This window comes from Paenibacillus sp. OSY-SE (assembly GCF_000283315.1).
Lineage (GTDB): Bacteria > Bacillota > Bacilli > Paenibacillales > Paenibacillaceae > Paenibacillus_B > Paenibacillus_B profundus.
Genome location: NZ_ALKF01000194.1, coordinates 1 through 115343 on the forward strand (window position 1 = coordinate 1; position 115343 = coordinate 115343).

98 protein-coding genes, 2 pseudogenes and 2 riboswitches (1 of these 102 running past the window's edge) are annotated in these 115343 nt (G+C 51.0%); of the genes and pseudogenes, 71 read left to right on the forward strand and 29 right to left on the reverse strand.

The features are described 5' to 3' along the window. Window positions 1–161: 161 nt before the first annotated feature. Window positions 162–572: a GNAT family N-acetyltransferase gene (locus A372_RS0121500; protein ID WP_019422969.1), complete on the reverse strand. Its 411-nt coding sequence runs from the start codon at window positions 570–572 to the stop codon at window positions 162–164. Between the two features lie 162 nt (window positions 573–734). Continuing rightward, the gene (locus tag A372_RS37555; protein ID WP_157259647.1) at window positions 735–929 is read right to left on the reverse strand and encodes a DUF2642 domain-containing protein; all 195 of its coding nucleotides are present in this window, start codon (window positions 927–929) and stop codon (window positions 735–737) included. Between the two features lie 212 nt (window positions 930–1141). Here A372_RS37555 and A372_RS38010 point away from each other — a divergent pair, with 212 nt between their 5' ends. Next, a complete protein-coding gene (locus tag A372_RS38010; protein WP_019422970.1) occupies window positions 1142–1246 on the forward strand; it encodes a hypothetical protein in 105 nt (34 codons plus the stop codon). A gap of 600 nt (window positions 1247–1846) precedes the next feature. Here A372_RS38010 and A372_RS0121510 read toward each other — a convergent pair. After that, entirely contained in the window at window positions 1847–3013 is a 1167-nt protein-coding gene (locus tag A372_RS0121510) for an ROK family transcriptional regulator (protein ID WP_019422971.1), read from the reverse strand. Window positions 3014–3262: 249 nt separating this feature from the next. On the opposite strand from A372_RS0121510, the gene xylA reads away from it, so the two are divergent. The 3 genes from xylA (at window position 3263) to A372_RS0121525 (ending at window position 7268) form a co-directional block, all read left to right on the forward strand. Beyond that, the gene (gene xylA / locus A372_RS0121515; RefSeq protein ID WP_019422972.1) at window positions 3263–4576 is read left to right on the forward strand and encodes a xylose isomerase; all 1314 of its coding nucleotides are present in this window, start codon (window positions 3263–3265) and stop codon (window positions 4574–4576) included. A gap of 74 nt (window positions 4577–4650) precedes the next feature. Beyond that, on the forward strand, window positions 4651–6147 hold the full coding sequence (gene xylB, locus A372_RS0121520) for a xylulokinase (protein ID WP_019422973.1): 1497 nt from the start codon (window positions 4651–4653) through the stop codon (window positions 6145–6147). Window positions 6148–6545: 398 nt separating this feature from the next. Beyond that, entirely contained in the window at window positions 6546–7268 is a 723-nt protein-coding gene (locus tag A372_RS0121525) for a L,D-transpeptidase family protein (protein ID WP_019422974.1), read from the forward strand. A gap of 186 nt (window positions 7269–7454) precedes the next feature. On the opposite strand, the gene A372_RS0121530 is transcribed toward A372_RS0121525, so the two are convergent. The 6 genes from A372_RS0121530 to A372_RS0121560 all read right to left on the reverse strand — a co-directional run bounded on the left by A372_RS0121530 (window position 7455) and on the right by A372_RS0121560 (window position 13597). Continuing rightward, window positions 7455–8306 (reverse strand): polysaccharide deacetylase family protein, encoded by an 852-nt coding sequence (locus tag A372_RS0121530; protein WP_019422975.1) that lies wholly within the window; start codon window positions 8304–8306, stop codon window positions 7455–7457. 111 nt (window positions 8307–8417) lie between these two features. Beyond that, window positions 8418–8633, reverse strand: coding sequence for a hypothetical protein (locus tag A372_RS34470; protein ID WP_019422976.1), 216 nt, complete (start codon window positions 8631–8633; stop codon window positions 8418–8420). Between the two features lie 318 nt (window positions 8634–8951). After that, on the reverse strand, window positions 8952–10121 hold the full coding sequence (locus A372_RS0121540) for a hypothetical protein (RefSeq protein ID WP_019422977.1): 1170 nt from the start codon (window positions 10119–10121) through the stop codon (window positions 8952–8954). A gap of 24 nt (window positions 10122–10145) precedes the next feature. After that, the gene (locus A372_RS0121545) at window positions 10146–10976 is read right to left on the reverse strand and encodes a carbohydrate ABC transporter permease (protein ID WP_019422978.1); all 831 of its coding nucleotides are present in this window, start codon (window positions 10974–10976) and stop codon (window positions 10146–10148) included. 9 nt (window positions 10977–10985) lie between these two features. Next, window positions 10986–11933, reverse strand: coding sequence for a carbohydrate ABC transporter permease (locus A372_RS0121550; RefSeq protein ID WP_019422979.1), 948 nt, complete (start codon window positions 11931–11933; stop codon window positions 10986–10988). A gap of 320 nt (window positions 11934–12253) precedes the next feature. Further along, window positions 12254–13597: an ABC transporter substrate-binding protein gene (locus A372_RS0121560; RefSeq protein ID WP_019422981.1), complete on the reverse strand. Its 1344-nt coding sequence runs from the start codon at window positions 13595–13597 to the stop codon at window positions 12254–12256. A 412-nt stretch (window positions 13598–14009) separates the two neighbouring features. Here A372_RS0121560 and A372_RS34475 point away from each other — a divergent pair, with 412 nt between their 5' ends. Continuing rightward, entirely contained in the window at window positions 14010–15311 is a 1302-nt protein-coding gene (locus A372_RS34475) for an MFS transporter (protein WP_019422982.1), read from the forward strand. 237 nt (window positions 15312–15548) lie between these two features. Continuing rightward, window positions 15549–16313, forward strand: coding sequence for an SDR family oxidoreductase (locus A372_RS0121570; RefSeq protein WP_019422984.1), 765 nt, complete (start codon window positions 15549–15551; stop codon window positions 16311–16313). Window positions 16314–16601: 288 nt separating this feature from the next. Here A372_RS0121570 and A372_RS37560 read toward each other — a convergent pair whose 3' ends face one another. Beyond that, window positions 16602–16754: a hypothetical protein gene (locus tag A372_RS37560; RefSeq protein ID WP_157259648.1), complete on the reverse strand. Its 153-nt coding sequence runs from the start codon at window positions 16752–16754 to the stop codon at window positions 16602–16604. After that, window positions 16747–17490: a YwaF family protein gene (locus A372_RS0121575; RefSeq protein WP_019422985.1), complete on the reverse strand. Its 744-nt coding sequence runs from the start codon at window positions 17488–17490 to the stop codon at window positions 16747–16749. Before A372_RS0121575 ends, A372_RS37560 begins: the two co-directional genes overlap by 8 nt. Before the next feature lie 265 nt (window positions 17491–17755). Here A372_RS0121575 and A372_RS0121580 point away from each other — a divergent pair, with 265 nt between their 5' ends. From A372_RS0121580 to A372_RS0121590, 3 genes are read left to right on the forward strand one after another with little or no spacing between them, the layout of a single operon-like run. Next, window positions 17756–18076 (forward strand): PadR family transcriptional regulator, encoded by a 321-nt coding sequence (locus tag A372_RS0121580; protein WP_019422986.1) that lies wholly within the window; start codon window positions 17756–17758, stop codon window positions 18074–18076. After that, a complete protein-coding gene (locus A372_RS35580) occupies window positions 18073–19410 on the forward strand; it encodes a DUF4097 family beta strand repeat-containing protein (RefSeq protein ID WP_019422987.1) in 1338 nt (445 codons plus the stop codon). The genes A372_RS0121580 and A372_RS35580 overlap by 4 nt, the downstream gene beginning before the upstream one ends. 21 nt (window positions 19411–19431) lie before the next feature. Then, window positions 19432–19692 carry a hypothetical protein gene (locus tag A372_RS0121590; RefSeq protein ID WP_019422988.1) on the forward strand — a complete coding sequence of 87 codons (261 nt, stop codon included), beginning with the start codon at window positions 19432–19434 and terminating at the stop codon, window positions 19690–19692. 97 nt (window positions 19693–19789) lie between these two features. Here the strand turns inward: A372_RS0121590 and A372_RS0121595 are convergent, their stop codons facing one another. Continuing rightward, a complete protein-coding gene (locus A372_RS0121595; protein ID WP_019422989.1) occupies window positions 19790–21142 on the reverse strand; it encodes an Nramp family divalent metal transporter in 1353 nt (450 codons plus the stop codon). Between the two features lie 310 nt (window positions 21143–21452). On the opposite strand from A372_RS0121595, the gene A372_RS0121600 reads away from it, so the two are divergent. From A372_RS0121600 to A372_RS35590, 4 genes are all read left to right on the forward strand, one after another. Continuing rightward, entirely contained in the window at window positions 21453–23354 is a 1902-nt protein-coding gene (locus tag A372_RS0121600) for a heavy metal translocating P-type ATPase (RefSeq protein ID WP_019422990.1), read from the forward strand. A gap of 144 nt (window positions 23355–23498) precedes the next feature. Beyond that, window positions 23499–24146, forward strand: a complete 648-nt coding sequence (locus A372_RS0121605) for an SGNH/GDSL hydrolase family protein (protein WP_019422991.1) — start codon at window positions 23499–23501, stop codon at window positions 24144–24146. A gap of 233 nt (window positions 24147–24379) precedes the next feature. Then, window positions 24380–24721 (forward strand): AraC family ligand binding domain-containing protein, encoded by a 342-nt coding sequence (locus tag A372_RS35585; protein ID WP_083858910.1) that lies wholly within the window; start codon window positions 24380–24382, stop codon window positions 24719–24721. Window positions 24722–24779: 58 nt separating this feature from the next. Next, a complete protein-coding gene (locus A372_RS35590) occupies window positions 24780–25373 on the forward strand; it encodes a helix-turn-helix transcriptional regulator (RefSeq protein WP_051004528.1) in 594 nt (197 codons plus the stop codon). A 10-nt stretch (window positions 25374–25383) separates the two neighbouring features. Here A372_RS35590 and A372_RS0121615 read toward each other — a convergent pair whose 3' ends face one another. Then, window positions 25384–25611 carry a hypothetical protein gene (locus A372_RS0121615; RefSeq protein ID WP_019422992.1) on the reverse strand — a complete coding sequence of 76 codons (228 nt, stop codon included), beginning with the start codon at window positions 25609–25611 and terminating at the stop codon, window positions 25384–25386. 33 nt (window positions 25612–25644) lie between these two features. Here A372_RS0121615 and A372_RS34490 point away from each other — a divergent pair, with 33 nt between their 5' ends. The 3 genes from A372_RS34490 to A372_RS0121630 all read left to right on the forward strand — a co-directional run bounded on the left by A372_RS34490 (window position 25645) and on the right by A372_RS0121630 (window position 30036). Continuing rightward, complete coding sequence (locus A372_RS34490; protein ID WP_019422993.1) at window positions 25645–27150, forward strand: potassium/proton antiporter; 1506 nt, start codon at window positions 25645–25647, stop codon at window positions 27148–27150. Between the two features lie 350 nt (window positions 27151–27500). Continuing rightward, the gene (locus A372_RS0121625; protein ID WP_019422994.1) at window positions 27501–27791 is read left to right on the forward strand and encodes a hypothetical protein; all 291 of its coding nucleotides are present in this window, start codon (window positions 27501–27503) and stop codon (window positions 27789–27791) included. 124 nt (window positions 27792–27915) lie between these two features. Then, window positions 27916–30036, forward strand: coding sequence for a methyl-accepting chemotaxis protein (locus tag A372_RS0121630; RefSeq protein ID WP_157259649.1), 2121 nt, complete (start codon window positions 27916–27918; stop codon window positions 30034–30036). Between the two features lie 151 nt (window positions 30037–30187). Here A372_RS0121630 and A372_RS36555 read toward each other — a convergent pair. Beyond that, window positions 30188–31039: pseudogene (locus tag A372_RS36555) on the reverse strand (nucleoside transporter C-terminal domain-containing protein). A 331-nt stretch (window positions 31040–31370) separates the two neighbouring features. On the opposite strand from A372_RS36555, the gene A372_RS0121645 reads away from it, so the two are divergent. The 10 genes from A372_RS0121645 to A372_RS0121690 all read left to right on the forward strand — a co-directional run bounded on the left by A372_RS0121645 (window position 31371) and on the right by A372_RS0121690 (window position 42065). Then, a complete protein-coding gene (locus A372_RS0121645; RefSeq protein WP_019422997.1) occupies window positions 31371–32531 on the forward strand; it encodes a hypothetical protein in 1161 nt (386 codons plus the stop codon). Continuing rightward, window positions 32528–33811: a CpaF family protein gene (locus A372_RS0121650; protein WP_019422998.1), complete on the forward strand. Its 1284-nt coding sequence runs from the start codon at window positions 32528–32530 to the stop codon at window positions 33809–33811. Before A372_RS0121645 ends, A372_RS0121650 begins: the two co-directional genes overlap by 4 nt. A 4-nt stretch (window positions 33812–33815) precedes the next feature. After that, a complete protein-coding gene (locus A372_RS0121655; RefSeq protein ID WP_026011205.1) occupies window positions 33816–34589 on the forward strand; it encodes a type II secretion system F family protein in 774 nt (257 codons plus the stop codon). An 88-nt stretch (window positions 34590–34677) separates the two neighbouring features. After that, window positions 34678–35556 carry a type II secretion system F family protein gene (locus A372_RS0121660; RefSeq protein WP_019423000.1) on the forward strand — a complete coding sequence of 293 codons (879 nt, stop codon included), beginning with the start codon at window positions 34678–34680 and terminating at the stop codon, window positions 35554–35556. 56 nt (window positions 35557–35612) lie between these two features. Continuing rightward, window positions 35613–35798, forward strand: a complete 186-nt coding sequence (locus A372_RS0121665) for a Flp1 family type IVb pilin (RefSeq protein ID WP_019423001.1) — start codon at window positions 35613–35615, stop codon at window positions 35796–35798. A 42-nt stretch (window positions 35799–35840) separates the two neighbouring features. After that, the gene (locus A372_RS0121670; protein WP_019423002.1) at window positions 35841–36518 is read left to right on the forward strand and encodes a hypothetical protein; all 678 of its coding nucleotides are present in this window, start codon (window positions 35841–35843) and stop codon (window positions 36516–36518) included. A 36-nt stretch (window positions 36519–36554) separates the two neighbouring features. Next, window positions 36555–38819 (forward strand): hypothetical protein, encoded by a 2265-nt coding sequence (locus A372_RS0121675; RefSeq protein ID WP_019423003.1) that lies wholly within the window; start codon window positions 36555–36557, stop codon window positions 38817–38819. Between the two features lie 13 nt (window positions 38820–38832). After that, on the forward strand, window positions 38833–39795 hold the full coding sequence (locus A372_RS0121680) for a hypothetical protein (protein WP_019423004.1): 963 nt from the start codon (window positions 38833–38835) through the stop codon (window positions 39793–39795). 99 nt (window positions 39796–39894) lie between these two features. Then, window positions 39895–40401: an A24 family peptidase gene (locus A372_RS0121685; RefSeq protein ID WP_026011208.1), complete on the forward strand. Its 507-nt coding sequence runs from the start codon at window positions 39895–39897 to the stop codon at window positions 40399–40401. Between the two features lie 41 nt (window positions 40402–40442). Continuing rightward, window positions 40443–42065, forward strand: coding sequence for a DUF6382 domain-containing protein (locus tag A372_RS0121690; protein ID WP_019423006.1), 1623 nt, complete (start codon window positions 40443–40445; stop codon window positions 42063–42065). A 104-nt stretch (window positions 42066–42169) separates the two neighbouring features. Here A372_RS0121690 and A372_RS0121695 read toward each other — a convergent pair whose 3' ends face one another. Continuing rightward, window positions 42170–43090, reverse strand: a complete 921-nt coding sequence (locus A372_RS0121695) for a TIGR01777 family oxidoreductase (RefSeq protein ID WP_019423007.1) — start codon at window positions 43088–43090, stop codon at window positions 42170–42172. A gap of 146 nt (window positions 43091–43236) precedes the next feature. Continuing rightward, entirely contained in the window at window positions 43237–43707 is a 471-nt protein-coding gene (locus A372_RS0121700) for a DUF2621 domain-containing protein (protein WP_019423008.1), read from the reverse strand. Window positions 43708–43830: 123 nt separating this feature from the next. Here A372_RS0121700 and A372_RS0121705 point away from each other — a divergent pair, with 123 nt between their 5' ends. Both A372_RS0121705 and purU read left to right on the forward strand, forming a co-directional pair. Beyond that, window positions 43831–44952 carry a deoxyribonuclease IV gene (locus tag A372_RS0121705; RefSeq protein ID WP_019423009.1) on the forward strand — a complete coding sequence of 374 codons (1122 nt, stop codon included), beginning with the start codon at window positions 43831–43833 and terminating at the stop codon, window positions 44950–44952. Between the two features lie 46 nt (window positions 44953–44998). After that, window positions 44999–45904, forward strand: coding sequence for a formyltetrahydrofolate deformylase (gene purU, locus A372_RS0121710; protein WP_019423010.1), 906 nt, complete (start codon window positions 44999–45001; stop codon window positions 45902–45904). A gap of 1398 nt (window positions 45905–47302) precedes the next feature. Here purU and A372_RS39645 read toward each other — a convergent pair. Beyond that, window positions 47303–47416, reverse strand: coding sequence for a putative holin-like toxin (locus tag A372_RS39645; RefSeq protein WP_157259650.1), 114 nt, complete (start codon window positions 47414–47416; stop codon window positions 47303–47305). A gap of 674 nt (window positions 47417–48090) precedes the next feature. On the opposite strand from A372_RS39645, the gene tkt reads away from it, so the two are divergent. Next, entirely contained in the window at window positions 48091–50109 is a 2019-nt protein-coding gene (gene tkt, locus A372_RS0121720) for a transketolase (RefSeq protein ID WP_019423012.1), read from the forward strand. A gap of 174 nt (window positions 50110–50283) precedes the next feature. Here tkt and A372_RS0121725 read toward each other — a convergent pair whose 3' ends face one another. Further along, window positions 50284–51600: an esterase/lipase family protein gene (locus tag A372_RS0121725; RefSeq protein WP_019423013.1), complete on the reverse strand. Its 1317-nt coding sequence runs from the start codon at window positions 51598–51600 to the stop codon at window positions 50284–50286. 361 nt (window positions 51601–51961) lie between these two features. Between A372_RS0121725 and rarD the strand changes: the two genes are divergently transcribed. Next, window positions 51962–52897, forward strand: coding sequence for an EamA family transporter RarD (gene rarD / locus A372_RS0121730; RefSeq protein WP_019423014.1), 936 nt, complete (start codon window positions 51962–51964; stop codon window positions 52895–52897). A gap of 194 nt (window positions 52898–53091) precedes the next feature. On the opposite strand, the gene A372_RS0121735 is transcribed toward rarD, so the two are convergent. Then, window positions 53092–53985: an NAD(P)-dependent oxidoreductase gene (locus A372_RS0121735; protein ID WP_026011211.1), complete on the reverse strand. Its 894-nt coding sequence runs from the start codon at window positions 53983–53985 to the stop codon at window positions 53092–53094. 277 nt (window positions 53986–54262) lie between these two features. On the opposite strand from A372_RS0121735, the gene A372_RS0121740 reads away from it, so the two are divergent. The 5 genes from A372_RS0121740 to A372_RS0121765 all read left to right on the forward strand — a co-directional run bounded on the left by A372_RS0121740 (window position 54263) and on the right by A372_RS0121765 (window position 66706). After that, window positions 54263–55618 carry a glucose-6-phosphate isomerase gene (locus tag A372_RS0121740; RefSeq protein ID WP_019423016.1) on the forward strand — a complete coding sequence of 452 codons (1356 nt, stop codon included), beginning with the start codon at window positions 54263–54265 and terminating at the stop codon, window positions 55616–55618. A 102-nt stretch (window positions 55619–55720) separates the two neighbouring features. Continuing rightward, window positions 55721–56353: a YigZ family protein gene (locus tag A372_RS0121745; RefSeq protein WP_019423017.1), complete on the forward strand. Its 633-nt coding sequence runs from the start codon at window positions 55721–55723 to the stop codon at window positions 56351–56353. A 14-nt stretch (window positions 56354–56367) separates the two neighbouring features. Next, complete coding sequence (locus A372_RS0121750) at window positions 56368–56970, forward strand: TetR/AcrR family transcriptional regulator (RefSeq protein WP_019423018.1); 603 nt, start codon at window positions 56368–56370, stop codon at window positions 56968–56970. Window positions 56971–57387: 417 nt separating this feature from the next. Further along, window positions 57388–58020, forward strand: coding sequence for a hypothetical protein (locus A372_RS0121760; protein ID WP_019423020.1), 633 nt, complete (start codon window positions 57388–57390; stop codon window positions 58018–58020). Between the two features lie 127 nt (window positions 58021–58147). Then, on the forward strand, window positions 58148–66706 hold the full coding sequence (locus A372_RS0121765; protein ID WP_019423021.1) for a GH36-type glycosyl hydrolase domain-containing protein: 8559 nt from the start codon (window positions 58148–58150) through the stop codon (window positions 66704–66706). Between the two features lie 325 nt (window positions 66707–67031). Here A372_RS0121765 and A372_RS0121770 read toward each other — a convergent pair whose 3' ends face one another. Beyond that, window positions 67032–67526, reverse strand: coding sequence for a DUF4825 domain-containing protein (locus A372_RS0121770; RefSeq protein WP_019423022.1), 495 nt, complete (start codon window positions 67524–67526; stop codon window positions 67032–67034). Between the two features lie 60 nt (window positions 67527–67586). Beyond that, a pseudogene (locus A372_RS36565) lies at window positions 67587–68404 on the reverse strand (IS1595 family transposase). 406 nt (window positions 68405–68810) lie between these two features. On the opposite strand from A372_RS36565, the gene A372_RS0121780 reads away from it, so the two are divergent. From A372_RS0121780 to A372_RS0121800, 5 genes are all read left to right on the forward strand, one after another. Continuing rightward, window positions 68811–69023 (forward strand): hypothetical protein, encoded by a 213-nt coding sequence (locus tag A372_RS0121780; RefSeq protein ID WP_157259651.1) that lies wholly within the window; start codon window positions 68811–68813, stop codon window positions 69021–69023. Window positions 69024–69860: 837 nt separating this feature from the next. Then, window positions 69861–70676, forward strand: a complete 816-nt coding sequence (gene cysT / locus A372_RS0121785) for a sulfate ABC transporter permease subunit CysT (RefSeq protein WP_019423025.1) — start codon at window positions 69861–69863, stop codon at window positions 70674–70676. Further along, window positions 70673–71614, forward strand: coding sequence for a sulfate ABC transporter permease (locus tag A372_RS0121790; protein ID WP_019423026.1), 942 nt, complete (start codon window positions 70673–70675; stop codon window positions 71612–71614). The genes cysT and A372_RS0121790 overlap by 4 nt, the downstream gene beginning before the upstream one ends. 2 nt (window positions 71615–71616) lie before the next feature. Then, a complete protein-coding gene (locus A372_RS0121795; RefSeq protein ID WP_019423027.1) occupies window positions 71617–72681 on the forward strand; it encodes an ABC transporter ATP-binding protein in 1065 nt (354 codons plus the stop codon). Between the two features lie 25 nt (window positions 72682–72706). Further along, window positions 72707–73816: a sulfate ABC transporter substrate-binding protein gene (locus A372_RS0121800; RefSeq protein WP_019423028.1), complete on the forward strand. Its 1110-nt coding sequence runs from the start codon at window positions 72707–72709 to the stop codon at window positions 73814–73816. Window positions 73817–73983: 167 nt separating this feature from the next. Here A372_RS0121800 and A372_RS0121805 read toward each other — a convergent pair whose 3' ends face one another. Then, complete coding sequence (locus A372_RS0121805) at window positions 73984–74706, reverse strand: glycerophosphodiester phosphodiesterase (RefSeq protein ID WP_019423029.1); 723 nt, start codon at window positions 74704–74706, stop codon at window positions 73984–73986. A gap of 203 nt (window positions 74707–74909) precedes the next feature. On the opposite strand from A372_RS0121805, the gene A372_RS0121810 reads away from it, so the two are divergent. Continuing rightward, window positions 74910–75836: an MBL fold metallo-hydrolase gene (locus A372_RS0121810; protein ID WP_019423030.1), complete on the forward strand. Its 927-nt coding sequence runs from the start codon at window positions 74910–74912 to the stop codon at window positions 75834–75836. 183 nt (window positions 75837–76019) lie between these two features. On the opposite strand, the gene A372_RS0121815 is transcribed toward A372_RS0121810, so the two are convergent. Further along, window positions 76020–76832, reverse strand: a complete 813-nt coding sequence (locus A372_RS0121815) for a Cof-type HAD-IIB family hydrolase (protein WP_026011214.1) — start codon at window positions 76830–76832, stop codon at window positions 76020–76022. A 190-nt stretch (window positions 76833–77022) separates the two neighbouring features. On the opposite strand from A372_RS0121815, the gene A372_RS39305 reads away from it, so the two are divergent. The 8 genes from A372_RS39305 to A372_RS0121860 all read left to right on the forward strand — a co-directional run bounded on the left by A372_RS39305 (window position 77023) and on the right by A372_RS0121860 (window position 83645). Next, the gene (locus A372_RS39305; RefSeq protein WP_026011215.1) at window positions 77023–77352 is read left to right on the forward strand and encodes a hypothetical protein; all 330 of its coding nucleotides are present in this window, start codon (window positions 77023–77025) and stop codon (window positions 77350–77352) included. Then, window positions 77297–77662: a hypothetical protein gene (locus A372_RS39310; RefSeq protein WP_337484536.1), complete on the forward strand. Its 366-nt coding sequence runs from the start codon at window positions 77297–77299 to the stop codon at window positions 77660–77662. The genes A372_RS39305 and A372_RS39310 overlap by 56 nt, the downstream gene beginning before the upstream one ends. A gap of 204 nt (window positions 77663–77866) precedes the next feature. Next, window positions 77867–78652: a carbohydrate ABC transporter permease gene (locus tag A372_RS34505; RefSeq protein WP_019423033.1), complete on the forward strand. Its 786-nt coding sequence runs from the start codon at window positions 77867–77869 to the stop codon at window positions 78650–78652. Between the two features lie 372 nt (window positions 78653–79024). Then, a complete protein-coding gene (locus A372_RS0121840) occupies window positions 79025–79885 on the forward strand; it encodes a MurR/RpiR family transcriptional regulator (RefSeq protein WP_019423034.1) in 861 nt (286 codons plus the stop codon). A 163-nt stretch (window positions 79886–80048) separates the two neighbouring features. Continuing rightward, on the forward strand, window positions 80049–80939 hold the full coding sequence (locus A372_RS0121845) for an ROK family protein (RefSeq protein WP_019423035.1): 891 nt from the start codon (window positions 80049–80051) through the stop codon (window positions 80937–80939). 144 nt (window positions 80940–81083) lie between these two features. After that, window positions 81084–81773: an N-acetylmannosamine-6-phosphate 2-epimerase gene (locus A372_RS0121850; protein WP_019423036.1), complete on the forward strand. Its 690-nt coding sequence runs from the start codon at window positions 81084–81086 to the stop codon at window positions 81771–81773. A 154-nt stretch (window positions 81774–81927) separates the two neighbouring features. Continuing rightward, window positions 81928–82251, forward strand: coding sequence for a YrdB family protein (locus A372_RS0121855; protein ID WP_019423037.1), 324 nt, complete (start codon window positions 81928–81930; stop codon window positions 82249–82251). Between the two features lie 536 nt (window positions 82252–82787). Then, window positions 82788–83645: a MurR/RpiR family transcriptional regulator gene (locus A372_RS0121860; protein ID WP_019423038.1), complete on the forward strand. Its 858-nt coding sequence runs from the start codon at window positions 82788–82790 to the stop codon at window positions 83643–83645. Window positions 83646–83775: 130 nt separating this feature from the next. Here A372_RS0121860 and A372_RS0121865 read toward each other — a convergent pair whose 3' ends face one another. Continuing rightward, a complete protein-coding gene (locus tag A372_RS0121865; protein WP_019423039.1) occupies window positions 83776–84780 on the reverse strand; it encodes a lipoate--protein ligase in 1005 nt (334 codons plus the stop codon). Window positions 84781–84923: 143 nt separating this feature from the next. Between A372_RS0121865 and A372_RS0121870 the strand changes: the two genes are divergently transcribed. Next, on the forward strand, window positions 84924–85481 hold the full coding sequence (locus tag A372_RS0121870; RefSeq protein ID WP_019423040.1) for a nitroreductase family protein: 558 nt from the start codon (window positions 84924–84926) through the stop codon (window positions 85479–85481). Window positions 85482–85593: 112 nt separating this feature from the next. Here A372_RS0121870 and A372_RS0121875 read toward each other — a convergent pair whose 3' ends face one another. After that, window positions 85594–86058: a hypothetical protein gene (locus A372_RS0121875; protein ID WP_019423041.1), complete on the reverse strand. Its 465-nt coding sequence runs from the start codon at window positions 86056–86058 to the stop codon at window positions 85594–85596. 328 nt (window positions 86059–86386) lie between these two features. Between A372_RS0121875 and cobD the strand changes: the two genes are divergently transcribed. The 13 genes from cobD (at window position 86387) to A372_RS0121940 (ending at window position 101925) form a co-directional block, all read left to right on the forward strand. Further along, window positions 86387–87475: a threonine-phosphate decarboxylase CobD gene (gene cobD / locus A372_RS0121880; RefSeq protein WP_019423042.1), complete on the forward strand. Its 1089-nt coding sequence runs from the start codon at window positions 86387–86389 to the stop codon at window positions 87473–87475. Between the two features lie 55 nt (window positions 87476–87530). Next, window positions 87531–88268, forward strand: a complete 738-nt coding sequence (locus A372_RS0121885) for an adenosylcobinamide amidohydrolase (RefSeq protein ID WP_019423043.1) — start codon at window positions 87531–87533, stop codon at window positions 88266–88268. A 128-nt stretch (window positions 88269–88396) separates the two neighbouring features. Then, window positions 88397–89362: an adenosylcobinamide-phosphate synthase CbiB gene (gene cbiB, locus A372_RS0121890; protein ID WP_019423044.1), complete on the forward strand. Its 966-nt coding sequence runs from the start codon at window positions 88397–88399 to the stop codon at window positions 89360–89362. A 117-nt stretch (window positions 89363–89479) separates the two neighbouring features. Continuing rightward, complete coding sequence (locus tag A372_RS0121895) at window positions 89480–90250, forward strand: histidine phosphatase family protein (protein WP_019423045.1); 771 nt, start codon at window positions 89480–89482, stop codon at window positions 90248–90250. Window positions 90251–90431: 181 nt separating this feature from the next. Further along, window positions 90432–90642: riboswitch (cobalamin riboswitch) on the forward strand. Between the two features lie 311 nt (window positions 90643–90953). Beyond that, window positions 90954–91970, forward strand: coding sequence for an ABC transporter substrate-binding protein (locus A372_RS0121900; protein WP_019423046.1), 1017 nt, complete (start codon window positions 90954–90956; stop codon window positions 91968–91970). 17 nt (window positions 91971–91987) lie between these two features. Then, window positions 91988–93031 carry a FecCD family ABC transporter permease gene (locus A372_RS0121905; RefSeq protein ID WP_019423047.1) on the forward strand — a complete coding sequence of 348 codons (1044 nt, stop codon included), beginning with the start codon at window positions 91988–91990 and terminating at the stop codon, window positions 93029–93031. Then, window positions 93028–93870: an ABC transporter ATP-binding protein gene (locus A372_RS0121910; RefSeq protein ID WP_019423048.1), complete on the forward strand. Its 843-nt coding sequence runs from the start codon at window positions 93028–93030 to the stop codon at window positions 93868–93870. The genes A372_RS0121905 and A372_RS0121910 overlap by 4 nt, the downstream gene beginning before the upstream one ends. A gap of 32 nt (window positions 93871–93902) precedes the next feature. Further along, window positions 93903–94967, forward strand: a complete 1065-nt coding sequence (gene cobT / locus A372_RS0121915) for a nicotinate-nucleotide--dimethylbenzimidazole phosphoribosyltransferase (RefSeq protein WP_019423049.1) — start codon at window positions 93903–93905, stop codon at window positions 94965–94967. Further along, on the forward strand, window positions 94964–95530 hold the full coding sequence (gene cobU / locus A372_RS0121920) for a bifunctional adenosylcobinamide kinase/adenosylcobinamide-phosphate guanylyltransferase (protein ID WP_019423050.1): 567 nt from the start codon (window positions 94964–94966) through the stop codon (window positions 95528–95530). The genes cobT and cobU overlap by 4 nt, the downstream gene beginning before the upstream one ends. Next, the gene (cobS, locus tag A372_RS0121925) at window positions 95527–96369 is read left to right on the forward strand and encodes an adenosylcobinamide-GDP ribazoletransferase (protein WP_019423051.1); all 843 of its coding nucleotides are present in this window, start codon (window positions 95527–95529) and stop codon (window positions 96367–96369) included. Before cobU ends, cobS begins: the two co-directional genes overlap by 4 nt. A 7-nt stretch (window positions 96370–96376) precedes the next feature. Then, window positions 96377–97996, forward strand: coding sequence for a cobyric acid synthase (locus A372_RS0121930; RefSeq protein WP_019423052.1), 1620 nt, complete (start codon window positions 96377–96379; stop codon window positions 97994–97996). Between the two features lie 1094 nt (window positions 97997–99090). Beyond that, window positions 99091–99606, forward strand: a complete 516-nt coding sequence (locus A372_RS0121935) for a DUF2179 domain-containing protein (protein ID WP_019423053.1) — start codon at window positions 99091–99093, stop codon at window positions 99604–99606. Window positions 99607–100258: 652 nt separating this feature from the next. Then, window positions 100259–100361: riboswitch (purine riboswitch) on the forward strand. 268 nt (window positions 100362–100629) lie between these two features. Next, on the forward strand, window positions 100630–101925 hold the full coding sequence (locus A372_RS0121940; RefSeq protein WP_019423054.1) for an NCS2 family permease: 1296 nt from the start codon (window positions 100630–100632) through the stop codon (window positions 101923–101925). Between the two features lie 87 nt (window positions 101926–102012). Here the strand turns inward: A372_RS0121940 and aceA are convergent, their stop codons facing one another. The 3 genes from aceA to A372_RS0121955 are packed head-to-tail and all read right to left on the reverse strand — an operon-like array spanning window position 102013 to window position 105160. Continuing rightward, window positions 102013–103296: an isocitrate lyase gene (gene aceA / locus A372_RS0121945; protein WP_036705000.1), complete on the reverse strand. Its 1284-nt coding sequence runs from the start codon at window positions 103294–103296 to the stop codon at window positions 102013–102015. Between the two features lie 19 nt (window positions 103297–103315). Further along, window positions 103316–104923, reverse strand: coding sequence for a malate synthase A (gene aceB / locus A372_RS0121950; protein ID WP_019423056.1), 1608 nt, complete (start codon window positions 104921–104923; stop codon window positions 103316–103318). A 6-nt stretch (window positions 104924–104929) separates the two neighbouring features. Continuing rightward, window positions 104930–105160: a hypothetical protein gene (locus A372_RS0121955; RefSeq protein ID WP_019423057.1), complete on the reverse strand. Its 231-nt coding sequence runs from the start codon at window positions 105158–105160 to the stop codon at window positions 104930–104932. Window positions 105161–105603: 443 nt separating this feature from the next. Between A372_RS0121955 and A372_RS0121960 the strand changes: the two genes are divergently transcribed. The 6 genes from A372_RS0121960 (at window position 105604) to A372_RS0121985 (ending at window position 112559) form a co-directional block, all read left to right on the forward strand. Continuing rightward, on the forward strand, window positions 105604–106767 hold the full coding sequence (locus A372_RS0121960) for an ABC transporter ATP-binding protein (protein ID WP_019423058.1): 1164 nt from the start codon (window positions 105604–105606) through the stop codon (window positions 106765–106767). A gap of 3 nt (window positions 106768–106770) precedes the next feature. Then, complete coding sequence (locus A372_RS0121965) at window positions 106771–107430, forward strand: ABC transporter permease (RefSeq protein WP_019423059.1); 660 nt, start codon at window positions 106771–106773, stop codon at window positions 107428–107430. Between the two features lie 67 nt (window positions 107431–107497). Then, complete coding sequence (locus A372_RS0121970) at window positions 107498–108397, forward strand: glycine betaine ABC transporter substrate-binding protein (RefSeq protein ID WP_019423060.1); 900 nt, start codon at window positions 107498–107500, stop codon at window positions 108395–108397. Window positions 108398–108413: 16 nt separating this feature from the next. After that, entirely contained in the window at window positions 108414–109118 is a 705-nt protein-coding gene (locus tag A372_RS0121975; RefSeq protein WP_019423061.1) for an ABC transporter permease, read from the forward strand. Between the two features lie 250 nt (window positions 109119–109368). Continuing rightward, window positions 109369–110802: an MDR family MFS transporter gene (locus A372_RS34510; RefSeq protein ID WP_019423062.1), complete on the forward strand. Its 1434-nt coding sequence runs from the start codon at window positions 109369–109371 to the stop codon at window positions 110800–110802. A gap of 743 nt (window positions 110803–111545) precedes the next feature. Then, the gene (locus A372_RS0121985) at window positions 111546–112559 is read left to right on the forward strand and encodes a metallophosphoesterase family protein (RefSeq protein WP_237728579.1); all 1014 of its coding nucleotides are present in this window, start codon (window positions 111546–111548) and stop codon (window positions 112557–112559) included. Between the two features lie 29 nt (window positions 112560–112588). On the opposite strand, the gene A372_RS0121990 is transcribed toward A372_RS0121985, so the two are convergent. Further along, window positions 112589–113269, reverse strand: a complete 681-nt coding sequence (locus tag A372_RS0121990) for an MOSC domain-containing protein (RefSeq protein ID WP_019423064.1) — start codon at window positions 113267–113269, stop codon at window positions 112589–112591. A gap of 164 nt (window positions 113270–113433) precedes the next feature. Here A372_RS0121990 and A372_RS0121995 point away from each other — a divergent pair, with 164 nt between their 5' ends. Both A372_RS0121995 and A372_RS34515 read left to right on the forward strand, forming a co-directional pair. Next, window positions 113434–114396 (forward strand): AraC family transcriptional regulator, encoded by a 963-nt coding sequence (locus tag A372_RS0121995; protein WP_019423065.1) that lies wholly within the window; start codon window positions 113434–113436, stop codon window positions 114394–114396. A gap of 458 nt (window positions 114397–114854) precedes the next feature. After that, a protein-coding gene (locus A372_RS34515; protein WP_019423066.1) for an endonuclease MutS2 crosses the window boundary here: on the forward strand, window positions 114855–115343 show its start. Its footprint extends 1539 nt past the window's final position; 489 of the gene's 2028 nt are visible here — the first part of the coding sequence; its start codon is at window positions 114855–114857; its stop codon lies beyond the right edge, outside the window.

The window sequence follows — 115343 nt, forward strand, 5'->3', positions numbered from 1 at the left end:
GAGTCCTCTCTACCGCACCATACATACTCAAAGTGTATCCCTTGCGTAGGCAAGGGATTTTTTGCATGCACATATCTGCTCACATACAATGGAAAAAGAAAAATAGACCTGTTCCTTGGAAGGGATGGTCTATTTCTTGTTTGCATGAAGTTGTCAGCTGCCTAGTATCTTCTATACATGCCTAGAGACTTGGGGTGCGTATAATCGAAGCCAAACTTCTTGTATAAATGATCGGCGGGGACATCCGCTAGCAGGCTGACATAAGATTTATCAGGCGCATTGTTCTCTAAGTAATTGGTGATTTCCGTCATGATCAGTTTCCCCAACCCTTTGCCTTGATAAGAAGGGGCAACCGCGATGTCTACAACTTGATAAAAGCAACCGCCGTCTCCGATGATCCGGCCCATGCCTACGAGCTCGTCTTCATGTCTCAATGTGACTGCAAAGATGGAGTTTTTCAAAGCGATTTTGGCTCCGGTTAAGCTTTTGGCACTAAGACCGGCAGCGACTCGCAAAGCGATATATTCCTCTGGCGTAGGCGCTTCGTGAAATATATGTATGTTTGGATGCAACTGAATAAACCTCCTAAGTAGATATGAATTCCGTTCCATTATACAGGATTTTTTTGTCAATGCGCTACTATAGACACGGAGCTTTAGAATCAAGATGCTGCAAGCAGATATACAAAGCCGCCAGCGGATGCTGGCGGTTTTCGTTCTGCTTTATATCCGGGGTTATCGCAGCAAGGACAGCAAGGCGATAATTTCAACCAGCCGGATTATGCGGTTTCTTCTGCGGCGTCCGGTAATAGAACTCAACACCAGAAAATCGGTGCCGACCGAGGTTAGTCTTCCAGTAAAAGTGCCTTTTCTGGTGGTGACCCGCACATTGTGTCCACGAAGACGAAGAGCTTTGTCGCGAAATGTCATGCTTCACATCCCCTTTTCCCATAAGATAATATAATTGAATACACGTTATCATATGTGAGTTGTTACTCATGTGAGTGGGTGGACAAACTACAGGCTGGCAGGGCAGAAGCGCAAATTTGATGGATATGGGCATTTAAAAGAATCTTTTTGTCACAGCAGGCCATACAATAACAACGCAAGTACACATTAATAACGGTGAAGGAGGACATTAAATGAGCGACATTGCTGGAAGATGTGGTGGTTTCTTTACTTCTACAGGCGTAATTTTGGTTCTCTTCATTTTGTTGGTAATCGTATTGCGTTCCGGCTGGTTCTAACCATACACCGGGGAAAAGCCGGGATGTTGATTCCGGCTTTTTGACATGAAGGAATGTTTAAGTTCTATGCAGTGATTTTTTCAGCAGGTTTGCGAGCGATGATGCGAGTGTCCAGTCTTTTGAGCCATTCTCCCTTTGATTCAGAACTAACGCAGGTCAGACACAAAGGATGAACTTGCCCAACACTGGAAAACATACTGTTCTAGAAGAGTAGCCAGGTTATTAAGGCTAAACGAATCAGTTTCTGATGGGATGGGACAAGGAGTGGAATGCGTGTGCGCCACATCTTCTGACGGGATGGGAGAGTGAGGCAAAGGGCGAAGCGGAAGATAGAAACATCTAGTGCCTCATTAGACGAGTCCTCCATGTGTCTCTAGGAAATTGCAAGCGTTATCTATATGTTGCGCCATACCGCTGCTCTAACCATGGTGCAGGGGGGCGGCGCGTGCTATCATCCGATCTGGCACACGCATATGCCTCATTTATGGTGGCATCCGGAACATACTTTAGGATACGAGCATGCGCTCATTCATGAGATTGAGCGCAATCGAAGGCAGCCTCCTTTTCAGTCAAACGGACAGTAGACGGCCCTTTGTGCGTTTATACGGACACTTTAGTTCGTCCGACGAACGATTGAATGACCTGATTGGCCGCGCCAAGCACGGTCGAACGCTGCTGCAGTGAGGAAAAATGAATTTGCAATCCATGCTGATGCGATTGGAGTGTACGCTGTTGCACCGTCCGCAGAAGCGGCTTGCGGATCCAACGTTCGGCTTGGGTGAGCTTGTTGCCGATAATGACTAGCTCTGGGTTAAACGTGTTAATAATATTGGCGATGCCGACGCCCAAGTACTCACCAATCTGATGCAGCGTGTGAAGCGCGTTCGGCTCATCCTGCTCAGCAGCTTGCATGATTTCTTCCAAGCTATGATAGCTCACGTTCTTGCCAGCTTCTGCAATCGCCTTCTCCGAAGCATACAGCTCCCAGCAACCCCGGTTGCCGCAGCTGCATTTGCGGCCGTTCGCTTCAATCGTCATATGCCCCATTTCGCCAGAATAGCCGTATGCGCCCTTGAACAATTCCCCTCCGATAATCGTTCCGGTACCGATGCCGGCCCCTGCGCTGATATAGACGAGATGCTGCGCTTTCTCGCCTGCGCCGTACTCCCATTCCCCGATGGCGCCTGCGCGGGCTTCATTGTCGACAGTGACGATCGCCCCGGGAAACCGCTCCTCTATAGCCCGTTTCAGTGCAACATTCCTCCAGCCCAAGTTCGGCGCGAACAGGACGTTGCCTTCTTCATCGACCATTCCCGGCGCCCCGATGCCGATCCCTATCGTGCCGTAAGGCGCGGAGGGAGCTTGGCTGCGAAGCGCAGTGATCGTATCGCATAGGCTGTCGATCACATGCTCCGATTCATTGCTGCGGATAGGAATGTTGGCTTCCTCCAGCACAATCTGTCCTGATAAGTCGCATAGGATTGCCGTGAAGCTTCCTATGCCTAATTCGATGCCAATGGTATAGCCCGCATGGCGGTTGAACAACAGCATGAGCGGTTTTCGTCCCCCGCTGGATTGTCCCGGACCGATTTCGAGCACAAGCTGCTGCTCTAACAATTCATTCACCAGATTCGAGACGGTCGCCTTGTTGAGACCGGTCATCGATGCAACCTGCGCACGCGAGATAGGGGCATGAAGCTGGATAGCTTCGAGTGCGATCGAGGTGTTTATTTTTTTTACGAGAGCTTGATCACCGGTGACCTTCATCTTGATACCTCATCCTTTATCGATACAACTTTATTTATGCTCTAAATTTACAATGTCAATGATTATTAGTTTAGGAGGGATTGCTCATTTAAGCAAGTTTTTCATAATTAGGCTGTGACGGGTGCAGCGAGATGATGGGGGATAAGTCGAAATTATAATATTTTTCCTACTTAGTTTAATGGATATACAAAGTTATTAAATTATGCTAGGATGAGGGTAAAGTTTTAATTCAAGAGGAGGCACCTGCAGATGAGCTACTTTGCAACCGTTAACAAGATTGAGTATGAAGGCCGCCAATCGTCCAATCCTTTCGCGTTCAAGCATTATCGTCCAGATGAGATCGTGATGGGCAAGCCGATGTCAGAGCACCTGCGCTTCGCAATGGCCTATTGGCATACGCTGACCTATGGGGGAACGGATCCGTTCGGAGACGCCTTGATGGAACGCTCCTGGAACCGCCTGTCGGGAATGGATTTAGCGAAAGCGAGAGTGGAAGCCGCATTTGAATTTATGGAAAAAGCAAATCTAGACTATTTCTGCTTCCATGATCGTGACATCGCTCCGGAAGGCGATTCGCTGCGGGAGACGAACCGGAACATTGACGTGATTGTCAGCATGATGAAGGAGTACATGGCATCGACCGGGAAGAAGCTGCTGTGGAACACGCAGAACATGTTCACGAATCCGCGCTTCGTGCACGGTGCGGCAACGACGTGCAATGCGGACGTCTACGCGTATGCTGCTGCGCAGGTGAAGAAAGGGCTGGAAGTCGGGAAGGAGCTCGGCGCCTTGAATTATGTATTTTGGGGCGGGCGTGAAGGATATGAGCTGCTTCAAAACACGGACATGAAGCTCGAGTTGGACAATATGGCGCGTCTGTTCCATATGGCTATCGATTACGCAAAAGAGATTGGCTTTGATGCCCAGTTCCTAATCGAACCAAAGCCGAAGGAGCCGACGAAGCATCAATACGACTTTGATGCGGCCACCACACTCGCTTTCTTGCACCAGTACGGCCTGAAAGAACACTTTAAGCTGAATCTCGAAGCGAACCATGCGACATTGGCCGGCCACACCTTCGAGCATGAGCTCCGCGTAGCTCGTATCAACGGCGCGCTGGGCTCACTGGACGCGAACCAGGGCGATCTGCTGCTCGGCTGGGATACGGATGAATTCCCGACCGATTTGTATACGACGACGTTGGCGATGTATGAAGTGCTGATGAACGGCGGATTGGGACGCGGAGGCATCAACTTTGACGCGAAGGTCCGGCGCGGTTCGTTCGAAGCGGAAGATCTGTTCCTTGCCCACATTGCTGGAATGGATGCGTACGCGAAAGGCTTGAAGACAGCGGCCAAATTGCTGGAAGACCGCGTGTTCGAGGACATGATTGCCAATCGTTACTCTAGCTTCCGCGAAGGGATCGGTCAGGATATCGCTTCAGGCACGGCCACGCTCAAGTCGTTGGAAGAATATGCGCTGAATCATGATATCCGCAGAAATGTGTCTGGACGTCAGGAGCATGTAAAAAGTATCTTGAACACGTACCTGTTGGCCGAGTAGCCAAGGCATGGCGCGATGAAGCGGGAATCACGGATGTGGAATTCGCGATCGATAGCTGGAAAGGAGAGACCGAGATGAAATACGTCATTGGGATCGACCTAGGGACAAGCGCTGTCAAGGCAATTCTCGTGAATATGAAGGGAACCGTCATAGCGGAAGCTGCGGAAGCGTATCCTCTCATTCACGAGAAAGCGGGCTACAGCGAGCAGAAGCCGGAGGATTGGACTGACGGAACGGTAGCCGCTATTGCGCGATTGGTCAATGAAGCGGGCGTCGCGGCCGCAGATATAGACGGGATCAGCTTCTCCGGGCAGATGCACGGCCTCGTTCTGCTCGGCGAAGACGGCGCTCCGCTGCGTCATGCCATCTTATGGAATGACACCCGCACGACCGAGCAATGCCGTCGCATTACGGAGCAGCTTGGACCGCAACTGCTTCGGATTGCGAAGAATCAAGCGCTGGAAGGATTCACGCTGCCGAAGCTGCTCTGGGTACAGCAGAATGAGCCGGAGCTATTCGCCCGCGCGGCGGCATTCATGCTGCCGAAGGATTATGTCCGCTACCGATTGACGGGACATATGGCGACGGATTATTCCGATGCGGCCGGCACGCTGCTCCTTGATGTGACGGAGAAGCAATGGAGCACCGCAATTGCGGATGCCTTCGGCCTGCCGCTGTCGCTGTACCCGCCGCTCTTGGAGTCGTCCGACTGTGTCGGGACGCTGCTGCCGGAGATGGCGGGAAAGACCGGCTTGTCCCCGCAGACGAAGGTATACGCAGGAGGCGCGGACAACGCTTGCGGCGCAATTGGAGCGGGGATATTGCATCCCGGCACAGCCATGTGCAGCATCGGAACGTCCGGTGTTGTGCTCGCCTATGAAGAGAATCGCTGTGCAGATTATGAAGGCAAGGTTCACTTCTTCAATCACGGCCTCACGAATGCTTATTATGTGATGGGCGTGACGCTTGCAGCCGGATACAGCTTGCAATGGTTCAAGGAGACGTTCGGGCACGGCCTGTCCTTCGACGAGCTGCTGAATGGAATCGAAGACATTCCCGCCGGTTCGGGAGGTCTACTGTTCACTCCGTATTTGGTAGGCGAACGGACACCGCATGCGGATGCAGTTATTCGCGGAAGCTTCATCGGCATGGACGGATCGCACACGTTGCAGCATTTTGCCCGCGCCGTGCTGGAAGGCATTACGTTCTCCTTGAAGGAATCGCTTGAAATCTTGCGCGCATCCGGCAAAGAAATATCCGCCATCATTTCCATCGGTGGTGGAGCGCGAAATGAGACATGGCTGCAAATGCAGGCCGACATCTTCGGCACGGAGATGGTGAAGCTGAAGAGCGAGCAAGGTCCAGCGATGGGAGCGGCCATGCTGGCGGCTTATGGAGCGGGTTGGTTCCCAACGCTGGAGGTCTGTGCGGATGCATTCCTGATGGCGTCCGAACGCTGGAAGCCGGATCCGAACCGAAATGAAATGTATGAGCAGTTGTTTGATGTATACCGCCAGGTGTATGCGAACACTCAATCGTTGAATGAGGGACTGCTCCCGTTCCGAAGATAGATGCTTGCCGTAATTATGAGAATGCGTACCAATTAGATAATTCGGCTGCAACCGCCGTCCAATGCCATGCCCCGGCTAGGCGGATTGGCTGCAGCTGCTGTATTCACATTTCGTTACAGAATAGAACGTCAAGAAGCCAATCGGATGCCGATTGGCTTCTTGGTGATCGTGAAGGAAGTGCAAGTGCTATATGGTCGAATTCATGGAGTATGCGTGTAACGAGTTATGCATCGATACGATGAATACATAATATTGACCGCATTGAGATGATTCAACGATGACAGATAGTTTAGTTTCGGGTCAGCCTGCGGAGAGTGTTGGGATGGATAAACTAGAGGGATTTAATCCATATTATTACTGGATAGTACAGATTATGAACACTATAGGAAGAATTGAAGATGTTAAACAACGATACAGTAAAATGTATATCTGCTTATAGCAGAATGTGCCCGATTATTCATACCGCCGTTTTGTTCCTGCTTTTGATTATGCTACTGCTGCCGTCCAAGGCTCAAGCCGAACCGCTGCCGATTATGTCGGAGCAAGAGGCGGTTCATCTCGTCGTCGATCCTTCTAAGCACGTGCTGACTCTCTTCGTTCACGGCAGACCAGTCAAGAAATATCGGGTAGCGCTCGGAAATCCTGCTACTCCATCGCCGGTTGGACAATATGAGGTCGTATTTAAAGGGAAACATTGGGGACCGGGCTTCGGCACGAGATGGATTGGGCTGAATGTGCCGTGGGGGATTTATGGCATTCATGGGACGAACCGTCCCGATTCTATCGGCTATAACCGAAGTCACGGCTGTGTGCGCATGCGGAACAAGGATGTGGAAGAGCTATTTGAACGAGTCCCCATCGGAACGAAAGTAACAATGCTGGGGCATGTGCTGGGCGGACTGTACCGGGAGCCGCGGAGACTGGCCGAAGGCGACGCGGGCGGGGATGTGCTGCTCATACAGAATCGGCTGCAAGCGGCCGGGTTCTATGAAGGAGAATGTCACGGGAGATTTCGCGGGGCAACGACGACCGCATTGAAGCGATATCAACGGATGCAGGGGTTTCCAGTCGACGGTGTAGTCTCTAAGGAGATTTATCAATCCTTGGGGCTGTGGGAATGATGATTGCCATTACATGATGATTGAACAAAGCAATCCCTTGCTCGCTAGCAAGGGATTCGTTATTTCCCACTAAGGAATGTTTAAGAACGGTGGAGCGTTAAAGCGAAACCGAAATATCGTTTATGGCGATAAAACCAACCTTTAATCGCGGCCGCTCATCTTCAAAAGGCCTCGCTAGAGGTTGTCTCACTGACGGTAAGCGGGCTTGCTCAGCAATTCAGGGAGCGTCACCATTTTAATACCCTGCTGGTTCAATTGCTCAATGATGAGCGGCAGCGCCTTGACGGTGCCGGATAGATCTCCGCCTTCTCCGCCAGCAGCATGCTGCAGCACAATAGCACCGGATGTAAGATGGCTCATAACGTTTGCTTCTATTTGTTCTGGAGTCAACCCTTTCCAATCGAGCGAGTCGACATTCCAATTCACGATGAGCATGTCTTGGCTGGCAAGCCATTTGATCTGTTCCTCGCTTATATTGCCATAGGGGGGGCGGATGTAGCGCATCTGCTGCCCGGTAATCCCGCGGACGATATCTTCGGTTCGAGTCACCTGGTGACGAAAGCTTTCGTCAGACAATTTGGGCAAGTTGGCGTGATCGTAAGAGTGATTTCCTATTACATGTCCTTCGTTTACCATACGCTGAACGATTTCTGGATATTTTTCTGCCCGGTTGCCTACGACGAAAAAGGTAGCTTTTACGCCGTATTGGTTCAGCACATCCAGCACCTGGGGAGTGAAATGATTGTCAGGCACGTCATCGAACGTCAAACTGATGCACTTCCGATCGGAAGGTCCTTGCAGCAGAAAATGCGAACGGTATTTCTTGCGCAGCTCCGCTAAGGACAGGGGCTTGGGCTCGCGTACTTGGCTTTCCTGCCCGCCGGCGAGCTGCGGGGTTTCCTTAGCTGCCATTTTGATTTGCCTTTGTTGAATCGTGTAGCCTTCTTGCGAATGTTTGGCTGCAGGTGATTTACCGGATGGAGTGCATCCAGCGGCCAATACCGCAAACAGAACCAATAACATGATTCTCGTGTTCATTGTGTCCCTCCGCACATTCTGTTTTCATCGAGTAGACAGATATGGCTTTATGTTTTGAAGGGGACACGGTATTTATCCAATCGTATGAACAAAAGTTGGATGAAGGGCAAACTATTCGTATAGTGCGTCCTTCAGCTTGGTGGACATGCCAGCGCGTGACTTGCCCTTACCGGCAGCGTGCAGCGATTTGCGCAATCGCTCGTTGTCTTTCATTAACTGCTCCATCTCCGCCAACAATTCCGCAACAAGCGCGGAGGCCGCTTCATCTGCTGTAGGGAGAATTTCTGCTTTTCGGCGTATGTATTCGTTCAGTTTTGCTTCGTTCATAGGACAAGACTCCTGTTCGTATATACAATCAATAATTTGTCTCACCTCTTTATTATAAGGGAAAATAAAGAAGCCGTCATATACGACGGCTTCTAGCTGTTTAGAAACCTTGTTAAGGTTGAAAACGAAGCAATTACGGGTGGAGAGCATCCGCTGGGGAGACCTGGAGATCGCCTTTGAATCCGAGTCATTCCCACACAATCTCTTCCCAACAACTTGGATTTAACAGCGACGGAAGCCAATACTCCCATCATGATTGTTTCCTTTTCACTTTATTTTGGACGATGAGGTTTAACGATGGTGCTGTTAGTTGAGGTTCTACTGCATCCACTTTGCTTGCACAATGTTCATATCAAGCACATGCATTGTATCCATGGCATAGCTTCCAGAGGTGACGAATTTCTCTGAACCAGATTCATATAAAATGTATAGCGAATCATCGATAACAGCCAGTTCCTCTGCCATCGGCGGTCCATCCAGCTTGCCCGCCAATGCTTTACCGTCGAGGAACCAGACCGGCACGGAAGCTTCTCCGATCTTCACCTCTGTGTGCGGGGCTTCCTTACGCGGATCGGAGTAGAACAGGACGGTGCTCTCGGCATTGCGCCCGAATGAATCACTTAATATCCAATGACCTTTCCACAGACTCATGCCTTGGATGCGATTCGGAATGGATAGGATCGCCTCAGGAACTGGAGATTCCGCTCCAGCAGCTAGCTTCGGCGGCAGGCCGGTCTGGGCATCGATCGCATATCCTTCCATCCAAGCGCGGTATTCCTCGCCGTCGCGGTTCTGCAAGTAATGGGACTTATCCGTCGGATATTCGGTACCGTGGGCGAATTCTCCGACCCATAGCAATCCGTCTTCATATGCAACGTTCGAAGCGCGGACGCCCGTTTTCAGACTGCCCTCGAACACGACCTTTCCGCCGTCCTCCGCCTTGTTGAGCGCTTCGATCGACACATAGCGCGCTTCGCCGCCTGAGGCGATCCACACATAACCCGGTGTGACGGCCGCGCCGCCTGCATGCCCGGTATAAGGCTTATTATTCCCTTCATACAGTTCGAACGATTTCACCAATGCGCCGCTCTTGGCATCCAGAAGCGCGAGTACGCTGACTCCGCCCTTCTCCCGATAGCCCGACATTACGAGCCAGCCTTCGTCAGGCGCATAGGCGAGCCCTTGCGGAATGACCTGCTCATGCAGACCGGGAATAATCGGACCAAGTGTTGCCAGCTCCAGTATCGGCTGGAACTCTTTTTTATCAATGCGCATCTTCTTCTCGACTTCTTGCTGCGTCAGCTTTCCATTCCGCTCGGCTGCCTGTGCCGTCTTGATCAGCGGAGCGGCTGCTGTCCCAGTGGAAGATGACGCAGGCTCTTTGGCTCCGCCGGAGCCGTTGCCGCATGCGGTTGTCCAGAGCAGAAGGCCAAGCAGGAGCAGCCCGCGCGCGCTTTGTTTCCATCGTGCTTTATTTGATGTACACATGCCATCGCCTCCTGTATTTTTCATTTATTTAAATGCCGAATTGGCTAATGCGGCCACAATATGCTTCTGGGCGAATGAAAATACGATGACAATCGGCAAGATGACCATGACGCTCGCGGCACTCAGCATATGGAAGGTCAATGCCTCATCGCCTGCGACGGAGTCGCGCATCATTGCCACGGCGACGGTCAGCACGCGCATATTGTCGGAGTTCGTCATAATGAGCGGCCAGAAGTAAGAATTCCAGCTGCTGATGAACGTCAGTACGATCAGCGTCGCAATTGTCGGCATCGCCATCGGAACGAGTATGCGGTACAATTGGTGAAATCGTCCTGCGCCGTCCACGCGCGCGGCCTCCAGTACATCGTTATTCAATGATTTGAACGACTGCCGCAGCAAAAAGATACCGTAGGCAGACGCCCCGTGAGGGACAATGAGCGCCAAATATGTATTCAACCAACCGAGCTTTGACATCATCACATAGACCGGTACGAACGTGACTTGCTCCGGCACGATAAGCGCGGCGAGCACAAGAAGGAACCATTTGTCGCGGCCCCGGAAGTTCCCCTTGGCGAATGCGAAAGCTGCCCAGATGGCGACGTTGATTTGCAAGAACATAATGCCGAACGTCTGTATCGTCGTATTCAGAAAATAGCGCCCGAACGGTGAAGCTTGAAACGCCTCAACATAGTTCTGCCAGCGGAACGACTCCGGCCAGAAGGAGGGAATCGCCAGACGCAGCTCGTACGGAGTCTTAAGTGAGGTGACGACAAGCCAATAGGTTGGAAAAAACATCAGTATCGTAATCAAGATGGCTGCTGCCAACCGGATGGAAGATGAGATGGATTTGGACATCCGCTAAGCCTACCCTTCGTAATGAACTCGTTTTTTGGAAATCCACAGTTGAATGACGGTCAACGTAATAATAATGATGAAGAAGATGACGACAAGCGCCGATGCACGACCGGTGCGGAAGTCGGAGAATGCCATCTGATAAATCCAGAAGACCATCGCCTTCGTCGCGTTGAGCGGTCCGCCGTTCGTCATAATATCGATCGATTGGAATACCTGCATCGAGCCGATAAAGTTCGTAATGATGAGGAACAACGTCATAGGAGACAGCAGCGGCAGCGTAATGAGCCGGAATTGGCTCCAGCGTGTGGCGCCGTCAATGCTGGAAGCCTCGTAATATTCCATCGGAATGCTGCGGAGCCCAGCGATAAAGAGCAGCATCGCGAAGCCGACGCCCTTCCATAGTGAAACGGTGATGAGCGCAGAGAGCGCGGTATTCGGATTCGTCATCCAGGCAACGGGATCGAACCCGGTCAGATGCAGAATGTAATTCGCCAAGCCGTATTCCGCGTTGAAGATCCATAAGAAAATCATGGCGGCGACAACCATCGAGATGTAATACGGCATGAAGACGACGGCGCGCAGGAAGTTGAATATTTTCGACGTGGAATTGAACAGCAGCGCCAGTCCAAGACCGATGACAATCGTGAAGAACACATCGAATACGGTATATTTGAACGTGACGGTCAATACTTTCCAGAACTCTTCGCTTGATAACAGCTTCGTGTAATTCTCCATGCCGACAAACTTCTTAATCGGACGTGTCATGTTCCAGTTCGTCATGCTAATGTATATCGAATAGATAAGCGGGTAATAAGTAAACACAAGCAAGAACAGCAGCGCCGGGAGCGCGAAGCTGAAGTCTTTCCACTTCTCGAAGAAGCGGTACCAGGACCAAGGCCGTTTGGTAGATAGCTGGGCAATCTGTACAGCATAAGGTTGTTCGGAATGTGCATTCATTTCGATATTCGCCCTCTCCTTAGATCGGAATCAACTAAATAATAGAAAGGCCAAGCCAAAGCCGCACGCCCTGTGTCCATATTTAGGAGGGATACAGCCTTGCTTGACCGCAGATAATGGTGAACTTTTGAACACGAAGCATATCTGGAAGCTGAATCGACATCGAATCTTGCATTCACCTTCGAAGAGCTTATGCTTCCGAAGTATGTTTCCTGCGGAAACATTTCAGGTGCTCATGTAGGTTCTGCCTACACTGCGCTCCTCCCTCTTTAGGTTCATGCAACCTTCTCGGTGTTGAAAAGTTCATTATTTGAACACGCTTAATTGCTGTCTTCCAACACTTTGTTGATTTCTGCTGCCGCTTCCTTCATCAAATGAGCCGGGTCCCCGTGTTCGAGCACCATTTTTCCGACCGCTTCAATATAGAAGTCGCTGAACTCCGGATACAACGGATGCTGGATGCGAGGCTGAACGTTATCGAAATTCTCGAGCACCACTTTGTATTGCGGCCAGCGTTCTTGATAAGCTTTGCCTTCCTCGGTATCGACGACTGACTTATGTGTTGGCAAATAGCCGACTTTTTCCGCCCATTTAATGTTGTACTCTTTGCTCGTCATGAACTGAATGAACTTCCACGCCGCTTCTTTTTGATTGTCTTTGGCACCGCTCATCATGACGATACCAGCTCCGCCGATATTGGAAATGCGTGTTTTGTCGCCAGGGAGGAAGGAGACACCGACTTCAAAGTCTGCATTTTCCACATACGTCTTAATCATGGCGGAAGTGTGTTCGATCATGGCGATTTTACCTTCCAGGAACATTTGGCGCATCGTGCCAGACGCTCCTTTTCCGTATCCGATATGCATGGCGCCTTCATCCACCCAACGATTGAAGTTCTGAATGTAGCGCAGGCTTTCTGGCGAATCGATGCTGGCTTGCGTCATATCGGCGTTCAAGACGGAACCGCCGCCGTTGATCATCCATGGGTCATAATACCAGTTGTCCCATCCTGGAACGGAAAGAGCATAACGATCGGTTTTGCCATCTTTTTTCACAGTAACCTTCTTGTTGAACGCTTCGACTTCGTCCCACGTTTGCGGCGGCGTGACGCCGAGCTTGTCGAGCATCGTCTTGTTGTAAACCATGACGCTCATGCTCACGATAAGCGGAAATCCGAATTGTCGACCTTCGTACGCATAGGCTTTCGCCATGCCTTCGGAGAAGCTGGACATGTCAACCTGATCACGCTCGATATAAGAAGTAAGGTCTTCAAAAATTCCGTCATGCGCAAACATTGGCAAGGAAGAGACCTCAACGTTCGTTACTGCAGGAACATCGTTCGCTGCGACTGCAGCCAGCAGCTTCTTGTGCAGATCGCCATAGCCGCCTTGATAGACAGGTTCAACCGTAATGTAAGGATATTTCTTATGAAATTCTTCAATCATGTACGTCAAGCCCTCTTCTTGGGCTTCCGCATGAGAATGCCAGTATTGGATTTTGACGGGTGTCTTGTCTTCTTTCTTTGCTGCCGGAGCGGCAGCTTCCCCTTGGCCTTTGGCCGCATCGCTTGTGCTTTCCGAGGCGGAGCCGGTAGAGCATCCGACGACAGCGAGGAACAGCATGGAAATAACAGTTAGCATCGTAAACCAACGTTTTTCTTTCATAGATACATTTACACTCCTCATGAATGGGTTCCTAATGTAGGGTAAAGAGTTAGCTAGCGACAAATTGGATTCTTTAGTAAAATCATCGGAACTGTGCACATGTCCCATTGTAAAACGTGATTTTTAACATAGCGTTAAGCTAGTAATAAGGAATTGTAAATAGTGCCATTAATTTTGCAGGGCTATTATAGAAATGCCTACTTCATCCTATGGGTATGCGCTTTCAAAAATAACTCGAATATTTGCGACATTTTAATAAACTATGAAAACGAAACCGCCTAAACTTTTCGTGTGCTAAAATAGGGAATATTCTTAATTCTGACACGAAAGGGACTATGAACAGCATGATGCGCATACGTGAACAAGATAAGAGCATGGGATTTCTTCTGAGCCTCGGTGCGGAGGCAGGCAGATGACTTCCATGGAATCCTTGAATCATAGTTTCTATCGCAAGAGGCAGCTCCGCCATATGTATGTCTACATGTTTATGCTTTTTACGCCGGCGGCGGTCTTTTCTTCTTTTTTTCCGTTATATTACAAAGATATCGGTTATAGCGACGCCATGTACGGATTGCAAAACGCGGTGCTTCCCATCGTTGGCATGATCGGCAATTATTTAATTGGCTATTTGAGCGACAAGTTCGCGGCCATGAAGCCTCTCCTGTTGGCCCTCCTGCTTGCGTTGATTGGAGTATTGTTTTTCGTCTTTCATACCTCGGAACCGTGGACGGTGATGGGACTCATTTTTGTTTTTCAATTTCTGTGGGTTCCAGCCACGTCGCTGACCGACAGCATGGCGATGCTTGCGGCGAGACGGCTGGGAGATTCCTATGCGGTCATTCGCGGCTGCGGCGCGGCAGGGTTTGCCGTATCGGCGGTTCTTATCGGATGGCTGCTGGAACGGCTGCCAGGACATGCATCGATGGGATGGATCGTGATGGTTCTGGTCGGTTTGACCGGCTGCGCGCTGCTGCCGCTGCGGGATCCGAGACGGGACGATACGGAACGAAATGCAGCCGAAGCGCTTGCGGCAGAGGTTAGTGAAGAGAGTGCGGGCGGATTGTCGACTCGGAAAAAGCCACAGGCAAAAGTGAACATGAAAGAGTTCTGGAGCTACGTCTTCACGCGGCGCTTCGTATTATTCATGGTCGTGCTCATCATTTATAATATGACGCTCATCTTCAACGACCAATATTTTAGCTTCATGATCCGGGATATGAATGGAAGCTCGCTCGACATCGGACTCGGATGGATGCTGCCGGCGGCGACAGAGGTATTCGTCTTCTTATATTTGGGACGCTCCGGCCGGCAGTTCCGGCCGCTCACCATGCTGGCATTGTCCGCCGTCATTATGGCTGCGCGCGCGCTAGTCATCTACGTAACGGACATCCTGCCGCTCATCTTGTTCATGCAGGCGGTTCAAGGAGTGGGCATCGCCCTGTACTTCATTTATTTGGCGGAGTATATGATGGATCTCATCCCCGACCGTTTTCGCGCAAGCGGCCAAGCAGTCATGTCGGTCATCATGAGCATCGGGGCGACGATGACGGGAAGCCTTATCGGGGCTTTTATATATAATCAACTGGGAACAAAGGCTCTGTATTTAGGCATGGGGCTGCTTCTGCTCGTATCCGCCGCCGGATTTATTGCCGCGGAGCGTCTGGAAGGGCGGCATGGCACGGCTTGCCCAGAGACAGATACCCATTCTGCATGAGGCGAGCGCTCATCACATGCAGAAGGTTCATTTCGTTATATTCCAATCTGATATCAAAGCCGTTCTCATCGTCGTGCTGCGACTGGGAACGGCTTTTGTGCATTTTGCATATCCTTTAGACCACTCTCTCGGTGACTCCCTCTCAACGAGAAACATGAATTCCGAATGAGAGAGCAACATTTCAAACATCACCTTGTGATATAACTAAACACGAATTCCAAACAAGGAGATGAGGGCATGAGCAAGTTGAAAGGTAAAATCGCTTTAGTAACCGGTGCAAGCCGGGGGATTGGCCGTGGCATTGCGTTACGTCTGGCACGGGATGGCGCATTAGTCGCCGTGCACTATGGAAAAAGACAAAATGAAGCAGAGGAAGTGGTTCATGAGATTCAACAAAGTGGAGGTTCCGCATTTACGATCGGCGCTGACTTAAATGCCCTTAACGGCATTCGTGATTTATATGCGGCATTGGATGAAACCCTTCGGAAACGTACAGGCGATAATCGGTTTGATATTCTTGTGAATAACGCTGGAATCGGGCAAATTCTAACCGTTGAAGAGGCAACGGAAGAATCTTTTGACGAGGTTATGGACATTAATCTCAAAGCGCCGTTTTTTGTTACCCAGCAAGCTTTGCCGCGCCTGAAAGATGAAGGCCGTATTATCAATATCTCATCGTTTGTTACACGAGTGGCCTCCCCTGCTGTTTTCGCCTACAGCATATCGAAGGGTGCGGTCAACACACTTACGCACGTCTTGGCTAAGCAACTTGGGAGCCGTAATATTACGGTGAACGCTATCCTGCCTGGCATTATTAATACAGAGATGAATGCCGGGACGTTGCAAGATCCCAACGGACAGAAATATGCCGCTGGTCTTTCCCCCTTCAACAGGTGGGGGGAGCCTGAAGATGTGGCGGATATTGCCGCCTTTCTTGCCTCATCGGACAGCCGTTGGGTAACCGGTCAATTGATTGATGCAAGTGGCGGATCTCATCTGTAAATGAACGGGTACGTTAGTTGAATGAGTTCTACCAGAAAACCGGACTCCTTTGTGAAATGAAGAGTCCGGTTTTTTGATGTTACAACAATTGCTTACGCATGCTTCAGCAGAGCAAAAGAAACGATTCGGAAACACCTTCTCGACATCTTCCACATCATATCAATTGCGGCTCCCCTCCCGCAAATGCGCTTTTCGCGCGCAAAGCTGGTCGATGCAGTCTATTCCAGGATCCAGCCCCCAATGATGGTGCGAAGCCTGTCCATAAAAACCGTGAAAATCCGCTCCCCCCTACCGAACGGCCAATGTGACTCTGGGCGTGTTTGTCAGAAAAATGGATGTCTTCCGGTCAGTATATAGTGAGGCTGCTGCTGACTCCCGCTCGTGATTGTATAGATCTGCGGTTGCCAGTCCGCCGGTATGTGAAGCACTGCGATTAATCATAGCCCGTCTCCTGCGGCCGCGCTTGCCGAACTCGCGCAGAGATGGCAAATGGCAGGTACATGAGCAAGAAGATCAGGCATGCGGCAACCTCCAGCGACACTAAGTACCATGGGTACGGTCCAAGCACGTCCAGAAGCGAGGCCGTCTCAGGCTTGCGGGCGAGGAACATGTAATTGCCGCCGGTCATTGCGTTCACGGTACCGACTGCAACAAGGAGCAGATTGAGAAAGCCCATGGCGGCGAATACAGATTTTAGGGTTGGACGGTGTCCTTCCACCCAGAGCATATAAAGCACAGCCAAAATAATGGCGATATGCGCCGCAAAAAATTCAATGAACCGGAAGTGGGGATAGTCATAATCGAGCGCTGGGGTGAGCAAGGCCTGCAAGGCTCCGCCAATTCCGACAAAGTATACGATCTGGAACAAGCGCCGGCTTTTCCAGATGAGCATGGCAACTGACAGATATAACGATATGGTGCACAGTTCAAGCGGCAGCGTATCCTTCACGTCGTATTGCCCATGCCAGATGTACCACACATTCAACGACAGCTCGGACAGCACGAGTACTGTCACCAGACTGAAGCGGACGATGTTCCCCGCTCGTTTCTCCCGCAGACTGTTCCGGAACGTATATAGACACAAGATAGAGATGGCGAACAGGGCCAGGACGAAGAGATGAGTAGGAGAATAGGCAGTGAACAAGGCCGAAGCTTGTATATCGAATAGTCGAACCATGGGGAAATCCTCCATATAAAAACTGGATTTATTATACCACACCGAGGAAAATCGTCACGCTTTAATTTTGATGACAGAAGGGGGCGCTTTGCAATTAAACCTAGAATTTAGGCACTTAGTATTTATGCACTTAGAAATTATGCAAATGGATTTTAGTTTAGAAAGGTACCTTGTATTGTACAGTAGTGTGTGTTACTATGTAGGACATCAAGCCATGGAACGATTGTCCAGATAAGTTGAAATAGATGCGAAAGGAGGCAATCGAGTGAACGTTCAATTCAAAAAAGGCGCCTTGGAACTGTGTGTGCTTGTGCTGACCTATGAACAAGACCGCTACGGCTACGAACTCGTTCATCGCATTTCAGAGAAGTTCCTCGTGGCAGAAGGCACGATGTATCCTCTGTTGCGCAGACTGACGCAGGAAGGTTATTTTTCGACGTATTTGAAAGAGTCGCCGGAAGGGCCGTCCCGAAAATATTACAAGCTGACCGAGACGGGCGAGACTTACATGCGCGAGATGATGGCAGAATGGAGCCGCTTCTCGGAAGGCGTGGATGAAATTATTATGGAGGTCATGAAAGCATGAGCATGCAGAGACTGGAATTTTTAGTGAAGCTGGAACGGTTGTTGGATGGAATCCCGGATTCCGAACGCAAGGAAATAATGTCAGATTTCGAAACGCATTTCGAAGAGGCGCGTGAAATGGGCAAAACGGATGAGGAAATCGTGCGCTCGCTTGGGAGCGTTCAGTCGATTGCAGACGAGATCATCGAGCAGTATCGCCCACATGCGGCTCCATCGGGCGGTTCCGGTGAAGAAAAGCCCGAATCTGGTGAGCGGAAAGAACCATTTCAAGCGGGCGGTTTGAACTTCGATTTGCCGAACTTTGGGCACAGCTCACCAGAGCGGGATCTAGCATACGGGCATGTGGGAGCGGCGATTCATGCGGCGAATATCATGACCGACATGGCGGACGTTTTTACCGAATCGTATGACGGCGATACCTTTGCTTACCGATTCGATAGTTCCGACCCGGAGCAATATGAGGTGATAGAGGAAATTAGCCACGATACCTACAACATTAAGGTCATGCTGCGCAGAACCGGAGCGAAGCGATTCTTTTCGTTCATCTCATCGGCCGGCGCCGATCTGCATGTCCGTGTGCCGCAATCGTTCCGCGGCAGCATGCGGCTTCATTCCAACTCGGGTGATGTGAAGCTGCGGTATTTGCAGAACGAACAGCTGCATATCCAAGTGAATTCCGGCGACGCAAGCATCGAGAACAGCTCGATCGGACTGCTGCGTATAGACGCTAAGTCAGGGGATGTGGAGATGGAGAATTGCCGCTTCGGTGTACTGGAGGCCGAGGCGCTATCGGGAGATTTAGCGATGGAGAACGTGGCGGCGCAACGGGCTCACCTCAAGTCCACATCTGGAGATATGGAGTTGGAAGATGTTGAAGCGGAAGAGCTCGTGATGGAACTGCTGTCTGGAGACTTGAACGTACGGGATGGACGTGGCGTGAATTGGAGCTGCAGCACTGCCTCCGGTGACGTGAAGCTGGTACGTATCGCGGCTGATGTGGAAGCGGCTTCGGCTTCGGGCGATGTGGCCGTGCAGGACATCTGCGGCACGCTGCGAGTGGACGTGAAGAGCGGGGACATCCGCTGTGCCATAGGTCCCGATACCGGCGCATGTTACATCGACAACGTCGCCGGCAGCATTGATGCCCGCCTTGCGTCCTCCATTCGTCAAATGCAGTTGGAAGCGTCTGCCCTGTTAGGAGACTTGTCGCTCAACGTGCCTCTGTTGCAACGGCGAAAAGGATCGGATGGCTTTTTCGAAGGCGGCATCGGAGAAGGCGGTCCGCTCGTCAGATTATCCACGAAGGTCGGAGACGTCAACGTAAAAATGGATTAAGAAGAATGAGGAGTGAAGTACGTGCAGCATGATTATTATTCCGTCGAGAAGCTTATTGAGATGGAGCAAGGACAGGTAGAACGTCAGTCGCGTCACATGCGGATGCTGGGACAGACGAAATGGCTCCCGGCCGAAACGGGGTTGAACGATTTGCGTGACAAGGCGCTTTTCGTGCTGCGGGAAATGCTTGATTCCGATCAGGAAGAGGTTCGGCTCCGTGCGGCTGAATTCATCATGCGGCTCCAGCCGGGCAAGAAGCGCATCTTCCGTCTCGGTTCATGATACAGGCAAAGGCTGCCCCCTAATCGCGGTTCGATTGGGAAGCAGCCTTTTATGTTTTAATAGGAGTTCAAAAAAGGATCTTTTTGAACAACCTCCTCTACATCAATGTTCTTACAAGCAAATAGAGATTCAAGCCTGCAATAATAATGCCGGCTATCCAAGCGAGACTGTTCATCCAGAGTGGGGATACGAAAGCCCCCATCTTTTTCTTATCGCTCGTGAACCGGATGAGCGGAAAGACCGCAAACGATAATTGCAGCGATAGAATAACTTGACTCAATATGAGCAGTTCTGCCGTTCCTTGCTCTCCGTAAATGGCGATGACGATGACCGTAGGCACGATGGCGATAAGACGCGTAATGAGGCGGCGCACCCAAGGCTTTAATCGAATTTGCAGAAAGCCTTCCATGACGATTTGCCCAGCGAGCGTTCCAGTCAAGGTCGAGCTCTGGCCGGAGGCGAGCAGCGCTACAGCGAATAACACGCTTGCCATGCCCGTACCGAGCAGCGGCGTCAGCATTTGATACGCATCCTGTATTTCCGCAATCTCGGTATGTCCACTCGAATAAAATGTAGCGGCCGACAAAATCAAAATAGCGGCATTGACGAACATGGCCATCATCAACGCAATCGTTGAATCGAGCGTTGCGAACCGAATCGCCGATTTCTTGCCCTCGTAAGACTCTTCATAGTTCCGTGTCTGTACGATCGATGAGTGTAAATACAAATTGTGGGGCATGACGGTTGCCCCGAGAATACCGAGCGCAATGTATAGCATTGCCGGATTTTTCACAATCTCGGCACTAGGAATGAATCCGTGCAGCACTTCTTGAACGTCGGGTCTGGACAAAATAAGCTCTGTGCCGAAGCACATCATAATCGTAGCAATCAGAACAACGATGATAACTTCAACATATCGAAATCCTTTGTTCTGCAGCAGCATCACGATCAGAATATCCAATGATGTAATAATGACCCCGATAATAAGGGGAAGTCCGAACAACAGCTGCAGCGCGATCGCCGAACCGATAATCTCCGCCAGATCGCAGGCCGCGATTGCCAACTCACACAGAATCCATAACACGAAATTGACCGGCTTGCTGTAGTGGTCGTGACAGGCTTGCGCCAGATCTCTCCCCGTTGCAATTCCGAGTCGTGCAGACAATGATTGCAGCAGCATGGCCATCAGATTTGATATCAAAATGACGGATAAGAGCGTGTAATTAAATTGCGCGCCGCCTGCAATATCGGTTGCCCAGTTCCCGGGATCCATATAACCGACGGCGATGAGGTAGCCCGGACCGACAAATGCGAGAAACTTCCGGAAGAAGCTGCCCTTCTTCGGTACCGGCATTGATTTATACGCTTCGGGAAGACTAGGCTCATCCCGTTGTTGCTTCCATCCGTCTTGAACGTCAGCCGTTGGTTCATCATTAGCATACGGCTTCATAGTATAACCCTTCTTTCTAGCTGTATCGAGATAAAGTATATGTTATACCTATATAAATATTATACTCCTCAACTAACGAGTTTGCATCAGGCGAATAATGTTTCCTTGAGGCAAAAATAATCTTTTATTCACATTTTCTCGATTGCAGATTATAATAAGTATAGAAAAGTTTCCTCTACTCAAAAAAAATGACTGCGGTGAAAATTAATCTCATTCTCAATGTATGCTGTTCCCTTCACGGGAACAGCATGTCGCATTTTTAGGGGGTTAACAACGATAGTCATTATCAATGAAGGAGGATATTACAGTTATGATGAAACGAACAACAATCCAATTGTGGTGTGAAAAATATGGTGAGGCTCTCGCAGCTGCAGGCACCTTAATCTTTATTTTACTGGCTTTAGTTACCGGAACGGTGTCGGAAATATGGTCTGTCTCTTTCTACCTGTTAGCTTATGTTAGCGGAGGCTGGTTAAAGTTAAAGGACGGGATTGTTACGCTGGTCCGAGACAAGGATTTGGATGTCAACCTGCTAATGATCGCGGCTGCGGTTGGTGCGGCCAGCATCGGGTATTGGTCGGAAGGCGCCGTGCTGATTTTTATCTTCGCGCTGAGCGGTGCGTTGGAGACATTCACGATGAATCGAAGCTCCCGCGATATATCCGCGCTGATGGAACTGAAGCCCGAGCATGCGAACGTGCTGCGGAACGGTGAAGAAGTGAACGTTCCAGTGGAAGAGCTGCAAATTGGCGATCTGATATTAGTTAGACCAGGAGAACGTATTCCGGCTGACGGGATGATAACGGAAGGAAGTTCGGCTGTAAATCAAGCCTCCATTACCGGGGAGAGTCTCCCTGTCGATAAAGATCGAGGTGATGAGGTGTTCGCGGGTACGGTGAACGGCCAAGGGGTGTTATATGTGGAAGTGACGCAGAGCAGCGACTCCACCCTCTTTTCCAAAATCATTCGCCTCGTTCAGGAAGCGCAAAGCGAAATGCCGAAATCGCAGCGGTTCATCGAGAAGTTCGAACGCATCTATGCCAAAGTCATTATATTGGCAACGCTCGCGCTCATTTTCGTCCCGTTCTTGCTCTTCGGAGTATTGTGGGAGGACGTGTTCTACCGTGCCATGGTATTTCTCGTCGTCGCATCGCCGTGCGCTCTAGTCGCTTCGATTATGCCGGCGACATTGTCGGCTATCTCGAATAGCGCCCGCAAAGGCATGCTGTTTAAAGGCGGGGCGCATTTGGATCATATCTCGCGTATTAAAGTGATTGCCTTTGATAAGACTGGCACGTTAACAAAGGGAGAACTGTCGGTTACAGATGTTGTTCCGTATGCCGGTCTGTGTGAGCACGAGCTGCTTCAGGCGACGGCTGCGCTTGAAACGTTATCGACGCATCCCATTGCTAAGGCAATCGTGCAGAAGGCCGATGCGTGCCGAAGCGAAGATGACTTCGATGATGCATGGATGCGTCCGACTGACTATCAAGCATTGACAGGGCTGGGCATCGAGGCGCGCATGGGTGGCATGCGCTGGCGCGTCGGCAAACCGAAATTTATTATGCAGGCGGATGAAGAGAATGATGTGCACGGCGTGGTGCGCAGCCTGCAGCAGCAAGGCAAGACGGTCATCGTCGTTCAGCGAGAAGAAGAGATTGCCGGCATTATCGCACTGCAAGATCGCATCCGTCCGCAAGCGAAAGTAATGGTGCAACAGTTGAAGCGGATCGGCATCCAAGTGGCCATGCTGACTGGTGATCAGGAGCAGACGGCTGCGGCTATTGCGAAGGAAGCCGATATCGAATTGGTATTCGCCGAGCTGATGCCGGAGGATAAATTGGATATCGTGAAGAAGCTGAAGGCTCAATACGGCGAAGTCGCTATGGTAGGGGACGGCGTGAATGACGCTCCCGCACTTGCAGCCGCCTCCGTTGGCATTGCCATGGGGGCAACCGGCAGCGATGCAGCTCTGGAAACGGCGGACATGGTGCTGATGAATGATGATCTGGATAATATTAAGCACGCTATTTTACTTGGAAGAAGAACGCAGTCGATTGTTAAGCAAAATATCATTTTCGCTTCTGTAGTCATCTCGGCATTAATTATTACGAATTTCGTGTTCGGCGTTCCGCTTCCGCTTGGAGTAGTCGGTCATGAAGGAAGCACTATATTAGTTATATTGAACGGACTCCGGCTCCTCAAATCCTGAATACTTTTTCCTAAATTACAGGCTTCCGGATGAACAGGCAGGAAAATGCTGGCCTCATATCGTATCTATATATTGAACAAATGCTCCTCGTTAACTGGTATAATGAGGAGAGTTATTCCATAACCATGTAGGGAGGTTCATTCCTTGACATTGCAACAAGGCGATAAAGTTGTCATTATTGGCGATTCAATTACCGATTGTGAGCGGGCGAGACCGGTTGGAGAAGGATTATTCGGCGCCCTTGGCAAAGGATACGTCTCTGTATTCGATGCGCTGCTCCAGACGGAGCATCCTGAGCTTGGCATCAGAGTCGTTAATATGGGGCTTAGCGGCAATACGGTTATGGATGTGGAAGCTAGGTGGAACACCGATGTCATTCAACAACACCCGGATGGGGTAATCCTTTGCATAGGAATTAATGATGTGTGGCGCCAGTTCGACATGCCGCATGTGGAGGAATCCCACGTGTATGCGGACACCTACGAAGCTGCATTGGATCGTCTGGTGAAGCGGACGAAGCCTCAGGTGAGATGGATGGCGCTCATGACTCCATACTATATCGAACCAAATCAGGAAGACGAGATGCGCCGTATGATGGATGAGTATGGTGGTATCGTCAGGAGAACGGCCGAGAAGCACGGTACGTTTTTTGTCGACACACAGGCGGTATTTGACCGGTTGCTGCTCAATATGTACCCAGCCGCCTTAGCGTGGGATCGTGTCCATCCGAATATGATAGGACATATGGCTATCGCAAAATCGCTCATTAACGCATTGCCCGTGTCATCCTAATCGTTAATACTCCATCATTCAGCGTCCCGGTATAGGTTTTCTTTTGAATAGTCACAGTAAACAGCCGACAACCGGGACTTTTTCCCCGATAAGAGGACGGCTCGAATATGTCCTCATTTCCGTAACGAACCAAATCAAATGCAAGTTATATACCGCGCGATAAGTATATTGTAACCGCTTACTTTATCGGGCATGCCCATATTCCGCATATCGATCATGAATAGGAGGAATGAATGATGTCTGTCGTACAAAGTGGTCGGGTTATAAAAAATATGTGGGTGAATCGGGATATGGCTGAACTTGTGGCTAGAGGGGTTGTATTTTTCCATTCTCAATTCGAGTTCCCGGAGCCCTTGCCCTGCAAAATGTACAAGATCGATCAAACACATGGATCGCTTTGGGATCACACTCATGATTATTTTCAAATTTGGTATGTCGTAAGAGGCTGCTTTACTCACAGTTATATGGGCCGGCAATATAAAATGCAAGCGGGCAGCATATGCATCGTGCCGCCCGCTTGCGGTGCATCGGGTCGAGTGGATGCCGCAGGGAAAGACCGAGATCATCGGCTGTGAATTCCTACCTATATATATTAATGATCGCTTTAATCAACCGATGCTGCAGGAGGATTGCTTGGATTATCGATATTTGCAGCCGCTCTTGGCTGAAGAAGGCAAGCAGCTTATGCATGTGAGGCTTATTGGCGAAGATGATCTCCAAGTGCGTCACATCCTCGATGAAATGCTGAAGGAATTTCGGATGAAGACGCCGCATTATGGTCTCGTCATGAAGGCCAATCTGCTGAAGCTGCTCGTCATTATTAGCCGCATTCGCAAGGCGGAGCGAGAGGAGGGAGACGCTGCTCCCACGATACCTAAGGAAGCGGATCGTCTCAACCGTTGCCGCGATGCGGTGCTGGCTTCGATTGACTTCGTGCAGAAGCATTATCGCGAAGAGATTCGTCTTGATCAAATATGCCGTCACGCCTCTTTGTCCAAAACCTATTTTTGTGATGTATTTAAAGCCTATACCGGGAAGACCTTTAACGAGTATTTAAATGATTTGCGGCTCCAGCATGCCACAGAGCAGCTCCTCAAGCCTGACGTTACCATCGCTGAGGCCTGCCGGGCGGTGGGATTCCGTGATCTGACCCACTTTTCGCGCATGTTTAAAAAGTGTATAGGCGTTTCGCCTTCTCATTTTCGGAAAATAAGCCGACGATTGTGAACATTTGACCTTAACCCTTCTTTTTCCCGTCATGAAGCGAAAGAGCCGTAAACACTTCAACGTTTTCGGCTTTTTTTGATTTGTCTAAATTGGTTGCGATATAATGGATAGGCATATGCTCCTGGTATAAGTTTACTTGGCTTCCATAACCCAATGCCCCCTGCCTCATTCCTTTATTGAATTGCAAAGCATCATGAAGGATCAACGCCGCATTGTTGCGCGTTATCTCAACACTCATCTAAGAATTATCACATGAAAGGGTGATGCCGTCTTGTGGACGACTGACGGATTGTTATTTCTCTTCGGGGGCTTATTGTTAGCCGGGGTGATCAGTGCCAAATTCTCGAACCGATTCAATGTGCCGTCCCTTGTTTTTTTCATTATAGTCGGTATGGCCTTGAATCCGTTTATTTTTTACGATAATGCCAAGTTGACGCAGCTATTCGGGATTTTGGCTCTGATCATTATTTTATTTGATGGCGGGATGCAGACGAATTGGAGGCACATTCGCCCGGTTATTGGATCCTCCGTCGTCTTGGCAACATTAGGGGTTGTCATTACGGCCGTTGTGTTTGGCGTAGGCGCCGTCTATATTTTGAATATTGATTGGCGGGAAGGGCTGCTGATCGGCGCCATCGTCGGCTCTACCGACGCCGCGGCCGTCTTCGCCGTGCTGGGGACTCAGAATGTAAAGCAGAAGCTGACGTCTACCTTGGAGGCAGAATCGGGAACGAACGATCCAATGGCGGTATTTCTCACGATCTCATTCATTGAACTTATTCAAGTACCGGACATGTCACTGTGGAACATGCTGCTCTCCTTCCTATGGCAAATGGGCTTAGGCCTAGGTCTTGGCTTGTTGGCGGGGTGGATCGCCATCCAAATCTTGAACCGCATCTCACTTGATACATCCGGGCTCTATCCGGTATTGTCCATCGGCTTCGCCATCTTTACATACAGCGGCGTCGGTTTGCTGCATGGCAGTGGATTTCTAGCCGTTTACGTGATGGCATTAGTGCTCGGGAACGCCGATTTGCAATACCGGTTCACCATCGTCCGTTTCAATGAAGGCTTTGCCTGGATGATGCAGATTATGATGTTTATTCTTCTTGGATTGCTTGTGTTCCCACATCAGTTGGTGGAAGTAGCCTGGCAAGGGATCGTGCTTTCTATCATCTTGATGTTTGTCGCGAGGCCGATCGGCGTGTTCATCAGCTTGATTATTAGCAAATTCTCACTGAAGGAGAAGACGCTGATTGCTTGGGCGGGGCTGAAAGGAGCGGTGCCTATCGTCATGGCCACCTATCCGATGATTGCCGGGCTAGAGCATGGACAATTGTTCTTCAACGTTGTATTCTTTGTCGTCCTGACGTCCGCCCTCATTCAAGGAGCAACGATTTCACCTCTGGCCAAACGGTTGGGATTATCGGGGGATGCTCCGGGCGAAGCGGTGCATGCGCTTGAACTGGTGTCTGTCGGAAAGACGAATATGGATATGGTGAAGAAGACGATTGAGCCAGGTGCAAGCGTTGAGAATCGCCCTCTGCATGAATTGAAGCTGCCAGACGACACCTTGATCACCGCAGTTATTCGCGGAGAAGAGATGATTGCGCCGAAAGGGACGACGAAGCTGCAAGCCGGCGATGTGGCTTACGTGCTCGTATCGAAGAAACAGCGGGACGAAATTCGCAAGCTGTTTACGGAGAAGGAAGAAGTGCGTTGCGAGGCGTCTGATAACGAGCTTGAGGCAGAAGCGAACAATAATGAAGTGAAATAAATGATTCGAATGTTTGCATCATGCTGTGATCGATTTCCTTTAATTCAGCTATTTAATCAGGCACTATGAAATAGATAGGGTGTATGCGTTTTTAACCGCAACGCCAGACGGAAGATACGCTGATTGTATTTGTATCCCCCCCACCATCGCATGAGGCGTAGTTCCTATTTTGTCGACAAACGCACCTGTATAATAGCAGGTGTGTTTGTTCGTTATGAACATTTTTTCAGCATAGATGCAAAAAAATGAGGAAAATGTTGCATAAGCTATTGTGAAATAGGTCCATTTGACCGATATTATAATAGTGTATTGCAAAAGTAGCACAGCAAAGAAAGGTGAAGTTCATAACGATGAATTACGAGAAATTAAATGAAGCGTTCAAGCATTTGGGGTACCACCCGAACCGGTATATTCACGTTGTGGATGTAACCAGTCAGACCGTCGACTTTGATTACAGTGACAAAGAGCGGGTGGATCAGCTGGTTATTGGCGCGGAGGAGCCGATGACCGTCGAGGAGCTGCGTCATGCCGCCAGAGATAAGCTAGTCGGGGAACATCCCGATTTTCAATTTTACCGCGAGGTGAATGTAACGAAGCTTGATGTTGTGCACGCATTCGATCTAGGAGAAGAGTGCTCATAGCCGCGCTCACGATCTGGGAGCAGGTTATACATATGCAATGCCTGGCACCTTATCCTCTCATGAGAGGCTTCATGGGATAGGGTGCTTTAACTTACACAGCAGAGAATGATTCAGAGATAAGGAGATGAATCGGTTGAAGGGGAATCAGGGGAAACAACGCAAGAAGCAATGGAGCTGGAAAACGCTTACGTCTAAGGTTGTCCAAAATCCGGCTCGTTCGGTCGGCGCGAAGCTGTTCCTTTTGTTTGTCGTCAGTATTATCGTGTTCGTATTTGGCGTAGGTATGTTTTCCTATATGGTGTCGAAAGATGCGATTGAGAAGCGCGTAACGAATTCAAGCTACCAGACGATGGTGCAGGCTACGCAGAAGATTGATATGCAGCTTACCCAATTTAACAATATGACGATGCAAATTATGTTCGATCCGAACCTTACCTCATCGCTGAAGACGATGCGCGGATTGAAGGTCGGAACCTACGACATGATTCAGATGACGGATGTGGTTCAGAAAACGCTTCAGACCTATAGCGTAGGCAATTCGCTTATCGAGAACGTGTACCTCATTCCGATTAACTCAGATCGTACACCGTTATCAGCTATGGGCGTACGACAAGGCATCCAGGATATTAAGAAGAACGCTTGGTTCGAAGAGGCCAAGAACAGCAACGGGCAATCCATCTGGGTAGGCACGATGCCGAAGGGTGTCGATAATTCGCCTGAGTCTACGTTCGGTATTGCAAGACCGATGCGTGATTTGAATTCCGGCGAAGCGGAATATATCATTTTCTTGGAAATTAAGTTGAGAGCGATTAGCGATTCCTTGGAAGATATCGATATCGGTGATGGTTCAACGATTCAACTCTTGAATCAACAAGGGAAATATATGTTTGCCCAAGACGCGAAGGCATTGATGACTGCCGCGCCGGATTGGCTGCAGCCTAAGGCAGAAGAAGGCAAAAAGTCGTTAAGCGGGGGAACGACGGTCCGTTCAGATGACAGTGGTGACATGCTGCTCGTGTACGATCAGATGAAATCGAACAAGTGGGTTCTCGTAGGAGCAGTGCCTGTTGAGGAATTGGTAAAGGACGCGAAAAGTATCCTGACCTTGACCTTCATATCGATGGCTGCTGCAGCGTTGCTTGCTGCTGTTATCGGCTGGCTCGTCATTAAATGGGTGGCAACACCGCTGGTGAAGCTGCGCAACTTGATGAATGAGGGGGCGGAGGGGAATCTCTCCGTGCGGGCAACGTCGAAGAGCAAAGATGAAATCGGTCAATTGGCGCAAGGCTTTAATATTATGATGGAGCAGATTACGATGCTCGTGCAGAGTACGGATGCGAGCGCGCGCGCCGTGCTGGAAACGGCAACGTCTTTGTCCGAAGCATCACGAACGACAGCCATTTCCGCGAAGGAAATCGCCGTTGCGACGGAGGAGATTGCGAAGGGAGCCACTTCCTTGGCCGTAGAAGCCGAGCGAGGACATGATCTGACGCATAATATGGCTTCGCAAATGAAGACGGTTGTTGGAGCTAACGAGCAAATGGATGCTTCTGCGCAAGCGGTGGCGGATTCAAGTGAATTGGGTGCGTCGAATATGACCTCTTTGATGGAGCGGACTACGTCGACCGGAGAAATGATGCGCTCTTTGGCTAATAAGGTCAACACGCTGAGTGAAAGCACGCAATCGATTCGTAAAATATTGGAAGTGCTTCATAACATGACGAAGCAGACGAATATTTTGTCTCTGAACGCTACGATCGAAGCCGCACGTGCAGGAACGGCAGGCAAAGGATTTATGGTCGTGGCCGATGAAATCCGCAGTCTCGCGGAACAATCACGTCAGTCCATCGATGTCGTCGGTCAAATTACCGAGCGTATCCAGCTGGAAATTACCGAGACAGTCCAAGCATTGTCTGAAGCGATTCCGATGTTCCAGAAGCAGGCGGAAGCTGTAAACGAGACGGATGTCATCTTTGGAACCGTTCAGAACCAGATGGGCGGCATGATTCAAGAGCTCAGCCACGTTACCGGTTCGATTGAACGGTTGAATGAAGCGCAATCCACGCTTGTTGAAGCGATGAGCAATGTGAGCGCGGTTGCGGAAGAAGCATCTGCTACCTCTGAAGAGGTGGCATCGTTAAGCACGGAGCAGCTGAATATTTCCAACCGGTTGGTCGAACTGTCCCAACAGTTGGAAGACGTGTCCGTAAGCTTGAAAGACAAGCTGTCGCAATTTAAATACTAGGCAACAATTAGCCGGATTCAATCCGTAACGAGAAATGCCCGTATTCCTGATGTGAGGAGTACGGGCATTTTGTTTTAGCGCAAGATTCGATGCCGAGTCTGCTTCTAGGTTAACTTCGTGATTAAAAGCCGACTTTTTGATCAACCTTTCTTCAATAGAACATACCGGCGATAGCTGCGCTTAGCAAGTTGGCAATCGTTCCGCCAAGTACGGAGCGAAGCCCTAAGCTCGCTGACAATCATGAGCGACCGGTCGGTTATTTGATCTTTAATAGTAGGAATTTGGGAAAAGGCGACGAATTCGTTGAGCACGATTTTTTGCCCGATTAAGCTGCCGGCAATCGAAGCATCGGCCCACGGTATCCCGATTAGGAACGAAATCGGTGAGAACAGCCAGCCGAGAATGCCTTGCAGAGACAAGGCTGCATAGCCAAACCATCCGCCGATCCCGCCCAAAAGCCCGTTAACGAAGGCAATAAGCCCGATGAAGGCGATCAGGGAAGCGCCTACCGCCAATGCGATTTGCAGACCGTCCACCGCTCCGCGGGCAGCGGCATCGATGACGTTGCTGGCATCTTCTTCGCCGCCTGTAGCATCGATATGCTTGTTAGTGACAGGTTGCTCTGTTTCTGGAATAAACAGTTTTAATCACCCACTGCATGATATGGTGATGATATAACACTGCAATGAGCGAGGAAAAGAAGATGATAATCGGCAGCACTTGGAATGCAAATACGAAGCCTTGCCCTGCCGGCGGAATGGCGCTTCCAAATACGAAAGCGACCCCCTTCATTGGCATAAGTGATGACATTAGAGACTCCGTCAGAGACGGCACGAAGCGCTCGCCGCCCGGCTTCCCATTTGAGTACAATCAGCCCGAATATCAGCTGCAGGAAGAGTGCGCCGATAATCGGCCGCCAGCGGATACGACGCTTATGCTCACAAAATAGAAATCCAATCAAAAGAAGGCCCAAAATGCCTAATAATCCCCAGACGTATTGCATAAGTCACACTCCTTTGCATTCACGACAGAGATATTATTCCTTTTTTGAGACCTTCTTTATGCATCTTATGTAAATGAATCCAATGCTTTGGCCACTGCTCTCTGCCATAGGATGGGGATAAGATATTTCGGTCGGAGGCGTCCGCAAGTCGAGACAACGGGATATTGCACATACCATTAAAATATGGTACTGTAGGAATAACTTCACATTGAACGATTGTACGGAAGCACCGTCATCGAGCTAATGGCATGTTCTGCATGTCAGCTTGGTGGCGGTGCTTTTTTTGTGCTTGGAATTCGATGCGGTGAAGTGGAAAGGAGAGAAGAAAAGTATGAGCAGGTGGGATATCGTCATCGCTCATCAACATAAGCGCATATTGGACGGGGTTACGGATTATTGGAAGCATTCCAATTATGGTGAGTCACTTCATCTGCGTGTGTTTACCCAGCGTGATACGCTGCGTCATTATTTACGGTTGAAGCCCGGGATTCATATGCTTGTATCGGAGCCAGAGCTCCTTCAGGAATTAACGCAGGAAGATGTGAGCGGGATACTCGTTATGGCGTTATCAACAGATGACAGAGCATTAGAATTTACGTTTCCTTTTATTGTCGAGAATCCGTATCAGCCGCTTTCCCGATTATTCCACATCATTACAGAGCGTTGTCAATTAGAGCTATCGCAAGCCGCCGATCAATCATTAGCACACCCATGCCGCATTGTCGGGATTACCTCTGCAGGGGGAGGAGCGGGGAAGACGACCGTCGCGTTTCATCTTGCCAAGCATGCAGTTGGCTTAGGGCAGCGAACTTTCCTTCTGAATATCGATCCGATTCAAGAATACTCGCTTCTGCGGCAGCCACGGGGAGAAGCAGATGAAGCTTCTGCTTCCTTGTCTCAGCTTCTTTACTATTTAAAACGTGAGCAAGAGAGCGACAAGCGGCTACCTGTGCCATTGGAGCTGTATACCGTTTCATTGCCAGCACTTGGGGCAAGCACGTTCGACCCGCTGCACATGATGGAGGAATGGGGTGTAATTGACCTCAAGCTGATGCAGCGGCTGCTTCACTGTATTCAAGCCAGCGGCCGTTACGATCTGATTATAGTCGAAGGTGGACACGAGCATCGGCCGTTTGAAGCCGTGTGGAGCATGAATGGTGAGGTCATTTGGCTGCTGCACGACGAGATGGGGCATATGCTCAAATCCCAGCTTATTTTTCAGGAATGGATGGATGCGGAAGATGAGACAGTTCGCCGGCGACCTAAGCAAATGAGATTGATTGTAAACCGCTACATGGGGACATTGATGAACCGCTGGACGTATCGTGAGGCGGTCGTTAGTGGATTTCTTCCATATATTCCTACCTGGAAACAGATTCACAGACCGGAACAATGGTTCCAATCGACGGTATTCGAGTCAACACTGGCGAATTGGGCGCACACTCACTTGAATCTGACAGGGCTCGATTCGTTAAGGAGAACGGCGCAATGACGAATGGAAGCGATACTGTATTGAGCGCGACTCGCCAACCCGATGAGTTGGAAGCCGTCTATCTTCTTGTGCGTCAGCGGGTAAGGGACAGTCTGGAATGGGGAGAACCGCTTATTGATGAGGCACTGACGGAACGCATCGAGCAGACGTTGTTCGCTTGTGAAGAAGCGCGACATTTCACTTCCGACACGCTCTATCAGCTAGTCAGCAGAGTGTTCAATGCCTTCCGCGGACTGGATGCGCTGCAGCCGCTAGTGGACGATCCCGAGATTACGGAAATTATGATTAACAGCCATCACGAGCTGTTCATTGAACGGAGCGGCTGTATGGAGAAGTTGACGCTTGGCTTTGAAAGCCGCGATAAGCTGGAAGATATCATACAAGCTATCGTATCTCAAGTGAACCGGGTGGTGAATGAGTCTTCGCCCATCGTGGATGCGAGGTTGCCCGACGGGTCTAGAGTGCATGTCGTTCTGCCGCCCATTGCTCTGAAGGGGCCAACAGTAACGATTCGTAAATTTCCGGCTCAGCCGCTCACTATGGAAGACCTCGTGGACATCGGAGCGATTAATGGAGAAGCGGCATTGCTGCTGCAGACACTAGTTCAAGCAAAATACAACATTTTCATTAGCGGGGGAACGGGCTCGGGGAAGACGACATTTTTGAACGCACTCTCGCAATATATTCCTGACGATGAACGAGTAATCACGATAGAAGATGCTGCGGAATTACAGATTCGTACGGTTCCCAATCTGGTCTCGCTTGAGACAAGGAATGCCAATTCTGAGGGAAAAGGAGCGATTACGATCCGCGAATTGATTCGCGCTTCGCTGCGGATGAGACCGAACCGTATCGTAGTCGGGGAAGTGCGCGGCGCAGAGGCGCTTGACATGCTGCAAGCAATGAATACCGGTCACGATGGCTCCTTGTCGACCGGGCATAGCAACGGGACGAAGGATATGCTGAGTCGCCTAGAGACGATGGTCTTGAGTGGGGCACACCTTCCTATCATTGTCGTGAGGCAGCAGATTGCATCGGCGCTTGATATTATCGTCCATCTCGCTAGAATGCGAGACGGCACGCGCAAAGTAATGGAAATAGCTGAAGTGCTTGGATTTGAAGAGGGAGACGTGGTGTTGGCGTCATTATATCGGTTTGAAGAACAGGGGGAACAAGACGGGAAAATAGCAGGCACTCTCGTTGCGTCGGAACATGCTATTCGACATAGGCACAAGCTGCAGATGGCAGGACTGGCTATACATCAGGATGGAAAGGAGTAAGTACATGAAGCGAACTTCTCACCGGTCTGAGATGAGTCTGCCACAATACACCGTTTATGTAATGAGCCGCAAAGAACGCCTCTTTGCGCTATGCGCAGGAGTATCGGTAATGGCGGGAATCGGCTGTTTGTTCTACCAGCATTGGTTGGCAATGATGGTGCTAGCCGTTGTCGGCACGTGCTACCCCCGTATCCGTCGGGTTACGCTGCTGGAGCGCAAGCGATCGCAGTTGACTCAACAGTTTAAGCAAGCGCTGTATTCTATATCTTCTTCGTTATCCGCAGGGCGTTCCATGGAAAATGCTTTTCGCGAGGCCAGGCATGATCTGAAGCTGCTGTACCCGGGCACGGAAGTGGATGTCATACGGGAGCTGCACATTATTTCAATGAGAATGGAGAATGGTGAACCGATCGAGCAGGCGATTATGGATTTTAGCCGTCGTGCGGAACAGGATGACATTTCTAATTTCGCCGACGTGTTCGTCACTTGCAAGCGAACGGGCGGGGATTTGATTGAGGTCGTCCGCCAGACATCGTCTGTCATCGGTGAGAAAATGGATATTATGCAAGAGATAGAGGTGCTGATTGCGCAGAAGAAGCTGGAGATGAAGGCGATGATTGCGGCGCCATTCTTATTCCTGGCGTTCCTGAATCTGACTTCGCCTGACTTCATGGCGGCTTTGTATGAAGGAGTAGGCAGAGTGATTGCCACGGCCGCGCTAGCTTTGCTGATGCTGGGAGCATGGTTAATCCAAAAAATGATGAATATTCGTGTGTAAATAAGCAGGAAGCTGGTTGTTACTATTGAAGTGCGTGTTCAAAAAGGGGCTTTTTGAACAACTTTTAGAAAGCGAGGTGAAATAAAGCATGCTGCCGCGATGGATATGGGGGCTTGCTTGTATAGGGGGAGTGATTCTTTACTTGCTGATGAACCAGATAAGCAGAGTCCGTTACGACAAGCTGATCGCAAGCATGGGAATCGAATCGAAGACGGCCCGTTGGCTGTCAGCGCCGTTCCTGTGGCTGGAGAAGGCGCAGCCTGCCTTGGACACGCACCCTGCATTGGCTTCTCTGCGTCAAGCCGTGATGCAAATCTATGGGCCCGCCCATTCACATACGATGTATCGGGCTGTGATGGCGGAAATGGCGCTATATGTTTATGCGGCCCTGCTTGCCGCCCTGCTGATGCCTGCTGTTACCGATGGAAGCTTCGCGAACATGATGGGAGGGTTGTTGTTCGGCATCATCTTACCGTTAGCTCGTGCACGGGACGTCATCAACAAAGCGGAGAGCAAACGGCAAGAACTGCAATTGGAGCTGCCTGAGCTGCTAAGCAAGTTAACACTGCTGGTACAGGCCGGAGAGACGGCTCAGAAGGCAATGGCTCTCTGCATTGAACGCAAACGGGACCAATCCGAACATCCCTTGTATGCTGAACTGAACCGCATGATGAAGGATATGCAGAACGGCTATTCTTTCCCTCAAGCAATGGAGCAGTTCGCTAAGCGCTGCGCGATACAGGAGGTGTCGATGTTCGTCACCACGCTTCTTATTAATCAGCGCCGTGGCGGCATGACATTCGTTCTTGCGATGGAGGATTTGGGAAGACAGCTATGGGAGAAGCGCAAGTCGGTTGCCCGCAAACGGGGCGAGGAAGCTTCAACGAAGCTTGTATTTCCGATGATGCTTATGTTCCTCGTTGTATTGGCCGTAGTTGGGGCGCCTGCTTTATTAATGATGAAATAACAGATTCAATCCATTGCAAGAAGGCAAACAAACTGAAGAGAAAAGAGGTTATTGCGATGCAACGGCAATTCATAGGGAAGCGGTTGTGGCAGGAAGAGGATGGACTTGGAATGGTGGAAATCGTCGTTATTATTGCGGTTATCGTCGTATTGGCGCTCGTATTCCGTAAAAATATTACTGCATTTTTGGAAAAGCTCATCGGCAAGGCGGAGAAGGAGACGGACAAAATTTTTAAGCCATAACGATGAGCAAGCGGAGTAATGTCAATAAAGGAGGGGAGCACTGTGAAGAAGCTGCGGCAATGGATAAAGAAGATGTCGGCGGATAATGGAACGATGACTTTGGAAGCGTCCATCATCTTTCCGGTTGTATTTTACTGTACGCTTGCGATGCTATTTTTTGCTGTATTGATCTTTCAGAGTGTGCTCACTTCTCATGCGGCAATGCTGGCCTCGGAACGAGGAGCCGCTTTCTGGGATAACAGTTATAAAGATGGCAAGGACGGCTCCTTTCAAGCTGGTCAGCATGACGGGCTTTACTGGCGTCTATTCGATGACAAGCTGATAGACCGGCTATTCGCAGGCTTCTCTGACGCGACATTGTATGCAGTGACATTACCTTCACAGCATAATTCCGAACGGTTGCCCGAACGTAAATTGGAGCGCGCGGCCATGCTTCTGCCGAACATTTTTCAAGGCGAAATGAAATACGATAATTCGATGATAGAGCGTACCGTGACGACGACGTTAACCAGACCCCTGTATCAAGCAGCCTTTCAACGTTTGACAGGCAGCCGCGTATCTCCCGAAGGACAGGCCGTCGCTGCTGTGGTTGAGCCAGTCGAATTCATTCGTTCCGTCGAATTGTCCCGCTATATGTATACCAAGTTGCAAATATGGAATAAACAAGGGATTTCAGCAGGACAAGCCGCTGAAGTCGTTAAGCAAGCAGCAGTTCAGTAAGACGGTGCTTGAAATAATGACAAGAGGAGGAGAGCTATGAAGCGGGGCGGTAAATGCGGAGGCAATTTGAAGCGGTATTTAGGATGGGCAGATGCTCAGGGGTCCGTATCCGTGCTTCTTATCTTCATTGTGGCTGCAATATTTTTGTTTACGTCCGTGCTCATTGATTACGCCCGCATCGCCGCAGCCGAATGGAGAACCGAAGTGTTAGCGCAGTCGGGCATCCGTTCGGTTATGTCAGCCTACGAGCCAGTACTGCAAGAACGGTATCAGCTGTTTGCATACGGACAATCCGATCCTGCACTCATTATGGAGTATGTGATGCAGGATCAGAATGAGCTCAAATCAACGGGTGTGTTTCCCTGGGTGTCTTTACAGCTGGACAGCCATACGACGACAATTACCCGGCCGCTCGGCCGCTACGATGAATTTGAGCGGCAAATTCTGGATGATATGAAATACAAAGCTCCTGTTCAATTTGCCTTTGAGCTTTCCGGTAAGTTGAAGCCGATGTCAGGCGCACTGAAAAAAGCGGCTCAGACGACGGATCTGCTCGCCAAGCTGCAGAAGCTGGAAGACCGCCGGAACAAGGAGCTGGATAAGGTCGTTCGCTTGCAGAAGAAAACGCGGAATCATGCAGCTTCTTCCGCTATAGAGCGCACGATTGCCTCCGATGAGGCATCCATCATGCGGGATAATCCATTAGGGTCCACCCGTTCCGCTGCCGACATTGGTGCTCAATACGACGATTACGCAACGAAAGTGCGCTCGGACGCCTCTCTGGAGGAGAGGGAAGAGAAGCAATACGAGCGAGAGACGGAAGATTACGAGGACGATTCCCGTAATATCGCCTATATATTGCGACGAATCGTATCCCGGCAGGACTCCGGTCATACGAATATGCTCCAACAGGCAGTCACTCATTTAAATAAAGCAAGTACATATAACGAAGATATGAAGAAGGTTATTGAGGAGGTTCGTTCCAGTCGCGCATACGACGGATATGACCGTGTAAGCCCAGCAACAGATTCAGATACGGGCAGTATGCCGGATGATGCGCAGATTGTCGCAGCGATACAACAAATTAATGAAGCTGCCGATCAGTTGGTGCTGCCCGACTCGTTCGTGCAGGAATGGAATGAGGAGGTTCAGCAGCAGCAGATGAAGATGGCCCAATTAAATGGCGCTGCGGATTCGTTTCAATCCATGGCCAGTCAGATTAATAATCAGTCCGTTTCCTCACACGCGTTGAAACTTTCCGTGTTCCGTCTGTGGCAACTGTGGAAAGAGTATGAACAGGACTATATCCATCCCTCCAACAATCGCATCGATATGCGTGAGCAGGAATTGAATCGGCATAGAGCGGCTGAAAACGAGCGCAAGCAAAAGGAAAAAGAAGCAGATCAAAAGTTAAGCAAAGCGAATGATTTGCTGTTCATGCTTGCCAATCTGGACAGTCGCCTGCAGGCCCATCAACAGACATTTCAAGAGGTGAGAAGCAAGGCGGAAGCAGTGGCGCAGTTCAATGAGACACCTGCTTCTGAAGAAAGAATGGGGAATGTGAGCGGGGACGACGCGATTGATAAGAGCAAGCAGTCGATGAATTCGGTAACATCCCTGTATGACCAACTAGCCGAGGAACTGGAGATGGTGCGGGAGCGGCTGTATCGCAACGAGTATGCCTTTTTATATTTTACTTCCTACGATCCGACTAAGCTGCAGTCATTGATGAATTCCGGCCAGCCCGGGGAAGAGTTGCTGAATTCGTTAAGCATTGACAATCAAGAGGTGGAGTATATTTTGTACGGATTTAACAGCCCGATCGGTAATATCGCGGCGGCTTATGGTGAAATCTTCACCATGCGGCTCGCTATACGGACGATGGAAGGCTTTGTTGAATTCAGTAAACTAGGCAATCCTCTGCTCATTCTAGCGGCAGCAGTAGTATATGGCATAGAGCAGGCGTTCCAGGACATGCTTCTGCTCATTACCCGCAATGAAATTCCGATATCACGCTTCATTCCGTCCGTGACGCTGACCTATAGTGATCATCTGCGATTGTTCATGCTGGCTCACGGAAGCCGCGAAGGGATGCTCATGCGCATGCTTGCCCTTATTCATCAAAATACCGGCGTAGATCCGTCCACTCGCGGTACTTACGGGCAGGTGGAGCTGACATTAAACATGCCGATGTGGTTCCTGCCGGGCCTCATGAGGTGGCTGGGACATACCGGCATATGGGACGGAGACATAGCGGATGGGCGCTTGTATTCGAAAAAAACCTCCGTCTTCTCTTACTAATGAGGGGGGAGCGATGCTGCGATATTTCTTTAAAATCATTCGAGATAGACGTGCCAGCATTACGTTAGAGGCGGCATTATTGCTGCCTATGGTGCTTCTGCTATTTTTATTCTTCATCTTTATGATTCAAGCCGCCGTAATCTCGACATCTCTCGAATCGGCTGCCATCAATGCAGTCAAGCAGGTGGCCGCTCATATGTATCCGATCAGTCTAGCGGCGAATCAACTGCCCGACTCGACCGAGCACGGAACTGCGGGGAAATGGTTGTCCAAGCCTCCGGCGATGACTATGAAAATGGCGGTGCGCGAATTCGGCTCACGATTTGGTGATGCAATGCCTGAGCCGATTAAGGACTGGGTGCAGGATGGAACGGAATGGGCAGAGCGCCAAGCAGAGGCTGCTGGGGAACGGGGGCAGGGACGCATTGGCGAAGCGGTATTTAAACCTTTAATGACCCGATACGGCATTCAAGGAGTGCTTCAAGAGGAGCGCATTCGCATTACGCATCTTAAGCTGCCAGACATCATTAAAAAAGAGGAACCGTATGTCGCGATAGAAGTCGCATATGATCTGCCGATGCGAGTCCCGTTTCTGATGAAGAGAGTTACCATCGTTTCTAGAGCGTCCGAGCGCGTATGGGTTGGCGATGGTCCGCCACCGGGGGCGGATGGGACGGGAGAGGAAGGAAAGGACAAGTCTGTTCCCGTATTGGTCAGTTTAACGCCGGAACCGTTGCTCCCGGGCAGGAAAGCGAAGCTGACCGCTAGAGTAGAGCCTAATGAACGTGTTGAGCTGATCGTATTCTACAAAAGCGGGCAAAGCCAAGCGAAGCATGTTGGATGGGCCGTTGCCGATATGGATGGAAATATATTTTGGGAATGGCACGTCTCGGGCAATACGACATCTGGAGCATGGCGTCTTGTCGTGAAGACGGAAGATGGCCGCAGTGCAGAGCGGATGTTTACTGTGAAGTAACGATAATGCGCCTTTGCTAACGAGAGCGGCATTCTACAATAAGAGGTTGTGCAAAAAGCCCCCTTTTGATCACGATACAATAAAGAAAGGTGGAACCGCATGATGTGGACGGTATGGTTCTGCAGCGTGATGCTGCTGGCCGCTTTTATCACCGATATTTTCACGCGCAAAATTCCTAACAAATTGACCATGACAGCCTGTGCTGCGGCAGTTATCGGACATGGCATCATGAATGGATGGAGCGGGATCGCCTATAGTGTGGCAGGAGCGGCGGGCGGGTTCGGACTTATGCTGCTGCTGTTCTTGGTGCGGGCTGTTGGTGCTGGGGACGTCAAGCTATTTGCCGCGATAGGCTCATTCATGGGGATGTACTTTACTTGGGAAACGATTATCTATTCGATATTGTATGGAGGGGTCATTGCCGCGCTCATTCTTCTGGCAGGTCGAAACGGCAGAATGAAGCGGCTCTGCATTGCATTCATGCAAGTGATATGGCTTCGGACGTGGATGCCCTTGAAGCTTCAGGCCGCCCGCCAAGCGACATTTCCGTTCATGTGGGCTGTATTGCCTGCCGCGATTACGGTATATTACAGCCGGCTGCTATAAATTGCTATGATCCGGCGGACACGAAAGGAGTGGGGAACACATTGTATGGATATCAAGCGGATTTCGTTCATGAAGGCAAGATGGGGATGCTGCTGAGCCGTGAACATCCCGTTCATTCTGATGAGCTGGATCCTCATCAGTTCAATATGCTGCGTCATAACGTCGTGCCTCATTTTTTGCCGCTTGAAATTCAAGAAATTGATTTTGAGGTAACCTTTTTATACGACATTAGCGGTAAAAAGATGCTTCACCAAGTGCTGCGCACGGCTAATATGACATCCATCCAATATTTTGAATGGATGCTGCAGCTGGTGCGGGTGTTGGAAGAGTGTCGGACATACTTGCTGTATCCCAATCACATATTGCTTCATGAGCAGTTTATTTATGTGGACAGTCATGCGTGGAACGGCAGTTTGTATGTACCTTATATTCCTACGCTCGAGCCGTTGCATCCGCAGGCTGGAATGGATGGATTACGCCGCTTGGGCATATTGTTGTCATCACATGTTAGCAATTGGAACGGGGACGGATTTCAGCGTCTTATTCAGATTTTGTCCCTGGAGGACAAGTCATTAGTAGATGTGCGCCGCTTGCTGCAGTCTCTTATCATAGGTTCTCCTGAGGAGAAGGATAATCCGTCTATATGGAAGGATAATGCCAATACAACTAATGATGTGCAGCAGGTCTCTTCTCCGTTTTACTTGCCTGATAAAGCTTCGAATTCCGTTGCCGATGATGCACGAAAGGAAAGTCCGGTAGAGCTGGCATGGCCTGCCACGGCAGAACGGATTAGAAAGGGCTCAACAGATGAGGCCGTGCAAGAATATACCGCTTCTTCCGTCAAAAAGCACACTATCATCGTCACGGGGGCGGTTATCGTCGCAGCCGCATTGGGGTGGAGGTATAGTTATATGTCTTCGCCGTCGGCTGCCTCTTTGGCTGTATCCCTCATATGGAGCGTTGTTGTGGTTGGAATCGGCGGCGCATGGTTGTCCGGCTGGATTGCGAAGTGGAGCAACCGTTGGTCGAAGCGCAGAGGAGCCGCTGCTCCGGCTGAGGAACAAGCACCTGCTTCCACCTTTGACGTTATCTCCAATAAGGATATGGTGCTGCCTGACTTTTTGTCCATGGAGCTGCGGGGGAGCGCTTATTCAGCGGAAGCAACGAGGCAAGGAGATACATTACAGCCTGAATCGGTTCATCCAAGTGAGTATCATGCACAAGCAACGCATAGCGGAGCTGCTTATTACGACAGTTTATCGCAGTATACGTCGATGTTAAGTGAATCCCAAGGAGATGCTACCGTCATGTTGGGACAGGATGCTGAACCGGATCAGACGACAGCAGGCATTCAGGGTCCTCATTTGCAGAAAATGAATGAAGCGGGCAGCGTACTGCCGGATCGAATTATGCTGGCGTTGTTCCCCTATACGATCGGCCGCGCGGAACAAGGCGTGCATCTTCGTGATGAAGGCATAGGTGTATCGAAGCATCATTGCGAAGTCGTGCACACAGAAGAAGGAGGCTGTGCGATTCGCGATCTCGGATCGAAGAACGGCACAGAGCTTCAGGGAGAACTGCTCATACCTTACAAGCTGTATCCGCTTAAGGATGGGGACACTGTGGCAATCGCCCGTTCCGTGTACATATACCGGGCAGGATAGGGCTTGGGCATGAGGAGTGACATGCAGTAAAAAAAGAGCTGACCCCGGAATGCGGACCAGCATGTTCATATGACTAGTAGTGATCGCTTATTTGGGAAAGTGGTCTACGTTGCAGTGTGTCCTGCATCGCGAAGTGCGCTCAACGCTTTCTCAAGCGTTCCGTGTTGGAAGGTGAAGCCGTGTTCCAACGCTTTGGCAGGATAGACGCGTTGGCCTTCCAGCAAGAGCATGGACATTTCACCGAATAAGAGCTTGAGCGCGAAGGAAGGAACCGGGAACCAATGGGGCCGATGATACACTTTGCCAAGTGTACGGCCGAAGTCGTCGTTCGTAACCGATCCTGGCGCAGAGGCATTAACAACGCCTTCCATACTGGTGTCATGAACGACAAAGTCTATCAATCGCACCATATCTTCAATATGTATCCAGGAGAACGGCTGCTTGCCGCTCCCAATCCGTCCGCCGACTCCAAATTGGTAAGGAAGCTTCATTAACGGGAAGGCGCCGCCATCGTTGGCAAGAATCGGGGCGATGCGCAGCTTGACGCAGCGTGCGGCAGGGATGGAATCGGCGGATGCCTCCCATTGATAGACGACGTCGGTCAAAAAATCATCCCCGGCAGCAGGACTCATTTCGTCGAAGGTTCCCGTCTCCGAAGGGCCGTATACCGAAATGCCGGATGCGCTTACCAAGAGAGGCAGCTTTTGCGGCAGTTTGCGGGCCCATTCCGCTATCCGGCGGGCTGGGACGACGCGTGAGGCAACAATACGGTTCTTCGCCATATCGGTCCAGCGCTGATTGATCGTTTCACCGGCCAGATTGACGACGACATCGACGTCGTGGCAGTGTTCCGGAGCATAGGCCAATTCAGACCAGCTCATTATGGATACTTGAGGGTGCTGGTCTTCTATAACTAGCTTGGTACGGGAGCGGGATACAATGATGACTTCATGCCCTTGCTGCAGCCAAGCCTTATACAGCGTTTTACCGACGAGGCCGGAACCGCCGCATATCATCATTTTCAATCGTTATCCCTCCTTAAAAATGCGTGTTCAAAAAGGGGCTTTTTGAACAACCTCTTAAAGTGATTGAAAGTCGACATCCTCAAATGTGGGGAATGGTCATTTCAACCTCGGATGTGTTCTACAGCGATTGACTGGCGTGATGAAAACTATTTGTTGAGCAGGTGCTTGAATGGCGCGTAATCGATTTCATTTTTATCCAAAAATCGGACCAAGCTGCGGTAGTCACGCTTCGGTGTCGCAATGATGTAGCCTTGAATGCAATGATCACGCGTTACCTCCGAAGCGCCGCTCTCCACGGCGACCTGTCCGATCTTGGCTGCAATCGAATGGCGTGCGATATCTCGGAAAGCTTTGGGAACAGGCTCGACCAGCTGCTCCAAGAAAGCTTTGGCATCGTCGGTCCATAGCTCCCGGCTTCGTTCCACCCAGTAATTTTGCCAGTCCAGCTTCGATTTGCCGTCATTCATTGGCAGTACCTTCATGAACTTGCGGAACATGAAGAAGCCTCCGATAGCCATAAGCCCAAGCAGCACAAAGGTCCAGAAAGCTATCGAGTTCATGAACCATTTATTCGGCACGTCGGTTGTCAGCGGAAAAAAAGCGAATGTGTTAAGCATAGGCTCACCTCACAAGCATGTGGTACATTTTACAAGTAGTCTATTAGGAATTATACCGCATTCCTAGATTTATTTCGATATACCTTGTAAAATAAGGGGTAATGATCTGAGAGGAGTTGCCTTATGCTAAAAATAGGTTCACATGTTTCTTTTTCCGATAAAGGGCTGTTGACTGCGACGAAGGAAGCCGTATCTTATGGGTCCAGCTCGTTCATGATATATACCGGCGCGCCGCAGAACACTCGACGCAAGCCGATTGAGACGCTCTATATTGAAGAGGGTAAAGAATTAATGGCACAGCACGGTATTGAGGAAATTGTCGTGCATGCCCCGTATATTGTTAACCTTGGCTCCTACAAACCAGATACCTTTGAATTGGCTGTTAATTTTCTTCAGGAAGAAATTCGCCGAACAGACTGCATCGGCGTACAGAATATTGTGCTTCATCCTGGCGCCTATACAGACAAGGATGCTGAGTATGGCGTGAACCGGATTGCGGAAGGCTTAAATGAGGTACTGCGCAATACGAAGGAAACGAATGTGAATATCGCCTTGGAAACGATGGCTGGCAAAGGCACGGAAATCGGCCGCAGCTTCGAGGAATTGGCGGCGATTATTGATAAGGTGGAAGACAATCAGCGCTTAACTGTTTGTATGGATACATGCCATATTCACGATGCAGGTTACGATATCGTCAATGATTTGGACGGCGTGCTGGAACAATTCGATCGGTTGGTCGGATTGGATCGCATTGCTATCGTTCATATCAACGATAGCAAGAACCCTACAGGCGCAGGCAAAGACCGTCACGCTCCAATTGGGGCAGGCTGGATTGGATTTGACGGCATCAAGCGAGTCGTTCATCATGAGGGACTCAAGGGGCGTCCGTTTATTCTCGAAACGCCATGGATTGGGAAAGATGCGAAGAAGCAGCGTCCGATGTATGAGGCGGAAATCGCCCTCTTGCGCGGAGATGCGGCAGAACGGTTCGGCGGAGAATTTTTTGAAGACGTGGAGCGTTTGGGTCATTTCTTCAAAGAGCAGGATATCGAACACCGTGCATTCGTTTTGGACACATGGAGTCTGCTGAAAAATGACGCCAAGGCAAAGAAAGCGGATCCGCGCGAACCGATGGAACGCCTTTATGATATGGTGGTCGAGTCTGATCTGTTCCCCAACCTGGCGGAAGAAGAGATCAACCACCGATTTACCGCGTGGTTTGCTGGACAAGCAGTGAAAGAATAGCAGCCGAGCGCAGCTACTAAGGCATTTTACTGGAGGAGTCACATTCATGACGCATCAACATACAATGGTACATGCCCGGCAGCAGGCCGGAGAACATTCACATAACCGCGCGCGTATGCTCATTTCATGCCCGGATCGTGCGGGGATTGTAGCGACGGTGTCTCGTTTTCTCTATGAGCACGGAGCTAATATCGTTCAATCCGATCAGTATACGATGGATCCAGAGGGCGGCATGTTCTTCATGCGCATTGAGTTCGACATGGAGCAGCTAGAGGAGCGCATGACTCTGTTGGAGTCGGATTTCCAAGCGATTGCTGAAGATTTTAATATGCAGTGGCGTATTTCACGAGTCAGTCAGAAGCAGCGCCTCGCGATCTTTGTGTCAAAAGAAGATCATTGCTTAGTCGAGCTGTTGTGGCAATGGCAAGCAGGTGATTTGGATGCGGACATTGCGATGGTCGTAAGCAACCACCCGGATATGAAGGACTATGTGGAATCATTTGGTATTCCGTATGTTCATATTCCGGTGAATCCGGACAACAAGCCGGAAGCAGAGCGTTTGCAGCTTGAAGCGGTGGAAGGGAAAGCGGATGTCATCATTTTGGCCCGTTACATGCAGATCATTTCACCGAAGTTTATCGAGCGTTATCCGAACCGGATTATTAACATTCACCACTCGTTCTTGCCAGCCTTTGTCGGAGGCAAGCCTTATCAACAAGCCTTCAAGCGAGGTGTGAAGCTGATCGGCGCAACCGCCCACTATGTGACGGAAGAGCTGGATGGTGGTCCAATTATCGAACAGGATGTCGAGCGCGTGACACATCGTGCTGACGTGAATGACTTAAAGCGAATCGGCCGCACGATTGAACGTGTCGTTCTTGCTCGTGCCGTGCACTGGCATACTGAAGACCGGATTCTCGTATATCAGAATAAGACTGTTGTATTCAATTAATAAATAGCAGGGGCTGTACCGTAAGAGCGTATCTTTCTGCTCGAGGGTATGGCCCTTTTTTGTGCTGCAACGAAGCGCAATGACGATGTGTTTTAAAGATAAGGTAACGATAAATAGTAAGGATAACCAAGCTCCTTCTATGAGTACACGTTCCAGCTTACACACAAGCATTACTCCAGTTCTACAGTGTGAGATACAATGTCATATTAAAATCGAATATTGTCATCATTGTCTAAGTACTATGCTGAAGACAATCCTTGTATGCTTGGTTATAGCAATTCACTGAAACCAAAAACACAAGGTGAACTGCGGATTACAATACAAAATGGCGGTTGGCTAGCTCAAAACATGGCATATCGTATCAAGGAAAAAAATTTAATTCCTCAATCGAGATTAAGAAATGCTGAGACATTAACGCGGCTGGATTTTGGAACCCGAACCTTAAAGGTCAGGATGATTACGATGCTTTAATAGCAAAAAAAGATTGGGCAAAAGTGATAGATTACAAAAAAACTATTAACTTTGTAACAACTGGCGATCCAGTTAGCCACATAGCTTTTAATGGACATGTTGGTCAGACTCTGAAGGTAGTCAATCGAGGATATCATGGAGTGCACAATATTTTGAGTTATTATAGTCAGAGATATTCACCATCTGGAATATTGAGGACATGAAATAATATAAATCCACGCATTATATACAATAACAAACACTCACTAACGTTATCCACGTCGGTGGACTCTTTTTTCATTCGAAACATGTTAGGTCACGGAAATAGTAGTTGGCTTCTCGGAGGTATCTTCACGCAAAGAGTCGTATACTTCTTGAACAATCCCCGAATCCATAAAGCAATTCCTTGTTAAGGGTTTTGAGAATGTAGGGGGTAGAAGGGAATTTATGAAGAATTGAAACACGTTTCATATCATAAGACATCTACAATTGGAGTCGGTTTGTAAAGTACCAAATAAATGGAAGTGCATACACTCCGGTTCGAGCACTGGGCGAAATGGAACGGGAATAAAAAAAAGGTATCCGTTCATAAAAAATAGGACATGGTGTATGCTGAAAAATGAATCTGACGCTGAAGTAGATTCTGGAACCCTCTAAGAGCCGTTGAGGAAAGTATCCCGCGGTTCTTTTATAAATCCCCATTGTAAGCCCGAAGTGGCAATTACGAAGAGGGCGCTGGTGTGAGCATTTCGATGGTACTAGCTCTTAGATGAGCACGGGACTTGAAAAACATAATGTTTTTCAAGTTTACGTTTGGAAAGCAAAATGCTATCATATAATTATAAAAGGAGCCGTGCGGTAACACGACTCCAGTGCAATAGCCGCTTTTAAGGGCGGCAGGCTACGGAAGTAACACGAAATAGACCGCGTACCTTTCGCGAGGGCGGTCTATTTCTTTTTGTGCAGGTATATAAGCAGCGTTATGATCAACGTCAGTAACGCGAATATCCAAAGTCCAAATTGGAACATAACGGATAGTGCTTCGTATACGCTCACTAGCATCACCTCCCTTCCGGGAGATTAGCCGACCGCCCATAAAGCCATTCTATTGCCTATTTATCATACCATATTTTTCTTGAACGAGTGATTAATATCTCTTTGAGCGAAAAAATGAGTAAAGCCGTAGGATAAATCCCACGGCTCTTTTTGCACTACTTTATAGTAGAGAATTCTTGTATCAGGAGATAAAATAGCAACCACAGTAAGTTGTCCTGGTTTAAGTGCAGTCAGATTACCATACTTATCTAAATGAACAATATCAATAGGGCCGGCACCTATCCAGAAATTAGACCCAGATAGCGACCTCCCTCTCCAACTCTTAAATTCATACGGACAACGAGATCATCTGTTGCCGCAACAAAACTTTAGCAGGAGAAAAATTTTTCGAATAACCAATTATCTTTACCTAGGTAAAGATTTGGGATATTCATGCAGCGGCATTTGATGGGATAACAGGTTCAATTCGGATAGGGTGGATTATCATGACAGTAGAATGCTGCTGCTTCCAGCTGAGGAGCGATGCTGCACGTATTTTTTACTACGTTAAAGTGGCATCGAAAGGTGAGTAATGGTACAATAATGCAAAATGGGGCAGAGTACAAGTTGAGCATTACGCATTCTCAATCCATCCTAAATATCAACTTGTGAAGAGTAGGAGTCTAAGGAGGAAATCAGCAATGACTGTAAATCAAACTAACATTGATCAGCTTTCGGTATCGGCTATCCGTACGTTGGCTATCGATGCAATTGAGAAAGCGAAATCGGGACATCCTGGTATGCCAATGGGCGCCGCACCGATGGGGTATCACTTGTTCGCGAAAGCGATGACGCACAATCCTTCCAATCCGACATGGATCAACCGCGACCGCTTTGTGTTGTCAGCAGGTCACGGGTCCATGTTATTGTATAGCTTACTGCACCTTAGCGGCTATGGTCTTCCGATGGAAGAGATTAAAAATTTCCGCCAATGGGGCAGCAAGACTCCAGGGCACCCCGAGTTCGGACATACGGCCGGAGTTGACGCAACGACTGGTCCACTGGGACAAGGGATTGCGATGGCCGTCGGTATGGCCATGGCTGAAGCGCAATTGGGCGCCACATATAACCGTGACGAATATAATGTAATCGACCATCATACGTTTGCCATTTGTGGCGACGGTGACATGATGGAAGGTGTGGCAAGCGAAGCGGCATCGCTCGCAGGCCATTTGAAGTTAGGCAAATTAATCGTGCTTTACGATTCGAATGATATTACGCTTGACGGAGAAGCCAATCTCTCCTTCAGCGAAAACGTACGCCAGCGTTATGAAGCGTATGGCTGGCACACGCTGCTTGTGGAAGATGGCAACGACTTGGCTGCTATCGCTCAAGCAGTGGAACTGGCGAAGACAGAACACAACAAGCCGACCCTAATCGAGGTGAAGACGGTTATCGGTTTTGGCAGCCCGAACAAGCAGGGCAAGGGCGGTCACGGTGGAACGCACGGCTCGCCGCTTGGTGCAGATGAAACGAAGCTGACCAAAGCATTCTACAATTGGGAACACGAAGACTTCTTCGTGCCGGAGGAAGTGTACGCTCACTTCGAACAGAATGTGAAAAATAAAGGTGTACAAGCCAATGAGGCTTGGAATAAGCAGTTCGAGCAATACGCGCAAGCGTATCCGGACTTGGCTGCGCAGTTCAACACAGCGATTAGCGGCCAACTGCCTGACAATTGGGATGCTGACTTGCCAACGTACACATCCAGCGACAAAGCGGTTTCAACTCGCGTCGCTTCCGGTAACGCGTTAAACGGTCTGGCGAAAAACATTCCATTCTTGACGGGCGGATCTGCTGACTTGGAAAGCTCGACGATGACCCATCTGAACGACCTGCCTACGTTCCGCCCTGGCCAATACGAAGGCCGCAACCTGTACTTCGGTGTGCGCGAATTCGCGATGGCTGCTGCGATGAACGGTATGGCGCTGCACGGCGGCGTTAAAGTGTTCGGCGGCACGTTCTTTGTATTCACAGACTATCTGCGTCCAGCTGTGCGCTTGTCCTCCATTATGGGCTTGCCTGTAACTTATGTATTGACGCATGACAGTATCGCTGTCGGCGAAGACGGTCCTACTCATGAGCCGATTGAGCAACTTGCATCCGTTCGTATCATTCCGGGCGTGACGGTTATCCGTCCTGCCGATGGCAACGAGACATCTGCCGCATGGGCGTACTCGCTGCAGAACACAAGCAATCCGGTAGTGCTTGTGCTGACTCGTCAGAACCTGCCAATTTTGGAGGCTACTGCAGAGGGTGCCCGCGAAGGCATCGCTCGCGGTGCGTATGTCGTGGCTGACGCTGCGGACGGTAAGCCGCAAGCGCAAATCATCGCAACAGGCTCCGAGGTTCAATTGGCAGTGCGCGCGCAGCAAGCATTGGCTGAAGAAGGCATTCAAGTTCGTGTCATCAGCATGCCAAGCTGGGATCTGTTCGAAAAGCAATCGAAGGAATACAAAGATTCCGTATTGCTTCCAGGGGTGAAAGCCCGTCTCGCTGTAGAAATGGCTTCTCCATTCGGTTGGGAACGTTATGTTGGCGACCAAGGCGACATACTTGGCATCTCGACGTTCGGCGCATCCGCACCTGGAGACCGCGTCATGAGCGAGTATGGCTTTACAGTGGAGAATGTTGTCAGCCGCGTGAAAGCTTTGCTGTAACGCTCAACGCTTGCAATTGCAATACTTCTCCACGCATGCTGTAACTGTAATGCTTGCAGAGATGTATAATCAGCACAGCATAATGTGATATGTGTAAGACCGCCACAACGGGTGGTAAACAGACTGATGTCTGATGCCCGTTGCAGCGGTCTTTTTTTGGCTTGGCCGTTCGTGTTAATCAGCCGGCAAAGATCCGAGCATATCAGCTATATCGCGGTACCATCCACGTGTATCTTTTGTCCCAAGCCCAACAGTATCCGCATGATCCCAAGATTCCATTAATCCGAGATAATTCCATTTCCCGATTTGCGGCTTCCCGCTGTAAGCAACGATTTGATCGTTTGATCCATTTCTCGGTCCGCTCATTGAAATCGTATTGACCAAACCATCATTTTGCCACCATTCATGATCGATTGTTACGCGCCCAGGGATATCAGAGGTATAAGAGCCCATAAAAAAGCTGGATGGGTGTAAAAAAGGATTCATGAACAATTTCGGCACATGCCGCCCCCAGAACGGCACTTCGAATGATTTCTCCGCCGCCGCCGAGAAATAGTAGACGCGTGGCTGCGCCCTTGCCCGTTCGTTGAATTCTTTTGCGCCATCTGGACTTAGATCCCATTGGGAAATATCCTTAGAGGTTCTCCAAATGCCGCTGTTGTAGATGCGTGAGGAATAACTGAGAAACGACTCCTCAGGTAATCTTTTCAGACCCCATTGATCTAATTTAAAATCATAAACGGGATGCTCCAAATTACCGGCTACTGCGGCGGCCAATCCTATGATTTGTTGTGCATAGGGAGCGATTCCATCAATAAAATGCGTTAAACTGGTACCGTCATGCGGAGAGGCGATGGCAACAAGGCTGCTCACGAGCGATTCCTGTGTGTTACTGAATAGTGACGATAAACCGGATTCAGGGGTAACATCACGTTCCGAAGCGTCTCCGTCCTGAAGCAATTGTATTAACAAACGTGCGGTTTGTCCCCCTTGGCTATGGGCGATCAAATGTATCCGCTTTGGTATTCCGGTGTCCGGCTCGATATCTCCCCACTCAGGGTACAACCCCTCATACGTTCTTCCATATCGCGCATGATTGTACAAGCTCGAGTGGGCCTCTCCATAATCCACGGTCCCTCCTTTAATCTGCGCATACAGCTCGCAGGCCCGATCCCAGTTGCTCGAAACAGGCCCTACCGCGGCAGTGAAGACGGAATAGCCGTAATGGCGCAAATCTTCTTGGATATCGCTGAATCCGCCCCAGTACTTAAAACCAAGCATCTCCTCCCTTCCCCATCCCCCAAACCCGTGTACAAGCACGATCGGATAATCATTTTGACTGCTCCCGTGAATCGTATCCTGCAGCAGGCTCATGTCTGTAAATTCATTTTTGAATTCACTGGTTTGCACGTGGGCATTTAATAAGTTCGCATTTGATAGGGAGTAAAAAAGAATAAAGAATATAACACAAAGCGACAGTCTGCGGTTCATAAACAGGCCCCCTCCTTGTCAGAATTTCAAAAATTCTGCTATTCTTTTCTGTGATTATGCTGCTAGAGTCATTCATACAGGACACCAGAGGAACGTACGTCTCGATGATGCGGCAAGACAGGCGATATTTCGAGGAGTATCTTCATTCGTAACTTTATTTCCTAATAACACCTCCTAATTCTCTTTATAGGAAAATATTACTATTTTAGTTTTGTGTTTACAACCATATTTGAGCAAAATGATATGGGAAATACCAAATAAAAATGATAGGCTTACAAAATACTCCCCAGTTATATCTAAATTTTGATATAGTAGAAGGAGATTTTTTAGATGAACATCTAGGGTAGAGCGAGGGATAGTAATGAAAATAAAGCAAAGCCAGAATTCCATGGGGGTGCTGGCAACGGGATTGTCCTATCTTTTATGGGGTATTCTGCCCATTTATTGGAAATCGGTTGGATCCGTGCCTGCCGGAGAGGTGTTGGCTCACCGAATCATTTGGTCATTGGTGTTTATGCTCCTTATTCTTTTGCTTCTAGGAAAACTGAAGATGGTAGCCACAGAAATGAAATACGTGTTTACCCATAAAAAACAGGCCATGAGCATGATTTTGGCCTCGGTTTTGATCAGCATCAATTGGCTGGTTTTTATTTTTGCAGTAGAGAGTAATCAAGTGGTTGAAGCGAGCCTTGGGTATTATATTAATCCTCTGCTAAATGTCTTCCTTGCCACATTCTTCTTGAAGGAACGCTTAAACAAGGCTGAGTGGGTATCCGTTGCTATTGCGGCAGGCGGTGTGTTGTGTTTGACCTTGTATTACGGAACCTTCCCTTGGGCCGCGTTAACCTTGGCTTCCACCTTCGGATTTTATGGCTTGATTAAAAAGAAGGTCTCCATTGGAGCGTGGACGGGACTGACGATTGAAACACTCATCATGACGCCATTTGCCCTTATTTTTCTGTTCTTTTTCGACCACAGCTCCGTCTCGTTATGGGAAAGGGATGTATCGATTATCTTGCTGCTGATGGGGGCAGGCGTTGTGACAGCCATCCCTTTGCTGTTATTTGCCGCTGGGGCCAAACGAATTTCCTTCACGCTGCTAGGCTTTCTTCAATATATCGCGCCGACGATCATGCTGCTTTTGGGGTTGTTTTTGTTTCATGAGCCCTTTAGCACACCGCAATTGCTGGCGTTTATGCTGATTTGGCTCGCTCTTCTTATTTTTTCATTTTCCCGTTCAAGGGAAATCTTGCTAAGAAGAAGATTGAAAAGCAAGCTTGATATCCAGAAGATGTAAAAGGAAACCATACCACAGGAATGAGCGCGTGACGGCTTCTTCTGAAGGAATGGGAGAGTGGGCATAAGGACTGATTAAAGAGAGGCATGCTGTGGAAGAGATGAATGTTGCAGCTTTCTGTGACATAAAACAAGGGAGTGGCGGATTTCCCCCGCTCACTCCCTTTCATCATGGACCTACTGCCGATAAGCAGCTTACTTGTTTTGCCCGATGGCATGTCCAATCCATTGCTCGTACATTTTCACGACAGAGCACAGGTCTTCCTCGCCGAAGCCAGCGGTTTGTCCCATTTGGAACAAATTCTTGGCGGCATCGAGCATCGGAGAAGGGGACTGCATGTCCTCCGTCAAAAAGGATGCGAGCTTCAAATCCTTGAGCATCAATTGCAGCGAGAATTGATTGTCGAAGTCGCCCGCGATGATCTTCTCGCCCTTCAGCTCGGCTGCTTTGCTTCCGGCGCTGCCATTCTTGACGACGTCCAAGAAGGCGCTCGGGTTAACTCCAGCTTTGGCGACGATAGAGAAACCCTCGGCCAGCGCGGCATTGTTGATGCCTACGATCGTATTGTGGGCGAGCTTCGTAATCGAGCCGCTGCCTGTAGGCCCCATATGGACGATTTTGCGTCCCATCGCTTCTAAGACAGGCATGGCGGCTTGAAGCGCTTCCGCGTCTCCGCCGACCATGAAGACGAGCGTGCCGTCGACAGCAGCCGGCTTGCTGCCGGTAACCGGCGCATCGAGGAACTGCGCGCCGCGCTGTTGGCAGTCGGCAGCCAAACGCTTCACGAGCACAGGAGAAATCGTGCTGCAATCGATAATAATCTGGCCTTCTCGAATGTTTGTCATCAGGCCATCTGTGCCATAATAGATTGCATCTATCGAGCGGTCATCGCTTACCATCGTGATGACGACATCGGCATGCCCGGCCGCTTCTTGCGGCGTGGAGGCCGCCGCAGCGCCTAGAGCTTGCAACGGCTTAGCCTTCTCTGGCGTACGGTTATACACCGTCACGGCAAATCCTGTTCGAATCAAATTCGCGGCCATCGGCGCTCCCATTGTTCCCAATCCCAATACTGCTACGTTATTCACACGGTTCACCTCGCGTTAGTGTAAACTGATTGTCTGATGATAGTGTACCATACTCGGAAGAAGCGCGGGGACACATCGAAGCGGCGGTATTTTTTTTTGCCTGATAGCGCATTCATACTTGATTTTGTGCAATGCTATAAATATGTTTTATCGTGTAAACCTTTTCAATAAGATGCGTTCCCTTGTGTTTCCGTCCAAAATCCAGTATTCTAGGACTATATCTTGATTTTCGTGGGTTAAAGTGGCAAAGTCAACCAATACTCGAGGAGGGTGTACGATGACAAAAAAAGTGCACTTTGATTACAGCAAGGCGTTGACGTTCGTTAGTCAGCATGAAATTGATTATTTTAAAGAGCCCATTCGCTTGGCGCATGAGCAATTACATAATAAGACAGGCACAGGTTCCGACTTCTTAGGTTGGATCGATCTGCCTTCCGCGTATGACAAAGAGGAGTTCGCACGCATTAAAGCGGCTTCCGAGCGCATTCAGTCCAATTCCGATGTGCTGATTGTCATCGGTATCGGCGGGTCATACTTGGGCGCGCGCGCTGCGATTGAGATGCTTGGACATTCCTTCTATAACATGCTGCCGAAGGACAAGCGTAAGACGCCAGAAATTTATTTCGCTGGCAACAACATCAGCTCGACTTATATTACGCATCTGCTTGAGCTGATTGATGGCAAAGATTTCTCAGTCAACGTCATCTCCAAGTCAGGCACGACGACAGAACCAGCGATTGCATTCCGTATCTTCCGTGAATTGCTGGAGAAGAAATACGGCAAAGAAGAAGCGAAGAACCGCATCTATGCAACGACGGACCGGGAGAAAGGCGCGCTCAAGAAGCTGGCAACAGAAGAAGGCTACGAGACGTTCGTTATTCCGGACGACGTTGGCGGACGGTACTCCGTACTTACTGCTGTAGGCCTATTGCCAATTGCGGCTGCAGGCATTAACATTGACGAAATGATGCAAGGCGCGCAGGATGCAGCTGTAGAGTTTAACAATCCGGATGTGTCGGAAAACTTGAGCTACCAGTATGCGGCTGTGCGCAACGCGTTGTACCGCAAGGGCAAGACTACGGAAATTCTCGTGAACTACGAGCCTGCCCTGCACTATGTGTCTGAATGGTGGAAGCAGCTATACGGTGAGAGCGAAGGGAAAGACAACAAAGGAATTTTTCCGGCGGCAGTCGATTTCTCGACGGATCTTCACTCCATGGGACAATTCATTCAAGAAGGAACGCGCAACTTGTTCGAAACCATCATTCAAGTGGATAAGGTTGCTCATCACGTGACGATTAATGAAGATGCGGACGACTTGGATGGACTGAACTTCTTGGCGGGCAAGACGATGGACTTTGTCAACAAGAAGGCATTTGAAGGCACGATGCTCGCTCATACAGATGGCAACGTTCCGAACTTGATTGTAACAATTCCGGATATGACACCGTATTCGTTCGGTTATTTGGTATACTTCTTTGAAAAAGCATGCGGAATCAGCGGATATTTGCTCGGTGTTAATCCATTTGACCAACCAGGTGTTGAAGCTTACAAGAAAAATATGTTCGCCTTGCTTGGCAAACCAGGCTATGAAGCAGAGAAGGCGGCATTGGAAGCGAGACTGTCCCGTTAATCGGGTCGGCGCCAGTCAACACAGCTAAGATAAGCGACAAGCCGATGAAAGCAGTTCACCGTTATGGGGAACTGCTTTCTTGGCAATAAGAAGGTGAGTCTCTTGTTAGAACGTTACAAGACCGTGCGCCAATTAGGCAGCAAGGAAATAGTCATTAAGAAGTCGCGTTTCATTGGTTACGGAAAACCGGTAACTACCGAACAGGAAGCGATTACATTTATTGAAGATATGAAGAAGAAGCATTGGAATGCAACTCATAACTGCTCCGCATACATTATTGGGGAGCGCGATGAAATCCAGAAGGCGTCGGATGACGGCGAACCAAGCGGAACCGCAGGGAAACCGATCTTGGAAGTGATGAAGAACCAAGGCCTGAAAGATACGGCTATCGTCGTCACGCGCTACTTCGGAGGCATTCTGCTCGGGGCCGGCGGCCTGATACGTGCCTACTCAGACGGTGCCGTAGCAGCGATTGAAGCCGCTGAAGCGATAGAGAACGTATTGCATCAAGAAGTATTTGTCGAAATCGATTATACATGGCTCGGCAAATTGGAAAATGAGTTGCGAAATAAAGAAACGCGGATGGGAGAAACGCAATTTACCGATAAGGTGACACTGACGTGTTTGCCCGTCGTATCCGAGTGCGAGCGGTTTATCGCATGGATGACGGATCTGACGCAAGGTCAGGCTGTAATTCGGAAGGGAGACCCGCTATATTACATTGAAGGGGAATAAGGAGAACAACCGCTATGGCAAGAAAAGCAGTGGATCAAGAGTTATCGCGGGAGCGAATCTTGGAAGTGGCGCGCCATCTGTTCGTTACGAAAGGGTACCGAGCCATCTCCATGCGAAGTATCGGCCAACAATTAGGTTATAGTCATGGTTCGCTTTATTATCATTTTAAAGATAAAGCCGAGCTGTTTTACGCTCTCGTCCAAGAGGATTTCATGCGCCTGGGACGGCTGTTCGAACGTGTTGTCAACCAAGCTCCTTCCGATGGCTTGTCCAAGATGGAGCAAGTGATGATGGAGTTTGTCCGATTTGGTCTGGAACACCCTCATCACTATGAGATTATGTTCATGACGCGGGATGAGGAATTGCTTGCCTATGCCCGGACGGAACAGGGGCGCTGTTTAGAGACGTTTTCAACCATCGTAAGACAGTCCCTGACAAGCAATATGCATTCCGATCAAGAGCGCCATAATATTCCGCTCAGTTTATTTCTTGCTATGCACGGATTCATCTCCTTTTATATTCAGGATCAAGTCACCTTTGAAGAGGTCAAACCGGCTGCATTGGCCCATGTTCGATTTCTATGCCGGAGAGCATTGGAATCGGCGCAATCGGCATAATACGATGGTGATTACAACGAACCACATAAAGTCTCCTCACGTTCTCATGCGGCTGCACATATAGTGGCAGCAGCCCAGCCACAGCCGTCATTGGTAAGGATGGGGCTGAATGAACGTGAGGAGGCTTTTTTATGATTGAATATGTGGGACAGGCGCTTCAAATTCCGGTCGGAGGGGGTTGAGCGTTCCCGACTCCGCAGCCTACTCCTCCTTTCGTACGTGGGAGTACGTTGCAATATTGTAAGCTGAATGTAAGCCGAATCGCATGACTCTTTCGTTCACATCTTTTATGCTTATAAGGGGACGTGTATGTGTGTCCTGTCTCGCTATCCAGGCGGGCTTAATGCTCAAGGAAGGGGAAGCCGGGGCGCCGCGCGTCTTATATAGGCAAGATAAGGGACAAGGGGAGAAAAACGGATGAACAAAACAGCGGTGCTGCTCGCGGGAACCGTAATCATATGCCTTGTGCTAACGGGATGCGGACAAGCGGTGACAGATACGTACCATCAAGTAAGCGAAACAGTCAAAGCGTACGGTAAGGAGAAAGCGATCGACAAAAGCAGGATGCAGCAATTAGCCGTTAATGGATTGAAGCGGTATTTCGATCTCTCAATCGATATCGGACAGTGGAACATGAAGTATGGCTTCACCAGACGCATGGAAGGCTCCGGGAAACGCAAGGCATGCCCCGGTCATGTCATGTTTGTCGGCTTACCGAAACAAGCGGCATCCGCAGGGGGAATCGAACGTTTTTACGGTGAATTGGATTTGAAAACAGGTGACTTTTACGAACTCGGTGTATCGCGCAATACGATGAAGTCGCCGCCAGCGAGAACGGAAATGAAGCGCTTGGAATCAGAAGCCCGTCATTATGTGGTGCAGCAGCTGCACGCCTCGGCGGGAGAATTGGAGTTGCTCTCTAGCGAACGTGCATTGCGACATGATATTTCACATGTTGTATTTAGAAATAAACGCAGCAACGCGACTTACGACATCGGCATCGAGCCCACACAGGGGCGGGTCGTATCCTTTGTCATCGCGAAGCGATAAAACCTGAGGATGTTTCATATCTTCGGGTTTTTTAATATCTATTTTTATACAATCCCATAAAATCATTGCCTTTCGGAAATCATATGAAAACGTGGAATCTTAATTAAATTGATTTTCGGAGGCCCTAATGGTTGATAATCGTGATGAACTTCGCCACAAAGCACGCGAGCTGGCGTTACAGCATGCACCAAAACGAAGCGACCGCTCTCGCACAAGTCTGTTGAAGCTAATAGAAGCAGATTTGGAATCGCTGCGAGCGTTTGCTAACCATCTGCAGCTTCATCCAGCAAGCTGCACCCAGCCTGCAGAGGATTGGCTGCTTGATAATATTGAATTTATCGGAGATCAAGTAAAAGGTGTGCAGCAGCACTTCACCGGGGCGCTGCTAGACAATTTGCCTTATTTGCGCAAGGAGCGCAAATATCGCATTCAATCGATTTGCGGTGAATATATCGCGCTCGTTGATGGCGTGCTGGATGAAACGTCTCTCGTTGAGTTTGTGAATGCCTATCAGGAAGTGTCGGTTCTGACCGTTGCGGAAGCGTGGTCAATCCCTCTTTTCCTGCGCCTTGCGCTCATTCATCAGCTCACGGATGTCATGCTTCAGGTGCAAGATAGAAGAGCAATCTGCATGGACGTCGAACGGCTGCTCGGACAGTTCGAACCCGGCGCGTGGAATACCGAATCGCTCGGCGCCAAGCTGGAGGAGGAGGGGCAGTCCTTCCCTCTATCCGGGGCATGGGCAGTCCATTTAATATCCCATCTGCGTGAGTGGGCCGACCATGCCGCTTCCGTACGGGAATGGTTGATCTGCCAGTTCGAAAACGGGGGTCGGGATCTGGACCAAATTGTTACGTATGAGCAGCAGCTGCAGGCATCTTATCAACGGAAGGCAGGTCATCTCATCAGCGGCCTGCGGAAGAACGAGCGCTGGTCGTGGGAGGACGCATTCGTTCACATCAGCTTGGTGGAGCAAACCCTTCGTCAAGACCGGACAGATACGTATCCGAAGCTGGATGCGGGTAGCCGAGGAACGATCCGTCACCGGGTGGAAGTATTGGCCCGGCGGCTCGGGGTACAGGAGAATCTGATTGCACGGGAAGCGCTTGTGCTTGCGGAGCAAGCTCCTGCCATGCCAGTGAGAACGGCGGTGGAATCAATATCGGCAGAACAGGCGAGTCCAACGGAAACGTCGAGCGCATCGACTGTATCGACTGCCGATCTTATGCCACGGCGTTCGTTCTTGGCCTATTACCTATTCGAGCCCCGAGGAGTAAGCGAGCTCCAACGCTCCTTGAAGAAATGCAGCAAGCCCCGGCCGCTGCCTGGCAACCGGCTCTTAAGCCGTGGCAAGACATCCTATATGACGCTGCTCGCTTGTCTGTTTGCGGCATTCTGGATTGCCTTGGCGTTCATCATTGGCGGGGGGCAGGGAATCACTCCATGGGGCTGGCTTATCGTTGTGTTGGCCTTGGCGCTCCCGGCCAGCGAATGGGCGGTGACAGGTCTTCACTTTATTATCGAATGCGCCATTCGTCCGAATACGCTGCTGCGCTACGATTTCTCTGCCGGAGTGCCGGCTGAAGCCGCGACGATGGTCGTTATACCAGTCATCTGGTCTTCCCATGAAGAAGTGGATGAGATGGTGGACCGCCTTGAAATCCATTACTTGGCGAATCGGAGTCCCCATATCCATTATGCGATCCTGGGGGATTTTACGGACTCCCGTCTGGAAAGGCTTCCCGAGGATGACAAATTGGCCGCTTATGCCAAAGGGAAGATGGAAATGCTCTGCAAGCGATATTCAAGCTCGAATGAAACGACGTTTCATCTCTATCAGCGCAGCAGACGGTGGAATCCTGGCGAAGAAGTGTACATGGGCTGGGAACGGAAGCGCGGCAAGCTTGTGGAATTCGTCGAGCTGCTGAAGGGCAGCAACGAGACAAGCTATTACTATACATACGGAAATACCGCGGTGCTGCCGCGCATCCGCTACATTATCACGCTGGATGCGGATACTCAGCTTCCGCTGGAAAGCGCCCATCGCATGATTGGAGCCCTGCATTTGCCTTATAACAGACCCCGTCTGAATGAGAAGCGCTCCCGGGTCGTTGAAGGATATGGAGTGCTTCAACCTCGGATCGGAATCCATCTGGAATCGGCTTTGCAATCGAGGCTTGCCGGTTTATGGTCCGCACCAGGCGTGGATCCGTATTCGTTCGCTGCCTCGGATCCGTATCAGGATGCTTTAGGCGAAGGGATTTTTACCGGGAAGGGCATTTTTGACGTGGATGCATTTGCGGAAACATTGTGTGAACGCATTCCCGAAAACCGGGTGTTGAGCCATGATCTGCTCGAAGGCGGATTTTTACGGGCGGGCTTGCTGACGGATGTTGAGCTTATCGATGATCATCCCGTCAAGTTCATCGCTTATCAGAAGCGGCTTCACCGTTGGGTACGTGGTGATTGGCAGCTGCTTGGCTGGCTTTTTCCTCAGATGAAGAGCCGCCGCGGCGAACTGCTGCCCGTTGACTTGTCCTTCATTACGCGCTGGCAAATTATCGATAACCTGCGGCGCAGCCTGCTGCCGATCGCCTTATTCGGGCTGCTGCTCGGTTTCACTGTTCTTCCTGGAACGCCTTGGAGGTGGCTGGCCGTTGTGCTTGCGACGATGCTCATTCCCATCGTGCGTCAATTGGTGAATCTGCCTAGAACGGGATGGCATCCAAGGGGAATAGGGATGGCGGCGGCTCATGCGGGGCTCGTCTTGCTTGCCTTGCCTTTCCAAGCGGTGCTGATGGCTGATGCCATCGCCAAAACCTTGTACCGGTTATCAATCAGCAATCGCCGCTTGCTGGAGTGGACGAGTTCTTCGCACATCGAGCGCAGCAATCGGGAGAATGTACATCCGCCCCTCCTGGGGATGACGGCGGGTTATGTGCTTGTGCTGCTCGTAGCTGCTGCTTCCATACTGCAGCCGGATCCATACATAGCGGGTATTGGCTTGGCTCTATGCCTGCTCTGGGCAATGGCCCCGGTAGTCATCCGCTGGCTGGATCAAGCGGAACCGGAGGAGCGCGAACCCTTGTCCGTGCACGACGAACGTGATCTGCGGGAGCTGGCTCGGCAAATCTGGGCGTTCTATGAGGATTATACGGTGGCCGAAGACCATTGGCTCCCTCCGGATAATGTGCAGCTCGATCCGCTCAATGGGGTCGCGCACCGTACTTCTCCGACCAATATCGGATTCCTGCTGACTGCATCATTGACCGCGCGGGACTTCGGATTTATTAACTCGGCCGAGCTTCTGGAGCGTCTGGAACGAACCATCCATACCGTAGAGCAGATGGAGAAGTGGAACGGGCACTTGTTCAACTGGTACGACACGCTTACTCTCAAGCCGCTCATTCCTGTGTATGTGTCCACGGTCGATTCCGGCAACTTTGTGGCCAGCCTCATCGCTGTCAAGCAAGGGGTGGCGGAATGGCTGCTGAAGGAATTTTCGGGGAAATCACATTCTGAGCGCAAGCGAATCGATCCATATGGCAGGGATGATCTTCATTTTGAATTTGCGGCGGAACTGGAAAAGCTCAAGCAGGAGGCATCCCACGGGCCGGATCAAATACTGGATCGCGGCTGGGGGCTGTTAGAACGCTTGGAGGCGCTCATTACTGGGACCGATTTCCGACCGCTTTACGATCATAAGGCAAAGCTGTTCGTGCTAGGCTATCATGCCGCCAGCGGAGAGCGTGACGCGGTGTTGTATGACCTCCTTGCGTCCGAAGCACGACAGACAAGCTTTGTCGCGATCGCGTTGGGGCAAATCTCTGTGTCCCACTGGATGGCGCTCGGGCGGGCCACTCGCAGTCAAGGCGGACACACGACGCTCGTCTCCTGGTCGGGAACGATGTTCGAATATTTAATGCCGTGGCTCTTGATGCGCACCTATCCAAAAACAATATGGGACAGCACGTATCGGGGCGCAGTTCGTCAGCAGATGGCGTATGCGATGGAACGCGGTGTTCCGTACGGCATTTCGGAATCGGGATATTATGCCTTCGACTACCAGAAGAACTATCAGTACCGGGCATTCGGTGTTCCCGGCCTTGGCTTCAAGCGGGGGCTGGAGCAGGATTTGGTGCTGGCGCCGTATGCGGCAGTCATGGCGCTTCCATATGCGGTTGCTCAGGGCATGGACAATTTGCGCTGGATGGAGAAGATGGGGGCCCGGGGCAAATACGGTTTCTACGAGGCGATCGACTGCACGCCGGAACGAATGCCGGACGGCAGCAAGGCCGAGATCATTCGCAGCTTCATGGCCCATCATCAGGGAATGAGCCTGCTGACCATCGCGAATATGCTGCATGACCATAATATGATCGAGCGTTTCCATCGGGATAAACGTATTCAGGCGGCCGAATTGCTGCTGCAGGAGCGGATTCCGGCCAAGCCGGCGCAGGTGCGCCTCGAGGCTGTGCCCCGCCAGCGCATTGCGCAGTCGGAGAAGCCACAGGCCTCACCGGTCCGCTTCTATCCGTCTGCCGCTACGCCAGTGCCGGAAGCAGTGATACTGTCCAACGGTTCGTTCACGACCGTGGTCACGAACAGCGGCAGCGGACAGCTGCGGTCTCAAGGGCTGGCCGTATCCAGATGGCGGGAAGACCCGGTGAAGGATGATTGGGGCAGCTATATGTACATTCGGGACGTGCAGCGGGACGAGTGCTGGTCGCCGACTTTTCAGCCTTGCCGCGTGCCATCATCTACTGCTGATGCGCATTTCTCGTTGGAGAAGGCGCTATTCAAGCGGACGGACGGGGAGATGAAGACCACATTGGAAATCGCGGTATCTCCCGATGCCGATGCGGAGGTGCGTAAGCTGACGCTGTACCATGCTGGCGCAGACACCCGCACCTTTGAAGTGACGACCTTCCTTGAATTGGCGCTGGCGCGACCGGATGCAGATGCGGCCCACCCCGCGTTCACGAAGCTGTTCATCGAGACGGAGTATGATGCGGAAGCCCGTTGCTTGCTTGCGCGCAAGCGGCCGCGGAGCGAAGGCGAGCAGGCGTTGTGGGCGTTCCACATCTTTACGGATGGAGAGGCGTCCGACACGCCGGAAGTGGAGACGGACCGGGCTCGCTTCATCGGCAGGGGACATACGCTTGCCGCACCGAAGGGATTGCGTTCCCGCTTAGGCGGGGCGGTCGGATCGGTGGCTGATCCGGCGTTCATCATGCGGAGAAGAATTACGCTGCAAGCTGGTGAACGCATTGAGCTGTACGCCGTCACCGGGGTGGCCGAGTCGCGTGAGGAGGCGATTGCGCTTGCGCGGACTTTATCGCGGAAGGCAGAGGCGGAGCGGGTATTTGAGCATGCCTGGACCCATGCGCAAATTGAACTGCATAATATGCAGATGAGCCCAGCCGATGCAGCCGTGTATCATGTGCTTGCGAGCCGTGCGTTATATTCCGCGCCATTGAATGTAGAGCAGGAGACGAGCATCGCGGCCAACACGAAGGCCCAATCCGGCTTGTGGGCATATGGCGTATCAGGGGATCGGCCCATCGTGCTTGTCACGATCGCTGATGCGATTCATTTGCCGTTTATCCATAAGCTGTTGTCAGGCCACGAATATTTGCTCCGCAAAGGGCTGTTTCTTGATGTGGTCGTGCTGAACGAAGCGCTCGAAGGATACCAGCAAAATGTGCAGGAGAGCCTGCAGCGCAGCATCGAGCACAGCTTGAACCGTTACCGCACCGATCACGGAAGCGCGTATCTCGTAGCGTCGGCTGGATTGCCGGATGAGGATCGCGCTCTGCTGTTCGCTACGGCCCGCGTCGTTCTGCGAGCGGATGGGCCGAGCCTGAAGGCACAGCTGAAGGTGGCGGAGGCGAGCGATCTGGAAGAACACGCTCCGGAAGCACACCAGTCGGATGCTCTTCAGGAGAATGAAAGCTTGACTGGTATAAACACAAGCAAAAACATAGCAGATGGATGGCGGGAAGAGAACAGGACATTAGTACGAGAGGATGAAATACAGGCAGAGGCGAATCACAAGCCAGCAAGCCAATTGAACGCGAATCCGGGGAAAACGAAGCAGCAGCGCCTTAAAGCAGTGAACACGCAAGCTGATTCCCCTTCATCCATGGTGACTAAGGGCATCGAGCGTCTAGATTCCAAGTCGCTCCTCTTCTTCAACGGATGGGGCGGCTTCTCTCCAGATGGCAGCGAATATCGAATGGTGCTCAAGGATGACCGCTTCCTGCCAGCACCGTGGATTAACGTCATGGCCAATCCACGCTTCGGATGCCTTGTATCCGAGCTGAACACGGGCTATACATGGTGGCGCAACAGCCGGGAATGCAAGCTGACCCCCTGGTCTAACGATCCTGCGCTGGATCCTCGGGGCGAGGCGTGCTATCTCAAAGATGAGCAGAGCGGCGAATATTGGCTCGTCGGCTCTCCCAACAGAGATGTTGGGATGGAAGGGGGAGTTCCATTCGGTGTCGCTCACGGCATGGGGTATTCACGCTATGCTCATGACAGCGGCGGCCTCCATCAGGAGCTGACTGTATTCGTGCCTGTAGACGATCCGATCAAAATTATGAAGTTGCACTTGCGCAACCCGTCAGACGAAGAGCGGGAGCTGTCCGTCACGTACTATGCAGAGTGGGTGCTAGGCGTGAATCGTCATAACAACGCCTCGCATATCGTGAGCGAGTGGAACGGATCGGTGCAGGCCTTGATTGCACGCAATACGTACCAGGATACATTCCGCGATGCGACGGCCTTCCTTGCGGTGTATCCCGCAGCATCCGCACAGGATGAACCGTCTGCGGCAGCCGATGCCTCCATACGGGAGACGTCCTGGACGGTGGACAGGCAGGAATTCATCGGACGGAACCGGACGGCGGAGCAACCAGCAGCGCTCGATCGGGACCGATTGTCGGGTGCGGCCGGTCCGGTGAGCGATAGCTGCGGTGCCGTGCAGACCCGTTTTGCCGTCGAACCTGGCGGGGAGCGGACGATTTATATGTTGTTAGGCTGCGACGATTCCGTACAGGCGGCCGAAAAGTGGCTGCGTAAATACCGCGAACCCGCTGCTTGCGAGCAAGCCTATGAAGAGATACGGCAATTTTGGAGCGGGGTGTTGGGAACAGTGGCAGTGTCCACGCCGAGCAAAGAGATGGATATGCTGCTCAACAATTGGCTCCTATATCAATCGCTGTCCTGCAGAATGTGGGCTCGATCGGCCTTCTATCAGGCCGGGGGCGCATATGGCTTCCGGGATCAACTGCAGGACTCCCTTTCCATGCTGCACTGCCGTCCTGATTTGACCCGAGCCCAGATTATCATTCATGCTTCCCACCAGTACAAGGAAGGGGATGTCCAACACTGGTGGCACGAAGAAACGCATCGGGGTATCCGCACCCGTTTCTCCGATGATCTGCTCTGGCTGCCTTATGCCGCGAGCCGGTATTTGGAGCATACGGGAGATGACAGTCTGTTGGAGGAAATCGCTCCTTATTTGCAGAGTGAGCTTCTGCGCGAAGGGGAGCATGAACGATACGAGGAGACGGTCCTATCCGGAGAAACAGGAACGGTCTATGAGCACTGCTTGCGCGTGCTTGACCACAGTCTGGAGCGGTTCGGCGAACATGGCCTGCCTCTCATGGGCATCGGCGACTGGAATGACGGCATGAGCCTCATCGGAGCGGAAGGCCGCGGCGAGAGCGTCTGGCTCGGCTGGTTCATGGGAGATGTGCTGACCCGTTTCGCCGGAGTATGCGAGCGGCGTGGAGACACGGAGCGAGCGGCACGGTACCTTGAAGTCGTCGGCAAGCTAAAAATTGCGCTTAATGAGCACGGCTGGGACGGACAATGGTACCGCAGAGCCTTCACCGATGCGGGGCAATGGCTTGGTTCCGTGCACCAAGCGGAATGCCGGATCGACTCCATCGCCCAGTCCTGGTCGGTTATTTCCGGACTCGCGGAAGCAGACAAGGCCGCGTGGGCCATGAATTCGTTCGACCGTGAGCTTGTGGACCGCAATCTGGAGATGGCCTATATCCTAACACCGCCGTTCAACAAGACGGAACCGAGCCCCGGATACATACAAGGCTATCCGCCTGGCATCCGGGAGAACGGGGGGCAGTATACGCATGGGGTCATATGGAGCATTGTCGCTTGGTCCATGCTTGGCAACGGGGATAAGGCATTCGAGCTGTTCCATATGCTGAACCCGATTACCCATACGATGACTCCGGCCGAGATCAATCGCTACTACGGGGAGCCCTACGTCATGGCGGCCGATATTTATTCGGCAGAGCCCCATAAAGGGCATGCCGGATGGACCTGGTACACAGGCGCAGCGGGTTGGATGTACCAAGCCGGGCTGGAATGGATCCTTGGTATTCGCCGCCGCGGGGACAAGCTGGTTATTAGCCCATGCATTCCGAAAAACTGGCCGGCGTTCTCCGTCCGTTACCGCTATGGGGATGCGGAATATCAGATTCAGGTTAACAATCCAGCTGGCAAGTGCAGTCCGTCCCGTCCTGCTGAGGGTCTGACCAAGCTGGCTATTGATGGGAATGAGCTCAATTTGGAGCAATATTTTGGGGAAGAAGGCCCGTTCATTCCGCTGCGGGATGAACGGGGTGTGCATGAGGTCGAATTGACGTTGTAGCTGTGTAACTGCGAAATGAACAGGGGAGGTTTCCGTGCAATGACATGGATTCGTTAAGTCGCCAAGCGATAGAAGCGGCCTCCCGCCCTGTTTGTTTCTTTTAGCCATCCTTCGGGACGGCTTTTTTGTTTTTAAAGAATGATTTAGTTCTGTGAAGCTATAAAGTGTACTTCATCACTTTACCCTGCTCGAAGAAAGTATGCCTGTTCCCTCTCTTGCCTCACGCTCCCTTTTATTCAGAATGACAACCTTCCTTTTTTTTGGCTCTGTTAAAGTTAGTTATTGATAAAGTCTAAAAATAAGAGTGCTTTTATCCAGAGCACTCTTATTTTTTACTGGTGAAAAACTGATTAACTGATTCCTCAGGCTTCAGGTGTTCCTGTATCAGTTTCTTTAAGTCTTGTTCATTTTCAAACCCATCCAATTTATTGTTGTACCAATCTTGTAATTTCTCTTTTGTTACTGTGAATTCTTGGTCTGGAAATTTGAATGTAATCCAATCTACATTTTTGATTAAAGCAAAAAGAAATGTAGAGTTTGTTATAACAGTTTCTTTCATTTCTTTATCTACTTTTTTCGCATCAATATCTTTGTATTCCAAAGTAATTCCGTATGGTTCTTTCTTGGTCTCAAGTGAAATTTGATTCAACTCTTTGTTATGTGTCAATTCTTTTACGATATTCCCAACAGCACTGTTGTCACCCACATATGAATTCTTATATTGAAACAAATCTGTTTTTGAATCAGCATTTAGACTACATCCACTCAATAATATAATTAGCGATAACAATGAAATAAAATAAATGGTAAACCGCTTCACTATTTCCTCTTCTTTCATCTAATATTTTTTATCTAATTTTATCATATTCAACAAAATCCCTCAAATTACGGAGAATTTAGAGAGACGCAAACTATCATAAGTATCTGTCATTTCAAATACAAATGAAGTTAATAGAAATTCCTTAATATGTTGTTTAGTGCTTTCGTTACTACGACTATCGACAAATAAAAACCAAGCAAGGTAATTATCAAGATACTTTGTAGCCACGCCTTTAAAGCGGTCTATCCACTGTTTTAGACGGGAATGGAGACCATTGACATTTTGTGAGAACACAAACTTGTTCGTGGCTTATTCCCCTATGTTTAGACTTTCCCCCACGCTTTCGAGTTTTGCGTTCAGTAATGCCTCGTTGTCCCTTTTGGGAGTATAGAAAATAGGTCTCGTCAATTTCAACGATACCTTCAAAACGCTCAAAATCCATTTGTTTCAGAGAGTTTAGCAGTTTATGTCTCCAATTAAAAAGCGAAACCCAAGTAACCCCTACGATTTCAACTGATTTTCGCAGAGAATATCCTTTGAACATACATTCTACAAATGTAATCCATTCGTTACCTTTTCGTGTGCGATACAAAACAGTGTTGGTTGTGTCAGTAAAAGTTTTGCAACAACATTTACAGCGATACCGTTGCCGACCATTATATTTTCCGAACCGAACAACGTGTTCTGACGAACAATGAGGACACTCAAATCCTTCCTTGAAGCGAGTTTCTCTCATTTCATTGATTAAACGACCACCAGCGACCACCAGCAGAGGAAGAAGGTTCAACATAGCGTTTAACCCATTGATATACTTGTTCTTTTTTGGTATGTGGTAATTTGTCGATATACTTTAACAAGTTGCTAAACGCTTTGCTCACCTTGATAACCTCCCCGAATACTTGTTCTCATACTGATTATAACAGGATTTCGGACAAGCATTAAATATCAACATTTACCTTTAACAGATCCTTTTTTTAAATAAATGCTGTAGGGCATCGTGCAATGGTCCATATGTCCAATCTCCCCTGCGGTCAGGAAGGAGAATAGTGAGGATAAGGCATATGCCGTTCAGTAAACTGTGACATGAAGCGGCCGATATAATGACAGTTAGCCAGAGTAATCATTGGGGCATGCTGCCATCTGAAGGAAGGGGAGAGTGGAGCAAAGGGGCTTACAAAGTGCTCCCTTCCTTTTCAAACAAAACAAAGCGTCGGGCATCCGTGCAATGGTCCATATGTCCAATCTCCCCTACGGTCAGGAAGGAGAATAGTGAGGATAAGGCATATGCCGTTCAGTAAAACATGGCATGAAGCGGCCGATATAATGACAGTTAGCCAGAGTGGTCATTGGGGCATACTGCCATCTGAAGGAAGGGGAGAGTGGAGCAAAGGGGCTTACAAAGTGCTCCCTTCCTTTTCAAACAAAAACAAAGCGTCGGGCATCCGTGCAATGGTCCATATGTCCAATCTCCCCTGCGGTCAGGAAGGAGAACAGTGAGGATAAGACATATGCCGTTCAGTAAAACATGCATGAAGCGGCCGATATAATGACAGTTAACCAGAGTGGTCATTGGGGCATGCCGCCATCTGAAGGAAGGGGAGAGTGGAGCAAAGGGGGGGGGTTGGAGCGAATCATCGTCAATCTGTCTCCACCATTACACGAAAGGAGCAGTTCGTTAATGCTGCAGAGTCGTACCTTTGATAGATGGCACGTTAGCGATAAAACATAAAGTCTGACTCTAAGCGCAGCCGCTATCTTCGAAAGGTTTCAATAGATGTTTACTAATATGGCGAGGCAGGTGCTGGAAGCGGGGGCGATACGAATAATGCGGAATAGCTTGTCTAACGTGAATAACTATAACGCGAATAACGTAAATAGCGTTAAAGGTGTGAATGGTCTGAATGGTGTGAATAGAGTGGAAGCCTGTGTGTGCCGCTGTGGCCTATCCATAAGCGGGGTGCTCCCTTGCAAAAAAACAACGAGTAGGTATTCACCTATCATAAGCATTTCGAATAAGTTGCATAAGGTTCGTTTAAGGGCGAAGGCTAGCCAGCCCCCTTATCTCATCTTACATTGGACCGCCCAATCCGGGTGTTTTACTATATATTTCCAATAAAACCTGCTTGGACCGCGGAAATCAAGGTGGATTCAACTTTTATACGATAAATAGTATGTCAGCACAAATGGTATGTCCGCACACAAGGACAGCAAATATAATTCTCCGATGGTATTGACGGCGGGTTCTAATTTTTGGTAAAATAACGAAAACAAAATACCAAGTAAACATGTAGGAATTATTAAAATAATATTTTGATATCAATGGAGGTAGAACGGGTGAACGTAGTGCTGCGACATAAAGGAGCCTTGTGGGGCTTTCGTACCACGCTGCTTTTATACGTGTTTTTGCTCATTGTGCTGCCCATCGGCGGAATTTACGTTCAATCCTTTGCCGGAGGGTGGGCTCATTTCACAGAAAGCTTGGCGGAACCGCTCGCTTGGCAGTCAGTGGCCTTAACCTTTCGCCTGGCGCTCATCGCAACAGCCATCAATGTTGCTCTTGGCACGATGTCGGCTTGGGTGCTGCACCGTTACCGCTTCTTCGGGCGGGCATGGCTGAATAGCTTGGTTGATTTGCCCTTTGCCCTGCCTACGGCGGTTGGCGGCTTAATGATTCTGCTGCTGCTTGGTCCGGGTAGTATTACCGGAGGTCTGGCTGAAATGCTCGGAATCCGGATCGTATTCGCGGAACCGGCTATCGTCGCCGCCATGGTATTCGTCACATTTCCCTTTGTCATCCGCGCCGTGCAGCCGCTTCTCGAAGAGGCCGATCGGGCCGAGGAAGAAGCCTCCTATACGTTGGGAGCGTCCCGCGTACGTACTTTTATGCAGGTGCTGCTGCCGCAAATGCGTCCGGGCATCATAAGCGGAGCGATGCTGGCTTTCTCGCGCGCCATGGCGGAATTCGGCGCGGTCGTGCTTGTGGCGGGAAATATACCGGGCAAGACGTTGATTGCATCGGTATATATTTTCGGGGAGATCGAAAGCGATAACCCGCAAGGCGCCGCCGTTGTGTCTGTCATCCTCTTATCAATGTCATTTGTTGTATTGTGGTTCGTCAGCGTCCTGCAGGCACGGAGGTCTCAACTATGACTGATCCATTCTCCACTATTTCTTCTTATAACGATGCATCCAGATATGCGTCCGCACGAGGTTCGCGCACGCCGCCTGGTTCTGTGCCGGGAGCTCGCCAGAAGCAATCCATCATCCTCATTGTCCTTACTTACCTAATCTTTTTTGCTTTGCTGATCGCTCCTTTGCTGCAAATGATTGCAGGCGCGTTCGAACACGGACTTCACTCGTTCATTAGTGCGTTGACTCGTCCCGCTGCCATTCATGCCATGGCGATGACGGGCGCGGTCGTGGTAATTGTGACTGCCATTAATACAATTTTCGGCATTCTTACCGCACTTGTCCTCGTCAGAGGAGAGTGGCTCGGAACCAAGCTCCGTCATGTATTGAACAGCTTAATCGATCTTCCATTTGCCGTGTCCCCGATTATTGGCGGGTTTATGATTGTTCTTCTGCTAGGTCCTAATACGATTATGGGCGCCATGTTTGCGTGGGTCGGCATCGACATCGTATACGCATTTCCGGGAATGGTGCTGGCAACGCTGTTCGTCACGTTTCCCCTGATGGTCAGAGAAGTGGTTCCCGTTCTTCAGGAGATCGGAACACAGCAGGAAGAAGCGGCGTCTATGCTCGGTTCCTATGATTGGACGACGTTCTGGCGCGTTACATGGCCGTCTATCAGATGGGGCGTTCTCTACGGCGTCGTGCTGACCATTGCGCGATCGCTCGGTGAATTCGGGGCGGTCCTCGTTGTGTCGGGCAACATTATGAACAAGACGCAGACGGCAACGACCTTGGTGTATCAGGACGTCGAAAATTTCAATATTGCGGCCGCGAGCAGCGTTGCTCTCGTTCTGGCTCTTATCTCAGTCGTGCTGCTCTTAGTGATGGAATGGGCAAAGAAACATAAAGCGCACAAGGCGCATCAAGCGCACAATGGGCAAAAAGGGGTGCAATAGCGATGCATATCGAGGTTCGTCAGTTAAACAAATGGTTCGGCTCTTATCACGCTGTACAGGATGTGGGATTCTCCATTGAAGCCGGACAATTAATCGGGCTGATCGGTCCGAGCGGCGGCGGCAAGACGTCTGTTCTGCGCATGCTGGCAGGCTTGGAGCAGCCGGACAGCGGCGAAATTTCGTTTCAAGGCAAGCTTATGAACGATGTGCCCCCGCAGCAGCGCGGCATCGGCTTTGTGTTCCAGCATTATGCGCTGTTCAAGCATATGTCGGTGTTCGACAATATCGCGTTCGGCCTGACGATACAGAAGTGGCCGAAAGCGCGTATTCGGGAACGTGTAGCCGAATTGGTGGAGCTGACGGGGCTGAGCGGTGTGGAACGGCGGTATCCGCATCAGCTGTCAGGCGGGCAGCGGCAGCGCGTCGCCTTTGCGCGGGCATTGGCGCCGGAGCCTCAGTTATTGCTGCTGGATGAACCATTCGCGGCCATTGATGCGAAGATTCGTAAAGAGCTGCGCAGTTGGCTAAAGGAGCTTATTGAACGGGTCGGCATCACCTCGATCTTCGTCACCCATGATCAGGATGAGGCGATCGAGGTGGCCGATGAAATAATGATTATTAATCAAGGGCGGGTCGAGCAGATGGGGACGCCATGGGACATTTACAAGACGCCAGAGACGCCATTTGTGGCTGAATTTATCGGTGAGTCGACGCTGCTGTCGAATGCACATACTTTGAAAGGGTTTGAGAGCATGAAGCCGGGAGAGGAGAGCAAGGCGCTCATTCGACCGGAATACATTGAAGTCGGAAGAGAGGGCGAAGTGCGGCTGCCTTCGGCAAGCGTTCAAGGCAAGGTCAAGGCGCTTCATTTTCGCGGCAGCGAGTGGATGGTGGAGGTGGATGTGGGCGGCATGAGGCTGAAGACATACCGGTCGCTGGAAAGTCCGGTGCTTCATATCGGAGAACGTGTGCAGGTGCTTATCCATCGCATTTATTTATTCGATAAAGACCGGAGCTGGATGCAAGAAAATGCGCTCAAAGAGGACCCGTTGCCGGTTCTCATATAATGACGGATTCAGTAGGAGGCGTGCGATGAGTACAGGCAAAAGAAAATATGCAGTTGCGGCGGCGCTGCTTTTCTTCATCCTTGTATTGTCCGCTTGCAGCGGGGAATCTCCCTCATCCGCGCCGGAAGGGATGAATGCGGCTGCATCGGCACAGCTGAAGCAGGCGGTGGGGGCGGACGCAGACAGGGAGAAGGATAGCGTAACGCTTATAATCGGCGCCTACGCGGTGGCGAAGGAAGCTCTCGGGAGCATTCTGCCCCAATTCGCAGTCGATTGGGAGGCGAAGACGGGGCAGAAGGTCGTCTTCCAAGAGTCATACGAAGCGTCCGGCACGCAGGCGCGGTCAATTGCCGGCGGGTTGGAAGCCGACGTCGCCCTGTTCGCGATGGAAGGGGACGTTGACAAGCTAGTGCGTGTCGGATTGGTGCCAGACGATTGGAAAGAGAAGGACGCTTACGGCGGCATGGTGACTCGCTCGATTGTCGTGATGGGAACGCGGGAAGGCAACCCTCTTGGCATCCGGGATTGGGAGGATCTGACGAAGCCGGGAGTGGAGGTGCTCTACCCGAATCCGAAGACGTCTGGCGGGGCGCAATGGGATATTAACGCAATCTATGGCGCGGGCTTAAAGGCAGCGGCAGAGGCGGGTCAAGAAGGGCCGCGCCATGCGAAGGATCTGCTGCTGCGCATTCACCGCAATGTCATTTCCATGGACAAGAGCGGCAGAGCATCGATGGCCGCCTTTGAGTATGGGGTCGGCGACGTCATCGTGACGTACGAGAACGAGATTTTGTCGCGCAAACGAGAAGGCGTAATGTATGGCATGGTGATTCCGAAGCAAACGATTCTTATTGAAAATCCGGCGGTCGTTGTTGAGCGCTATGCGAAGAAGCATGGCACCGAGGAGGTGGCGCGGGCGTTCGTTGCGTATTTGCGAGAGGCCAAGGCACAGCAATTGTTCACGGAAGCCGGCTTCCGGCCTGTTCAAGAGGAGACGGCCCGTGCGACGGAACGGAAGTATCCGGTTCCGGAAGGGCTGTTCCGCATCGAAGATATGGGAGGCTGGTCCCATGTCAAGGAGACGCTGTACAGCAAGCGGGGCATATGGTACGAGGTGCTGGCTGGAATGAAGTGAATAGAACGAAAAGCGCAAGCGATGCCTGCCGTTAAGGTCAGATTCGCTTGCGCTTCTATAGGTTGCTCAAAAAGTCCCCTTTTGATCACGCAGCATCACAAGATGTTACCTGACATCGAATTTTGCATTCACTCTCGAAGAACTTCTGCTTCTGTAGTTGCGTGTCGTTATTCGCGATAGAGCGGGATGTCTGTAGTTAATCGGCGTACGCCCATTTGAACGAGCTGATACGCGTCCTGCAGATCGCGTATTGTCCATACACCAAGCCCGATACCAGCCGCCTCCGTCGCTTGCACGATTTCCGGCTGCCGCAGCACGACTGCATATTGCAGAAGCAGCGTGGCACGGCCGAGCTCCTTCAAAGGGGCGAGGTCAACCGGCTCGCCGGATAACCAGCCAAGCTCGATATTCGGGTGCAGAGAGCGTATGAGCCGCAAGTTGTCCAGATGGAACGAGATGAACATCGTCCGCTCCGTCATGCGATAGTTCTCGAGTAAATGCAGCAGTCCACGCGCCTCACCTTCGGTGATGCGTTCCTTCAGCTCAAGCTGCAATCCGACTGTTCCTCCGCACAGTTCAAGCACTTCCTCCAGCAATGGGATACCGCACCCGGCAAATTCGGGCTTGAATTTCTTGCCAGCGTCCACTTGCTGCAGCTCCGCAATCGTCTTCTCGCGAATCGGGCCGGTTCCATCTGTCGTTCGATCCAACGTATCGTCATGGATGACCACGGGAATGCCTTCCTTGGAATGATGGACGTCAATTTCCAAGGAATCGGCGCCAAGCTCAAGCGAGCGGCGGAAGGCGGCCATTGTATTTTCAGGGTGCACCGCTGCGTAACCGCGGTGTGCCACAATTTCCACATTTTTAAATAGTGCATTGCTATTCATGTTTATCCTCCTCAAATGGCGAACATGATAGGGCCTAGGTTATCATGAATGTAGTAACATGGCGGATCCGTCGGTGAAGAATGCAAGCTGAAGTGAAACCGATTATACTGGATCATAGACGGAAGAACAATGACGGATTCCGGACGATTACGTTATTATTTTGTAAAGCTGATTAATGCAATAGATGCAGGGGGAATGGGAAGATGGATCACAATCCGACAACGTCACGCGCAACGTCGGTTGAAGCAGACGCTGCTGCCCGGCATCAGCATCAGTCTCCCGCCGCCGCGGTGGACTGGAGCATTACGTTCTGGGGGACTGGGGATTCCATGGGAGTGCCGCGCGTGTACTGTGCGTGCGAGGTGTGCGAAGAAGCGAGACGAAGCGGAGTCAATCGCAGGTACCGCTCGTCCGTGCTGCTGGAACGGGGAGAGGATAAGCTGCTTATCGATTGCGGGCCCGATTGGACGGGGCAGATGGAGCGGGCAGCCATCCTTTGGCTGGATGAGCTGTTAATTACGCATGCGCATCAGGATCATATCGCAGGCTTAACCTCCTATGCGGACGCTTGCCGCTGGCTGAAGCGCAAAGGGCGTGTCATTACACCGACCGAGGTGAGCGATACGATTCGCATGATGTATCCGTGGCTAGAACGGTTCGTGACGTTCCAGAGCATCGAGGAGCCTTGGCGTTGGCACGAATGGTCCATCCGTCCGATCCGGGTGAATCATGGCAAGAATGGATATGCTTATGCGTATCGATTTGATCGGGTGAATGACGATGAATCTGCCGCGGGTTCGGGACGGAGACAAGCCTATCCGAATGCCAGCGCCAATCCAGGCTTGCGAAGCTGGGTGTACGCCTCCGATGCGATCGGCTTGGGCGAGGAGGAGCTGAGATGGTTTCAGGAGCTCGACCTGCTTATTTTAGGGACGAATTTCTATCACGAGCAGGCGGAATATTCGACCCGGTCTGTCTATGATATGGTAGAGGCGTTCCGGCTAATAGAGGACATTCAGCCGCAGCAGGTCGTATTTACGCATATGTCCCACGATATCGATTTGCGGCATTCGTATCCTCTGCTTCCGCAAGTAACTCTGGCGCGTACGGGAATGCGAATTGGCAGATGAGCGGCAGGATCGCGACGACATTGGACGGAGCAGCACGAGATAGGCCGAAGCAGAGTAAAATAAGCGAAGGCAATTCGGGGTAAACAGAGGCAACCCGAAACGAAGCCAACAAAAACAAGCCGTTCCCCCGTGTGCACATTTTTGACACACTAGGGGAGCGGCTTGTAGTATCTTCGTCAAGCGTTATTGATTGGCTTGAGCTGGATGAAGCACGAACTTCTCGATGACATGGCGAACGCCTTCCTCGTTGTTGCTCAGCGTCACGTAGTCTGCGACAGCTTTGAGCGAGTCGACGGCATTGTCCATGGCGACGCCGAGTCCGGCAGCTTCAATCATATCATGATCGTTCCAGGAGTCTCCGATTGCGATGGTCTCTTCCAGACTGCAGCCGAAGTGCTGGGCAAGATGGCGCAGCGCGCTGCCCTTGGTGCCTTCACGATGCGTCACTTCGAGGAAGTTCGGCTTCGACTTCGTAATATGCACGTCTGGGCCGAGCAGCTCCCGCAGTTCCGGAGCGATGGAGTCCAGCCGCTCCGGCTCGTCAATCATGAGCATCTTCGTGGATGGCGACGCGAGCAGCTTGTCGAAATCCGGCTCGATCGTATACGGAATGTTCGACAGATTCGCATAGGCAATGAGCTTGTCATTTTCTTCACGGGCGTACAAATGGTCGTCAATGTAGAGTTGCAGGTGAAGCTTATGCTCGTCACAATAACGCAGCAGGCTGAGCGCGGCATCCTTCGGTACGGAACGCTCGTACAATACGTGTCCGTCGATCACATTTTTCACAAGCGAGCCTTGATACGTAATGAGCGGCACGTTCAATCCGGTCTGTAAGGCAATATTATGCGCGGACGCGTACATGCGGCCGGTAGCCAGCGTTACGGCGACGCCTTGGGCGATGGCCAGCTCCAGCGCTTGCTTCGTGCCTGGCGTCACTTCTTTGTCATCGGTAATCAATGTGTCGTCTACGTCAATGGCAATTAGTTTATACATCGTTTCTCTCCCCATTTCATGGGCTGTACGCTGCAGCCTCATATCATATTCTCTTTTTGAACACGTACTCCTATTGTACCTCATGCGAGCCCTATTTCAATTCCGATGCCATCATACCCACAATCAGAGCAGGGACAAGAGAAGAAATAATCATTTTAAAAGATAAAAAAAGGAGTGTAAATTCAAAATTATGGTTGACAGAAAGATATTTCTTTCAATATGGGTGAATAACGTGTTCTGGCCCATTATTTTCGGCGGTTCTTGGGATGACGCCAATGGCAAATTAACGGCCAATCAACAGGCCAACGTGGATGCTATTGCTTATGAGGCTAGTTACTATAAAGAATTCGGCATTGACCCGTTGACGAAGTTCAAGTCGGGTATGGGCGGCATGAACACTCCGCAGGACCCGATCATTACCGGCAAGCTGGCGATGATGATCGGCTGGGAGAACTTTTATAACGATGAGCGCGGCGCAGATGGTCCGAGCGGGGGAGCTCCTTTCCCGTATAGTGCTTGACAATCCGAAGTTGACGCAGAACGAAGCGACGAAGACGTTGTGGGATTTCTATGAAAGTGCGAAAAGCCCGAATCTGAACGGCTTCCCGAACAGCATTTATATTAATGAATATTTGCAGGCGTTGAACGAAGAGACCGAAAGAGCGCTGAAACTGCAAATCAGCGCGCAGGAAGCAATGGATAACGTAGTGAAGAAGATGCAGCCGGTAGCAGATAAAGCGAAAAATAAACGATCTATGGAACGGCAGAATGAGTCCATTCTGCCGTTCCTCAACCTAAGGATTGGAGGAGTTGGGGATGGTTATAGGTAACCAGAGCGGCATCAAACGCAGAGAACGAAAACGTCTCCTCATCGGTTTGTGCTTTATTAGCCCATGGTTGCTTGGGTTTCTTTTATTTCAGTTTTATCCGATTTTGTCGTCCTTCTACTATAGCATGACCGACTAAAACCTGTTTTCGGACCCGAAATGGGTAGGTCTGGAAAATTATTCAACCTTGATTCTGGACGATAAAGTATGGCTGTCTTTGTACAACACGGTATTTATGACCGTATTCGGCTTGATTCCGCAGTTGGCATTCGCCTTGGGGATTGCCTTGTTGCTCAATCGCGACATCAAGGGGCAATCGATTTACCGCACTATACGGACGCTATCCATTCCATTCCGTTCTTTCAATATACGTGGAATACTGTAATCATTGCCGCATTGAGCGTGTTCGGGGTCACTATGATTGCCCCCATCGTGGCGTACGGCTTCGCGGAGATTGACTTTAAAGGCAGAAATGCGTTGTTTGTCATCATGATGGGAACGTTGATGCTCCCGTTTCAAGTGACGATGATTCCGATCTATGTCATGTTCAACAAAATCGATTTGATCAATTCCATCTGGCCGATTGTGTTGTCGACGTGGTTCGGCACCGGGATTGCTTATTACATTTTCTTGGTCAGACAATTTTTCTTGGGCATCCCGCATGAATTGACGGAGTCTGCGAAGATTGACGGGGCTTCCGAGTTCAGAATCTATGCGCAAATTATTTTGCCATTGGCTAAGCCTGCGGTATTGACCATCGGACTCTTCACGTTTTTGGGCGCATGGGGAGATTTCCAAGGTCCGTTGATTTATTTGAACGATCCGGAGCAATGGACACTCTCAATCGGATTGAAGCAGTTCATTCGGGAGAACACCGTAGCCTGGGGGCCATTGATGGCTGCCTCCACGTTGTTTACGGTGCCGATCGTCATTTTATACTTCTTCGTGCAGAAGAAATTTATCGAAGGCATTTCAATGACCGGTATGAAATAATGTCTGGCGCTGGTTATAAGGCAGTGCAAGCGGAGCGGGCATGGCAACGGTCGGCGTGCGTCCCGTAATACGGCTACAAAAGCGTAAGGCGCGACTCAATCGCTCCGATAATCTCTATTAAATTCGTCGGGGGTTCCTTCTCCGGCGTTTTCCTTTTGTATAGTTTTAAATATTTAACTATATAAGAGATGATGACCAAATTTTAGGTTGCATTTTGTTGCAAATCGCTAGTTTTGCATATAATATAAAAGAATAAAGGAGAATACTACCTCCATTAATTATAAAAAGAAAGATTTATTCCAAAATGAAACTGCTCTTTATCGGGCAAGCGACAGATTTGCGTTCCTTCCGGAACGAACAGGAGGATTAGATGTGATTAGCGGCAATGAGACGGGAAAAACACTGCTTAACATTCGGAGTCACCTGAATGGATTGACGAAGACCGAACAGAAGGTAGCTCAATATATTATGGAAAATGCGCAAGATGTCATCTACCATTCCATTACCGAGCTTGCTGAAAATGCCGATGTCGGAGAGACGACGGTGCTGCGGTTTTGCCGCAAATTAAAGTTTCAAGGGTTTCAAGAGTTCAAGCTGTCCTTGGCGCAAGATTTGGTGAAGCCGACGGAGCATTTGCATCAGGCGGTGAACGAAACGGATGAGCCGGAAGTGCTGAGCCAGAAAATTGTGGCCACGCACATTAATACATTGGAGCAAACCCGTGAATTAGTCGATCCGGGTCAACTGGGGCAAGCCATTGAAGCCTTGATTGAAGCGAAGAACATTTTCTTCTTCGGCGTAGGATCCTCGGGCTTGACGGCAGTGCAGGCAGCGCACACGTTCTCCCGTATCGGGAAGTTAAGCAGCGCCAAGACGGATACTCATTTCCAGGCAATGCAAGCCGCTTTTATGAGTAAAGAGGACGTCGCGGTAGGCATCTCGATTTCTGGAAGCACGAAGGACACGATCGAGAACTTGATGATTGCGAAAAAAACGGGAGCGAAGGTGATTGCGTTAACTAGCAATGCCAGGTCGCCGATTACAAAAGTGGCGGATATCATCCTGCTCATTGTAGCACGTGAAAATCCGCTGCAAGGCAGCTCGTTGGCCGCCAAAATTTCACAGCTTGCCGTCATCGATATTCTGAACGTGGCTGTGTCGCTTCATATGAAGGAACAAGCGTTGAAATTTAGAGAATTGTCTGCAAAATCAATCTCCGACAAACTGTATTAAATTTGCTTGGCAGCGTTACGATTTATCGTCGTTAGCCTGTGCTATCCCGGGCTGAGCGGCGATACATATGTATATAAGAAGAATATATCCACTATATATACTTATAAAAACGATTAATTCCGTTTTGTTCGCTTGGTAAAAGGGCATGAGGAGGGAGAAGGACTTGAAGGCGATTGGAATTGATATTGGAGGTACTTCGATTAAAGGGATCGTCGCCGATCAAGACGGGCACATTGTCGGCGAGACGAAGCAAGCTACAGATGCTGCCAAAGGCAAAGACTGCATCCTTGCCAATGTGAAGGATGTCATCTGGCAGCTGCTGGAACAGCATCCCGACAGCGAAGGTATCGGAATCGGCACCGCAGGCCGGGTCAATGTGAACACCGGCGAAATCGTATACGCCACTAATAATTTGCCAGGCTGGCAGGGAAGTAATCTCAAGGAAGAGATAGAGTCTGTATTTCATCGCAGGGTGTGCGTAGATAACGACGCCAACACGGCGCTTATTGGCGAGTGCTGGCTCGGGGCGGGAGCAGGCTGCTCCGACGTGACGATGCTGACGCTAGGCACGGGCGTCGGCGGGGCCAATCGGATTGGCGGCAAGATCGTAAGAGGTGCGCAGTGGAATGGAGGGGAATGGGGACACGTCATTTTGGTGCCTGATGGGCGTCCTTGCAATTGCGGTCAACGGGGCTGTATCGAGCAGTACATATCCGGCACTGCTTTTGTTCAAACGGCCACAGAGGCGGCGCATATTCAATTTCCGTCGGGCGTCGAGGTATTTGAAGCATATGAGAAGGGCCATCCTGCCGTTACGTCTGTGCTGAACCAGTTCATCGATTATTTAACTATCGTCATTCATAATATCCATCTTGGCATTAACCCGCAGACGATCCTTCTCGGAGGCGGAATGGTCGATTCCAAGTCGATGTGGTGGGACATGTTGGAAGAGCGGGTGGAACGTCTGGGGCTTCACATTTCAATCAGTGCGGCCAAGCTGGGGAATCAAGCCGGTTCCATCGGAGCGGCCAAGATGGTGTGGGAAAGACTATAAGCGAAGTTCAAAAAGGCTTCAGGATCCTGGCTATGACATTCACATCCGTGATAGTTATATGCCTTGGAGCCGGATGTTCGAGGTAGGGCTCGGTACGGAAGCCGTTCAAAAGATTGTTAAGACTAGCAATGGGAGTTGGACGTTATGGAGAAGCACATATTGGAACGAATACAAAACAGGCTGATCGTATCTTGCCAAGCTTTAGAAGATGAGCCTCTGCATGGATCCGCGTTGATGGCGAAGATGGCGATGGCTGCTGAAGTGGGCGGAGCTGCGGGAATACGGGCAAATACGGCGAAGGATATTGAACAAATTAAGCAGCTCACGGCCCTGCCAATTATCGGTATTGTGAAGCGGGATTATGACGATAGCGACATCTACATTACGCCGACCATGACCGAAGTGAAAGAATTGATTGACGTTGGCGTTGATATGATCGCTCTTGATGCCACGCGCCGCAAGCGTCCGAACGGAGAAACATTAGAGGAGATAATCGCCTATGCGAAGCAGCATCAGCAGACGGTTATGGCGGATATTTCTACAGAAGAGGAAGCTCTGTATGCCGCATCCTTGGGAGTTGATTGCGTGTCGACGACGTTGTCCGGCTACACTCCGTATTCTCCGCAGGATGCGATGCCGAACTTCTTGCTGGTCGAGAAGCTTGTCAAGTCTTTGCGCATCCCGGTCATTGCCGAAGGAAAAATCAACTTGCCATCGCAGGCGGCTCACATGCTGCAGCTTGGCGCGCATGCGGTTGTCGTCGGTTCGGCGATTACGAGGCCGCAGCTGATTACCCAAGCGTTTGTTGCTGAAATTGAACAGCATACCAAGTAAATTACGGTCACTTTCTTCTAACAACGATAAGACGTATACGTGGGTAAGCGAAGAGGAGGATGAGGCAACATTTATCAAGAAGTAATAAATGCTACTTAAATGAACTGTAATCAAGGAAAAGCATGGATGGTGAACGAATATTGAGATTATAAAAATGGCGAATCTGGCTTTGCGATTTATTTTGGAGTTATGCGCTCTAGCTTGTTTAGGATATTGGGGATTTCGAACCGGAAACGGATTGCTTATTAAAATCGTGTTAGGCATTGGCGTACCGCTGCTGGCTGCTATCGTTTGGGGCTTAGTTGTGTCTCCAAAGGCGACATACGACATCGGCGAGCTTGCACGATTGGCTGTCGAGATTGCCGTCTTTGGGTCAGCGGCAGTTGCCTTATATTATTCCGGACAAACCAAACTCAGCATGATTTTTGTCGCGGCAGCGTTCATCAGTCGAATCTTACTATTTGCTTTCAAACAATAAACTATTAACCGAGAGTCGCTCAAACGAGCGGCTTTTTCTTATGCTTACATAATAATTGCGGTTATCCGTAAGTTTGGAATACAGTCGATGACATGGCAAAGAACTAAGCGCGTCACTTGTCGCCTGGCAACCTTGTGAAGATAATGGATACCCTCGGTGTTCAAAATGTCTCAGACATCATTGAACGTGTAGATTTTGTCAAATATTTTTTGTGGATGGAATCATTTAGGCATCTCATTGCAGTTAATTCAGAGAATACATTATAATCTAGGTAGAAACAGGTTAAATCGTGGTGGAAAGTTGCTAGCCGATTGCTAACGAACTTGCTAACGGACAGACCGAAACACATCCCTGTGGATAACTGAAAAACCACTTATATCAAGTCATACAAGAAAGCGCTGTAACACATCGCCTAGATGATAGGGCTAGTACAGTTCCATAGAGTGAACTGCTGGGCCAGACAAACGAACGGCCGATACTGGCAGCGCTGTCAATGTGAACTGTGCGAAAAGCGAAGAAAATGAGGTGATTCGTTCATGATCGCAGGCGAACATACCAATACGCTGCTGCTTACACGCAGTATGTATCCATCGTTGACGAAGACGGAGAAGAAGATTGCCGATTATGTGTTGAAAGATCCCGATTCGGTGCTGTATGCCACGGTTACGGATTTGGCGGAGAAGGCGGATGCCGGAGAAACGTCGGTACTGCGGTTCTGTCGCAACCTTGGCTTTAAGAGCTACCAGGATTTCAAGCTGTCGCTAGCCAAAGATTTAGTGACGCCCCTGAAGCATCAGGAAAGCCAAATCGAAGAGAACGATGAGCTCTCCATCGTGGCGCAGAAGATGACGATGGAGAACATCGCCTCGTTAGAGCATACGTTGTCGCTGCTTAATATGAACGAGCTGCAGAAGGCGGTCGATGCCATTCTGAAGGCCCAGCGCTTGTTCTTCATGGGAGTCGGCTCATCTGCGATGACGGCGATGGATGCCCAGTACCGCTTCATGCGTCTCGGCTTCGTAGGGGAAGCGGTAACCGATCCGCACGTAATGGCCATGAATGCGACGTTGATGTCGTCTAATGATGTCGTCTTCGGTATCTCGACCTCAGGCAGCACGAAGGACTTGGTCGATACCATTCGGCTGGCTAAGGAAAATAACGTGTATTTCATCTGTCTGACGAGCCATGCGAAGTCACCGATTACGAAGTATGCGGATTCGATCCTGCTCATTCGTTCGCGGGAAACGCCGCTGCAAGGAGGGGCTTTCTCGTCGAAGATGGCGCAAATTCACGCGCTGGACATCCTATCGACGGCCGTGGCATTGAAAGCGAAGGAAAAGACGTACCATGCGATTCAACAGACGGCGAAGTCCGTGCTCGATAAGCTGTATTGAGTCGACATGAAAAATACCAACGGCCTGAATGCGAAGCGGGCGGCTGAACTGCACTATTGCAGCTGCGGGCATCGGGCGCAGAGAGAGAAAAAAGCGCTCCGCCGGTTATCCGGCGAAGCGCTGCTTCACTCTACTCCTGGAGCATCACCAAGCCGATGAAATCATCCTTGGATATATTCCCGAGATAATGCTCGACATTCATTTCTTCGAGCGCCTCTCTTACCGCCTGCTCTTCATAGCGGACGCCGGCCATCCGTGCCTCGATATCGCTCACCTCGCCGACACCGAAGAAGTCGCCGTATATTTTCATCGATTGAATGATGCCATCCGCCACGTCCATGCGCACGTCGACGATGCCCGCCGGGAACTTCTTCGAGTGCTCGACATTGAATTTCGGGGATCGGCCGTAGTTCCAATCCCAGTTCTGATAGCGCTCCTCCGAAATGCGATGAATCGTCTCCCAGTCTTCAGCGGTTAGCTTGTACTGCGGCACTTGGTCTGGCTCTACACCGAAGATGTGGCGGAGAATGGCTGCTTTGAACTGCTCGATGGTGAGCGGCTCGTTCAGGAACTCGGAAATGTTGGCTACGCGGGAGCGGACCGATTTAGTTCCTTTGGATTCAATTTTGATCTGACGCACCTTGAGCGCCGAAGCGACGTGCTCCATCTCTGATTGGAAGAGCAGCGTGCCGTGACTGAACATGCGGCCGCGTGTAGAGAACTGCGCGTTGCCGGAAATCTTCCGTTCGCCGACTTGAATGTCATTGCGCCCTGTTAAGTCTGCATCGACACCGAGTGAGCGCAGCGTATCGATGACGGGCTGAGTGAATTTGCGGAAGTTATGGAACGACTGACCGTCATCCTTCGTAATGAAGCTGAAATTCAAATTGCCTATATCGTGATACACGGCGCCGCCGCCGGATAGGCGGCGAACCACGTGAATATGGTTGTCTTTGACGTATTCGGAGTTAATCTCCTCAATCGTATTCTGGTTCTTCCCGATAATGATGGAAGGTTCATTGATATAGAACAATAAATAGCTGTCTTCTTCCAGCGGTAAATGCTTGAGCACGAACTCCTCGATTGCGAGATTCATGCGGGGATCGGTAATGCCTTGATTATCGATAAATTTCATTGCTCGTCCGCCTCCTTATGATATTATTGTAATCGATTTAAGAAAAAACACAAAATAGATTTGATATTGATAATCGTTATCACATATAATGGATTATAGTAAATACATGCACGGTAATAAGTGCTGAACCAAGGAGGACGAACATGTCCATTGCTTCTATTATTCGTGAACGTCGGAGTATTCATGAATTTAATGATAAACCAGTAGATCGAAGCCTGGTGCTTCGACTGTTGGATGATGCGGTGTGGGCGCCGAACCACGGGCTCCGCGAGCCATGGCGCTTCATCTATGCAGAAGGAGAGGGCAAATCGAAGCTTGTTAACGGCCTGATGACCATCTTGGACAAGACGAAGCTGAAAGATGCAACCGATGAACAGAAGCAGAAGTTTCTAAATCACCTGAATAATGTTCCGGCCTATTTGATTGTCGTCATGCCGGAGGACCCGCGCCCGGCCATTTGGGAAGAGGATTTGGAGGCGGTCAGCTGCCTCATTCAGAACTTCCAATTGCTTGGCTGGGAAGAGGGGCTTGGCATGCTGTGGCACACAGGCGATTACATTTACAATAAGAAGTTCCGCGAGCTTGCCGGAGTCAATCCGGGAGAGAAAATCGTCGGCGTGCTTCGCCTCGGATATTTCGACGAAGCGCCTAAGGCCCGCCCGCGTACAGCAGCGGAAGAACTTTTCACTGTGTTGAACTAAACGGCTTCATTATTCGATTATGAACAACAAAAGCGCAGAAGCCAACAGGCCTCTGCGCTTTTCTTTGCGCTATCACAGCAGTTTTGTGCTATAACCTCAGAAGTAATCGTTTTCATTTTTGTGGATGGTCCATGGCGTCCGGCTTCAAGTAACGATAATACAGCAACAGCTCTACCGCATACTTAATAATCCATGCCGAGAGCAGCACGCTGACGAGAAGATGGGCGCATACAAGCGGAGACAGCAGCAGAGTGCGCGTGTCGGACACATAAATGAGATAGGCGGCGCAGCATGCGACTGCAAGCACGAGAAAGACAAGTGCCATCTGATTCGCTTGCAGCGAGACCATGCGTGCCACATCTTTATCTTCAGGCTCGTCCTTGGACATGAAATTGACAAAGTACATGACGGCTTGAACCACTACTGCAGTGCCGAAGACGTTGCGAGCCAGTGCCATCATTTCCGTACTGTACAGTCCGATATCTCCCTTGAGGCGGAACAGGACCGTTGCATAGTAGATGGTGACAATGATGGCGGCGCTGAGAGAGGCCCAGGATGTTTTGTGATGCACCGACATAATTATCCCTCCTCCGAATTACATGACGACTCCGGCCGAAATGTAGAGTGTACAGTGATTATACAACATTTAACAGATGTGTAATAGTGTGCGATTTTCCAATGTTTTTCGGCATTTCGTTGAAAAGGAAAAATCGTTTGACGAACGCCGGAACGTTACGCATAATGTACGAATAGAAACGATATAAGCGCGTGTTCAACAACCTCTAAAATGAGCGCCCCATCTTATCGACCCTTGGCTGATAATAACAGCTTCTGCAGGGGAGTTGCAAGTAGGGGCATGTTGATATAAAGATAGTCGATTTCTGGACAAGGAGGCTGACATGTCTATGATAGAACGGTTCGGACACGGAGGAGATGTGTGGACGGCTGCGGATACGTTCGGCGTATCGAGTGAGGCATTTCTGGATTTCAGCGCTAACATTAATCCGCTCGGACCTCCGCCGGTTGTGGCGGAACGGTTGCAGCAAGCATTGGAGGGTATCGTTCACTACCCGGATCCGGGCCATCGGAAGATGAAAGCGGCACTGTCTGCCAGGCTGCAGGTCCCACAGGAACGAATAGGCATCGGCAATGGCGCCGCTGAGTGCATGGCGCTTCTTCTGCTTGCGTTCCAGCCGCGGGTCGTCGGCGTCATCGCCCCCTGCTTCTCGGAATACGAAGCCTTGTCACGGCAATTCGGGGCGGATGTCGTAACGGTGGTTGGACAAGAGGAAGCAGGATTTCAGGCAACGGAGGAACAACTGTATCAGCTCATGCTGGAGACCGATCTTGTATTCATCGGACACCCGAACAATCCTACGGGCATCGTCTATGACCGCGAACGGTTGGAGCGGGCAGCCCGCATGGCGGAGAAGACGAATACGCTGCTCGCTGTCGACGAAGCGTTCATTGATTTTCTACCGCAGGAAGAGAAGGTTTCACTGCTTCCGGTCCAGCATCAATATAAGCAGCTGATCATCATTCGTTCGCTGACGAAATTTTATGCCATTCCCGGCCTTCGCTTGGGCTATGCGGTGGCTCATCCCGAGTTGATTGCAGCGATGAGCGCGAAGCAGGTGACGTGGAGCGTCAACGGACTGGCGCTTGCTGCCGGAGAGGCTCTGCTCACTGATAAGCATTATGACGATTATGTTCGAGCGACGCGCGAGCTGATCGTGACGGAACGGACCTTGCTGCGCGAGCGCCTAGCCAGCCTCGGTATCAAAACGTGGCCCAGTGAAGCGAACTTTCTGCTCTGCCGGGCACCGGCGCTTTGGACGGCGAAGCGGCTGCAGGAGGAACTGGGGCGCAGAGGGATATTAATCCGCAACTGCGATATGTATACAGGGTTGAAGGCGGGCGACTTCCGGATTGCAATTAAAAATCGAACGTTAAATGAACATCTGGCGGTTTCAGTACAAGCTGTGTTACATTAAAAGGATGTTATTAGAGAGCGTTGTTACTAGTAAAACGGGAACAAGGGGGAGAACGATGCAGCCTTATCGCGACGGTGCGCGCGCCTATACAACCGAATGTATTGCGGACGTTCATGTCCGCTGGGGGCAGGAACATTTGACGGTCGATTTGCCGCAGCGGGTACCCATCTGGAGCAGTGCTGCCTACCATGGCGGCAGCTGGGCAGGAAGCCGAATCTTGAATTGCATGGTACGCAAGGGCTTCGATTGTTCCGATCCGGTTAAGTATATGCAGGGCGTGTGCGAGCAATGGGGATATGAGCCAGATGATACCGTCGGCCTGATGACGGCCGCAAAAGTGACTCACGCGTCAGTCGCGGAGGAGCATGGGGACGGCTGCTCGTTGCTGTGTGTTACGACGGCAGGGACAAGCAATGCGGCTCGTGCGGGACTGCCTCGCCAAGTATTCTCGGCGTATGAACCGCTCAAGCCTGGCACGATAAACACGATAATCGTGTTGGATGGCAAGCTGTCTGATGCGGCAGTATGGAATGTGTTCATGACGGCGACGGAAGCGAAATGCGCGGCGCTAGCGGATTTACATATTTATGATAAAGAGACAGAGCGCATAGCGACGGGAACGACGACCGACGCGATTGCTTTTGCGGTGCTTGATAGCGGGCGCGATACCGAAGTGCATTCCTATGCGGGCACAGCAACCACGCTTGGAAATGCAATTGGGCGGCTTGTGTACAAGACCGTTACGGAAGCGGTTATGACTCAGCATGAAGATGACGGACGGTTGTTTCCATAACGCTCGAATCGTTGAGGCGCTGATAGCGCATGTTCAAAAAGAACCCTTTTCAGAACCGAGAAGCTCAAAGCATGAGCTGTCGAGTTAGAGTAAATGAATGCGGGTGCAACAATTAAGGTGGGGAAGAAATGATAGCGGCGTTCATCATCACAGCAGCATATATATGGGACAGGATTATAGGTGATCCTCGTTGGATTCCCCATCCCGTCATTATGATAGGAAAGGCGATCACGGCGCTGGAGCATGCTATCCGCAAGGCGGCATCATCGGAAGCGGCGCTTAAGCCGCTCGGCATCCTGCTCCCGGTCATCGTCGTTGGAGGCTCTTATGCTTTGACATGGGCGCTGCTATGGGGACTCCATGAAATTCATTTCTCTCTCGCATGGGCGGCCGAAGCGATTCTTATCGGCACGACGATTGCGACCAAAGGACTGAAGGATGCGGGGATGGCGGTGTATAAGCGGTTAGCCGCACGGGACATCGACGGTGCGCGGCGTGAAGTCGGCATGATTGTCGGACGTGATACGGATGAACTCGACGAGCCTGAAGTCGTGCGCGCTACGGTTGAAACCGTAGCCGAGAATATTGTGGATGCCGTCATATCCCCGTTATGTTACGCGCTTATCGGTGGGGCGCCGTTAGCTATGGCGTACCGGGCGGTAAATACGCTCGATTCGATGGTCGGTTATAAAAATGAGAAGTACGGCAACTTAGGCTGGGCCTCCGCGCGGCTGGATGACATTGCGAATTGGATTCCGGCCCGCTTGACGGCAGTTCTCATGGCGATATGCGCCTGGATGAAGGGATATGACGGGACGCGGGCTTGGCAGACAGCCAAGCGTGACGCGCCGAGGCACCCGAGCCCGAACAGCGGCTGGCCGGAGGCAGCTGCAGCCGGGGCGCTTGGTGTCCGGCTCGGTGGATATAATGTGTATAAGGGCGTACGATCGTTGCGTGCTTATATGGGAGACGAGGTCCAGCCTTTGCAAGCACAGCATATTCCGGCTGCCTGCAGTCTGCTGACAGGCAGTACACTGGGCTTCACAGTCATCGCTGCCGTGCTGCTATATGCGCGCGGGGGATGGCTCCTGTAGATGAATGGCGGATGAAGGAGTAAGAATGAAATGAGACTGACACGACAATATAAAGCTCCCCGTCAGAAGAGGCGCCGATCAGGAGCAAGCCCATCTGGAATGGTAACAAGAGGTGCGATGTCCAAACGGAATGTACGCAGAAAAAAGGGCGTACGAGATACCATCGTGCGATTCGCGATCGTGCGGCACGGATTGACGCAGGCGAATGTAGAACGGCGTTATATTAGTTATACGGATGATTCCATCCTGCCACAGGCTTCAGAGGAGCTGGGGCCTTTGCGCCGGGCATTGGCGCACCCCGCTCCGATCCTCTACACAAGCGATATGCGCCGCTGCCGCGAAACGATCGCGTACTTGCGGCCTCGCGACAGCCGAGAAGCATCTGTTGATACACGGCTGCGAGAGTACGACTTCGGCATGTGGGAAGGCTTGACCTATAACGATCTGAAGGAAGAGCCCCAATATCGAAAGTGGCTGGATGATATGTCGTCCGTGCAGCCGCCGCGGGGAGAACCGTGGCAGTCATTCTGCACGCGTACGGCACATGTATGGTGGGAGATACTGAGAAATGCGCGGGCGCAAATCCGCACCGTGCCGGAACAGTCAGGTGTGGCTCGCACCCAGAATCGTCCACTGCGAACGAGCAGGAACCGAAAAGCTCGGATTCGGACTGACCGCTTCGTGCAAGGTGCGTCTGGCCGAATGGCGCGCCCGGACGTGCTCGTGGTGACCCACGGCGGCATTGTACGGAGACTGCACACGCTCGCATTCCCGCGCAAATCGTTCTGGGAGGCGGCTGCGCCGATTGGCGGCGGTGTTATGATTACGGCGAAGCGTTGCGCGCGCAAATGGGTGTTCCTGCGCGCTGAGCGTTTTCCCTCTCTATAGCGGGGGCAGCCGGGGCGCGAGATGGCCGGATTGTTGATTTGTATCGGGAGACAGGTTGCCCTTGTGAGCAACCTTATTGCAAGAACGGAGCTTTTCCCCTATAATCTATTATCAAGTTCAATGCTTGAACGGACAAATGAATAGTGCAATTTCTTCAGGCCCTTGCGTGTACGGATACGATTGATCCGATCTAATATATGATCCATGCCCAAGGTTAATAGGGAAGCCGGTGAAATTCCGGCGCGGTCCCGCCACTGTGAATGGAGTGTTGCGCTCATGAAGCCACTGTCGATGCGGCGCCGGATGTACAGATGTTCGGATGCGGCGACGGGAAGGCGAGCGGCAACGTGCAGCTCCTAAGTCAGGAGACCTGCCTGAAGATAGACGAGCAATATCCTTCGCGGAAGGGATCACGTCTACGAAGTATGGCATGAGGCAATGCAAGACGCTGTCGATACCGCTGTTGCGGCAAGCATGACGCTGGCTATGCCGTGTCGTACCTTATAGGCTAAGTGAGACGAAGTCCCCCGATCCGCAGGATCGGGGGTTTTTTAACACTGTGTTCTTTGACAACCTATTGTACATAGATGAAGGGATATGCTCGTCACCTGACCATTATTGCGCTGCGTTTACCGCGTTTGCTCCAGTTCACAGAAGACGATTCACACTCAAGGAATATATTAAGCAAGGGAGAGGGACATTTATGCACAAATGGCTGAATAAAACATTGGCAGCCGTATTGGCAGTTATTTTGGCAGTAAGCTTGACGGCTTGCGGCGCGAGCACAGAGGAAGTGAAGCCTTCCGACAACACGGCGGCGCAGCAGGAGAACACAAATGAAGAAGCTTCCAATACAGAGCAATCGAAGCAGGATGACGCTGCGAAGACGACATATCCGCTTACTGTGAAAGACGTCACTGGTGAAGAGTTCACCTTCGACAAAGCGCCGGAGCGCATCATCTCGGTGTCGCCGGCAGAGACAGAGTCGTTGTTTGCTCTTGGCTTGGATGAACAAATCGTCGGGGTATCCGACTATGACGACTATCCAGAAGCAGCCGCTTCGAAGGCGAAGATGGGCGGTATCGTAAAGCCGAATGAAGAGGCGATTATTGCAGCGAAGCCAGATATTGTCTTCACCGGCATCTCCATGAAAGAGCCAGTCGTGAACAAATTCCGCGAGCTGGGCATTAAAATTTTCAAAGTGGAACCGAAGACATATGATGACGTTATTAAAAACATAGAACTGTACGGTCAAATTACGGATCGTCAAAAAGAAGCGCAAGCAGTCGTTGAGCAAATGAAGAAAGCGCGCGAAGAAGTACAAACTGCTGTGCAAAGCGTTACCGACAAGAAAAAAGTCTACATTGAGTTCTCCCCAGGTTGGACAGTAGGCCGCGGTGAGTTCATGAATGAGATGATCGAGCTTGCCGGCGCTGCGAACGTAGCAGCGGATGCGGAAGGCTGGGTGCAAATCAACGAGGAGAACATCATCAAGTCGAATCCAGACGTCATTTTGTACACCCAAGGGGTTGTCGACCAGGATACGAACAAGTCATTGGAAGAAATCATCCGCGGACGCAGCGGGTGGAATAACATTAACGCGATTAAAAACAACCAAGTTATCGCTGTGGATCAGAATTTGATCAGCCGTCCGGGACCTCGTGTGGCGGAGGGGCTCAAAGCCGTTGCAAAAGCGATTTACCCTGACTTGGTGAAATAACCGATGTGGAGAAATAGATGAAAAAGATTGTATGGTATGGAGGAGCGAGCTTTGCGCTTCTCCTCTTGTCCGTTCTGGGATGTTTGGCTGTCGGCTCGGTGCAGATGCCTTTAGGTGAAATGACACGCATCTTGCTCCATCATATACCGGGCTTGGACTCTATCGTTCCGGTGACCTGGGATGACGCCTCTGCGCAAATTATGATGAAGGTGCGCTTTCCGCGTGTCGTGCTTGCGATGTTGGTCGGAGCAGCGCTCGGTGTGGCAGGCACCGCGTTTCAAGGCGTGCTGCGCAATCCGTTGGCTGACCCGTACACTCTGGGCGTATCGTCCGGCGCGTCCGTCGGCGCGGCTCTTCTTATATACTTCGGGCTCCAATACGCGCTGCTCGGAGAGTGGACCATTCCGGTCGTCGCGTTCGCAACAGGGACGTTGACGCTTATTATCGTCATGCGGCTTGCCAATGACGGCGGGAAAATCCCGATTGAAACGCTTATTTTGTCTGGGGTCGTTATGCAAGCCTTTCTTGGCGCGATCGTCTCCTTCCTAGTCGCGATGACGAAGCAAACGATTAACGAAATATTGTTCTGGGTCATGGGCAGCTTGGCGCTGCGCGGATGGTCCTATACGGTTGTGCTGGGCCCTTACTTGGCTATCGGCATCATTATTCTCATTTCCTATGCAAGACCGCTTAATCTGCTCGCATTGGGCGAGCGGCAGGCCTCTCATCTCGGGCTTCATGTGGAGCGCACGAAGTGGGTAGTGCTGCTTACCGCCACATTAATTACGGCGGCGGCGGTGTCCGTATCTGGCGTCATCGGCTTTGTCGGCTTGGTCGTTCCGCACATATTGCGTTTAATCGTCGGTCCGGATTACCGCTATTTGATTCCGCTCTCAGCGGTGGGCGGCGCAATCTATGTGATGTGGGCGGATACGATTGCAAGAACGGCGTTTGCGCCGACGGAAATTCCTCTCGGCGTGGTGACTGCATTTATCGGCGCGCCATTTTTTGCTTACCTGCTTATACGGAACAAGCGTGCGAAACGGGGGAAATGGTCATGAGACATATGCCGGCACAGCAGGAGGCGCAATCAGCGGAACCAATCATTCACGCGGAGCGGCTGTGCAAACGTTATGGCGACAAAACGGTGCTCGACAACGTATCGCTTTCCGTGCAGCCGGGAGAATGGGTCGGCATCATCGGACCGAACGGAAGCGGGAAATCGACGCTCTTGTCGCTCGTATCGGGGGCGGATACCGTGTCTGCCGGACGTGTCCGCATTCAGGGACGGGCGCTTGCCTCTTATAAGCGCAAGGCGTTATCGCAGTTGATGGCGGTGCTGCAGCAGGAGGCGCTGCCTCCGCTCAACTTCACCGTGCGCGAAATTGTTGAGATGGGACGATTCCCATATCAATCGTGGCTCGGTTCGGAAGGCGAAGACAGCGGTCCGTTCATTGACGGCATTATGGATCGGCTGCAGTTGACTCCACTCGCGGATCGTCCGCTTGACCGATTAAGCGGAGGACAGCGGCAGCGGGCTGCGCTGGCGAAGCTGATGGCCCAGTCGCCGAGCATCGTGCTGTTGGATGAGCCGACCACCTACCTCGACATCCATTATCAAGTCCAATTCATGGATGTCGTGCGGGATTGGCAGCAAGATTGCGGCCTTACGGTCGTGTCGGTGCTGCATGACTTGAACTTGGCCTCCCTCTATTGCGACCGCCTCATCGTGCTGCACGAGGGCAAGCTGATCGCGGAGGGAAGTCCGGATGAACTGATGTCTGCGGATCTGCTGGAACGCATCTTCGCGACGCGGACGACGATCGTGCCGCATCCGGAGATCGGCCGGCCGCAGGTGCTCATTTGCCCTCAGCACGGCAATGCGCAGACGAATTTGTAAACCAAAATTATTGACAACGGAGATGAACAGGGATGACCGAACAACTTCAACGACTTATTGACAGAATTCAGCCTGTAGACGAGCAAGCGATGCAGGCAGCGCTTCAGCATCAGAACCAATTGACGAAGCCCCCAGGAAGCTTGGGCCTGCTTGAGCACCTTGCGGTTCAGTTGGCGGGAATTACAGGCGAAGCGAAGCCGCTGTTAGAGAAGAAGGCAGTCATTGTCATGGCAGGTGATCACGGAGTCTGTGAAGAAGGAGTCAGCGCATTCCCGGCCGAGGTAACGCCGCAGATGGTTCATAACTTCCTGCATGGCGGAGCGGCGGTTAACGTGCTGGCACGCGAAGCCGGGGCCGACGTCATCTGTGTCGATGTAGGCGTCAATGCCGACTTGGCCGACCCGAACCTGCAGTCGCGCAAGGTGAGAAGAGGGACAGCCAACATGGCCAAGGGGCCTGCGATGACGCGTGCGGAGGCGGAAGCCGCCCTTCAGGCCGGTGTGGATACGGTGCAGGAATGTGTTCAAGCCGGATACCGTCTCTTCTCGACAGGCGAGATGGGAATCGGCAATACGACGGCCAGCGCCGCCATTCTGTGCGCGTTTACCGGCTTGCCAGCGGCTGACGCGGTCGGACGCGGAACAGGCATCGGCGATGCCCAATGGGAACATAAGTGCAGTGTCGTCCGCCGCGCGCTCGAAGTGAATCAGCCGAATGCGGAAGATGCGCTCGATGTGCTGGCGAAGGTCGGCGGCTTGGAGATTGCCGGCTTGGTCGGCGTCATTCTCGGTGCGGCGGCGAATCGCACGCCGGTCGTCATCGACGGCTTCATATCCAGCGCGGCCGCCTTGACCGCCGTCCGCTTGGCTCCTGGCGTGAAGCCGTATTTGATAGGATCGCATTTGTCGGAGGAACGGGGGCATGCGGCGCTGCTGGCGGAATTGGAATTGCGGCCGTGCCTGCATCTAAATATGCGACTGGGCGAAGGGACAGGTGGAGTGCTCATGTTCCAGCTCATCGATGCCTCCTTGCGCATTATGCGTGAGATGGCCACCTTTGCCGAAGCTGGCGTATCCGGTAAGGATGACGGCCAATGAGCCGTGTCATCCTTGTAACCGGCGGCGCGCGCAGCGGGAAGAGCACGTTCGCTGAGCGGCTGCTCCAGAAGCTGGCCCCGCAAGGGGGCACTTATATCGCGACGGCGGAAGCGCATGATGATGAGATGCAGGAACGAATCCGGCTGCATCAAGCGGAGCGAGAGGCTTCCGGCTATGCGTGGCTCACCGCCAATTGTCCGCTGCAATTGCCGGAATGGGTGAAGGAAGCGGATGAACCGGCGGTGCTCGTCGATTGTCTGACGCTGTGGCTTTCGAACGAGTTGCTGCATGCAGAGCGGGAGCTGGGGGAAGGCCCGGAGATAGAGCAAAGACTGTACGCGCGTATCGACGATATGCTGGACGCGTTGGCGGCGGCGCGAGGCACCATCGTGATGGTGACGAATGAAGTCGGCAGCGGTGTCGTGCCCGCTTACAAGCTCGGGCGCATCTTTCGCGATGCAGCGGGTCGATTGAATCAACGTATTGCGGCACGGGCAGATGAAGTGTATCTCGTCACGGCGGGCATACCGATCGAAATAAAGAGCAGGATGGTTCAGCTATGAAGAAATGGCTGCAGGCATTTATTGCGGCAATGCAGTTTCTGACCAGAATTCCGGTTCCTGTGAATGTTCCTTTTACGAACGAGGTGCTCAAGCGAAGCACCTTGTTCTACCCCTGGGCGGGATGCATCGTAGGCGTTCTGATATGGGGAGCGGGACTCGGCTTGCAGCTTGTGCTGCCCGCAGGGCCGGCTGCGGTATTGACGCTGGCGCTGGCTGTTGCCCTTACCGGCGGATTGCACATGGACGGGCTGATGGATACGGCGGATGGCGTCTTGAGCCATCGTTCCCGCGAGCGAATGCTGGAAATTATGAAGGACAGCCGTGTCGGAGCGATGGGGGTCATCGCCTGTATCCTCGTGTTGTTGCTCAAGTGGTCTCTTATCGCAAGTTTAATGACGGCCGGGGCGTGGCAGCTGTGGCTTGTCGTCCCTTTTATCTGGTCCAGAGCGGCAATGGTATGGGCCATGACGAACGAGCCGTATGCGCGTGCGGAATCGGGGCTGGGCAGTTATTTTCAAGGATTGCACCGGGGACATTTGCTTGGCGCAGTCTTTTCCGCACTTATGCTTAGTCTGGCGATCGTGTATATTATGGTGTCGGTGCCACTTGAAATGGCCGGACGGTCTGCTTCCTTCGCAGCGATAGCTGCATATGCGATTCACCCGTGGTGGCTTCTGCTTGGCGCTCCTGTGCTGGGGATGGGTGCCGCATGGGGATGCTCGCGTTATTTGTCCAAGAAGCTCGGAGGCTTGACGGGCGATACCTATGGAGCGATGAACGAGCTGACGGAAACATTCTTGCTGCTGCTGCTCGTGCTGATGACCGGATGGAAAGGGTGAACAGTTGATGGATGTGGACAAAGGAAAGGACGCTTCTGTGCGTGTTCCGTTATGTGACGAAGGCGGCGGCAAGGGGCGAACGATTATGCTGCAGGGAACGGCATCCGATGTCGGCAAGAGCGTCGTTACGACTGCGCTATGCCGTATCTTCAAGCAGGATGGCTACGATGTCGCTCCGTTCAAATCGCAAAATATGGCGTTGAACTCATATGTTACGCCGGATGGCAAGGAGATTGGCCGGGCGCAAGGCGTGCAGGCGGAAGCTTGCGGCATTATGGCGACGACGGATATGAACCCGGTGCTGATTAAGCCGATGAAGGACATGCAGTCTCAGGTCGTCGTGCATGGCAAGCCTTACATGAACCTAAGCGCACGCGATTACCGCACCCGCTTCCTGCCCGAAGCGAAGCGAACTGTGGTAGACGCGGTGAACCGGCTGCGCGCTGCCTACGATATCATCGTGATGGAAGGGGCCGGCAGTCCGGCTGAAATCAATCTCAAGCAGAACGATATCGTCAACATGAATATGGCGGCGTGGGCGGAAGCGCCGGTGCTGCTTGTCGCGGACATCGACCGCGGCGGCGTATTCGCTTCCATCGTCGGCACGCTGGAGCTGCTGGAGCCGCATGAACGGGAGCGGGTGCAGGGCTTCATCATCAACAAGTTCCGGGGGGATGTCACACTGCTGCAGCCGGGACTCGATTGGCTCGAGGAGCGGACCGGGGTTCCGGTGCTCGGCGTGCTGCCCTATGCGGATGATCTGGACATCGAAGCGGAAGATTCCGTTGCGCTTGAGCAGTGGAAGGGGAAGGTGCTGCCGGAGAACGACTTGGATATTGCCGTCGTAGCCTTGCCCCGTATATCCAATTTCACAGATATTGACCCGCTGGCGGCGGAACGAGACGTGCGCATCCGCTATATTCGCCGCCCTCAAGAGCTCGGTGCGCCGGATGCAATCATCATTCCGGGGACCAAGAGCACGATGGCGGATCTGCAATGGCTTAACGAGAACGGACTTGCTGAAGCGGTTATGTCCTATGCGAAGGATGGCGTCGTGGTCGGCATTTGCGGAGGCTATCAGATGTTAGGCGAGCGCCTTCTGGATCCATATGGGGCAGAGACGGAAGCGGGCACTGTCATGGACGGCTTGGCGCTGCTGCCGATGGAGACGGAGTTCGCAACCGATAAACGGACGGAACGGGTGCAAGGCACAGTGTCTGCGTCCATGCTGCGCGACACTCCGCTTTATCGCTGCCGCATGGACGGCTACGAGATCCATATGGGCCGCTCGGTCCGGACGAAGTCCGATATCGCAGCCGAACCGCTCTTGAAGCTGCAGGCGAACGGAGAAGACGGGACGGTCCTTGACGGTTATGACGGCTATGATGGCATGCTCCATGCGAACGGGCGCATCATGGGCACGTATATGCACGGCTTATTCCATAACGACGGGTTCCGCAGAGGCTGGTTGAATGGTCTGCGCCAGGCCAAGGGGCTCGCTCCTCTCCCGAGCGATTTGAATTTCGGCGCTCAACGGGAGGCTGCCTTTGATCGCTTGGCGGATGCGGTTCGCGAGCATCTGGACATGGACCAGATATATCGCATTCTGCGCGAGTGCGGACGCTGATAGGTGAACGGAATGCTGCAAGCATCGCAGCCGCTGATATGAAATAGAGTTAGTTACATAGGGGACGGACACAATTGTCATGTCTTCGTATGGAGGATTATGTTATTGGCAGTCTCGAACTAGCGTCATTAGTTCCGGGCTGCTTTTTCCTTAGCCTCACCGTGCCTTTTTGTTTACTCTTCCCAAGACTCAGCATGGAAGAGTCGACCCAAACGCCCCTTTGCCCACTCTCCCCAAGATTCAGATTGAGCAAGCCAAGTGTCGTTGAATTTCCCCTTTGCTCACTCTCCCCATTATTCAGATGTTTCAAGGAACAGCTTTAGCTGCTAAGGACCATGGCTTATTGAATGAGATATGGATGTATTCTTGTTCTTATTGGAGCGGGTCCACGAGGTTTCTTGCAGCGTTAAAGAAGGTGCTGATTCCCGCAGTGAAGAGCGACTGACGTTACCAACTAGTTGATCGATAGGATACACGTTATTCTGAATAAAGGGGTGAGTGGGAAAAAGGACTTCTTGCAGCCCTTTTTTAGAGGAGCGAGCAGTCCCGTACGATTGTTGGAGCAAACTAAAAGTTGAGAGTCGCTTGCAAATGGCCTGGGCAGTCTGGACATGCTCTTCTATGCGAGAGCGAGGATTTTGACAACATATATGATAATGATTATCATTTCTAGCAAACAGGTGAAGTTCGTCAAAAACAGAATTGGAATGCGAAGTGGTTGCCTTGGTGACGGCTGCCGTATCATCAGACGCCAGAAATATGCTGGCATAGTGGGACGGATATTTAGCTCCATCGCATCGAAAAGAGAGGGCATTGGGTGCTGGACTACTTGCGCGCATGGGAGGATTATGCCGTTAGGCTGTCCAAGCAGACGCAGCATTCTAACGGACAGGGCTGCCCATTCAGTTGGCAGCGTTCAATCGGCGCTAATTTGGCTTGTGTTGCAGCTGTAAAGGGATTACAATCAAGGGAGTCTGGCAAATGTGCTAGGGCTCTTCTTTTTTTGCCATCGTTTCTGGGATGGGGAAGAGGGGTAATGAGCTTCATATAACAAACGCTTTGCAGCTGCTTCGGCGGAAGGAAAGGAACGCGCTATGTTTACGATTTTACTCGCAATTTTCACCATCCAAATCGTCTACGTTTCATTTTTCACTTTGCGGATGATTCTCACTTTAAAGGGGCAGCGGTATTTGGCCGCAGCGCTCAGTACGGTCGAGATTATCATCTACGTGCTCGGCTTGAATATGGTGTTAAAATATTTGGATGAACCGATTAGCCTCATCGTCTATGCGGCCGGCTACGGTATCGGGGTGTTGGTCGGATCGTGGATTGAGGACAAAATCGCCCTTGGGTATGTCGTTCTCAAGGTCATTGTGAACAATCCGGAAAGCGATCTTCCGAACCATCTGCGCGACCATGGATACGGCGTGACGACATGGATCGGCAGCGGGCGGGACGGACACCGTCTTATGCTGGAGGTGCTCTCCCGGCGGAAGAACCGGAATAAGCTGTATGCCTCGATATTGGATATCGAACCGAAAGCTTTTATCGTAACATCAGAGCCGAGCCATCTGCACGGTGGATTCTGGACAAAGGTGACGCGGCGTTAATGCTGCAGCCTTTGTCTTTTTTTATACAGACGTGACTATATGCAGCCAAGTTCCTACCAGCACAACCAATCTCACTATCCATCTAGGTAAGCACACCTATCTCATCACCAACCTATTCCTCACCATCATCTAATGGATCAACGCATCTCAGCATCATCTATTAGATCAACCCATCACAGTATCATCATCCATTGGAAATAGTACAGTAGTTTTACTGGTATGAGTCCGAATGACGTCTATTGATTGGAAAACATCCAGTCAAATGGACTTTTTCTTGCTTCAAAGCTAACTATCGGGTAAATCCACTGCATAGAATCCAACCAAACGTCGATTAACGTCCTTTGACATCAATTTGGTTGGAAAATTTCCAATGGATACGCTTCGAGGAATCGAAAGTGAAATGGAAGGTACGAATGGTCTTACGACTGGTGGGGAGCATCTAAAGTGACAAGGAATGTGCAATGAGCAACGTCAGGCGGGACGCATCCAATGGACTTGATAAGCTCGATAATATCCAAATTGTCTAATGGCCAATAGACACGATTCCATTAACTGCGTTTTGTGGATTGTATTCAAAAGAACAACGTCGAAAAGGCTATAACAGATATCCTTGACTCGACCTTCGATCGCTGATAAAGTTGGAGAGTTGGTTTTCACATATACATATTGCCCTTGTATAGGTTCGTGAATAAGGCGCGGACGTTTCTACAAAGCTACCCGTAAAGAGCTTGGCTACAAGGAGAGCATGTTGGAGGATAAATGAGCTTGGCGATTTGCCTTCAACGGGACGAGTTCATGCGTGGCACGAAGCGCAGCGGACCCCGGATATCTCCAGTTGATGTACAGTACAAGCTTTGGACTTTGCGGACAGCAAGGCGCCAGAGCTTTTTTTTTTTGACCCATTAAGAAGTTCTCTGAAGCGCTAAAGTGAAAACGAAACCATCCCTTATGGCGATAAAAACGGCAAACACCAATTCTGCTCTAAATAAAATAACGTGCAAGCAATCATCAGGAGGCGCATCCATGAAATCTTTTTTTCAATTTGCGGAGCGGGGAACGACCTATCGCAAAGAAATTATTGCGGGTTTGACGACCTTTCTCTCCATGGCCTACATACTGGTCGTCAATCCCATCATTTTAAGTGAAGCCGGCATGGACCGCGGCGCCGTATTTACCGCGACGACGCTGACGGCGATTATCGGAACGCTGCTCATGGGGGTGCTGTCCAATTACCCGATTGGCGTCGCCTCGAGCATGGGTCTCAACTCCTTCTTTACGTACTCGGTCGTCATCGGCATGGGCATATCGTGGCAGACGGCGTTGACCGGCGTATTCGTATCGAGCATTTTATTTATTATTTTGAGTCTAATTAAAGTTCGTGAGAAGATTATTGCCATCATTCCAGAAGACTTGAAATTCGCGATTGCGAGCGGAATTGGCTTCTTTGTTGCTTTTATGGGCTTGAAGAATGCGGGCATTATTGTCAAGAGCGACGCCACGTTCGTCACGCTCGGCGATTTTCGTTCCGGGCCGACGCTTCTGGCAGCATTTGGCTTCATTGTGACAGTTATTCTGCTCGTGCGTCATGTGCGTGGGGCCATCTTCTATGGCATGATTATATCGACGGTTGTCGGCATGATTTCGGGATTGGTTCCATTGCCGACAAGCATCTTGGGCACGATTCCGAGTCTGTCGCCTACGTTCGGCGCTGCGTTCATGCATCTTGATAAAATGTTTACCCCAGAATTGCTGGCGGTGGTGTTTACTTTCTTATTCGTCGGATTTTTCGATACAGCAGGCACGCTCATTGCAATTGCAAGCCAAGCAGGCTTGATGAAGGACAACCAGATTCCGAATGCGGGCCGGGCACTCTTGGCTGACTCTTCCGCCTCTTTCGTCGGTTCCGTCCTTGGTACGACGACGACGGCATCGTTTATTGAATCGTCGGCAGGTATTGCCGCAGGCGGGCGGACAGGCTTCACTTCCGTTGTCATATCTTTGTTATTTGCATTGGCGTTGTTCTTCTCGCCGCTTCTGTCTGTCGTGACGACCGAAGTCACAGCTCCTGCCCTCATTGTAGTCGGCGCGATGATGTCTTCGCAGGTGCGTTTTGTCAAATGGGAGAAGCTTGAGGTAGCCATCCCGGCCTTCATTACGATCGTAGCCATGCCGTTCACTTATGGAGTCGCGACTGGCATTGCGCTCGGCTTCATTTTGTATACGGTCATTAAAATGGCAAAAGGCGAGTTCCGCGAAGTACATCCGATTATGTACGTATTGACCGTACTGTTCATTGCCTACATTGGATATATCGCTTGATTGGTTCTCGCAAGACAATGACCGCCCTTCATCAGAGGGGCGGTCATTGTGTTTACGCTTGCTTGGACAGCAACCGAATCGGCATCCTTACGTGAACTGCTCCGCCTCCGTCGACTGCGCATAGGCCGTCGTGGACGAGGTGCCGCCCGAGATTGCCTGGGTCACTTCGTCGAAGTAGCCCGTGCCGACCTCGCGCTGATGCTTCACCGCTTCGTAGCCGAGCGGTTCCAAGGCGAATTCGGCCTGCTGCAGCTCCGAGTAAGCGGCCATGCCGCGCTCCTTGTAGCCCCGCGCCAGCTCGAACATGCTGTAATTGAGCGCATGGAAGCCGGCCAGCGTCACGAACTGGAACTTGTAGCCCATCCGTCCAAGCTCGTGTTGGAAGCTGGCGATCGCCTTGTCGTCCAGCTTCTTCTTCCAGTTGAAGGACGGCGAGCAATTGTAAGCCAGCAGCTTGCCGGGATACTTGGCATGAATCGCTTCGGCGAAGCGCCGAGCTTCATCCATGTCCGGCTCGGATGTCTCGCACCAGACGAGGTCCGCATAAGGCGCATAGGCAAGTCCGCGCGCGATCGCCTGATCAAGTCCAGCGCGCGTATAATAGAAGCCTTCCGGCGAGCGCTGCCCCGTCAGGAACGGGCGGTCATATGGATCGGCGTCGCTTGTAATCAACTGGGCGGCGTTGGCGTCGGTGCGGGCGATGATAAGCGTGCCGGTGCCCATGACGTCGGCGGCCAAGCGGGCGGCAATCAAGTGGCGGACGGCCTGCTGCGTTGGCAGGAGCACTTTGCCGCCGAGGTGTCCGCACTTTTTCTCCGAAGACAATTGGTCTTCGAAATGGACGCCTGCTGCGCCCGCTTCAATCATTGCCTTCATCAGCTCGAATACGTTCAGCGTCCCGCCGAAGCCTGCCTCGGCATCGGCCACGATCGGGGCGAAGAAGTAGGTGCCGCCCTTCCCCTCCGCGTGCTGAATCTGATCGGCCCGCTGCAGGGCCTGATTAATCCGCTTCACGACCTGCGGTACACTGTTCGCCGGATACAGGCTCTGGTCGGGATACATGTGTCCCGACAGGTTCGCATCCGCAGCCACCTGCCAGCCGCTCAAGTAAATGGCCTGCAGCCCGGCCTTAACTTGCTGTACGGCTTGGTTGCCGGTCAAGGCGCCGAGCGCGTGCACGTAATCTTCGGTATGCAGCAGCTCCCACAGCCGTTCCGCCCCCATCTGCGCCAGCGTATGCGTCACCTGCACAGAGCCGCGCAGCCGAATGACTTCTTCCGCCGAATAAGAGCGGGTAATGCCTTTCCAGCGCTCACTTTTCCATCTTGTCTCCAATTGTTGAATCGCATGTCTCTCCGTCACAGCAGCCATCTCCTCACATTCAATGATTTCATCCCAACAATTCATAGCCCGTCACCGTCAAAAACTCGCTGCACGACTCTTCGCTCACCAAATCCGTAAACAACCGCTTTGCTTCCGCAAACCTGCGGCTTGTGAATGCTTCCTTGCCGAGCTGAGCTTCAATCGCGGTCAATTCTTCCTCCGTCAGCTTCAGGACAAGCTCGAGCGTAATGTCGGTGCCGTCCGCCAGACGTCCTTCCGGATGGCGAATCCATTGCCATACCTGCGTTCGGGAGATTTCGGCTGTGGCCGCGTCCTCCATCAGGTTGAAGATTGGCACGGCGCCGTAACCCCGCAGCCACGCTTCGATATATTGCAGGCCGACGCTGATGTTCGTCCGCAGTCCCTGTTCGGTTATCGTCCCCTCCGGGATGGCCAGCAGATCCTCCGTCGTCGCATGCACGTCTTCGCGCTTGTTATCCAATTGATTCGGACCCTCCATCCGCTCGTCGAACACTTCCATCGCAATCGGCACGAGCCCCGGGTGGGCCACCCATGTGCCGTCGTGGCCGTCGTTCGCTTCACGCAGCTTGTCGGCGCGCACCTGCTCCATCGCCTTCGCATTGGCGGCGGCATCGTGCCGGATCGGAATCTGGGCCGCCATGCCGCCCATGGCATGGGCGGCGCGCTTGTGGCACGTACGGATGACGTGCTGCGTATACGCCCGCATGAACGGCACCGTCATCGTCACTTGGGACCGATCGGGGAGCAGCGCGTGCCGATGGCGGTTCAGCCGCTTGATGAAGCTGAAGATGTAGTCCCACCGGCCGCAGTTTAAGCCGGCGCTGTGCTCCCGCAGCTCGTATAGAATTTCGTCGGCTTCAAAGGTGGCGAGTATCGTTTCAATGAGAACCGTCGCTTTGATCGTCCCTTGTGGGATGCCAAGCTCTTGTTGGGCGAACACGAACACATCGTTCCACAGTCGTGCTTCAAGGTGAGATTCCAGCTTCGGCAGGTAGAAATAAGGGCCAGAACCATTCTGGATGAGGGCTTGCGCGTTATGGTAGAAGTAAAGGCCGAAGTCGACGAGGCTGCCGGAGATGTTCTCTCCGCCGATGCGGATGTGCTTCTCCTCTAGGTGCCATCCGCGAGGCCGGATAAGCAGGTAAGCCGTCCGTTCGTTCAGGCGGTATGATTTGCCCTCCGGGCTCGTGTAAGAAATGGTGCGCTGGATAGCGTCGCGCATGTTCATCTGTCCGCGGATGGTGTTCTCCCACGTTGGGGAATTGGCGTCTTCGAAGTCGGCCATGAAGCCCTTGGCGCCGGAGTTAAGCGCATTGATGACCATCTTCGCGTCTCCAGAAGGACCGGTAATCTCCACCCGCCGATCCTGCAGGTCGGCAGGCACGGGCGCGACCGTCCAGTCACTGTCCCGGATCTGCGTCGTCTCCGGCAAGAAATCGGGCAGTTCGCCTGCATCCAGCCGGCGCTGCCGTTCGGCGCGGATTGTGAGCAGAGCGCGTCGGCGCGGATTGAATTGCTCGTGCAGCTTCTCGAGGAAAGCGAGTGCTTCCGGCGTCAAAATATCCGCGAACGATTCCGGCATAGGACCAAGTACGGCAATTTCCTTGCAATTGTGTGAGGACGTTCTTGTCATGATTGGTTACCTCCCTCTGCTGAAGTTTGGGCTCAAATAGACGGATTGCAAAATGTTCGCAATCGAATCTTGCTCATCGAATGCATAGTCCAAGCTGCCGCTGCCGTTGCAGCGTAAGCAAGGTGTATAGCCGTGCCCCTGGCACGTGCGGCATTCGCCAGTTTCCTCCTGACTCCCTGTGCCGTCGCATTTCAAGCATTCCATTTCCCCGTTGCCATGGCAGTAGTAGCAGTCCATTTCAATCGCCTCCTGATAATAGTGGATTACTGTTATAATACAGTTTTCTAAATCACTAATCTGTATTATAACAGGACTTCGAAAAATGAAAAGCCCCTTTTTATTAAAATTTTCCATCCACTTGCTCGCCATCCTACTGGAGCAACATGTTTTATCCATGCCGATAAAATCTTTTCAATTGCGCATAATGAAAGAGGGGAAGGCTTACTGCAGCGGACACTGGCGCAGTTTTTTGCAGTTTTTGTTTCATAAGTCCAAGCTCGGTTTATTTATAAGTTATGCTTATGTTTGCTTGTGAAAATAAGATTTTGCGTTCTAACGCAGGCGGCTGAAACAAGCATAAACATTTACATATAGAAAAAGTTATGAAATAATAAACATAATAGTTTCAGTACGTGAAACAACGTTCTATTAGTTAATTTTATAAAAGAGGTGAACGGTGCATGATTGAGTTTCAACACGTGAAAAAGGTTTACGACGACGGCTTCCAAGCCTTGAAAGAGATTAACCTTGAGTTCAAGAAAGGCGAACTCACCGTTCTTATCGGTCCAAGCGGATGCGGTAAGTCTACGACTATGAAAATGATTAATCGCTTAATGACCCCTTCAAGCGGTAAAATCCTCATCAACGGCAAAAATGTGTCCGAGCAGAACCCAGTCGAGCTTCGGCGCAATATCGGATACGTTATTCAGAACATCGGTTTGTTTCCTCATATGACTATTGGCAAGAACGTTGCCGTAGTGCCGCACTTGAAAAAATGGGATAAAGCTGCAATCGATAAACGCGTAGATGAATTGCTGCGATTAGTTAATTTGGATCCGGAGGTATACCGCGATCGCTATCCATCAGAGCTGAGCGGCGGACAGCAGCAGCGCATTGGCGTAGCCCGTGCCTTCGCCGCCGACCCGGACGTCATCCTGATGGATGAACCGTTCAGCGCACTAGACCCGATTAGCCGTGAACAGCTGCAGGATGAGTTGATTCGACTCCAGGAAGAACTGAATAAGACGATTGTGTTCGTGACGCATGACATGGACGAAGCGATCAAAATTGCGGACACGATCGTGCTGATGAAAGACGGGGAAGTGATCCAGACCGGCTCACCGGAACGAATTCTCCGCCATCCTGCGAACGACTTCGTGCGCACCTTTATCGGCCAGAAGCGAATGGATAGCGAAACTAGCATCGACATACCGATCGTCGATGAAGTTACGGTGCCTAATCCGGTAACGATTTTCCCGAGCCGGGGTCTGGCGGAAGCGATCAAAATGATGGAACGGCGCAAGGTTGACTCGCTGTTTATCGTGGATCGGCAACATAAGCTGCAGGGTATCGTATCCATCTACAACGTATTGGATCAATACGGTGAAGAGAACAAGACGGTGAAAGACGTCATGAAGCCGATCGGATATTTGGTGCGTCCCGGAACACCGCTGCCTGATGCGGTGAAGATGATGAGCGAGCATCGCTTGACCAACCTGGCTATCGTCGATGATACGGGCAAGTTCGTAGGGCTTATTACTCGGGGGAGTGTCGTCAAGCACTTGTCGGAAGTGTATCCGTCCATTGTAGACAGCTTAGCGAATACGTTCGGAGAGGAGGCTTAACGAATGAATGCATTCTTGTCATTTGTGCAGGAGCGAGGTGCAGACATTGCCGTTGCCTTGCGGGATCATCTGACGATATCGGCAGCAGCTGTATTGCTCGGATGTCTGGTAGCGATACCGCTTGGAATCGCGCTTGTTTATAACCGTTTCAACTGGTTGAACAGCATTGTATTCTTCTTGGCGAATCTGCTGCAGACCGTGCCGAGCCTAGCTTTGCTTGCCATTCTCATCCCGCTGATGGGCATTGGCATGAAGCCGGCTATCATCGCGTTGTTCCTGTATTCCATTATGCCGATATTGCGCAACACGTACGACGGCTTTGATTCGGTCGATCGCGGCGTGCTGGAGTCGGCGCGGGGAATGGGGTACGGCACGCTTCAACGCATCATTCGCATCCAACTTCCGCTGGCGCTGCCGTATATTATGTCTGGCATCCGCGTCACTAGCGTCTATATTATCAGTTGGGCTACGCTTGCAGCGCTGATTGGCGCTGGCGGCCTCGGACAGCTTATCGTGTCAGGGCTGGGCGTAAACAAGCCGGAATTGATCATTACAGGCGCTTTAGGAGCAATTGTGCTGGCGTTCTTGATCGATGGTCTGCTCGGATGGTTGGAAAGAGTACTGACACGCCGTTTCGGACGGACGAGCAGCATTACGGCATAATGCCGTACGCAAACGGGGTGTACAGTCGGTGTAGCGAATGGATCGGCTTAGTAGAGGAGGATACGGTATGAAACATTGGAAATGGCCTGCTGGCATGACCGCTGTCATGCTGGCGTTAATGATACTTCTGTCTTCGTGCGGCGTTGACAATCGCATTGTCATCGGTACCCAGACTTTCTCGGAAACGAAGATTTTGGCAGAGATGTATAAGGCGTTGATAGAGGATCGTACAGATTTGAAAGCAAAGGTGTTGCCCGATCTGGCGGCAAGTCCAGTCGTCATTAATGCGATGAAGAAAAATGAATTGCAGATGGCGACGCTTTATACTGGTGAAATCTTTAATAATCACTTTCCAGTAAAAGATACGAAGGACCGCGAAGAAGTGCTCAAGCAAGCAAAAGAAGGCTTCGATCAATATTTCGATTTCAAATGGTACGACCCGCTAGGCTTTGAAAATACGTACGCCTTCACCATCAGCGAAGATTTGGCCAAGGATAAGGGTTATCAATCGATTTCGGATGTGGCCAAGGATGCGGCCAAGCTTCGCCTAGGCGTCGATACGACCTGGCTGGAGCGCGATACGGACGGATACAGAGGTTTTCAGAACACTTACGGCTTCAAATTCGGACAGGAATTTCCGATGGAATTAAGTCTCGTCTACGCGGCGGTGGCGAACAAGCAGGTTGATATCGTGCTGGCTTACTCCACCGATTCCCGGCTGAAAGCATTTAATTTGACGACGATTAAAGATGATAAGCAATTTTTTCCTCCGTATGACGCATCTACGGTCGTACGCAAGGATGTGCTTGAGAAATATCCGGAATTGGACGATGTCATCGGACTGCTTATCGGCAAGTTCGATGAGAAGACGATGATAGATCTGAATTATCAAGTAGATATTGAGAAGAAGAGCGAACGTGAAGTGGCTGTCAATTATTTGAAAGAAACCGGTCTGCTCGAGAAGTAACGAAAGGAGGCGCAACATGGGTGATTATCAATGGACCATCGCGGATTTGCTGTCTTATATGGGACGGAATTCGGATTTATTGTGGGAGTATTTTGTTACACACGTCATTATGGTGCTGGCGGGGGTAGGATTGGCATTTGTCATCGGTGTTCCGCTGGGCGTGCTATGTTCCCGTAACGAGAAGCTGGCCAAGATCATTCTTGCCGTAACCAGCACGCTGCAAGTCATTCCGAGCTTGGCTCTGCTCGTCTTGCTAATGCTGGCGTTCGGCCTCGGCACGACGACGGTCGTGGTTGGATTGCTTCTGTATTCACTCAATCCGATTGTCAGAAATACGTATGTCGGCTTGAAGCAGGTCAATCCAAGCTATGTGGAGGCCGGACGTGGTGTTGGCATGAGCTCGATGCAGCTATTGTTTAAAGTTCGGTTCCCGCTTGCGCTCACCTATATGCTGACGGGATTGCGCATTGCTGCGGTCATCGCGATCGGGGTAGCGACGATAGCTCCGCTTGTCGGCGGCGACGGGTTGGGCCGGGAGATATATTCCGGACTGAACGGGCAGAACCCGCTGCGCATCTATGCCGGCGCCATTCCGGCGGCACTGCTCGCCATTGTCGCGGATCTTGTGCTAGGCGCGCTGCAGCGCAGGCTGAATTTGTCCGAGCGCAAGTCAAGCAGGAATGGATCAAAGAAAGAACCGTCCGCATCACCGACGGTATAATTGCAAAAAATGCGGGACACCGCAGAGCCGAAAGTTGATTGTGTAAATTGACTTTCGGCTTTTTTTGCTCTTTTCATATGTCAATATTGACACTATAACGAGAGGGGAGTAAACTTTAAAAGCAAGACGTTTCATGTCAGTTCTTACATTAATTACTGTAATGTATCTTTTATTTTATAGACAGAAAGTAGTGATGGATGGAATGGGTGAAGGAGAAAAGACCATATCGAATAGAACCTTCTGGAGTATTATGTTTGCTATATTCTTCGGCAACTTTTTGGCGGTATTAAGCACGAATACGATTAATATCGCACTTCCCGTCTTAATGAAGCATTTCCACACCGACCTGCTTACGATTCAATGGGTACTAACCGGCTTTATGCTGGCTACAGGGATCATTGCGCCTGCAGTAGCTTATTTCGGCAACCGATTCAGCACGAAACGGCTTTATCTTGTTGCATTGGGCGGCTTTGTCATTTGCTCCGTGCTGTGCGCACTATCCTGGAGCGAGGGCAGCCTAATTGTGTTCCGCGTCTTGCAGGGCGCCTTCAGCGGCATTATTATGCCGACGACGATGACGATTGTATATCAGGTGATCCCGAAGGAACGCCAAGCGTTGGGGATCAGTCTGTGGAGCTTGTCCGCCATGGTCGCACCTGCTGTCGGACCGACATTGGCTGGTTGGATCGTTCATGTGGGCGATTGGCATTGGCTGTTCTGGATTAACGTGCCGATTGGACTTATCGCGATGGTGGCGGTCGTCCGCTTTATTCCGATGTACCGCATTAGCGAGAAGGCGTGGTTTGACCGTATCGGCTTTGTGAGTGTCATGCTAGGCAGCTTGTCCTTGCTGCTTGCGTTCGGGAATGGAGCGCGTTGGGGATGGACTTCATGGCAGACGCTTGGTCTGATCGGTGTGGGTATCGTAATCATTGCGCTCTTTGTCCGCCGTTCCCTGAAGATGGAGCAGCCGCTGCTGGACTTCCGGGTATTCCGTCATATGCGGTATACATTCAGCATGCTGCTCGTGTCCATCTTAACGATTAGCTTATATGCAGGGGCTTTGCTGACACCGCTCTTTTTGCAAAATGTTCAGGGGGCTTCGACGCTTACTTCAGGTCTCGTGCTGCTTCCAGCCTCTGCCCTGATGGCTATTATCATTCCGTTCACTGGGCGCTGGTACGATCGCTTTGGTCCAGTCAAGCTCATTTTCGTCGGACTGTTGCTTATGGCATTCGCTACGTATGAGATGAGCCGCCTGCATGTCGACACGCCTCATGGGTACATTACGTTCTGGATGGCCGTGCGCAACGTGGGCATCGCGCTTGCGAATACGCCAGCGATGAATGCGGGGATGTCAGCCATTCCGCGGGAATTGTCCGGTTATGGCTCCTCCATTAACAGTTGGCTGCGGCAGGGGTTGGCCTCCCTATCCATCGGTCTGTTCAGCTCGCTGCTAGCGGCACGGACCATCACCCATCTGGCCGAATTGAAAGGGAGTATTTCGGATCCGGTGCTGCTGCAAAATGCAGCGTTCACGTTAAGCATTAACGATATTAACTTTATTAGCGTCATTATGACATTACTCGGTTTGCCGCTAGTATATTTTCTCGGCAGAACGCCGAACCGCAACCACCCGATGGAGCTGCAGAAGTCCGCTTCTTCGGTGAGTGCTTCCTCCTGAGCCGGCCATTACGGTCGGCTTTCTATTTAACTTCGCCTTGGGCTCATTACTTGCTCTTTTCGGAGAAGGTATGTCAGTCCGTCCATTGCTTCAATCTCCCTTTCATTCAGAATGTCAGCCTTCCTTCCTTTTCAAACGAGGATATGTTCGTTGACTTCCGTATAATGGTCCTTAGCTCCATTCTCCCATACAGTCAGGATGGTTAACGACAGGGATAAGGCACATGGCCTTTTGTATACATACCATGGCATGAAGCGGCTGATCATGATGGCAGGAACAAGAGTCGTCATGGGGCGTACCATTTCCTGATTGAAGTGAGCTGGGGCCGACAAAGGGAGTGCCATTTCCTGATTGAAGTGAGCTGGGGCTGAATAGGGGATGCCGTTTCCTGATGGAAGTGAGCTGGGGCCGACAAAGGGAGTGCCATTTCCTGATGGCAGTAAGCGAGGGCCGACGTAGGAAATGCCGCTTCCTGATGGTAGTAAGCTAGGGAATGCCACTTTCTGATGGAAAGGGAGAATGGAACTAAGGGGAGAATGAAGCGAAGCTCCGTCAGTCTGAACTTGCCACAGCACAGCGCGGAACATCCGTTCATGATGATGAGACCATGTCTTTCTATTTTACAGATGATATGCTCCTCTTAATGTGGACGCCCATCTTTGGAAGGCTTCGATAGAGGTTTTCTCAATAAGCATATGAAAATGGTTGAAAGCGTTGTACAATGGGGTGGAATAACAGATTCCATGGAATGGAAGTTTGATGAACTGCCTGTATTCATGCGCACGAACAACCGAGATGGAGGAATGAACATGACGGCCGAGAGCATTTGCAAGTCCCTTCGATTTCGCAAAGATGGTACCTTTACGATCGTACAATTTTCGGATGTGGAATGCAGACAATGGGAGGAACATGACCCGGCGCACGATGTGATGCGGCAGGTGTTGGAATTGGAGCAGCCAGACCTTGTCGTATTTGCCGGAGATGTTATCGCTAGCGCAAGCACGACCGACGAATATCAAGCGTTCGCCAATGCGGTGCGCCCAGTCGAAGATGCGGGGATTCCTTGGTTCGCGGTATATGGCAATCATGATACGGAGGCGACGGTGACTAGGGAGCAGCTTCATGCGTATCAGATGACATTTGCCCATTCCATTGCCGTACCTGACCCGGAAGGAATCAGCGGCAGCGGCAATGCGGTCTTCCCAGTGCTGGCTGCGGACGGCAAGCTTGGGGCCGTCATTTATGCGCTGGACAGCCACAGCTATTCACCGTTGTCGCCGCGCGTCGGCGGCTACGATTGGCTGAAGGCGGACCAGATTGCATGGTACCGTCAGCAGTCGGCGCAGTATGCGAAAGAGTACGGCGGCGATACGCCGGTGCCTGCCGTTGCGTTCTTCCATATTCCTCTGATGGAATACCATCAATTATGGGCCCTTGAAACGTGTTGCGGACAACGGGGAGAGCCCATCTGTTCGCCGCCGCTCAATAGCGGAATGTTCCAGGCGATGGTGGAGCAAGGAGATGTGATGGGCACCTTTGTCGGCCATGACCACGCGAATGATTTCATCGGCGATCTGCATGGCATCAAGCTGGCCTATGGGCGCACGACGCGTGCTGCTTACACGGGAGTGCCGTTCGAGCCTGGCGCGCGCATCGTGCGCCTGTATGCCCGAGAGCGCCGCTTCGACTCGTGGATTCGCTTGAAGAGCGGCGCGGTCATTATGGAGCAGCCCAAGCATCAGCCGGAGCACATCTGATGCGTTGATGCGGCTGCGATGCGCCGGCGCTATTTACCGAACAGGCGCTCGTTCGTGTTAGGCGTCGAGCCGGCCAGCCGCTTCGTGAAGGTGGCGCGCCAACTGGCGGACAGCGCTTCGACGTCTAAGAGGCGGCGAATGCCTTCCTCGCCGTCCCGGCGGTGGTGCATGACCTCGTTCGCATATTGAATCGATACGGCAGCGGGGTCATGCTTCATCCGCTCCAGCGTTCCGCTAGGATGAACGAGGCCAGGCGTAAGCACGCGGAAATAAAGTCCTGTGTAGCCCGTCTCCTGCATCCACAGCGGAACCTCTGGCATCTTATAGCGGGCTGCCAACTTGAAGCAAGGCTGGCGCGGCTGGGTCACCTGCACGATCGCCTCGCCGATGTGAAAGATGTCACCGATATGGACATCCTGTTCAATCAGGCCTTCCGTCGTGAGATTTTCGCCGAACGCCGCCACCGGAAGTTCGCGCTGCCATCTTGCTTCCCAGTAAGCATAGTGCTCTTGCGCATAGACGCAGACTGCTTTATCTGGTCCTCCGTGATGCTTCGTGTCGGCTTGGCCATCGCCGTCGAACCCGAGCGGGTGAAGATACGTCGGTTCGGATACCGGCAGCTTCACCATACCCGACAGGACCGGCTTTCCGTTGTGTTCCAAGCAATCATGCGGCAGGGCGACGTTTAATGATTTTATTTTGATGTCCAAGTTATCTACCTCCAAAATGTTTCCTTTTAGATTGTACGTTTAGAGGATTTAATTCCTGCGTGAAGAATACAATGAAGTGCATGCCCAAAGCGTTAATGCAACAGGGGGCTATTAGCAGTATAGTGCATTTAGACGAATCTTAATAGACTGACAGGGTGATGAACATGTCACATGACGTGAGGCGCGACAAAGGCCCCTCTCGCACAACGAACGATGTCATCGTTTTTCATTCGGAACAAGAGCTGGAGGCTCATCTGCCTTGTAAAATGTACAAATTGGATCAATCGACCGGAAGCATCTGGGATCATACGCACGATTACATACAGATTTGGTATGTGCTGAAAGGTGAATTCAAGCATACGATCAATCACCGAACGTATAATATGGTCAAAGGCAATTTGTTTGTCATTCCGCCGTTTGCCGTGCATCGCGTCGAAATGATCCCTGGTCAGGATATGGAAGTCATCGGCTGCGAGTTTCTGCCTCATTTTATTAACGAGCGTTTTGAGAAGGCGGATTGGAGCAAGGATTGCTTTGATTTCTCCTATTTGGAGCAGTTTCTTATCGACGAGGAGCAGATTACGCCGAAGGTGGTGCTCACAGGCGAGGCAGATATGGAGGTCAGCCGTCTGCTTGAGGAGATGCTGGCGGAGTATCGTCAATCGAAGCGTTATTTCGAACTGGTCTTAAAAGCCAACCTCTTGAAGCTGCTGTCCGTCATTATCCGCGAGTACACGAAATTGGCCGACAAACCGAGTGAGGAAGACGATCGCGTGGAGAAATACCGCGATTTGATGACCTCAGTGACGGAGTATATTCATGTGCATTTTGCGGAAGAGCTGCGGCTCGAGCGTTTGTGCCGGCAGTTTAGTTTGTCGAAGACGTATTTTTGCTACTTGTTCAAGCGGTTTACAGGCAAAACCTTTAACGATTATTTGATTGATTTGCGTGTACGCAAGGCAGCGGAATGGCTCGTGGAAACTGACATGTCCGTGACGGAAATCTGCTTCGGCGTCGGCTTCAATGATTTGGCGTATTTCTCGCGCATGTTCAAGCGGCATACTGGCGTATCTCCTTCGCAATACAAGAAGAAGGCGCCGCCGATTAACGGTTTGAGCCAACCGTAGGAAGTGTTTCTGCCATACATGGAGAGGCAATCACTTGACGCAACATATAATTATTTAGTATGATTGGGATATTATTCAATTAAGGGGAGAACTTGATGTTGGTGTGCGTTCTTAACTAATCAAATTCCATATCGAGGTTAAGTTGACGATTAAAATGCAGCGTTATAGCTGACGTTTATTTTCTTATACCGTTAACGAGCCTCTGGATTTAGTTAAGAACAGCGGATATCATCCAACGCCCGAGATCTAGCCTCTATACGAGCCGACTCCGTGCTGTTTTTCAGCACGTTTTTTTGTTTATAGTCTTGTAACGGTACGTCCTTAGCAGGACAGCTATACCGTTACGGCTTGTCGGTACGTATACCTGAGGCAGGTATAACGAAAGGCAGAGAATGCGATCTACGCATTTCTTCTGCCTTTTTTTTATTTTTTTACTAAACTCTAAAGGAGCTAAAACAATGAATAACAAAATGCTGCAGCGTTTGGAGTACGACAGAGTCAAAGAGCGCGTCATGGAAAATGCCGTCTCCTATTTGGGCAGACAGCACGTCGAGAAGATGGAGCCTATGACGGATTTGAACGCAATACGCAAGGCGCTTGACGAAACCGCGGAAGCGCACACCCTTCTCATGCAGGGGGCCAGCGTGCCGCTGCCATCTTTGCAAGGAATCGAGCCGGTGCGGTCTCTGCTCGGGACTGGATATATGTTCAACGAATCGGATTTTACGCATACCCTTTTGTTTTTGCGAAGCTGTGCCCAGCTTAGAAGGTATATGATCGCCAAAAGCGAGATTGCTCCGACGGTGAGCGGCTATGCGGCATCCATGCATGATTTGGATAAGCTGAGATCCGAAATCGAACGTTGCATTCACAATGGACGGGTCGCTGATGAGGCAAGCAAGGACTTAAGCAAAATCCGGAAGAAGCTTGCCGCCGTTGAAAATCGC

What these genes read in the sequence shown, in the direction of transcription:
- A372_RS0121975 (WP_019423061.1), top strand. Translation starts at nt 108,414, where the DNA reads ATGGGTGATTATCAATGGACCATCGCGGATTTGCTGTCTTATATGGGA.
- A372_RS0121685 (WP_026011208.1), top strand. Translation starts at nt 39,895, where the DNA reads ATGATGTGGACGGTATGGTTCTGCAGCGTGATGCTGCTGGCCGCTTTT.
- A372_RS0121660 (WP_019423000.1), top strand. Translation starts at nt 34,678, where the DNA reads ATGCTGCCGCGATGGATATGGGGGCTTGCTTGTATAGGGGGAGTGATT.
- A372_RS0121965 (WP_019423059.1), top strand. Translation starts at nt 106,771, where the DNA reads ATGAATGCATTCTTGTCATTTGTGCAGGAGCGAGGTGCAGACATTGCC.
- A372_RS0121900 (WP_019423046.1), top strand. Translation starts at nt 90,954, where the DNA reads ATGCACAAATGGCTGAATAAAACATTGGCAGCCGTATTGGCAGTTATT.
- A372_RS37560 (WP_157259648.1), bottom strand. Translation starts at nt 16,754, where the DNA reads ATGATTAATCGCAGTGCTTCACATACCGGCGGACTGGCAACCGCAGAT.
- A372_RS0121725 (WP_019423013.1), bottom strand. Translation starts at nt 51,600, where the DNA reads ATGAACCGCAGACTGTCGCTTTGTGTTATATTCTTTATTCTTTTTTAC.
- A372_RS39645 (WP_157259650.1), bottom strand. Translation starts at nt 47,416, where the DNA reads ATGCTAGTGAGCGTATACGAAGCACTATCCGTTATGTTCCAATTTGGA.
- A372_RS0121985 (WP_237728579.1), top strand. Translation starts at nt 111,546, where the DNA reads ATGGAATGGAAGTTTGATGAACTGCCTGTATTCATGCGCACGAACAAC.
- A372_RS0121570 (WP_019422984.1), top strand. Translation starts at nt 15,549, where the DNA reads ATGAGCAAGTTGAAAGGTAAAATCGCTTTAGTAACCGGTGCAAGCCGG.
- A372_RS0121765 (WP_019423021.1), top strand. Translation starts at nt 58,148, where the DNA reads ATGGTTGATAATCGTGATGAACTTCGCCACAAAGCACGCGAGCTGGCG.
- A372_RS0121650 (WP_019422998.1), top strand. Translation starts at nt 32,528, where the DNA reads ATGACGAATGGAAGCGATACTGTATTGAGCGCGACTCGCCAACCCGAT.
- A372_RS0121600 (WP_019422990.1), top strand. Translation starts at nt 21,453, where the DNA reads ATGATGAAACGAACAACAATCCAATTGTGGTGTGAAAAATATGGTGAG.
- A372_RS0121680 (WP_019423004.1), top strand. Translation starts at nt 38,833, where the DNA reads ATGCTGCGATATTTCTTTAAAATCATTCGAGATAGACGTGCCAGCATT.
- A372_RS0121870 (WP_019423040.1), top strand. Translation starts at nt 84,924, where the DNA reads ATGTCCATTGCTTCTATTATTCGTGAACGTCGGAGTATTCATGAATTT.
- A372_RS0121995 (WP_019423065.1), top strand. Translation starts at nt 113,434, where the DNA reads ATGTCACATGACGTGAGGCGCGACAAAGGCCCCTCTCGCACAACGAAC.
- A372_RS0121525 (WP_019422974.1), top strand. Translation starts at nt 6,546, where the DNA reads ATGTTAAACAACGATACAGTAAAATGTATATCTGCTTATAGCAGAATG.
- xylA (WP_019422972.1), top strand. Translation starts at nt 3,263, where the DNA reads ATGAGCTACTTTGCAACCGTTAACAAGATTGAGTATGAAGGCCGCCAA.
- A372_RS34470 (WP_019422976.1), bottom strand. Translation starts at nt 8,633, where the DNA reads ATGAACGAAGCAAAACTGAACGAATACATACGCCGAAAAGCAGAAATT.
- A372_RS0121740 (WP_019423016.1), top strand. Translation starts at nt 54,263, where the DNA reads ATGACAAAAAAAGTGCACTTTGATTACAGCAAGGCGTTGACGTTCGTT.
- A372_RS0121595 (WP_019422989.1), bottom strand. Translation starts at nt 21,142, where the DNA reads ATGAAGCCGTATGCTAATGATGAACCAACGGCTGACGTTCAAGACGGA.
- xylB (WP_019422973.1), top strand. Translation starts at nt 4,651, where the DNA reads ATGAAATACGTCATTGGGATCGACCTAGGGACAAGCGCTGTCAAGGCA.
- A372_RS0121675 (WP_019423003.1), top strand. Translation starts at nt 36,555, where the DNA reads ATGAAGCGGGGCGGTAAATGCGGAGGCAATTTGAAGCGGTATTTAGGA.
- A372_RS0121700 (WP_019423008.1), bottom strand. Translation starts at nt 43,707, where the DNA reads ATGCTTAACACATTCGCTTTTTTTCCGCTGACAACCGACGTGCCGAAT.
- A372_RS0121760 (WP_019423020.1), top strand. Translation starts at nt 57,388, where the DNA reads ATGAACAAAACAGCGGTGCTGCTCGCGGGAACCGTAATCATATGCCTT.
- A372_RS0121970 (WP_019423060.1), top strand. Translation starts at nt 107,498, where the DNA reads ATGAAACATTGGAAATGGCCTGCTGGCATGACCGCTGTCATGCTGGCG.
- A372_RS39310 (WP_337484536.1), top strand. Translation starts at nt 77,297, where the DNA reads ATGAGCGCGGCGCAGATGGTCCGAGCGGGGGAGCTCCTTTCCCGTATA.
- A372_RS0121645 (WP_019422997.1), top strand. Translation starts at nt 31,371, where the DNA reads ATGAGCAGGTGGGATATCGTCATCGCTCATCAACATAAGCGCATATTG.
- A372_RS38010 (WP_019422970.1), top strand. Translation starts at nt 1,142, where the DNA reads ATGAGCGACATTGCTGGAAGATGTGGTGGTTTCTTTACTTCTACAGGC.
- A372_RS0121905 (WP_019423047.1), top strand. Translation starts at nt 91,988, where the DNA reads ATGAAAAAGATTGTATGGTATGGAGGAGCGAGCTTTGCGCTTCTCCTC.
- A372_RS0121955 (WP_019423057.1), bottom strand. Translation starts at nt 105,160, where the DNA reads ATGGACTGCTACTACTGCCATGGCAACGGGGAAATGGAATGCTTGAAA.
- rarD (WP_019423014.1), top strand. Translation starts at nt 51,962, where the DNA reads ATGAAAATAAAGCAAAGCCAGAATTCCATGGGGGTGCTGGCAACGGGA.
- A372_RS0121630 (WP_157259649.1), top strand. Translation starts at nt 27,916, where the DNA reads ATGAATCGGTTGAAGGGGAATCAGGGGAAACAACGCAAGAAGCAATGG.
- cbiB (WP_019423044.1), top strand. Translation starts at nt 88,397, where the DNA reads ATGATAGCGGCGTTCATCATCACAGCAGCATATATATGGGACAGGATT.
- A372_RS0121885 (WP_019423043.1), top strand. Translation starts at nt 87,531, where the DNA reads ATGCAGCCTTATCGCGACGGTGCGCGCGCCTATACAACCGAATGTATT.
- A372_RS0121960 (WP_019423058.1), top strand. Translation starts at nt 105,604, where the DNA reads ATGATTGAGTTTCAACACGTGAAAAAGGTTTACGACGACGGCTTCCAA.
- A372_RS0121865 (WP_019423039.1), bottom strand. Translation starts at nt 84,780, where the DNA reads ATGAAATTTATCGATAATCAAGGCATTACCGATCCCCGCATGAATCTC.
- purU (WP_019423010.1), top strand. Translation starts at nt 44,999, where the DNA reads ATGACGCATCAACATACAATGGTACATGCCCGGCAGCAGGCCGGAGAA.
- A372_RS34510 (WP_019423062.1), top strand. Translation starts at nt 109,369, where the DNA reads ATGTTTGCTATATTCTTCGGCAACTTTTTGGCGGTATTAAGCACGAAT.
- A372_RS0121850 (WP_019423036.1), top strand. Translation starts at nt 81,084, where the DNA reads ATGGAGAAGCACATATTGGAACGAATACAAAACAGGCTGATCGTATCT.
- A372_RS39305 (WP_026011215.1), top strand. Translation starts at nt 77,023, where the DNA reads ATGGTTGACAGAAAGATATTTCTTTCAATATGGGTGAATAACGTGTTC.
- A372_RS0121750 (WP_019423018.1), top strand. Translation starts at nt 56,368, where the DNA reads ATGGCAAGAAAAGCAGTGGATCAAGAGTTATCGCGGGAGCGAATCTTG.
- A372_RS0121805 (WP_019423029.1), bottom strand. Translation starts at nt 74,706, where the DNA reads ATGAATAGCAATGCACTATTTAAAAATGTGGAAATTGTGGCACACCGC.
- A372_RS0121560 (WP_019422981.1), bottom strand. Translation starts at nt 13,597, where the DNA reads ATGAAAGAAAAACGTTGGTTTACGATGCTAACTGTTATTTCCATGCTG.
- A372_RS0121780 (WP_157259651.1), top strand. Translation starts at nt 68,811, where the DNA reads ATGCCGTTCAGTAAAACATGGCATGAAGCGGCCGATATAATGACAGTT.
- A372_RS0121800 (WP_019423028.1), top strand. Translation starts at nt 72,707, where the DNA reads ATGAGTACAGGCAAAAGAAAATATGCAGTTGCGGCGGCGCTGCTTTTC.
- A372_RS0121705 (WP_019423009.1), top strand. Translation starts at nt 43,831, where the DNA reads ATGCTAAAAATAGGTTCACATGTTTCTTTTTCCGATAAAGGGCTGTTG.
- A372_RS0121895 (WP_019423045.1), top strand. Translation starts at nt 89,480, where the DNA reads ATGTCCAAACGGAATGTACGCAGAAAAAAGGGCGTACGAGATACCATC.
- A372_RS0121540 (WP_019422977.1), bottom strand. Translation starts at nt 10,121, where the DNA reads ATGTGTACATCAAATAAAGCACGATGGAAACAAAGCGCGCGCGGGCTG.
- A372_RS0121855 (WP_019423037.1), top strand. Translation starts at nt 81,928, where the DNA reads ATGGCGAATCTGGCTTTGCGATTTATTTTGGAGTTATGCGCTCTAGCT.
- A372_RS0121940 (WP_019423054.1), top strand. Translation starts at nt 100,630, where the DNA reads ATGAAATCTTTTTTTCAATTTGCGGAGCGGGGAACGACCTATCGCAAA.
- A372_RS0121625 (WP_019422994.1), top strand. Translation starts at nt 27,501, where the DNA reads ATGAATTACGAGAAATTAAATGAAGCGTTCAAGCATTTGGGGTACCAC.
- A372_RS0121875 (WP_019423041.1), bottom strand. Translation starts at nt 86,058, where the DNA reads ATGTCGGTGCATCACAAAACATCCTGGGCCTCTCTCAGCGCCGCCATC.
- A372_RS0121790 (WP_019423026.1), top strand. Translation starts at nt 70,673, where the DNA reads ATGACTGATCCATTCTCCACTATTTCTTCTTATAACGATGCATCCAGA.
- A372_RS0121510 (WP_019422971.1), bottom strand. Translation starts at nt 3,013, where the DNA reads ATGAAGGTCACCGGTGATCAAGCTCTCGTAAAAAAAATAAACACCTCG.
- cobU (WP_019423050.1), top strand. Translation starts at nt 94,964, where the DNA reads ATGAGCCGTGTCATCCTTGTAACCGGCGGCGCGCGCAGCGGGAAGAGC.
- A372_RS35585 (WP_083858910.1), top strand. Translation starts at nt 24,380, where the DNA reads ATGATGTCTGTCGTACAAAGTGGTCGGGTTATAAAAAATATGTGGGTG.
- A372_RS0121795 (WP_019423027.1), top strand. Translation starts at nt 71,617, where the DNA reads ATGCATATCGAGGTTCGTCAGTTAAACAAATGGTTCGGCTCTTATCAC.
- aceA (WP_036705000.1), bottom strand. Translation starts at nt 103,296, where the DNA reads ATGGCTGCTGTGACGGAGAGACATGCGATTCAACAATTGGAGACAAGA.
- A372_RS34475 (WP_019422982.1), top strand. Translation starts at nt 14,010, where the DNA reads ATGACTTCCATGGAATCCTTGAATCATAGTTTCTATCGCAAGAGGCAG.
- cobS (WP_019423051.1), top strand. Translation starts at nt 95,527, where the DNA reads ATGAAGAAATGGCTGCAGGCATTTATTGCGGCAATGCAGTTTCTGACC.
- A372_RS0121815 (WP_026011214.1), bottom strand. Translation starts at nt 76,832, where the DNA reads ATGTATAAACTAATTGCCATTGACGTAGACGACACATTGATTACCGAT.
- A372_RS0121575 (WP_019422985.1), bottom strand. Translation starts at nt 17,490, where the DNA reads ATGGTTCGACTATTCGATATACAAGCTTCGGCCTTGTTCACTGCCTAT.
- A372_RS0121910 (WP_019423048.1), top strand. Translation starts at nt 93,028, where the DNA reads ATGAGACATATGCCGGCACAGCAGGAGGCGCAATCAGCGGAACCAATC.
- A372_RS0121550 (WP_019422979.1), bottom strand. Translation starts at nt 11,933, where the DNA reads ATGAATGCACATTCCGAACAACCTTATGCTGTACAGATTGCCCAGCTA.
- A372_RS34505 (WP_019423033.1), top strand. Translation starts at nt 77,867, where the DNA reads ATGGCTGTCTTTGTACAACACGGTATTTATGACCGTATTCGGCTTGAT.
- A372_RS0121860 (WP_019423038.1), top strand. Translation starts at nt 82,788, where the DNA reads ATGATCGCAGGCGAACATACCAATACGCTGCTGCTTACACGCAGTATG.
- A372_RS0121530 (WP_019422975.1), bottom strand. Translation starts at nt 8,306, where the DNA reads ATGAACACGAGAATCATGTTATTGGTTCTGTTTGCGGTATTGGCCGCT.
- A372_RS0121930 (WP_019423052.1), top strand. Translation starts at nt 96,377, where the DNA reads ATGGATGTGGACAAAGGAAAGGACGCTTCTGTGCGTGTTCCGTTATGT.
- cobT (WP_019423049.1), top strand. Translation starts at nt 93,903, where the DNA reads ATGACCGAACAACTTCAACGACTTATTGACAGAATTCAGCCTGTAGAC.
- cobD (WP_019423042.1), top strand. Translation starts at nt 86,387, where the DNA reads ATGATAGAACGGTTCGGACACGGAGGAGATGTGTGGACGGCTGCGGAT.
- A372_RS0121615 (WP_019422992.1), bottom strand. Translation starts at nt 25,611, where the DNA reads ATGAGTGTTGAGATAACGCGCAACAATGCGGCGTTGATCCTTCATGAT.
- A372_RS0121935 (WP_019423053.1), top strand. Translation starts at nt 99,091, where the DNA reads ATGTTTACGATTTTACTCGCAATTTTCACCATCCAAATCGTCTACGTT.
- A372_RS37555 (WP_157259647.1), bottom strand. Translation starts at nt 929, where the DNA reads ATGACATTTCGCGACAAAGCTCTTCGTCTTCGTGGACACAATGTGCGG.
- tkt (WP_019423012.1), top strand. Translation starts at nt 48,091, where the DNA reads ATGACTGTAAATCAAACTAACATTGATCAGCTTTCGGTATCGGCTATC.
- A372_RS0121810 (WP_019423030.1), top strand. Translation starts at nt 74,910, where the DNA reads ATGGATCACAATCCGACAACGTCACGCGCAACGTCGGTTGAAGCAGAC.
- A372_RS0121545 (WP_019422978.1), bottom strand. Translation starts at nt 10,976, where the DNA reads ATGTCCAAATCCATCTCATCTTCCATCCGGTTGGCAGCAGCCATCTTG.
- aceB (WP_019423056.1), bottom strand. Translation starts at nt 104,923, where the DNA reads ATGACAAGAACGTCCTCACACAATTGCAAGGAAATTGCCGTACTTGGT.
- A372_RS35580 (WP_019422987.1), top strand. Translation starts at nt 18,073, where the DNA reads ATGAGCATGCAGAGACTGGAATTTTTAGTGAAGCTGGAACGGTTGTTG.
- A372_RS0121665 (WP_019423001.1), top strand. Translation starts at nt 35,613, where the DNA reads ATGCAACGGCAATTCATAGGGAAGCGGTTGTGGCAGGAAGAGGATGGA.
- A372_RS0121655 (WP_026011205.1), top strand. Translation starts at nt 33,816, where the DNA reads ATGAAGCGAACTTCTCACCGGTCTGAGATGAGTCTGCCACAATACACC.